This is a genomic window from Actinomadura fulvescens (assembly GCF_039533225.1).
Lineage (GTDB): Bacteria > Actinomycetota > Actinomycetes > Streptosporangiales > Streptosporangiaceae > Spirillospora > Spirillospora fulvescens.
This window is the reverse complement of record NZ_BAAATD010000004.1, coordinates 57,672-172,543: the sequence shown is the minus strand read 5'-3', so window position 1 is coordinate 172,543 and position 114,872 is coordinate 57,672. Positions and strand designations below refer to the sequence as shown.

Genomic DNA, 114,872 nt, shown 5'->3' with positions numbered 1-114,872 from the left:
TCGCCCAGCCGAAGTCCTCGGGGAGCGGGCCACCCGGCAGCAGCCCGAGCGACGCTCCCGGCTCATGGAAGTTCGACGCGCCCGGTGCCATGTACCGGCCGATCAGCCGTTTCAGGCCCCTGCGCACCCGGGCCGGCGTCCGGTCCGGGAAAGGTGTGTCGCCCAGGAAGACGTTGACCATCCGGTTGTAGTAGTGGAAGACGACCGCGACCCCGATGAGCTCCGGCCCGAGCGCGGGAAGGAAGGGGGGAGTGTCCCGGCCGGACGGCCCCTTCTCCCCGGAACGCCTGGCCCACTCGGCGATCGCGGCGATGCGCGGCTCCCGGATCTCGATGAGCCGGTCACGCGCGATCGCCTCGGCGTCGTGTCCGCGCACCAGCCCGTGCAGCGTCATGCTGTGCACTTCGACGCAGTACGGGCAGGAGTTGCCGAGCGAGACGGCCGCCGCGACCGCCTCCTTGGCGGCGCGATCGGCCCGTCCCGTGGCGACCAGGGTCTCCCGCAGCATCATCCAGGCCGCCGCCAGCATCGCGGGCGCCGGCGAATGCAGGATCACCGGCGGTGCGAGGATGCCGAAGTCACGCTCCAGCTGCGCGTAGATCTCGGCCACCCGGCCTCGCGCCGCCTCATGCCTGACCAGCGACACATGCCCGATCTGCTCCTGTGCGCCGCGCCGGGCGGCGCGGACGAAGAGGCTCGTCATCGTGGCGTCCCGCCCGGGTCGTCAGTCGCGCGCCAGCACGGGGACGAGCGGCGCGGTCCCGCGCCGGCCGCTGGTGGCCCCGTCCGGTGCCGGGGCGCCGTAGGCGACCTGGACACCCCGCCGCCGCACGGCCTGGACGATGCCGGGCATCGCCCGTTCGGCGAGCGCGGCGATGGTCATCGCCGGGTTGACCGTCAGGCCCGACGGCACCGCCGAGCCGTCGGTCACGAAGATGCCGGGGTGCCCGCGCAGCTCGTGCCCGTCGTCGAGCGCGGACGTGGCGGGGTCGTCGCCGATCCGGCAGGACGCCAGCGGATGCACGGTGTAGGCGCCCACCACATCGTTCGTCCAGGGCATCACCTTGCCGAGCCCGTCACGTTCGATGATGTCGCGGACCGCGGCGTCGGATTCCGCCCAGCCGCGCAGGGTGTTGGCGGTCGGGTTGTAGCGCAGGTTGCCGCGGCCGAGCATCTGCTGGGACAGCCGCATGGCGTTGCCCGTGGCCGGTGGCGGGCCGAACACGCCCTCGTTGTCGTCTTCCGACATGGTGAAGATGGTCAGCCACGACTGCCAGCGGCTGAGCATCTCCTTCTTGTCGACGCCGAACCAGCTCGGGCCGGTCGCCCCGGGCACCTGGGCGAGGATGGTCCCCAGACCGGGCGGGAAATAGAGCTGCTCAAGCGAGAACCGCGAGTGCTCGGGCAGGCTCCCGTCGAGCCGGTCCCAGTTCGCGACGACCGGTCCCCTGCCGATCTGGTTGGCCGCGTAGGCCAGGCCGTCGCCGCGGTCGAGGCCGAGCACCTCGCGGGCCCTGTCCTCGTCGATCACCGCGGTGTTGAGCCGCTCGCCGTTACCGGAGAAGTAGCGTCCGGCGGCATGCGGCATCCGCCCGAGCGCGGGCTCCGAACGCTGCAGGATCACGGGCGTCGCGCCCGCCCCGGCCGCCAGGACGACGACTTTGGCGTCGATCGCCCCCGTCCCCACGCGCACCCTGTAGTCCTCGTCGTCGATGACGTCGTAGTGCACCCGGTAGCCGCCGTCGTCGTTCCTCGACAGGTGCTGGACCTCGTGCATGGGGCGGATGGTGGCGCCGTGGGCCAGCGCCGCCGGCAGATAGTTGAACAGCAGGGATCGTTTGGCGTCGAAGCGGCAGCCGGCCATCATCCAGTTGCAGTTGGTGCACTTGTCGTTGTCGACCGCGACCGGCACCGGGTTGGCGGTGAGGCCCGAGTGGGCGCACGCCGCGGCCCACAACCCGCCGGCGTAGGTGACCTCGTCCCAGTCCTGCTTGGTGACCGGCAGAGCCTCGGCGACTCGGTCGTACCAGGGTTCGAGCGTGTCCCTGGAGACGGCCTTCGGCCACATGCGGCGCCCGATGCTGCCCTTGCGCTCGAACACGAACCGGGGCGCGCGCGGCATCGCCGCGAAGTAGACGACGCTGCCGCCGCCGACGCAGTTGCCGCCCAGGATGCTCATGCCGTCGCCCACCACGAAGTCGAAGATCCGGGTGTACGACGAGCCCAGCTTGAAGTCGTGGTCGAAGTCCTTGCCCTCCAGCCAGGGACCGCGTTCCAGCACCACGACGCGAGCGCCGCCCGCCGCCAGATGATAGGCCGCGATCGCCCCGCCGAAGCCGCTGCCCACCACCAGGACGTCGGTGCTTTCCGTGCTGTTCATTCGGGGCTCCCTGAAGGCGTCGTACGAGGGTGGATCTCGGCCAGCCGGCGACCGTAGGAGAACTGGGGGAAACGCCAAAGTCCGTCGCTGTCGGGCTGGGCGAGTCCCATGACCGCCAGGCCGGGGTGACCCGCGTCAAGCGCTTCGAGGGTGGGCAGGTGGGCCGCGGTGTCGAACGCCATGTTGCTGAACAACGCCAGGCTCACCCACACGTCCTTCTCCGGATGCCCCGGAGCGAGGAGTGCCTGGACCAGCGCGGTGCGTTCCGCGAAGGGCAGGGCGACGAACGGCGGCACCTCGGGATCGAGCGCCTCCCCGACGATCTCCGCATGCGTCCGCGCGTGGTCGTTGAGCATGCGCACGAGATCGTCAAGGCCGGAGACCAGGCCGGCGGCAGGCGTCTCCAGCAGTTCCAGCGCACCCGCGGCCACCGCGCCGGGACCCGCCGCCGCGCCGGCGACGGCCCTGTCGCCTGGACCGCGTTTCTCGCCCGGGATGATCGTGTCGGCGTACGCTTCGAGGGTCATCCGCCTGGTGCCGTCCTCGGTCTGGACATCCGGTGTCACCGGCCTCACCTCCAACGCCCTTCGTATGGCACAGAATCGCGAATTAGCAGCCATTGCATATCCGCCCTAACAAGGTCCATCGTCGGCCCGGCAGGTTCGCAACGCATCTTCGAGAGTGCCGTCCCAAATCATTTCAAGGGTCTCGGGGCGTCAATGCGTCAGCCGGTAATAGCCGGCGCCTGCTTCAAACAGGCCGGTATGAATGGACGCCAAAGCCACCGGGACCGGAAGGCCGGCCGCTGTTATATGATTAGCCCCCGGCGCACGAAGGACGGCGAGAACATGCAGGCCAGAGCCGATCGGACACGAGGCACCATGCTTCGTGCCGCCGCCGAGAAGTTCGAGGCCAACGGGTACTCGGGCACGCGACTCCAGGACATCGTCGCGGGCCGTAACCTCAGCAAGGGCGCGCTCTACTTTCACTTCCCGTCGAAGAAGCATCTGGCCGCCGCCATCATCAGCGAACAGGCCGACCTGTGGGCCCGCCTGCTGGCTGAGTTGCGCGAGCGGCATCCACGGGCAATTCATCTGCTGCCCGCACTGTTGTGCCGGGCCGCCGCGCAGCACAGCGAGGATGTCATGGCCAGGGCGAGCACCCGGCTGGCCATCGAACGCGACCGCATCGGCGAGGAGATACCGCCGCTGTTCGCCTCCTGGACAGACCTCCTCCAGCGGCTGCTGGCCGAGGCCAAGGAGCAGGGTGATCTACGGCCCGAGGTCGATCCCCGTTCGACCGCGGAGTTGATCGTCGCCACGTTCACCGGGCTGTGCCAGACACCGGCCGGCGGCGCGGCACGCGTTGATTTCAAACATCATCTGACGCAGATGTGGAAACTCCTGCTTCCCGGGCTGGCGACTCCGGAGTGTCTGGCCGATCTCGAAGCCGCTCCGCGGTCCGCGCTGTGACTGTCGCGATAACTACCATCCACGTGTCAGTCAAGTGGTGGTAAGCAGGGTGTGACTGCCTTTTCTGGCCACCCTCACCGGGCGGCCGGCCCATCGGCCCCCCAACCTGCGAATTCACTGATCCAGTCCATGAACTGGGACTTTCCACGAGATCTTGACCACATGACGTCAGAGCCGACGACACTCCAGAGTATTGCGTTAAGTCGGTCGGCCGGTATCTTTTCTGTTGATCGGAGTGAGTGCGCGCGCCGAGTCAGGGGCCGACTCGGCTTCCGCAGGACCATGGGGGAGTCACTCATGCCCATTTCACCACCACAGGAGGAACCCGCCCCAGATCATGAACGCGACCCGCGACGGCCGATCGACCGCCACGCGCGGACCGGCCCGTCCGAGGCCGTCCCGATCGGCGCCCTCCGTGAGGGGTACTCACCACGCCGTGTTCTCGACGAGGAGCATGTTCATCGGCTCGCACAGACGGAGAGCCCCTTGCCGCCGATCCTCGTGCACCGTCCGACCATGCGGATAGTCGACGGCGTGCACCGGTTGCGCGCGGCGGTTCTCAGCGGCCGCGAAGAGATCGAGGTGACGTATTTCGACGGCAGCGACGAGGACGCTTTCATTCGCGCCGTCGCGGAGAACATCTCGCACGGCCTGCCCCTGTCGCTGACCGATCGCAAGGCCGCGGCGATGCGCATCATCCGATCACATCCCGACCTGTCGGACCGGACGATCGCCGGCTACACCGGGCTGGCCGCAAAGACGATCGCCGGGCTCCGGTGTTCGAGCGCGGAATACGCGCAGTCGAACAGAAGAATGGGGGCCGACGGACGGCTGCGTCCGACGAGCTGGATCGAGGGCAGGCATCGCGCCGCGGAGGCGATCGTCCTCCACCCCGAGGCCTCGCTCCGAGAGATCGCCCGGATCGCGGCCGTGTCGGTCGGCACGGCGCATGACGTCCGCAAGAGGCTGAGCCGCGGCGAGGATCCGGCACCCGCCCGGCAGCATTCCGGGACCGGGCGGAACGCCGCCGCGACGGCGGCCGACGAACTTCCGGCCAAGGCCCCCGATCCCCCGCGACGACCCGATCCCCTGGCGGACACGGCACCCGGAAAGGACACCGCTGGAGAGGACATCGCGCCCGGACAGGACGTTCTCCGGGCATCTGAACCGCCAGATCCCACGGAGCTGCTGCGCAAGCTCACCAAGGATCCCGCGATCCGGCACACCGAGGTGGGCCGTGGCCTGCTGCGGGTCCTGCACGCGAGATCGGTGGCCGACACCGACTGGTCCGAGCTCGTCGAGGCCGTGCCGCCCCACTGCGCGGCGGCCATCGCGACGATCGCCCGCGTCTATGCCGAGGCATGGCAACGCTTCGCCTGTGCCGTCGACCGGCAGGGGAAATCCGCCGACGAATGATATGCGGGTGCCCGGCTCCCCGCCCCGGCCCCGCCGGGGAATGCCCCCCATTCGATAACGCCATTATCTAACACCTTACCTCGGCCTATCATGAATCATTTACTGAGGGTCGCACCGCCAATACACAAGGCAATAGTCGTGTTCAAATCGCGAAATCCATGATTAACAATTCGCTGATAAGCTGCCCGGCAGACGCGATGGGATATCGCGTTGCCACCCAGCCTCTTGATCAATGGCTGGGGCACGATCATCACCGGCACGTAACGGGGCGGACCACAGAAGAAGGGGAGGTCCATGGACGGCCACACGGAGCAGAGCATCCTGCGGGTTGTCGACAGCATTTATGAAAATATCGGCGAGCAGATCACCATCGACGATATGGCCCGGACCGCAATGTTCAGCAAGTTCCACTTCACTCGCCTATTTCAACGCGCGACGGGGGTGTCGCCGGGGCGCTTTCTTTCAGCGGTCCGGCTTCAGGAGGCCAAGAAACTTCTGTTGTCGACCTCGATGAGCGTCGCCGACATCAGCCACCAGGTCGGCTACAGCAGCGTCGGCACGTTCAGCTCCCGGTTCAAGCGCAGCGTCGGGCTCTCCCCGACCGTCTACCGGGAGCTCGGCGGCTTCACCCCGCGCATCCACGTCGACACCCAGCACCGCGGGGCGCGGACGGCCGTCGTGACGGGACACATCAAGGGAGAGCACTCGGACGATCTCTCGATCCGGCGTGTGGACGAGGAGCAGAACCCCGTCTTCCTCGGACTGTTCCCCGACACGATCCCGCAGGGGCGCCCGGCGCGGTGCACGGTGCTGGAACGGCCCGGACCGTTCCGGCTCGACAACGTTCCCGAGGGCACCTGGCATCTGCTCGTGCAGTCGGTGCCGGTCGGCGAGGTCGAGATGCTCGACGGGGAGACCCCGACGGTCGGCGCCCACGGCCCCATCAAGGTCCGGGCCGCGATGGCCATCGGCCCGCTGGAGATCCGGCTCCGGCCGATGCGGACGATCGAACCCCCGGTGCTGCTGGCGCTCCTGGACGCACGGCTCGTGGCCCTGCGCGCGACCGCCAGCTGACGAACCGGGCGCCCTTCCCTCGCCCCGTTCCTCCACCGGCACAGTTTCATCGATCGCCGCCGGCTCAATGTTCCATCGCACGCCACCGGCGGCACGAAAGAGAACGCCCCGGCCCCGATCGAAGGATCGGGGCCGGGGCGTTTCCGCCTGTGCGGAGTCTTCGCGGGGGTCTTCGTGCGGGCAAGGCGGCCGGCCTGCTCAGGTCGCCGGCCGGATCGTCATCGGCAGACCGCCGCGGATCCGCAACGACAACATCGGCTCCGGAACGACACGGTGTCCCGGGACCGTGGTCAGCCGTAGCTCGCGGACGACCATGGCGAGCACGAAGGTCGCCTCCATCATGCCGAGATGGTTTCCGACGCAGAAGCGAGGGCCGGCGCCGAACGGGATGTAGGCGAAGCGCGGCCGGGCCTGCGGGTTGTCCGGGTCGAAGCGGTCCGGGTCGAACTCCTCGGCCGAGTCGCCCCACAGTTCCCGGTGGCGGTGCATCGTGTACGGGGAGACCAGGACGTCGGACCCGGCCGGTACGTGGTATCCGCCGACCTCGTCGTCGGCCTGGGCGATCCGGGACAGCAACCACACCGGCGGATACAGCCGCATGGCCTCCTGCACGACCATCCCGGTGTAGACCAGGCCGTGCAGGTCCTCGAAGACCGGGACCCGGTCGCCGAGCACCTCGGTCACCTCCGCGCGCACCCGGCCGAGAACCTCCGGATGCCGGTCCAGCAGGTAGAAGGACCATCCGAGCGTGCTCGCGGTGGTCTCGTGCCCGGCGAGCAGCAGCGTCACCAGTTCGTCCCGCAGCCGCTGCCGGCCCACCTTGGGATCGGTCTCCCGGCGAACCGACAGGATCAGCCTGGACAGCGCGTCGTCGCCGGCGTCGAATCGCGCGCCTCGCTCCGAGACGAGCGCGCCGACGATGCGTTCCAGCTCCCGGCGGGCCCGGCGGAACCGCAGCTGCTTGGGAAGCGGCAGCCACATCGGGACCACGCCTTGGGAGACCATCTCGAACATCGCCTGATCCTGGACGGCCTCGAAGGCCCGGCCGATCGAGCCGTGGGCGCTGAGGTCGGCGTCGAGCAGCGTCCGGCCGAGCACGCCGAGGGTGAGCCCGGTCATCTCCTGGACGACGTCGACGGGGGGACCGCCGGCGCGTGCCCGGAGGCGGGCCACCAGCTTGCCCGCCTCCTCCACGACCGCGTCGGCCTGCCGGGAGATGCGCTTGTGCTGGAAGGCCGGCTGGACGACCTTGCGCTGCTTGCGCCACAGGTCGCCCTCGCTGGTCAGCAGCCCCTCGCCCAGGGCTCGGCGAGCCTGCTTGAGCCCGACGCCCTTGTGGTAGTTGTCACTGTTGTCCGTCAGCACGTGCTTGGCGTAGTCGGGATGGTTGAAGAAGTACATGGACTTGGGGCCGATGGCGAGCCGCACCGCGTCGCCGTACCGGGCCGCCGTGGTCATCATGCCGAGCCGGTCCATCGCCAGCATCTTGATCAGGCTGGGGGTCGCGGTCCACCGCGGCCCGGGCGGCACCCGGCCCGCGGCGGCGGCGCGCCGGGGGGTCCCGGCGCGCTCGGTGGTGCTCATACGTTCACCTCGTTCCGTTCCGGCTCCAGCCGGCGGAAGCGTCCCTGATAGAACAGCAGCGCCTCGTCATGCTCGGTGCTCGGCCGGTCCATCGACAGGACCCGGCCGAGGAAGATCGAATGGTCGCCGCCGCCGTAGGCGTTCCAGAGTTCGCATTCGAACCGTGCCAGCGCTCCGCTGATGAGCGGAACGCCGACGGCGGGCCCGGGTTCGCAGTCGACGCCGTCGAACTGCGCGGCGCCGAGCGGCCGCGACTTGTCGGCGAAGTGCCGTGCGATCCGCTCCTGACCTGAGCCCAGGACCGACACCCCGAAGAACCCGGCGTCGAGACGGCCGTGCATGACCGCCTCGTGTCCGACGCAGACCAGCACGAGCGGCGGATCCAGTGACACCGACGTGAACGAGTTGGCGGTCATCGCGTGCGGCACCGCCCCGCCGACCGTGATCACCGTGACACCGGTCGGGAACAGGCCGAACGTGCGCCGCAGCAGCTTGGGATCGGCCACCGCGGTGCCGAGGGCCGCTCCGTTCGCCGACGTGCCGTTCGCCGAAGCTCGGCTCGGCGACGCTCCGTTCGGCGACCCCCCGTGGGCGGAGTCGACGCTCATGCCAGACTCCCCGCCTCGACGCGGGCCGCGGGCAGATACGGCTGCAGCGCCCGGACCAGCGACTCGGGCACCCGGGTTGGCACAGTGCGAGTGTTCGGCCCCCGCATGCAGGCCACACGCTGCCGGCCACGAGCGACCAGCGTCTCAATACCGCCCGGGTCGAGCCGGACGTAGTCGAAGCCGAATTCCAGTTGGGTCTGCCCCAGCTCCAGCAGCCGCATCCTGATCGACAGCTCGTGGAAGGCCGTGATCTCCACGTAGAACTCGCAGTCGACCTTGAGCGTGAACAGCTTCAGGTCGTCCTGCAGCTCGGCCAGCACGTCCGGTGCCCGTTCCTTGAGGAACATCTCGCGGCAGCGTCCCTGCCACCGCAGGTAGTTGACGTAGTAGACGTTGCCGACGATGTTGGTCTCCTCGAAACCGACGGTGTGCAGGTGTTCGAAGTAGTCGTCCATGACTTACGCCCCTCCCTTCAGGAGGATCGCGAACACGACCTGGCCGGGGACGTCCCGGAGGGTCGTGACCAAGGTGGCCGCCCGGAGCGTTCCGGAGGCCAGAACGAGCCAGCCGTCACGTCGTGCGGGCAGCGACGTGAGGGTGGCGTCGGCGGGCAGGCCCGCCTTGCGGAGGCACTCGACGGCCGACCAGACCCTGGTCCCGGCGATGTCAGGGGACTCTCCCGCCTCCCGCGAGATCAACGCGGCGAGCGGGACGTGGATCCCCAGGAGGCCGTCCCATTCCGCCGGCGATCGTTCGGCCACCTGTTCCACGTCGCAGCCGAGCGTCCCCTCCCCCACGACGCAGAACGTCACGCCCGCGCCGTGCGAGGCCGAGATCGTCAGGCCGCCGTCGAGCTCCGGCCGCCCGTCGGGGCGGTACCGCACCTCGACCGGATGGCCGAGCGCCCGCCCCGCGGCCAGCGCGGTCTGGGCACGCCGCCCGCCGTCTCCGTCCGGCTCGACGGCCATGGCGATCCGCGTACCGACCAGGTCCTCGACTTCGCGTTCCAGGTAGGAACCGAGGAGCGGCGCGACCCACGGCCCGCCGCCGTCGCCCTTGCGGACGGCGTGCAGGCGCAGCCCGTCCCACCGCTCCACGACCTCTCCGGCGCCGTCGCGCACCGCGATGTCGTAGATGTAGATGTCGCCTTCGTGGTGCCGTTCGGTCGCGCAGTAGCGAAGTTCGCCCTTGGCGCCCACGTAGGCGGCGCTGGTGTGCACCCGCTCGATTCCGGACGGCAGCAGCGTCGCGTCCGGGACGCAGACCTGGTTGCCGTGCATCAGCGCGTCCCGCGTCCCGGGATCGCCCAGCAGGAGGTCGGCCGGCAGGAAACCGGCGAACCATCCCATCGCCGGAGCGACGGCGACGTCGGCGTCGACGTGCCGGGCCGCGGCCCGGTGGTATCGGCGGAGCCGTTGGAACCGCGCACCCTGGAAGAGGACACCGCCGTACAGGTCGGTGGCCGGATCCAGCGCCGCCACCGGCAGGCCGTCGGTGACCTGGCTCGGTGGGCCCGCCGCGACCTCGGCCGCGGAGAACACCAGCCGGGCCTTGAAGTGCTCGGCCGCGAAACCGGTCTCCGAGCTGCGGATGGTCACCTCGGCCACGCCGTCGTCGACGACGGTGGCCGCCACCTGAACGGTGGTGGTTCCCGTGGGTGGCACCACGATCGGACGCAGGAACTCGGCCCCCTCGATCACCGGTGGGCCGGACCAGCCCGTGGCCGCCGTCGCGACCTGGGTCATGGCCTCCATCCCGAGCACCGCCGGGAACAGCAGGTTGCCGTCGAGCAGGTGATCGGCGAGATAGGGGTCGGTGCCCGCGTTCAGCTCGACCTCGGCGACCAGTTCGACGCCGTGGTAGCGGACCAGCGGTTTCTCGACGAAGCGCAGGAGCGGCAGCGGCGGCCGGTCGTGCCGGACGGTGTCGATGCCCCCGGTCCGGCCGCTGATCACCACGATCGCGGGCACGTCCGGGTCGCCCACCAGCCGCCGCATGATCTCCACGCCCTGGTCGGTCGTGATCGCGGTGATGCCCTCCTGGGACAGCCCCTCGACCACCGCCAGGCGTTCGCCCATGCCCACCCCGGACCAGACCGACCACTCCATGCAGAGCGTCCGGCAGTGCGGATGCAGGGCGGCCACCTCGGCCGTGATGTCGGCCAGCCATTCGTTGGCGGTGGCGTAGTGCGCCTCGCCGCGCAGCCCGGCCCGGCCGATGATGCTGCCGAACGTCACCAGGAGCTTGAGCCCGGCGGGCTCGACCGCGTCGAGGACGGCGCGCAGACCGTCGATCTTCGGGGCGAAGGTGCGCTCGAACGCGGCGAAGTCCAGGCTCGCGATCCCGGCCGGCTCGTTGCGCCCGGCACCGTGCAGCACCGCGGTGACCGGGCCGAGCGCCGCCGACAGTTCCGCGACGGCTGCGCGCACCTGGCCGGCGTCGGTGACGTCGGCGCGGGCGTAGGACACGGTCGCGCCGCTGTCGGCCATGCGCCGGAGGTTGGCCGCCAGCTCCTCGTCCTCGGCCGGGTCAGAACGGCCGAGGAGGGCCAGCTTGGCGCCGGTGTCGGCCACCACGGCCAGCGCGCACTCCGCCGTGATCCCCTTGCCGCCTCCGGTGACGAGCAGGACGTCGGTCTCGTCGAGTGGCGGTACGGTGCGTTCCGCCCGCACGGGCATGGCCCGCAGGGTCGGCACGCGCCGCACGCCGGCCTCGTCGTAGTGCGCCTCGGCGAAGTCGGCCGTCGCCGCGACCTCGGCCACGACGGTGTCGACGTCCGCCGCGTCCGGCGGCAGGTGAACGATGGTCGTGCGCACCTGCGGCGCCTCCAGCCGGAGGGTCTTGGCCAGGCCCGCCGCGCCGCGACCGTGCTGGACCAGGACGAACCGGCCGCCCGGCTCCCGCATCGCCTGCTGTGCGCCCTCCAGCGCGAGCCGCACGTGCTCCCGCTCGCACTCGGGCGGCAGCCAGACCAGGATGCCCGCGCCGACGTTCGCGCGTTCCAGCGCACGCCGTAGCGGCTCGGCCCGCGGGTGGTCCCCGGGCGCCAGCACCTGCCAGCGCCCGTTGTCCTGCGGGGCCGTCCGCGCGGGCAGCGGAATCTCGTCCAGATCGAGCCGGAACGGCCGTGACCAGGGAACGGCACCGGCCACCGTCGCCGGACCCGTGTCCGTGCTCTGGGCGGTCTCCGCCAGGGTGTCGAGGGCCTCCCCGAGTTCCCGGAGCGTGGCGGTGGCGAAGTTGGCCGCCGCCTGGGTCACCGGCAGCCGCAACGTCGTCGCCGCCTGGTTCATGACCTGGCCCACCGTGATCGAGCTCAGGTGCAGGTCGTCGAGCAGGCGGCTGTCGTCGGAGATCATTTCCGCCGGCAGTTCGACGCGCTCGGCCACCAGCCGGCGCAGCAGCTCGACCCCCCGCTCGCCCGTGCCCTCGGCGCCCTCCGCCGCGCCGGGATCTGCCGGGCCGTCGGCGTTGTGGGCCGGACCGCCGTTCACGGTGTCGCCCGGGTCCGCCAGGGGGGTCCGTCGGCCACCGCTGATCCGCAGCGGCGGTGCCGCTTCGGCCGGACTGGCGAAGAACCTCAACTCGGCGCCGATCTCCAGTGGCCTGGTCAGCCTGTCGTGGAAGAGCGCCTCGTGCCGCAGCGGAGCGCCACGCGTGTAGGCCGCGGCCGCCACCCCGAGCAACCCGGCGAGCGACTCGTCGTCGGTGTCCAGAGCGACGGCGGGCACGTCCGTGATCGATTTCGCCAGATGGCTGAGCACCCGGCCCGGGCCGACCTCGACGAACAGGTCGACGTCCTTGGCGGCCAGCTCCACGGCCTGGGCGAACAGCACCGGCTCGGTGATCTGCGCGCGCAGCAGCGCCGGCAGGTCGGTGCCCGGCGCCAGGACCGCCCCGGTCACCGTGGACACGACCCGCCGCCCGACCGGGCCGAACCGCTCGCCCTTGAGGCGTTCACCGAACACCCCGGCCGCCGGCGCCACCAGCGGGGAGTGGAAGGCGTGCGACACCGAGAGCCGGGTGAAGACGTCCCCCGTCTGCCCGGCGGCGCGCGCGGCGGCCTCGATGGCCTCCGCGGAGCCCGCGATGACCGTCTGGTCGGGGCCGTTGTAACCGGCGATCACCACGGGCAGCCCGGCGATGAGTCCGTCGACCGCGGCGGGGGGCGCGTTGATCCCCGCCATGGTGCCCGAGGAGCTGTGCTCGGCCATGGTGGCGCCGCGGACGGCCGCCACCCGGAGCAGGGTCTCCTCGTCCAGCGCCCCGGCCCAGTGCAGCGCCGAGATCTCGCCGAGGCTGTGCCCGACCGCGATCTCGCCCTCCAGCCCGAGGACCGACAGCGCGCGCAGACCGGCCGCCGACCCGGTGACGATGCGCGGCTGGGCCACGTGCGTCGCCACCATGTCGCCGCCGCTGGGCAGCGCCGCCCGGAGGTAGACCTCCTCCACCAGGGGGAGGCGGCGGCGCAGCGCGCCGCCGCTGGTGCCATGGCCCGAGCCCTGTCCCGGGAACAGCAGGCCGATCCGCGCCTGCTTGCGCGCATGGCCCAGGAACGCCCGCCCGTCGGCACCCAGGTGTCCGGTCTCGCCCTCGTTCAGGGCGTCCAGAACCTGCCGCAGCCTGCGCTCGGCGTCCTCCGGTGAGGAGACCACCACAGCCGCGCGGTGGGGCAGGTCGCGCAGGCGGCGCTGGAGCGCGGCCGCCAGGTCCCCGAGCTCGGCGTACGCCAGCTTGGGCACGAATTCGACCAGTTCGGCCAGGCGGGTGCGCAGGGCCTCCGGCGAGTCACCGTCGACGAGCAGCAGCTCGACGTCCTGGACCGAGGCCGCCAGCGCCCGGGCCCGGGCGTCCATCCGCCGCCGCCGGGCGTCGCCCTCCACGACGATGTGGGTGTTGATGCCGCCGAAGCCCATGGCCGTGATCCCGGCGCGCATGGGCGCACCGGCGGGGAACGGTTCGGCCTTGCGCAACATCCGCAGCGCCGCGCCGTCCTCCCGCAGCACCGGATGCGGGTCGACGCAGCCCGTGGTGGGCGGGAGGACCTGCTCGTGCACGGCCATGACGGCCTTGATGAGACCGGCCACCCCGGCCGCGGCCTTGGTGTGCCCGATCATTCCCTTGACGGAGCTGACCGCGGCCGGCTCCGCCGCCGGATCGGCGGCGCGCCGGGACTCCGACAGCGCCCGCAGTTCGGTGGCGTCGCCGACCTCCGTGCCGGTGCCGTGGCCTTCGAACATCGGCACCGTCTCGATGCCGAAGCCGGCGCGCTCGTAGGCGCGCCGCAACGCCAGCCGGTACCCGCCGATCTCCGGACGGGTGATTCCGCCCCGGCCGTCGGAGGAGATGCCCCAGCCCGCGACGGTCGCGTAGATCCGGCGCTGCTCGGCGCGGGCATCCTCCTCGCGCATGAGCACGACCATGCCGGCGCCCTCCCCCGGCCAGAAACCGTTGGAGTCGCGGTCGTAGAGCCGCATCTCCCGCCGGGCCAGTGCGCCGGTCTTGGCGAAGCCGACGATCTCGAACGGGTCGATGGACAGGTCGACCCCGCCGGCGACGGCGATGTCGAGGTCGCGCGCCTCCAGCGACCTGCACGCGGTCGCCACCGAGAGCAGCGACGACGAGCACGCGCCGTCGACGGTGTAGCCACCGCCCTTGAGGTCGAAGTGGTTGCAGATGCGGCCGGCGATCGTGTTCGAGAGGCCGCCCGCGAGGGAGTCCTCGTCGATCGCCGGGAACGGCTCCTTGTAGGCGCTCTCCAGGTCGTCGAGGAACTCCCCGAGCCGTTCGTCGTCCCATCCGTCCTGCTCGGCCAGTGCGGCGGCCACGACCCGGCGGACGTAGGGCCAGCGCAGCCGGAGGAGGTTGGCGCGGGTGAACTCCCCGGTGAGGGTGTTGCCCACCACGACGCCGGTGCGTTCCCTGGGCAGTCCCTCGCCGTGGGCGAATCCCGCGTCGGCGAGCGCCTGGCCGGCGATGTCGAGCGCCAGCCAGTGGGTGAGGTCGGTGGAACGGTAGGTGCTGCCGGCGACGCGATGCGCGACCCGGTCGAACTCATATCCCTCGATGACCGCGGCGTGCCTGGCGTAGAAGCGGTCGGGAGCGGCCGGGTCCGGGTCCCAGTAGTCCTCCAGTCGCATCCGCTCGTCCGGCAGCCGGCGGAATGCGCGGCGGCCGGCCAGAGCGTTCTCCCAGAGTTCCCGTGGGGTGGTGGCGTCCGGATAGCGGCACGCCATCCCGACGATGGCGAGCTTCGTCATGCGGGTACGACCTTCTTCCCGTCGAGGGCACCGTTGCCCGCGGGTTCCTTGCCGGCGTCGCCGGTCTCGATGGCCGCCGCCTTGGCCGCGGCCTCCTGCGCCTCGCGCTGTTCGCGGACGCGGTTGGAGATGTGCAGCGCCCAGAGGTAGCCGCCGCGGATGAGGCAGACGGCGGCGGTGGCGAAGAACAGCCCGTAGGCGATGCCCGCGCCGGTGAGGAAGCCGTAGATCACCGCGATGCCGGCGCCGAAGGCGAACTGCGAGGCCGGTGCGGACGGGCTTGTCCCGGGGTCGGTGACCATGTAGTTGGTGTAGAGCACGAACGCGACGCCGGTCATCATGATCAGCGCGGCCGGGATCGAGGTGTCGAGCAGGATGCCGCGGACGATCGCCTGGATGACGTAGAAGCTGAGCCAGCCCATGATCAGCCACACGCGGCCGGTCAGCTTGGCGTTGAGCACCGTTCCGGCGGCCACGATGATCGCGGGGACCAGCCAGTCGACCGGGGCGTCGAACGACTCGGTGAAGTGGTACGGCGGGGCGATGCTGGCCCAGGGGAACAGCAGCAGGATCATCGCGATGCCGAGGTTGGACGGGTTCATGTAGTGCCGCATCCGCCCGCGCACCGGAGCGCGCAGCACCCACTTGGCGCCGACCGCGAGGGTGACGCCGAAGACCATCACCCAGATCTCGTCGTTGACGTAGATCAGCATGTTCATGGCCAGGGCGGTGATGTGCGACGGGTAGAGGAACTCCATGACGCCGCGCATGCCGTTCCCCCGGAATCGCGGCACCCGCTTCTCCGTGCGCGCCGCGATGATCTCCAGCAGCGTCTCCACCGAGTAGGCGGTGGCGAGGGCCAGGAAGGGCCAGGCCCAGGGCTGTTCGAAACCGAGGATCGTGTAGCCGAGGATGTTGAAGACCGTGATCGACATCGCGAAGTTGCGCAGCGCGATGACGACCTTGGGATCGTGCCGGCGCGGGCTGGGCTTGTCGGTGGTCGTCTGCGTCGTGGACATGCGTCACTTCTCCTTGGCCTGGGAGCCGAGCGACAGCGAGTGCCAGCCCGGGGTCAGCTGAAGGTCCTGCTCGCGCACCTGACCGGCCTGGTCACGCCAGCGCAGATGGACCTGGACGGGGCCGGTGAAACCGGATCCGAGCCCGAAGTGCACCTCGTTGCTGCGCTTGCCGGAGTGACCGCTGCCGCCGTCGACCCGTGCGAGTTGCTTGCGGCCGCCGGGCATGGTCACGGTGACCTGGGTGCCGACCGCGGGTGTGCCGGGCGCGGCCAGGGCGCCGGCCTGAGCGGTGGCCGCGGATCCCTCGCGGGTCAGCCGCAGCCCCAGGAAGCCGCCGGGGGTCGGGGCCTGGTTGTGGTAGTAGACGGGCTCGTCCCACTGGCGTGCGACCGCCATGTCGAGGCGCCCGTCGCCGTCGGAGTCGCCGATCGCGATTCCCCGGGTCGGCACCGGGATGCCCATGCCCAGCTGCTCGGCGACGTCCTCGTAGCGGCCCTTGTCCCCCTTGACGAAGAAGTGCAGCTTCTGGCTTCCGGCGATGTCGTCACCGGCCTTGACGTGCGGCCACCACCGCGGGTTCTCCACGACCATGTCGTTGGACGCGGCCAGCTCCTGAAGCTGGGGCCACCGGTTGACCTCGCCCTTCACGAATCCCGTGGTCTGCGCGATCGCCGGGTCGCCGGTGTTGGCGAAGTCGGCCATCTTCACGTCCCAGCACCATCCGGCCCAGGCCGTGCCCAGACCGGTGCTCTCGTCCTTCCAGGGAGCGCCGCCGGACCGCAGTTGCCTCTGCAGGTCCCGCTGGTCCTTGGCGGTCGCGATGAACTGGAAGTTGCTCTCCTGGATCCCGAACGTCGTGGTGATGTTGCTGACGAACATGTCGTAGAGGCCGTCGTGGTCGAAGTCGGTGAAGTCGATCCCCATCCCCTTGAAGGAGTCGGCTCCGATCCGCTTCGACTTGGGCAGGCCCGGCGTGCGCTTGCCGTGCACCGGCGAGAACGCGATCCGGCCGGGCGTCGAACGGTTGTAGAGCAGCGCGTCCTTGCCGTGGTCCTGCGCGATGTACAGCTCCGGCAGCTGGTCGCCGTCCAAATCGTTGGCACCGGAGGCCAGCACCCAGCCCTTGGAGACGTCCTTGGGGAGCACGTCGTCGATCTTCTGGAAGGAGACCGCGGCCGGCTCGCCCTTGGCGCCGCTCTTCCTGGTCCCGGTGAAGCGGAAGAAGTAGTCCTCGCCGCCGTTGTGGGCCTTGGACAGGGACCGGTTCATCTCGACGCCCCAGTTGGCCTTGTCGTCAAGCACCGGGCCGTGCGGGAAATAGTTGCCGAGGTAGATGTCGACGTGGCCGTCACCGTCGAAGTCGTCGACGGCCACGGCGTTGGAGTTCCACTGCGGGCCCGCGTAGGTCTTGCCGGCGCCGGGCGCGCCGGGGACCAGCTCGGTGGCGGTGTAGGAGGCCGCATTGAGCGTCTTGGCGTCCGGACGGGCCAGGTGCAGGATCGGCGTGCGGCCCCACAGGTAGACCAGCAGGTCCATCCGGCCGTCCTCGTTGAAGTCGCCGGGGGCGCAGCCCATCGGGGCCATGGTGTCGCTCATCGGCAGGGCCCCGGGGCTGAGCGCGAACGGCGCGTACCGTCGCGCCCCGGCGCCCGGTGTGGGGGTGACCACGACCTGGTCGATGCGGGGATCGGTCACGCAGAGGTCGTTGCTGAGCCCGTCGCCGTCGAGATCGTTCATCGCGATGCCCGCGCCGACCGACGAGATCCACGCGTCGATGTTCTTGTAGTCCTTGTTGACACGCCGGACCGTCTGCTGGCGGTATCCGCCGGGCAGCGAGATGTTCATGGGCGTGAAGCCGTACGGGCGTGCGAGGTCCTCTTTCTCGGCCGCCGGGGCACTGGGCAGCCGGACCGCGTAGAACAGGCTCAGGATGAGCCCGAGCGCGACGATCCCCGGCACGTTCCGGCGCAAGAAGGTGAGTATTGCCATCACTGGTCAGCTCCTCCCGAGCGACACGAACTCGTCGGCGATGCGCCTGCGCCACACCTCGTGGGCAGGGAGCTCACCTGTGTCCGGCCCGTCCGGCCGGGTCTGAACGCAGACATCCGCCGCCCGCTCGGGGGGCAGACCGCAGAACACCTCTGTGGCGATCCCGGTGTGCGGCGTCGCGAGGCCGGCCATCCGGCGCGCCTCCGCCGCGAACGCCGAACCCTGGGCGACCTGCGGACGGCAGTCTCCGGCGGCCTTCCAGAACCGGAGCAGCTCGTCCTCGCCGGCTCCACCGGCATAGGTCGCCGCCAGGCCGGCGCCGGCGTAGAGGTCGGGCCGCCGGGCCGCGGGGAACTTGCCGATCAGGTCGGTGACCACGTCGGCGTCGGTCCCGCCGACGAACCAGATGGCGCGGCCGATCCCCTGGTCCATCGCTTGGGGCGCGTACCACTGGTGCGGACCGCCGGGCCAGGGGAACGCCGGGTCACGGTATTGGCCGTGCACGTACTTCTCGGTCTTGAAGTAGGCCTGGTGGAAGCCGTATCCGTCGAGGACGAACCACTGGAGCAGAGGATCGTGGTCGAACTTGGGCCACAGGAACCGTGGCAGCTTGGCCATGGCCCAGCCGACCCCGATGTAGGCCATGTAGGCGTGGGGGCGTCCCGGCCCGGCCAGGAACGTGTCGAGCCGGCGCGCCCCGGTGAACGGCATGGCCCCGACGACCGTGTATGCCATCGCGGCGCCCTCGTAGGCGAAGCCGCGGAACCGCACCGGGACCTGGTCGAGACGCTCCGCCGCCGCCGCGGGCGTGGGCTCCTGCACCGCGTGGGCGTAGCCGACCAGAAACATCCGGCCGATGGTCTCCAGGAGTTCCTGGGCGGTCGAGTCCTTGACGTAGAAGCCTCGCGTCTCAAGGCTGGTGGCCGAGTCGTCCGGGGTGACAATGCGACGCTGCAGCGTTCTCAATGCGTTGACCAACGTGCTCTCCAATCAGTGAGCCATTGCCCTTTCGGCCTGGTTTCGCGCCTGGGAAGAAAGGCCCGATCTTCCACTTGTCCGCACGCCGGTACACGCACATGCGTTGCATTGCGACGATCGGCCGAGGGCATCAATTGGCCGATCAATTCACCGGAACCAACTCTAAGCCGACACCCGAGTGCGCCGTCTACTTCAGCATTGCTCAGCCAGCCGCCGCACACCGCGGCCGATCAAATGAAAATGCGGAGCCCGAGCAGAGCTCCGCATCTTTGCGCACGCTCGCGAACGCCCGCCGCCGACAATCGCGGTCGACCGCGTGAATCGCAGTACCGATCAGGCGTTGGAATGGTCCGTGGCGGCGACGAAATGGGCCTGGACATTACGGCGCCACAACTCGTAGGCGGGGACGGCGGCGTCCGTAGCGCCCGCCACCTCGGTGTCGTCGGCCAGCGCGACCGCGGCCGGAACCGACAGCCCCGTGAGCGCCTCGGCGGCGGCGACGGTGCGCGGCGGCATGTGACCCGCGTGCTCGCGTGCCTTGATCGCGAAGACCGCGCCCTGGACCAGTTCGGGCGCGAACTCCCCGGCCTCGCGGCGCAGCGCGGTGTAGTCCCCGGGGCCGCAGCCGCCGGCGAAGGTGGCGGCCAGCCCCACGCCGCTCCACAGGTCGGCGTGGCGGGGCGACGCGAAGCGCCGGACCGCGGCCGCGACCGCCGTGACCTGGGCACCGCAGATGAACCACAGCGCCCGCCCGATGCCCTGGTCCGCCGCGCGCGGGAAATAGTCCGCCGATCCCTGCCAGGCGTACGCCGGGAGCGTCTCCTGGCGGTCGACGTACCGGCGCGTGTCGAAATAGGCACGGTCGAACGCGTAGCCGTCGACCGCGAGCCACGACATCGTGGGGTGGTAGGGCACGCCGGACAGGTCGGGCAGGACCCGCTTCCACAACACGCGCGGCAGCCGTGCCATGGCGAATCCGATGCCGATGTAGGCCAGGAAGATATGGGGCCGCCCGGGTCCCTCAAGCAGCTCGCGCGTCCGCCGGGTGCCCCCGCCGGGCATCACGTCACGGATCGTAGCGGCCATGGTCGCGCCCTCATAGGCGAAGCCGCGCAGTTCCGGTTCGACGAAGGAGAGGCGGCGTTCGAGCTCCCACTGGTCGCGGGCCCCGATGCCCCATTCGAAGCCGCAGATCACGGCCTGCGGAATGGCCTCCAGATGCCGCGCCGCCACCGGGTCGGCCGCCGGGAACCGGCGCTTCTCGAAGGTCACCTCGGCCAAGGCCGGCGTCATCACCAGGCTGCGCAGGGAACCGAGGACGGTGGGCATCGCGTCTCCTGATCGATCGGGTCGGCCGACGGTGCCCATCGTCACACGCACGTGACCTGGCGACATCTTCTCAAATGCGACGTGCGGCGCGTTCAGCGCACAATGCCCCGTTCTTTCCAGGGCGCCGGCGCCGGTGCCTCAGCCCGTCGCCTCGGCGGGAGTCCGCACCGCGAAGACCTCGCCGGCGTAGCGGCGAGAGGACGCCGCGACGGAGGCCGTCGCGGCGTCCAGTGCGTCACCGGCGCCGACCATCAGGCCCACGAGCTGGGCGTCGAAGCACCGTTCGGCGTCATAGGGAGCGATCAGGTAGTCGCCCAGCTCAAGCGTGATGAGCCCGTGGATGGCGCTCCACATCTGGTGGGCGACGAGCTCGGGGTCGTCGGCACGGAACCTGCCGGCCTCGGCGCAGCGGCGGGCGCATTCGATGACGTTGCTCAGCGTGTAACGGCCGTACTGCCGGTCGTCCTCGGTCAGTGAGAACCCGCCCAGCGTCGAGCCACCGAACATGACGCCGTAGAGATGGGAGTTGGCCAGCGCGTTGTGCCGGTAGGCCCGCCCTAGGAGCGCCATGTCGGCCACCGGATCGTCGGTCTGCCGCACATGGGTGAGGTGGGTCTGCAGCCGCGCGAATCCCTCGTGCACCATCTCCCGCACCAACTCGGCCAGCGACCCGAAGTGGGTGTAGACGACCATGGTCGAGCTGTCCACCTCGGCCGCGATCCGTCGCGTGGTCAACGACTGCGGCCCCTCGTTGGTGAGAAGCCGGGCCGCGATATCGATGATCTTTATGCGAATGCGCGGATCCAGCGGACGTGGGCTCATACGAACATGTTACGGCGATCGGCCTGCGGGTGCCCCACCCTCATATCGGCCACGCCGAGGCAAAGCACTTTCCGATAAGACGGGCCCGGCAGGGTTGGGTCATGCTGAGGGTGCCACAATTACGGGAGGCGGTTTCATTGTGGCCGGAATTCCCTGACCATCGTGCCTCTTCGGAATGGCCACACCAGGCCGCCGAGCAGGGGCCGTGTTGTCTCGGCGCGACGAGACTGCGAGGCTTGACTCAGTCATCAGAGGGAGTCACCAGATGAGCGAGGAACCGGCCTCGGATCAGTTTCGCTCACCGCTCCAGGTGACCAGGGGGGCCGATTCGGTGGTCGTCACGCTCAACCCGCCGATCGTCAAGAACAACGTTCCCGATCTCTGCCGGCGGCTGCACGACACGCTGACCGCGGGAGAACGAGGCGTGGGCGGCGGCGACGGCAGCGGCGACGGCAGGATTCTCTGCGACGTGTCGGGGCTGGCCGCCGACTTCACGACCATCGAGCTGCTGACCAGGCTCGCGCTGACCGCCAAGCGCCTCGGCCACCACCTCACGCTGCACGAACCGAGCGCCAAGCTTCGCTTCCTCCTGCTCCTCACCGGTCTGACAGAGATCCTTCCGGAAGAGACCTGATCTCTCAGGACCGGCCTGAGGTCTCCGGTGTCAGAGCGAGCGCGCCATGAGGACGTCGTCCACGTACTGGCCGTCCAGGTGGAACTCCTCGCGGAGCACACCCTCGATCTTGAATCCGGCCCGTTCGTAGAGACGCTGGGCCGGGCTGTTCCAGCCGAGGACCCGCAGCGTGACGCGCCGGGCGCCCTGGCGCGCGGCCTCGGCGCAGGCCGCCTCGATCAGCGCGCGGCCGACCCCCGCGCCGCGTTCGGCGGTGTCGACGGCGAGGCCCTGGATCTGGCGCACATGGTCGCCGCAGGGCTCGGGAACGGGCTGGACGAGGCGGACGTAGCCGACCACCCGGCCGCCGCGTTCGGCCACCAGGTGCTGCCCCGGCGGATGCGCGACATCGAAGAACGGCCTGCCCGGCGGGGGCTCCGGCAGCACGTTGTGGAGGGGCGACCAGGTGCGGCGGTCAAGGTCGGCCAGCGCCGCGTCGTCCTCCCGGCGCGCGATGCGGATCTCGGTCACGCTGATCATTGTTGCGGAGTCCGGAGGGTGGGGGACGCGTTCCCGCCGGGCTCACTAAGGTGGTGCACCGTGCGCCTCGTTATCGCCCGCTGCAGTGTGGACTATGCCGGAAAGCTGACCGCCCATCTGCCGATGGCGCTCAGGCTGATCCTGATCAAGGCCGACGGAAGCGTGAGCATCCACGCCGACGACCGCGCCTTCAAGCCCCTCAACTGGATGAACCCGCCGTGCTCGCTGCGTGAGGAGCCCTACGACGACAACGGCGCGATCGCGCGCTGGACCGTCACGCACACCAAGTCGGGAGAACGGCTGATCCTCACCATCGAGGAGATCCAGCACGACTCCAGCCACGAGCTCGGCCTCGACCCGGGGCTGCAGAAGGACGGGGTGGAGGCACACCTCCAGGAGCTGCTGGCCGAGCACATCACCACGCTCGGCGACGGCTGGACGCTGATCCGGCGGGAGTACCCGACCGCGATCGGGCCTGTCGACATCCTGTGCCGCGACGCGGGCAGCGCCACGGTCGCGGTCGAGATCAAACGGCGCGGCGAGATCGACGGTGTCGAGCAGCTGACCCGCTATCTGGAGCTGCTCAACCGCGACCCGCATCTGGCACCGGTCCGGGGCATCTTCGCCGCACAGGAGATCAAGCCGCAGGCGCGGGTGCTGGCGACCGACCGGGGCATCGACTGCGTGACCCTCGACTACGACGCGCTGCGCGGAATCGAGCACGAGGGCACGCTCTTCTGATCCCATCGCCGGCCTCCCGTCCGGCAAAATGACGTTCATGACCCTTCACGCCGGTGGCACGTTCGATATCGACACCTGGGACGCGGAGAAGCCGTACGACGAGGAGAACGGCACCAAGCTGTCGCGCGTACAGGTCGGCAAGACCTACCACGGCGACATGGTGGGCACCAGCACGACCGAGCTCCTCACCGTGGAGACCCCCGCCGGTCCCGCCGCGTACGTGGGCCTGGAGACCGTGCGGGCGATCCTGCACGGCCGCGAGGGCACCTTCGTCCTCCAGCACAGCGCGGGCGGCGGCGCGGACGGCCAGTGGATGCGCTGGGAGATCGTGCCGACGTCCGGCACCGGCGAGCTCACCGGCATCCGCGGCGGCGGCACCATCGAGGTGGCTCCGGACGGCGGGCACTCCTGGGCGCTGGACTACTCGCTCGACTGACCGGAGGCGCCGGATAATCTTCAGGCATGCCTCCGGCGACCACCGACACCACGCGCGAGCGGATCATCGACGCGGCAGAGGAGTGCTTCGGGCGCTTCGGTGTGGCCAAGACCACGGTCGAGGACATCGCCGCCGCGGCCGGGCTGTCGCGGGCGACCGTCTACCGGAGCGTCACGGGCGGGCGCGACGAGCTCATCCTCGCCGTGGTGCTGCGGGATCTCGGCCGGTTCCTCGACGGGCTGAGCGAACGGCTGCGGCACGAGAAGGCGGTACCGGACGCGATCGTGGAGGGCACCATGGACGCCGTCGCGTTCGTCCGCGACCAGCCCACGGTGGCGCAGTTCCTGGTACCGGAGGCCGCGGGGCACATGCAGGCGGTGGTGGCCCGCGCGGCCGAGCACGTGCTCAACCTGTGCTGCGACTATGTACGGCCGTACTTCGACCTCGCCCAGCGGGAACGGCGGCTGCGGCCGGACATCGAGGTGGAGGGCACGGTGGAGTTCCTCTTCCGGATCATCACCTCGCTGATCGTCATGGACCGCGACCGCCCGGCCGACGACACCCGCCGCTTCCTGAGGACGTACGTGGTACCCGTCATCGTGGGACCTTGATACGGCCCATACAAAGCGCAGGCGAAGGTAGCCGGTGGGGCCCGTTGAAGGTGGTCGGTCAGGTCTGGGGACGCCAACCAGGTAGCGTCAAGATCGAGCACTTCGGCACGGCAAGGACGAGAGGACCAGCATGGGATCGGTACACCAGAAGCGGGGGCGTTCCGCGGTCGCCCCGAGCCCGGTGTTCCTCGCGATCGTGGCGGCGACGGTCCTGTTCGGGCTGATGACGTGGCGGTACGGCAACATCATGGACCGCCCGGCACGGCTGTCGGTGTTCGGTTTCGTCATCGCCGCCTGGGTGCTGACCCTGTGCGTGCACGAGTTCGGCCACGCCTACCTGGCCTACCGGTCGGGTGACCACAGCGTGGCAACGCGCGGCTATCTGACGCTCAACCCGACCAAGTACGCCGACGTCACGCTGAGCTTCCTGATCCCGGTGCTGTTCATCCTGCTCGGCGGCATCGGCCTGCCGGGCGGCGCGGTGTGGATCGACCGGCACGTGATCCCGGGCAAGATCAGGCACAGCCTGATCTCGGCCGCGGGCCCGCTGTCCAACGCACTGTTCGCGATCATGCTGGCGGTCGTCTTCAAGAACTTCGCCGACAAGGAACACGGGGTGTTCTGGTCGGCCGTGGCCTTCCTGGCGTTCCTCCAGGTCACCGCGGCCATCCTCAACCTGCTCCCGATCCCGGGCCTGGACGGGTTCGGGATCATCGAGCCCTACCTGCCGCGCCGCTGGGTCGACCAGGCCAACGCCTACGGCGGCTACGTCTTCCTCGGCCTGATCGCGCTGCTGTGGATCGGGCCGATCAACGAGGCGTTCTTCGACGTGATCTACCACGTCACGGACGCGCTCGGGCTCGGCGAGTTCCCGTTCCGGGTGTCGCTGGAGTTCGACCAGATCCCGATCCAGCTGGGGCACTACCTCTTCCAGTTCTGGCGGAGCTAGGCGGCCATGACGTCCCCTCCGCGCACCGCCGCCCTGCTCGCCATGATCCTCCCGCTCTACTACCTGGTCGCGCGGAAGCCCATCCAGGCCGAGGAGGAGGGAACGGCCCGCTCGAGCGGCTGGAGGCCGGCCAGGCCGAGGTGGCACGGCTGTCGCACGCCGCCGGGGTCGCCGCCGAACGCGACCGGCTCGCCGCCGAGATCCACGACACGCTCGCGCAGGGCTCCTCGCGATCCTGATGTTGCTGCAGACCGCGGGCGACGGCTCGGTCCGGCCGGCCCGGCACGGGAAACGGTCTTCAGGCCCGCGATCCGGACGGCGCGCGAGAACCTCGCCGAGGCGCGGGCGCTGATCGCGGCCCGGCCGCCCGTCGCGCTCGACAGTCCCGGTGGCGGAGGCGCTGCGCCGCCGCGCCGCCCGCCACAACGGCACGGTGACGGTCTCCGGCGGTACGGAGGGCGGCACGGTCGTCACCGTCGAGCTGCCCGCGTAGAGACTCAGGGCTCGGGCTCGGGGGCGGCCGCCAGGCGGCGGACGAGGCGGCGGAGCTGCTCGCAGTAGCGTTCCTTGAACTCGGGTGAGTCCGGGTCCAGGCCGAAGATCCTGCGGACGGTGGGCCCCATCACGGCCGGTGCGGCGACCGCCGCACGCAGGACCAGCATGACGGTGGCCGGATCCAGGTCCGGGGCCAGTTCCCCGGTCTCCTGCCGGCGTTCCAGGTCGGAGAGGTCCTCGGTGCACGGGTCGGGCAGGTCGGCGATGTCCCCGGTGAGGGTGCGCCAGGCTTGGAGGCGCGACGCACGCGGATCCTCCATGACCGGCCGCAGGTAGTGCGCCAGCAGCTCGTCCAGTGCCAGCTCGGTCGCCTTGAATTCGGCCTCCTTCTCCTGCCAAAGCCGGATCAGCTCGCCGTAGAGGCCCTCCTTGCCACCGAAGTAGTAGTTGATCAGCTGCTTGTTGACCCCGGCCCGGTCGGCGATGTCCTGCACCCGGGCTCCCGCGTAGCCCTTGGCGGAGAACTCGTCCAGAGCCGCGTCCAGCAGCAGTCTCCGGGAGCGCTCGGCGTCCAGCTTGCGCTCCCCCGGTTCGGGCGCACGCCGCGGGCACCTCGTCGTCTCCTTCATGGCGTCATCGTACCCGGCCGGGTAACAGTCTCATCCATCTGGTTGTTTGACAACTTCATCCGTTTGGTTGAAGCTGGCTGGGTCGATCTGAAGGAGACGCACATGATCCTGATCACCGGTGCCACCGGGAACGTCGGCCGGCACCTCGTCACCGAGCTGCTGACCGCGGGCCGGAAGGTTCGGGCACTCAGCCGCGACCCCGCAAGCGCCCGGCTGCCGAGCGGCGCCGAAGTGGTCCGCGCCGACGACGCCCCCATGGACGACGTCGAGGCGGTCTTCTTCAACCCGGCGACGTCCTCGAACGGCCCTGGCGAACTGCTCGCCAAGGCCAAGGCGCGAGGTGTCCGCCGCGTGGTGATGTTGTCGGCGATGGCGTGCCTGGACGAAGACCCGGCCAACCTGATCTCCCGGCACCACCTGGAGGCCGAACGTGAGATCGAGGCGTCCGGTCTTGAGTGGACGTTCCTGCGCCCGGGCGCGTTCGCCGCCAACACGCTCGACTGGGCAGGGCAGATCCGCGAAAGCGGCGTGGTGCGCGGCCCGTACGCCCGCGCGCACATGACGCCGATGCACGAACGCGACATCGCGGCGGCGGCCGCCCGGGCGTTCCTCAGCGACGACCTCGTCGGCACCAAGCCGGTGCTCAGCGGCCCCGAGTCGCTCACCCATGCCGACCAGGCCCGGATCATCGGCGAGGCCATCGGCAGGCCCGTCGGCTACGAGGAGGTCACCCCCGAGGCGGCCCGCGAGGCGATGGTCGGCAACGGCATGCCCGGGCCCTTCGCTGACACGGTGCTGCGGATGTACGCGAGCGCCGAGGACACGCCGGCGGAGGTGTATCCGGAGTTCGAGCGCATCACGGGCCGCCGGGCGCGCACGTTCGCCGAGTGGGCGGCCGAGCACGCCTCTGACTTCAGCTGATCCACGGCCGTGAGCGGCCCGCCGGCCACCGATCTGGCGGGCCTCGCGCCACCCGGGCCGCCCCCTCCCCGGCAGCGGGCATAAAGTGCTTTACTAGCCGGTATCCCTGCAAGCGGATACTTACCGAGCTCGCCGAGTCGGCCCCTTCCCGGGAGGTTCACCATGTCCGTCGCCACGGAGAGCAGCACGAGCTTCGAGTCGCTGAACCCGGCGACCGGCGAGGTCGTCGCGCCACATCCGGTCCATGACGAGAAGGCGGTCGCCGAGGCCGTCGAGCAGGCCCGCGACGCGGCCGAATGGTGGGGGGCCCTCGGCTGGAAGGAACGGCGGCTCCGGCTGCTCAACTTCAAGGGCTCCCTCACCCGCAACCTGACCCGGATGGCCGAGCTCATCCACCAGGAGACCGGCAAGCCGGTGCAGGACGCCCAGCTTGAGACCATCATGGCGATCACGCATCTGGACTGGGCGGCCCGCAACGCCCAGAAGGTGCTCGGCCCGCGGGGCGTCTTCCCGGGCGTGGCCGCGATCAACCAGAAGTGCGTGCTGGAGTACCAGCCGCTCGGCGTGGTCGGCGTCATCGGCCCGTGGAACTACCCGATCTTCACCCCGATGGGCTCCATCGCGTACGCGCTCGCGGCCGGCAACGCGGTGGTCTTCAAGCCGTCGGAGTTCACCCCCGGCGTCGGCGTCCTGCTGGCCGAGATCTTCGCGGCCGTGGTGCCCGAGCGCCCGGTGTTCCAGACCATCACCGGCCTCGGCCCGACCGGCAACGCGCTCGCCTCCCACCCGGGCGTCAACAAGATCGCCTTTACCGGCTCGGCCCGTACCGCCAAGCGCGTCATGGCGGCCTGCGCGCAGAACCTCACCCCCATGGTCGCCGAGTGCGGCGGCAAGGACGCCTGCATCGTGGACGCCGACGCCGACCTGGAGGCCGCCGCGGACGCCGCGCTCTGGGGCGCCATGTCCAACGCGGGCCAGACCTGCATCGGCGTCGAGCGCATCTACGTCGTCGACTCGGCCTACGACGCGTTCCTCGGCAAGCTCACCGAGAAGGCCAAGGACCTGCGGCCCGGCTTCGACCGTGAGGCCGCCTACGGCCCGATCACGATGCCCGGCCAGCTGGACATCATCGAACGGCACATCAAGGACGCCCTCGACAAGGGCGGCACGGCCGTCGTCGGCGGCGCCGCCTCGGTCCGCAAGCCCTACGTCGAGCCCGTCGTCCTCACCGACGTCCCGGACGACTCCGCGGCGGTCTGCGAGGAGACCTTCGGTCCCACGATCACCGTGCACCGGGTCAAGGACCTCGAAGAGGCGCTGGAGAAGGCCAACCGCAGCAGCTACGGCCTGGCCGGCACGATCTTCTCGGGCAACAAGGCGCGCGCGATGGACATCGCCCGCCGGATGCGTTCGGGGATGACGTCCATCAACGCCTTCGCCGCGTTCGCCCAGGTCGCCGCGCTGCCCTTCGGCGGCGTCGGCGAGTCGGGCTTCGGCCGCATCCACGGCGCCGACGGGCTCCGCGAGTTCACCAGGCCCAAGGCCATCACCCGCCAGCGCTTCGCCGCCCCGGGCAACCTCACCTCGTTCTCGCGCACCGAGAAGGAGATGGCGCGGATCCTCCAGCTGATCACCATGATGCACGGCAAGCGCTACAAGCGCTGACACCACGGGTTGCAACCTTTCTGCAACTCTGCGTGCAGCATGATGTCCCTCGTCGGATATTGAGGGGACACACGGGGCACCTCCATGGTCGCGCCGGTGCCGTTGAGCGCCGGCACCGGCGCGGCCACCCGCCCGGGCCCGTCCGGCTCGCCCGGGTTCAGGCGAGCGGGGAGCGGCCCCGGATGAGGTCGGCGGCACGTTCGGCGATGGCGATGGTGGGGGCGTTGGTGTTGCCACGCGGCACGGTCGGCATGACCGAGGCGTCGACGACGCGCAGGCCCTCGACACCGCGCACCCGGAGCTCGGGGTCGCACACGGCGTCATCGCCGCCGCCCATCGCGCAGGTGCTGGTCGGGTGGAAGAGGGTGGCGCACTCCCTGCGGACGAACTCCTGGAGCGAGGCGTCGTCACCGGCCTGCTCGCCCGGCGTCCACTCGCCTCCGACCACCCCGGCCAGCGGGCCGGTCGCGGCGATCTCGCGGGCCTGGCGAACGCCCGCGACCAGGATGTCCAGGTCCGCCTTGTCGGCGAGATAGGCCGGGTCGATCAGCGGCTTGGCGTACGGGCTGGCGGAACGGAGCGTCAGTGCGCCGCGGCTGGCGACGGCGATGGCGGTGACGAGGACCGAGAAGGCCCGCTCGGTGGACTCGACCAGGCCCTGCCGGACGAACGGCGTCGGCAGCACGTGGTACTGCAGGTCGGGGGCGGGCAGGCCCTCGACGGTGCGGACGAAGCCGCCCGACTCCGCGACGTTCGAGGTGTACGGGCCGCGGCCGAGGGCCTGGTAGAGCGCGAAGCTGCGGGCGTTGGCGAGCTCCCACAGCACCTTGTGCCGCGGCGTCGCGAACATGACGTTCACGAACGGGTGGTCCTGCAGTCCCTGGCCCACCGGCGCGTCGACCAGCACCTCGATGCCGTGCTCACGCAGCTGGTCGGCCGGGCCGACGCCCGACAGCATGAGCAGCTGCGGGCTGTTGATCGCGCCGCCGGAGAGCACGACCTCACCCTCGGCACGCGCCTCGACCGTCTCGCCGCGGACCTCGTACACGACGCCGGTGGCACGGCCGTTCTCGATCAGCACGCGGGTCGCGAGCGCGTCCGTCACCACCGTCAGGTTGGGCCGCGCCAACGCCGGGCGCAGGTAGCCGACCGCCGTCGACCAGCGCTTCCCGCGCTTGTGGGTGACCTGGTAGAAACCGACGCCGTCCTGGTCGGCGCCGTTGAAGTCGTTGTTGGCGGCCAGGCCGTACGCCTTGGCCGACCGCACCCACGCCTGGCTGAGCGGGTGCTTGTAGCGCAGGTCCTCGACCCGCAGCGGACCGCCGACGCCGTGGAATTCGGACTCGCCGCGCTGCTGGTCCTCCGCACGCCGGAAGTACGGCAGCAGCTGGTCGAAGCCCCAGCCCTCGCAGCCGTACGAGTCGCGCCAGGTGTCGTAGTCGTACCGGTGCCCGCGAATGTAGATCATCGCGTTGGTGGACGAGCTGCCGCCGAGCGTACGGCCGCGCGGCCAGTAGACCGTGCGGCCAGCCGCGTGCTCCTGCGGGACGGTGTCGTAGTTCCAGTCGTACGGGCCCTTGATCAACGAGGCGACCGCGGCCGGGATGTGGATCTCTGGGGCGTCGTCGGGCGGGCCGGCCTCCAGCAGCAGCACCCTGGTACCGGGGTCCTCGCTCAGCCGGGCGGCGAGCACACAGCCCGCGCTGCCGGCACCCACGATGATGTAGTCGTACACGGCCGCCTCCGCAGTGTCATGCCAGCCGAAAGTAGACAAACCCTACCGAACAATGTTCTGAACATGTCCGTCGTAGGGTGGCGTTCATGACGAAGAACAGGGAGACCCCAGTCGTGCTGTCCCGCATCTACACCCGTACCGGCGACGACGGCACGACCGCTCTCGGCGACGCGTCCCGTACGAGCAAGACCGACCCCCGCCTGGCGGCCTACGCCGACGTCGAGGAGGCGAACGCCGCCGTCGGCACCGCGCTCGCCCTCGGTTCCCTGCCGGAGCCGCTCGTCACGCTCCTCACCCGGATCCAGAACGACCTCTTCGACGTCGGTGCCGACCTGTGCGCCCCGTTCACCGCGGAGCCCGCCTACCCGCCGCTGCGCGTGGACGACTCGTACGTCGACCTCCTCGAAGCCGCCTGCGACGAGCACAACGCCGACCTGAAGCCGTTGCGCAGCTTCATCCTCCCCGGCGGCACCCCCGGTGCGGCCCTGCTGCACGTCGCGCGCACCGTGGCCCGGCGGGCCGAACGTTCCGCCTGGGCGGCGATCGAGGCCCACGGCGCGGCACCGGCCGAGGGCGGCGTCAACCCGCTCACCGCGCGTTACCTCAACCGGCTCTCTGACCTGCTCTTCATCCTGTGCCGCGTCGCCAACGCCGGGCACGGCGACGTCCTCTGGAAGCCCGGCGGCGAGCGCTGAGCCAGGGTGGGGCTAACCCCACCACGAAGATTCCCGGCTGCCTCCTGGCCGGGTCCCGCTCCACAGGCGAAGCTTTGGGAGGTACGGGGAGTCCGGAGAGCGGCGGGAGATGACGTGAAGACCCTGACGGGTACGGCGGTACTGGCCGGGGCGGTGGTGCTGAGCGGTTGCAGCATCGATCTGGACGGCACCAAGCATCACGAGGAGCGGTCCTACACGGTCACCGGCGCGGTCACCACGCTCAAGGTGGACAGCGACGACGGCGACGTGGAGGTCGTCGGGTCCGACTCGCCGGGCGTGAAGGTGGTGGAGCGGCTGACGTGGTCGAGCGAGCACCGCAAGCCCAAGCCCGAGCACGTCACCGAGGGCGGCACGCTCAGGCTGCGCTCCCGCTGCGAGGGCAATGTGATCGGCGTCAGCAGCTGCGGCATCTCGTACCGCATCCAGGTGCCGCGCGGCATGGCCCTCGACCTGCGCAACGACGACGGCGCCCTCAAGGTCGCCGGCCTGCGCGGAACGGTCCGCCTCTCCACCGACACCGGCTCGATCACCGCCGACAACGTCCAGACCACGTCCCTGGTCGCCAAGACGGGCGACGGCGGCATCAAGGTGTCAGGCCAGGCCGCCCACACCGAGCTCCGCACCGACACCGGATCGATCTCCGCCGCCGAGCTGCGCGCCGACCGGCTCGTGGCGAGCACGGGCGACGGCTCCATCCGGGTGCGGCTCACCACCCCGCCGACCGACGTCGACGCCCGTACCGACACCGGAAGCGTGGAGCTGTCGGTCCCGGCCACCGAGCCCTACAAGATCAGCCTGTCCAGCGACACCGGCGGCCGCCACATCGTCCCGCCGCTGGCCGACAACAGCCAGGCCAGCCGCACCATCAAGGTCACCACAGGCGACGGCACCATCCGCGTCCGCCCCGCCTGACCACCGGCTTGCCGGGGCAAGGCCAGCCGGACGTGGTCGCATCCGCCTTGGGTCGGCTGCCAACGGCACGCGGCGTGCCGTCCTCCCGGGAAGTCCGGAAGGGCGGCACGCCGCGGTGGTGTTTCCGGGTGGCCGGGCCGGGTCAGCGGACCTGGCGGCCGCCCTGCCAGTCGAACGACCGGGCCGCGGCGGCCCTCGCCGCGCGGGCCTGGCCGTTCACCGGCAGGGTGCTGAAGGCGAACTTCTGGGTCGCGAACGCGGCCGCGTCGGCGAACTGGTCGAAGCCCGTCCAGTCGATGTTCTTCATGTTGTCGCACTTGGCGTGGTAGCACGGGTCGAAGGCCTGGCCCGCGACGCCGCCGTACCACGTGACCTGCTGCGCGGTCTTGAGGACCTCGGCGCCGCTGAACAGGCCGCCGGCCGGGATGCCGACCTCGATGAACGGGCCGTAGTCGGAACGGCCGTCGAAGGCGGTCGGCTCGGACTTCAGGCCGCGCTTCTTGAAGTAGTCGACGAAGGTCTTCTCGATGGCGCCCGAACCGGCGGGCGGGTTGGTGCCGGAGCCCATCGAGTCGTCACCGTCGTAGACGAAGCGCGCGAAGTTGGGCGAGCCGAGCATGTCGAAGTTCAGGTTGAGCGCGATCTTCGACTTCTGCGCCTTGGTCAGGGTCTCGACGTAGTGGCGGGCGCCGACCAGGCCGGACTCCTCGGCGGCCCACCAGGCGAAGCGGACCTTGTTCCTCAGGTTCTTCTTGCCCAGCTTGTTGATGTTCTGGGCCATGGTCAGGATGGCGGCCGAGCCGGTGCCGTTGTCGTTGATGCCCGGACCCTCGGCGACGCTGTCGAGGTGCGCGCCGACGACGACCACGTTATTGGGGTTGCCCCACTTGCTCTCGACGATCACGTTCTGGACCGGCTTGGGCGTGTTGGTCACGTCGGTCTTGACGCGCAGCTTGAGCGTCTTGGCGTCGGCCGGGGCGCGGAGCTCGGTACCGATCTTGTACGTGGTGCCGATGACCGGGACCGGAGCCGGCTTGTCCAGGCCGAAGACGGCGGGCGTGTCGACCGGCACGTCCGGGCCCTGGCGCTGGTAGATGACCACGGCGCTGGCGCCGGCGGCCACCGCGAGGTCGACCTTGTCGACGAACGCGCAGGTGCCGCGGCGGATCAGGGCGATGTCGCCCTTCTGCATGCCGGCGAAGTCGGACGCCTCGCAGCCGCTGTGGCCGGCCGGGCCCTGGTCGCCGCCGAGGTCGACGGGGAAGACGTTCGCGGTCACGTCACCCGCGCCGGAGTACTCCCAGGTGCCGTACTCGCTGTCGGCCTTGTAGGCGACCTTGCCCGGGGCGACCTGCTCGAAGGCGCCGGGACCGTTCTGCTTGAAGACCCAGAAAGGAACGCTCTGGGTCTTCGGCTTGAGGCCGGCCTTCTTGAGCTCGTTGACGACGTACTTCACCGAGATGTCGTACCCGGCCAGACCCGACTTGCGGTTGCCGCCGTTGTAGTCGGAGATCTTCTTGAGGTTGACCAGGTGCCGCTTCATGGCGTTGACCGTCACCAGCTTGGCCAGGTCGGGCTTCGGCTTCGGCTTGGCGGCAGCCTCGGCCGCCGGTGCGGTGACCAGGGACACGGCGAGGATGGCCGCCGCGCCTGTGGCGAACTTACGCAATATCCGCTCCTGTGGGGGGAATAGCGGGGGGTTACGGTGATCTTGTCATTTCGCCACAAGAATCACACGCGCCACAAGAGCGAACGATATGACAATTTTATCTCAATGCAGATAAAAGGTGAAATACGGACCGATGGTTAGATCGCGGTCACGGTTCGTGTTGCGGAAGATCGACCGGGAAGCCGGGAGGCGCGGCCTCAAGCCACGCGAGAAAGCCGGTCAGCGCGGAACCGCTCATCGCCAGTTCCACGGTCAGGTCACCGTCCCGCACCTCGATGACCGTCACGTCCGGGAGCAGGCCCGCGGCCTCCTCCCCCTCGGGCGTACGGCGCCCGGCTACGACAAGGCCCCGGCGGTGAATCACCTGCCGGGGCCTGCGCCGGAATCCGAAGACCCGGTGCCAGTTGAGCACATCGCCCTTGTAGCGGCCGATCCCGAGCCGCCAGACGCCATAGCCGCCGCCCTGCGCGAGCACGCGCAGGCTGCATTCCACGGCGCCGCCGCCGCGCACGAACAGCCATCGCCGCACCGTCATCGCGGCGAACAGCAGCGCCACCAGCAGAACGACGGCGGCGAGCACCCCGCCCACGTCCAGTGCCAGGTGCCCGCCCAAGTCCCCCGCCGTTCTCGGCTACGCCTCGTGGCCCGCCGCGCGCAGCCGCGCCCGGGCCCGCCGTTCCGCCGTAGTGTCCTCTTCCCCGCCCGCGAGGGCGGTCTCGAGGTCCTGACGGGCGGCGGCGACGTCGACCTCGGTGCCCAGCTCGGCGTGCTCGGCCAGGACCGACACCTCGTCGCCGGCGATCGAGAAGAAGCCGGTGCCGACCATGGCGCTGATCCACTCACCGCCGTCGGCGGGCTCGACCTTCACCACGCTGCCATCGAGCAGGACGCCCAGCACCGGGGCGTGACCCGGCATGATGCCGAGCTGGCCCTCGACGGTCTGAGCGACCACCATCTTGGCCTCGCCGGACCAGATCTCACGCTCCGGTGAGACCAGGCCGACCTTCAGGGTTGCCACGTGTCAATCCTCCGAATACTGGAGCGGATCATAGCGGGGGCGGCCCCGCGACCCCGCGCGGGGGCTCCGCCTGATCCGGTGGGCCGGGCCCGTACGAGCCGGGCCCGGCCCACCGGAGCGGACTACTTCTCCAGCTCCTTGGCCTTCTTCTCGACATCCTCGATGCCGCCGCACATGAAGAACGCCTGCTCCGGGATGTGGTCGTACTTGCCCTCGGCGATCGCCTTGAAGGAGGCGACGGTCTCGTCCTTGGGAACGGTCACACCGGGCTGGCCGGTGAACTGCTCGGCCACGTACATCGGGTGCGAGAGGAAACGCTCGATGCGCCGCGCCCGGTTGACGGTGACCTTGTCCTCTTCGGAGAGCTCGTCGATACCGAGGATCGCGATGATGTCCTGCAGTTCCTTGTACTTCTGCAGGATCCGCCGGACCTCCTGGGCGACCGAGTAGTGCTCGGTGCCGAGGATCTGCGGGTCCATGATCCGGGAGGTGGAGTCGAGCGGGTCCACCGCCGGGAAGATGCCCTTCTCGGAGATGGCACGCGAGAGCACCGTGGTCGCGTCGAGGTGCGCGAACGTGGTGTGCGGCGCCGGGTCGGTGATGTCGTCCGCGGGCACGTAGATCGCCTGCATCGAGGTGATCGAGTGACCCTTGGTCGAGGTGATGCGCTCCTGGAGCACGCCCATCTCGTCGGCCAGGGTGGGCTGGTAACCCACCGCGGAGGGCATGCGGCCCAGCAGGGTGGAGACCTCGGAACCGGCCTGGGTGAAACGGAAGATGTTGTCGATGAACAACATCACATCCTGGCCCTGGACGTCCCGGAAGTACTCCGCCATGGTCAGCGCGGACAGCGCGACCCGCAGGCGGGTGCCCGGGGGCTCGTCCATCTGGCCGAAGACCAGGGCGGTGTCCTTGAGGACGTCCGCCTCCTCCATCTCGACCCAGAGGTCGTTGCCCTCACGGGTCCGCTCGCCGACGCCGGCGAAGCAGGAGGTGCCACCGAAGTTACGGGCGACGCGCCGGATCATCTCCTGGATGAGGACGGTCTTGCCCACACCCGCGCCACCGAACAGACCGATCTTGCCGCCCTTGACGTACGGGGACAGCAGGTCGATGACCTTGATGCCGGTCTCCAGCATCTCGGTCCGCGACTCCAGCTGGTCGAACGCCGGCGCCTTGCGGTGGATGCCCCAGCGCTCGTTGATCTCCAGGGAGGCCGTGGGCACGTCCAGGGTCTCGCCGAGCGCGTTCCACACGTGGCCCTTGGTCACGTCGCCGACCGGCACCGAGATCGGGCCGCCGGTGTCGCTGACGGCCGCGCCGCGCACCAGACCGTCGGTCGGCTGCATGGAGATGGCCCGGACCATGTTGTCACCGAGGTCCTGGGCGACCTCGAATGTCAGGGTCTTGGTGTCGTCGCCGAGCGTGACCTCGGTCTTGAGCGCGTTGTAGATGCCCGGGATGGCGTCGGCGGGGAACTCCACGTCGACGACCGGGCCGATGATCCGGACGACGCGCCCGGTGGCGGTCGCCGTTTCTACCTGTGCAGTCATTACTTACTCCCCGCCAGAATCGGCGAGCGCGTCAGCGCCACCGACGATCTCGCTGATTTCCTGGGTGATCGCCGCCTGCCGCGCCTGGTTCATCTGGCGCGTGTAGACCCCGATCAGTTCGTTGGCATTGTCGGTCGCCGACTTCATCGCCCGGCGGCGCGAGGCGTGCTCGGACGCGGCCGACTGGAGCAGCATGTGGTAGATGCGGCTCTCGACATAGGCCGGCAACAGCTGGTCCAGCACGGTCTCGGCGGTCGGCTCGAACTCGTACGCCGGGGGGACCTGCTCGGTGGCGGTCTCCTCGATGTCGAGCGGGAGCAGGCGCCGGACCTGAACCTGCTGGGTCAGCATCGAGATGAACTCGGTGTAGACCACGTGGATCTCACCCACGCCGCCCTCGGCGTCGGTCTTGAGGAAGTCGGCCGCCAGCCGCTGCCCGATCCGCTCCGCGTCGCCGAACGCCGGACGGTCACTGAAGCCCGTCCAGTCGGCCTCGATGTCACGGTCGCGGAACCGGTACCAGGTCAGGGCCTTGTTGCCGACCAGGTACGGCAGGGGCTGCTTGCCCTGCTCGCGCAGTGCCTTGATCAGCGACTCCGCCTCGCGGATGACGTTGGCGTTGTAGCCGCCGCAGAACCCGCGGTCGCTCGTGACGATGAGCACGGCGGACCGCTTGTCCTCCGGCTGCTCCTTGAGCAGCGGGTGGTCGATGCTGACATGGTGGCTGACCAGGGCGGTGATCGCCTGCGTGATCTGGTCGGCGTACGGCTTGGAGGCCGCCACCGCGTTCTGGGCCTTGACGATGCGCGAGGTCGCGATCATCTCCTGAGCCCGGGTGATCTTCGCGGTCGACTTCACCGACCTGATCTGCTGCCGGAGCTGGCGAAGTTGTGCAGCCATCGCCGATCAGGCCTTCTTGGTGACGCGGGTGATCTTCTCCTGCTCGACGTCCTCGCCGTCGAGGGCCTCGATCGACTCGTCCTCGACCAGAAGGTCGCCCGCGCTGGTCTCGAAGCCCTTCTTGAACTCCGTGACGGCGTCCTTCAAGGTGGTCAGGCCGTCGTCGTCGAGCTGGCCCGACTCGCGGATCGAGGTGAGCAGACCACCGTGGTTGCGCTCGATGTAGTCGAGGAACTCGGCCTCGAAGCGGCGCACGTCCTCGACCGGCACGTCGTCGAGCTCGCCGGTCGTACCGGCCCACACCGACACGACCTGCTTCTCGACCGGGTAGGGCGAGCCCTGCGGCTGCTTGAGCAGCTCGACCAGGCGGGCACCGCGGTCCAGCTGGGCGCGGGAGGCGGCGTCCAGGTCGGACGCGAAGGCGGCGAAGGCCTCCAGGTCACGGTACTGGGACAGCGCCAGGCGCAGCGTACCGGCGACCTTCCGCATCGCCTTGACCTGCGCGGAGCCACCGACCCGGGAGACCGAGATACCGACGTTGATCGCCGGGCGGACGCCCTGGTTGAACAGGTCGGTCTCCAGGAAGCACTGACCGTCGGTGATGGAGATGACGTTGGTCGGGATGAACGCCGACACGTCGTTGCCCTTGGTCTCGATGATCGGCAGACCCGTCATCGAACCGGCGCCCAAGTCGTCCGAGAGCTTCGCGCAACGCTCCAGGAGCCGCGAGTGCAGGTAGAAGACGTCACCCGGGTAGGCCTCACGGCCCGGCGGGCGGCGCAGCAGCAGCGACACGGCGCGGTAGGCGTCGGCCTGCTTCGACAGGTCGTCGAAGACGATCAGGACGTGCTTGCCCTGGTACATCCAGTGCTGGCCGATCGCCGACCCGGTGTAGGCAGCGATGTACTTGTAGCCCGCGGGCTCGGAGGCGGGCGCCGCCACGATCGTGGTGTACTCCAGCGCACCGGCCTCTTCGAGGGTGCGGCGCACGTTGGCGATCGTGGAGCCCTTCTGGCCGATCGCGACGTAGATGCAGCGGACCTGCTTGCTCTCGTCGCCGGAGAGCCAGGCTTCCTTCTGGTTGATGATGGTGTCGACGCAGACCGTGGTCTTGCCGGTCTGCCGGTCACCAATGATCAGCTGCCGCTGGCCCCGGCCGATCGGCGTCATCGAGTCGATGGCCTTGATGCCGGTCTGCAGCGGCTCCTTGACCGACTGGCGCTGCACGACGGAGGGAGCCTGCAGCTCCAGCGCGCGCCGCTCGGTCGACTCGACCGCGCCCTTGCCGTCGATCGGGTTGCCCAGCGCGTCCACGACGCGACCGAGGAAGCCGTCGCCGACCGGGGTCGACAGGACCTCACCGGTGCGGCGGACCTTCTGGCCCTCCTCGATCTTGCTGAAGTCACCCAGGACAACGGCACCGATCTCACGGGCGTCCAGGTTCAGAGCCAGGCCACGGGTGCCGTCCTCGAATTCGAGGAGCTCGTTGGCCATCGCCGAGGGCAGGCCCTCCACGTGGGCGATACCGTCGCCGGAATCGACAACGGTGCCGACCTCTTCGCGCGCGGCGGCCTCAGGCTCGTACGACTGGACGAAGCGCTCCAGCGCGGTCCGGATCTCATCCGGACGGATCGTCAGCTCCGCCATGATTCCTCTCTTGCTCCCTTAGGGGTCAGCTCAGCTGCTCAGCTAGCGAGCCGCCGGCGGACATCATCCAGCCGTCCGGCGATCGTGCCGTCGATGATCTCGTCCCCGATCTGGATCGACAGGCCGCCGATCGCCGCGGGATCGATTTGGATGTTCACGTGTACTTCGTGGCCGTACGCGGTGGCCAGGACCGCCGCGAGCCTCGTCCGCTGCGCCTCCGACAGCTCCACCGGCGTGCGCACCAGCGCCACCAGGCGCTCCCGGCGCTGGGCGACGATCTTGCCGTACTCGGCGAGCCCGCCTTCCAGGCTACGTCCTCGCGGGCGCAGCACCAGCTCGGAGATCAGCGTCAGCGCGGACGGGGTGACCTTGCCCTCCAGGAGCGTGGTCACCAGCCCCTCCTTGCGGTCGTCCGGCAGTCCGGGGCCGGAGAGCGCGCCGCGCAGCCGCGGCTCGCCCTCGACGACGCGGGAGAACCGGAACAGCTCGTCCTCCAGGTCGTCCAGGCGCCCGTCGGCCTCGGCCCGGGCGGACTCGGCGTGCACCGCCAGGGTCTCGATCGCGTCGGACAGCTCCGACGGCTTCGACCACCGCAGCCGCACGACATCGGCGACCAGCCCGAGAGCGGCCGGCGAGACCTTGCCCTCAAGCAGCCTCTGCACGAGGGCCGCCTTGTCGGCGCCGTCCCGCGCCGGGTCGGAGACCGCCCGCCGCAGCCCGTGCTCGCGGTCGATCAGGTTCAGCACCGCGAACAGGTCGCCGCCGAGGACGGACAGGTCGGCGGAGGAGATGACCGTCTCCAGCCGCTCCCTGGCCTCCGCCAGCGACGCCCTGCTCACCGCTCCCGTGATGGTCATGAGGTGATCTGCTCCTGCGTACGAGCCCGGCCCTCAAGCTCTTCGAGGAACCGGTCGACCACGCGGCTCTGCCGGGCGGAGTCCTCCAGGGACTCGCCGACGACGCGGCCGGCCAGCTCGACCGACAGCGTGCCGACCTCGGTCCGGAGCTGCTGCAACGCCTGCTGCCGCTCGGCCTCGATCTGCGACTGCGCCGCCTCGACGATGCGCCGCGCCTCGGCCTGCGCCTGCTCGCGCATCTCCGCGACGATCTGCGCGCCCTGCTCGCGGGCCTCCTCGCGCAGCCGGGACGCCTCGTGCCGCGCCTCGGCCAGCTTGGCCCTGTAGTCGTCAAGCGTCGCCTGAGCGTCCGCCTGCGCCTCCTCGGCGCGCTTGAGCCCGCCCTCGATCGCGTTGGTGCGCTCTTCGAGGGTCTGCCGGATCTGCGGGACGAGCTTCCAGCCGACCAGGATCAGCACGATCGCGAACGAGATCGAGCCGAAGATCAACTCGTAGTTGTGCGGGATCAGCGGGTTGTTCTTGGCGGCCGCGAGGATGGTCTCGTTCGAAGCCAGGAACGTCATGAGGATTCCGCCTTCCTATCTGTTCTAGGGAAGGTCAGGGTTACGGGTGCACGAAGGGCACGACGAAACCGATGAGGGCCAGCGCCTCGGTGAGCGCGAAGCCCAGGAGCATGTTCTGGCGGATCGTGTTGTACATCTCGGGCTGGCGGGCGATGGCCTGCACGCCCTGGCCGAAGATGATGCCCACGCCGATGCCCGGGCCGATGGCGGCCAGACCGTACGCGACGGACCCGAGGCTGCCGGAGACGAACTTCTCGTCGGCGAGAACGGTGACGGCTTCAGCGAGCATGAGCTCTATTCCTTTTCACTCGGACCGGTGGGTGCTGCCCCACCGGAGCTTGCGGTTGCGGGTGTAGGTCAGTGGTCAGGGTGCAGGGCGCCGCCGATGTAGGAGGCGGCCAGCAGGGTGAAGATGAACGCCTGCAGCGCCTGCACGAAGATCTCAAAGGCCGTCATGACGATGGTCATGAGGAAGCCGACAAGGCCGACACCCGCCCCCAGGACGGTGAGCTTCTCGGCGAGGAACCAGTAGGCGACGCTGGCGAAGAAGGCGATGAGCAGGTGGCCCGCGAACATGTTCGCGAAGAGCCGGACCGCGTGGGTGAAGGGCCGCAGGATGATGTTCGACAGCAGCTCGATCGGCGACAGGATCAGGTAGAGCGGCTTGGGCAGCCCCGGCGGGAACATCATGTTCTTGAAGTAGCCCACGAACCCCTGGTGCTTGATGCTCAGGAAGATCATGGCCACGTAGACCACGAGCGCGAGCACGATCGGGAACGCGATGTGCGAGTTGACCGGGAACTGCAGAACCGGAATGACGCCCATCCAGTTCATCACCAGGATGAACAGGAACGTGGAGAACAGGAAGGGCATCCACGCGTCGCCCTCCTTGCCGATTGTCGGCCGGGCTACCTGGTCGCGCACGAACAGGTAGGTGACCTCACCGACGTTCTGGACACCCCGCGGCACGAGCTTGGGATTGCGGAACGCCGCCCAGGAGAAGGCGATGACGATGATCGCGGAGAGCGCGACGATCAGCGTGGCCTTGGTCAGCCAGAAGGGTGCACCGGACCAGAGAGGGGGCCAGTCGAAAATGTCGATACCGGGGGCCTCGAACTCAGCTCCGCCTCCGGAGGCGAGGAGGTGCGCGCTCACGCGGCAGTCCCTTCGTCAGTGACCAACGGTTCAGTCAGTGCTTGCTTGTGCGTGCCCGAGGGGCACGCGTTCAGTCCAAAGACGGTGTTGGCCTTCTCCGCCGGCGGCGCCGTCAGCGTCCGTAGCGGTGGTAGACCAGGTAGAGCGCGAGACCGAGGCCCACCAAGATTCCGATGGGGAACAGCGCCGAGAGACCCAGCCAGCGATCCAGGAGCCAGCCAAGGCCGCCGTAGATGGCCATCCCGCTCAGGATGTAGCTCGGGATGGACCAGGCGGCGTTGGCGAAGCTGCGGTGGTCCGAATCGTCGGACCCCGGATCGGGCCGATGCCCCTCCTCGCTCATCGCAGGACGGACCATAGCAGGCCACCCCCCTGGTGGTCATATTGGCGTAGTCCATTAGCGCCATCGCCACCCGCGCGGTCATCACGGGCTCCGGTCCGCCACGCTGCCGGGGGCCGGGGTGTCGAGGTCGATGGCCTTGATCTTCATGGAGGCGCGCATCTCGGCGCCGATCCACACGAGCGTGAGAGCGATGACCGACCAGGCGAAGGCCTGGGGGTTCCACGCGGTCGCGTCCTTGAAGACCGCGACGAGCGCGAACATCACGAAGATCTTGGTGATGTAGCTGAAGACGGCGGCGGCGAACATCATCTGCGGGGAGATCTTGGACGCGTAGCTGACGGCCACCACACTGATGCTGAAGAATGCGATCACCACGACGGTGGCGATTGCGGCACCCAGCGCCCCCTTGGCTCCGCCGAGCAGGAGGCCGGCCACGATGGCGGCGGCTCCCCCGAGGACGGACGGGATCGCGGCGCCGCGGAGAATCCGGGCGTCGGAAGGCTGCATGTGGGCTCCGGCTGGTCACTTTCAGTGTTCGTCTCTTGTTCGTGAAAGGTATCACAAGCGTCCAGAACGTCCGCAATTACCCTAGAGGTAACGCATCGACGTTCACACGGTTGTAACGCACCCCACACGGACTGTAGCCCAGGTCGTTACACGCTTCTGCGGAAACCCCTGGTCAGCGGCGAGGTGTCCGTTCTCGTCCCGGCTAGACGGGTTGGCGGGGGCGGGGGGCCGGGGCCGGGCCGCTGGCGTGGCGGGGGTTGCGGCGGCGCATCCGGGGCATGCCGACCATGACCGCGACTCCCGCGATCGCGACCACGATGGTGACCGACGACACGAGCACCACCGAGTTGGTCGTGGAGAGGCCCACCAGGCACGACGCGATCAGTGCCACCCAGAAGTACATGATCAGGACGGCGCGCCGGTGGGAGTGGCCGAGCTCCAGCAGCCGGTGGTGGAGGTGCTGTTTGTCGGGGGCGAACGGGGAGCGTCCCTGGTTCGTCCGGCGCCAGACGGCGAGCAGCATGTCGATGAACGGCACGGCCGCGACCGCGGGCACCAGCAGGATGGGCACCCAGAACGGCATCTGGGCGTAGGCGCCGATGACGGCGGGGTCGAACGTTCCGGTCAGCATGATCGTCGAGGCGCTCAGCAGCAGGCCGATCAGCATCGAGCCGGTGTCGCCCATGAAGATCCGCGCCGGGTTGAAGTTGTGCGGCAGGAAGCCCGCGCAGATGCCGGCCAGCACCGCCGCGGTCAGCGTCGACCCGGTCAGCGTGGTCAGCCCGTTGGCGAACGAGAGCAGGTAGGCGTAGGAGAACAGCGCCAGCGCGGCGATCCCCACCACGCCCGCCGCGAGCCCGTCCAGGCCGTCGATGAAGTTGACCGCGTTGATCGTGGCGACAACGACGAAGACGGTGAGCGGCACGCCGTAGGCCGGGGGCAGCGACATCGCCTCGCCGGACGGCAGGGGCAGCTGGTAGAGCTGGATGCCCTGCATGACGAAGATGCCGGCCGCCGCGACCTGACCCGCGAACTTGGTCAGCGCGTCCACGCCCCAGCGGTCGTCGGCGATGCCGACCAGCACGATCAGCCCGCCCGACAGCAGCAGGGCCTTGCCGGTGCCGATGTCGGCGTTGGCGAGGACCTTGCCCATGACCGGCAGCCCGTGGGCGAGCACGAGCGCCGCCGCGAGCCCCCCGAACATCGCCAGCCCGCCCAGCCGGGGCGTCGGGATGACGTGGACGTCACGGTCGCGGGGCGCGGCCTGCGCGCCGAACCACACCGCGAAGCTGCGGACGGCGGGGGTCAGCAGATAGGTGACGAGGGCGGCGACGAGGATGGTGAGCAGGTACTCGCGCACGCCCCGTGCCTCCCCTCACCGTCGCCGCCACTGAATCAGAAGCCCGCCGGGGATGATTCGTTCATCCTGACGGCGTTCCGACCAACTCTAATCTCCCAATCCGGTCACCGCTGCGTGTTCCCGTGCCCGAAACGAGTGCGGCGACACCGATGATCACCATGGCCAGCCCCGCCAGACACCCGTCACCCAGCGAGAACGCCCAGAATCCGCGGGCCGCGACGTCGTCGGCGACATCCGCCGCGATCAGCGCCGTGCCCACCGCGATCAGCATCTCCGCCGCGTACGGGCGCCGCGCCGGACGGCGGGCCAGCAGGACGACCGCGCCGAGCGCCAGGGCGAGCGCGGCGGTGCCCGCCCACGAACCCTGCCAGTGCGGGCGGGCATAGCGCGGCGGCGGCACCTCGATCGCGCCCTTGGGCAGGCTGACCCGGACCGTCATGGTCTCGCGCGACCGCAGCCCGCTCTGCGTGAAGTCGACCGCGTACGGGCCGTCGCGGTCGCGCAGGCACCGGGTGGAGGCGGCGGCCGTCCCGGCCCGGCACGTGACGTGCCTGAGCGGTACCGACGCCTCCACCCGTACCGCCGCCTCGCCGATCGGCACGTCCCAGTCGCCGCCGAGCGCGTCCCACTCCAGCTCGTCATGATCGTCGTACGGGGTGAACGCCCAGGCCACGTCGTACTCGATCACGTACGCCTGCCGGCCGTGCACCCGGCGCCGGTCGTCGCCGACGTCGATGCGCACGTCGTGCAGCAGCTTGGCGGTCTCGGCCCGGGCGGGCGCGCCGGTGGAGGAGCTGGCGCGCACGTCGCGGATGTCGTACAGCCGGTTCTCCCTGCGGTACGAGACGCGCCGCACGATCCCGTGCTCACCGCCCTGGTCGAAGTCGTAAGTGATCGTCTCCCGGACGTGCAGGAGCCCGTCGGAACGGATCGTGAGCACCACGTCGTACGTCGGGATGCTCTCGGCCACCGGCGGCGGGTCCGCACGCGCGGGCGAGGCGAGCACGGGCAGCGCGAACACGGTGGTCACCAGCAGCATCCCCGCAGTGATCACCGGGCCCCGGAACCAGCCACGCACCTCAGGCATGTCCCCACCGTCGCCGCGCGCTCTACGTAATGAAATGATTACCCTACGGAGTAGAACGGCACTCTGCGTCTAAGCTACGCGCCGTGTCCACTGTCGGGCGCGGACTCCTCGGGGGAATCGTCGGGGCCGCGCTGATCACTGGTTGTACCTGGGAGCCCGCGCTCTGGGAGTCGTCCGACCGCCTCGAAGCCGACGCCGTCCACATCCTGCGGGACGGCGCCGAACGGCTCGGCGGCCAGGGCGCCCGGTCCCGCACGGTCACCGACCGCACGGCGCCGTGCGCGAGCGGCCGGTCGCTGCGCACGCTGCGCGCCGAACTCCCCCTCCGCCCCGGCCCGTCGCCCGTCGTGCTCGTCGACCAGGCCACCGGAGTCATGGTCGGCGTGATCAGCGACCGTGACTACCGGCTGGCCGAACCGCCCCGCGGCAAGGGCAGGCATCGCTCGTTCACCATGACCCGCGCCCGGCCCGCCGTCACGTTCAAGGTCCGGCTGGAGGGAGGCGCGCAGCCCAGGATGACCTTGGACGGCGTGACCCCCTGTCTGCCTGACTGAGACCTGAAAGAGGGCTGAAAGACCGGTAATGGCCCCATAAGGTCGTTCCCGTGAGCAGCGACGGGGGGGTCCAGCGGTGGCCGAGCATCGCCGACTTCGCCGTGCCCGCGATCGCCGCCGCCTTCCAGCTCGGCCTCACCTACCTGATCGCGCTTGAGGAGCCGCTCGACAAGTGGCAGTGGATGGTGTTCGACATCGCCGTCGCCTGCTCGTGCGTCGCGCTGATCTGGCGGCGTGCGGCGCCCGTCCAGGTGCTGGCGGCGGTGCTGCTGATCGGCGGCATCGGCCAGCTGCTGCTCGACACCGACGACACGGTGGTCGACGGGGTGACCGACGCGATCGCCCTCTACTCGCTGGCCGTGCACCGGGGCCCCCGGGCCGCGATGATCGGCGGCGTCGCCGCCTGCGCCGTCGTCAGCCTGTTGTCGGTGCCCTATTCGACCGGCGGGACGGGCCTGTGGTCGGACGTGCTCGCGAACGTGATCTTGTATGTGACGATCACCGCGCTGGGGCAGATCCGGCGCCAGCGCAAGGCACGGCGGCTGGAGCTGACGGCCCGGCTGGCCGAGGCCGAGCAGGAACGCCGGGCGGCGGCGGAGGCCGAACGGGAGCGGCTCGCCCGCGACCTGCACGACGTCGCCGGGCACCATCTCAGCGCCGTGGTGGTCCACAGCGGCGCCGCCGCGCGCATCGACGACCCGGAGCTGACCACCGGGGCGCTGACGGTCGCCGCGGAGACCGGGCGCGACGTCCTCACGTCGCTGAGCAGGCTCGTGGACGTCGTGGGCCCGCGGGCCGGAGACGGCGAGCTGAAGTCGCTGCTCCCGCCGCTGTGCCACGGCCTCACCCGGCTGGGCATCCCGGTCTCGCTGACGGTCGAGGGCCGGCCGCGGAAGCTGTCTCCCGAGGTCACCACCGCCGCGTACCGCATCGTCCAGGAGTCCCTGACCAACGCGATGCGGTACGCGTCGGGCGCGCCGGTACGGGTCGAGGCCCGCTACACCTCGACGGCCCTGGAGGTGACGGTCTCCAACGATCCTCCCGGCGACGACGGCGCCGTGCCCGTCCTCGGCACCAACCGCGGGATCGCCGGCATGCGGGAACGGGCGGAGGGGCTCGGCGGCACCCTCGACGCGGGCCCTACCCCGGCGGGCGGCTGGGCCGTCGCGGCGGTGCTTCCCACCAACCCGGCAGGGCAGCGGCAAGGCTTGGACTGGCCTGAGGTCCTCGACGCCGCCGCCATCGCGTTCTGCGTGGCGACGCCGGCCGTCATGGCGTTCGCGCTCAAGGAAGAGTCGATCGTGGAAGGCTGGTCGACCGGCGCGATGATGCTCCTCACGGTGGCGTTGTTCGGCCGCGCGCTCCCGCTGTGGTGGCGCCGGCGCAAACCGTACGGCACGCTCATCGCCCTGGCCGTGGTCGACTCGATCTGGGCGGTGGCCGGCGCACGGCTGTCCGAGCCGCTCCTGGGCGTGCTCGCGGTCGGGTTCCCGGCGGAGCTGATCGCGGTCTACTCCGTGGCCTGCTACGCCCGCAAGGGCAGACCGACCTGGCCCGCCGTGCTCGTCGCGCCCATCCCGTGGGCGATGGCGATCGGGGTCGCGCTGGCGCTGGATCCGGAGCCGAACGAGCCCGGCGCGGCCGTCTTCGCGCTCGTCTTCGGGCTGGTCGCGGGCGGCATGTTCTCGGCGCTGGCGTTCCTGCCGTTCTGGGCGTGGGGCAAGGCCGTCGCCGCCCGCAGCAGGAACTGGGAGATCAACGCCCTGGAGACCATGGCCGCCCGTACGGGCGAGGCCGTCCTCGCGGAACGGCACCGCATCGCGATGGGACTCCGCGGGACGGTCTTCGACCACACCTCCCGGCTCGTCCGCGCGGCCGAGGCGGGGCTCGGCGGCACCGCCTCCGACGCCCGGGCGGCCCTGGACGTCGTCACCGAACAGGCACGGGCCGCGCTGGTCGACATGCGCGAGCTGCTGGACGCGATGGAGGAGCAGACATGACCATCCGGGTGCTGGTGGTGGACGACCAGCATGTCGTCCGCGCGGGCTTCACCGCGATCATCGACGGCGAGCCGGACCTGGAGGTGGTCGGGCAGGCCGGGGACGGCGCGGAGGCCCTGCGCGCCGTCCGGGAGTCGCGGCCCGACGTCGTGCTCATGGACATCCGCATGCCCGGCATGGACGGCCTGACCGCGACCCGGGAGCTCACCGGCGGCGCGGGAACGGCGGCCCGCATCCTGGTGCTCACCACGTTCCATCGGGACGAGTACGTCTTCGGTGCGCTCCGCGCGGGCGCGTCCGGCTTCCTGCTCAAGGACTGCGATCCGCAGGAGCTCGTCGACGCCATCCGGACCGTCGCGGAGGGCGAGGCCATGCTCGCCCCCGCCGTCACCCGCCGCCTGATCGACGCGTTCGTCAGCGGGACGGTCTCCCCGCCCTCTCCGGGCGACGACCGGCTGCAGCTCCTCACCCTGCGCGAACGCGACGTTCTCGTGCACGTGGCGCAGGGCCTGAGCAACCCCGAGGTCGGCGCCGCGCTCGGCATCGGCACCGCCACGGTGAAGACGCACGTGAACGCGATCCTCACCAAGCTGGATCTCCGCGACCGTGTCCAGGCAACGATCTTCGCCTATGACGCGGGCCTCGTCCGTCCCGGCCAGACCCGTTCCTAAGTCAGAGCATGCCCTTGGCGTAGGCGAACGCCACGAAGAACACCAGTCCCACCGCGACCGTGATGAACGCTTCGTACGCCCCGCGGAACCACGCCAGCCAGCCGCCCTCCTCCGGCTCCCCGGTGCTCGTCTCTGTCTCGTTCTCGGCCATGTACCAAGCCAACCCCGGCGCCCATGGTCCGCGCGTCATGCCAGGGGACGGAACCGTGTCAACCCTTCGTCGCCCCCCAGGATCAACCCCAAGGTGGACATGTGATCAACTTCACGTCATTTTCTGGCACGCCCAGAGAATGAGGTTCTTCATCCCCGTCTGTCCGTTTTTGCGGCGGTGGAGGCGGCCCCAGCAGGCGTTTTCCCTCTGGGCGCACGGGTCTCAGGCGCCACCCAAGACAGTTGGACGCCCATAGCGGGATCTTTGTTCGCACATCCGGCCACCCCTGGTCAACACCTAAGCCGAGCATAAGAATGATCTTGTGAAGGCTGCTACGTTGACCTGGCTTTATCTCCGAGATTTCAGTGCATGGAGGGATTCATGCGGCGTTTCGCAGCCGTTGCTCTGTCCGCCGGAACCCTGATGGCCGGCATGGCCGCCGTCAGCTCCCCCGCCCAGGCGGCCGACGTCGTCCTGACGGACTCCGCCGGCGCCGCCTCGACGGCCGCCGCCCCCACGGCCTCCGCCGCCGCCCGCAGGTGGCAGCCGAGGAACTCGTACCGCAACGTCAACGCGTGGGGCACCTACTCCCGCAACAAGAGCCGCGTCACCGTGGTCGGCAAGCTGCAGGACACCAGGGCGGACGGCTATACGGCCTGCGTCCGGTTCCTGTTCACCGAGACCGTGGGCCGGAGGACGTACAAGTACTTCTCCCGCCACCACATCATCGGCATCACGCCGCGCGGCAAGCGCTACGCCTTCGATGGCAAGGGCACGATCACCATCCGGACGAGCGCGCCCTACACCCACCACGCCTGGGTCCAGGAGTGCCGCCGCAAGAAGAGCAACGGCAAGTGGTCCTTCGGCAAGGGCCGCCAGCTCTACTAAAGCCGGGGCCGTAACGCCTGTCTCGTCTTGAACGTGAGCAACACAAGGGCCTGACTCCTAAGGGGGTCGGGCCCTTGTCATCTCGATGCTAGGTTCGGGTCGTTCCGCCAGGGCCCCGCACCGAAGGGCACGCCATGAGCCGCCGCCGCCTCGCTGCCGTGACCGTCGCATCGCTCACCGCGCTCTCCGTCACCACGATCAGCGCCGTCACGAGCGAGGCCAATGCCGCCGCACGAAGGTGGACGACAAAAGGCAGCTTCACGAACATCGAGTCAGGCGGCACCTACGCCTTCTACAAGGACAAGAAGGGCCGTAAGCGCGTCCGCGTGGACGGGTGGCTCCGCGATAGGAAGAAGAACGGCTGGGCCGCCGGTGTCCAGTTCGAGGCCACCAGATCTGGAAAAGCGCGCCGCAGCCTGGTCTATTTCTTTTCCCTGAAGGGAAAGCCCGCCGACTTCGACTACAAGGAGAACAAGAAGTACGGCCTTTTCTTCACGTCGGACCACCTCAGCCATCTCTATGTGCGCGAGTGCGGAGTCAGGCCGAACAAGCGCGAGACGAAGAAGTGCGGGAAATGGCAGAAGATCTACTAGCGTACGCCTAACCCCAAGCGGCTTCGCTGACACGCGCCAGCCCGCCGACCCTCCGCACCGACTGCGGTTTTTCCAGATCGACGATACCCGCACTGGTGATCAAATACCGTCCCGAGGAATCGCGCTGACAGAAATCCAGGGCGGCCGGCTCCACACCGCCTCGGCGAGAAGGATCAGGGCCGCCGTCACCCCGACCGCCGTGAAGGCTCGCGGCGACCAGCGCGTTCGGTCATCTCTCCGGGACTCGAGCCGTTCGCGGGTCTCCCGGACGCTGCCGTTCCTATCCCCAATCGGCATCGACGCCATGCGTTTTCCCGGACTCTCTCACGACTGTGGGGAAATGCAGGTCGATGATCCCTTCCGACGTCAGGATGTAGCGTCCCGTGACGTCCGGCTGGAAGATGTCGAAACGGTGCGGGAGGTCGCGCCGTGACAACACCCTGCCCACGACCCGCCGCGTATCGACGGCGATTTCGAGGACCTCGCTGCCCTGACGCTGCTTGCCGTCCCTGCTCGCCCCCTGGAACGTGGCGACCACGACCTTGCCGCCGGTCGCGTCGGGCACGACACCTCTGACGGACTGATCCCGGTCAGATCTCCACAGCGGTTCGCTCCGGTCACCGACCGTGCCCTCCTGGGCATTCGAGACGTCCATCATCCGTGCCTCACCGGACTCCGCCAGATGCCGGACGAAGAAGAGACGCTCGCCGTCGCGGGACCAGGAGAGATTTCCGAGTGACGCGTCACCGGTCTCTTTCCAGACTCGCTGCCTTCCGGTTTCCAGGTCGATGATGCCGAGCTCGGTGTTGTCGCCGCCGTCACAGGTTCCGGCGGCATAGGCCAGGTGGCGGCCGTCCGGCGTCACCGCGATCGAACCCGACTCGTTCGTCCCGCCCCGGATGTTCCCGGCGTTCAGGAACTCGTTCTGGATGATCTTGCCTTCGCCGTTCACCCGCACACGATGGATCGAGGAAGCGCAGGGTTTGCCGGACACCGGCCTGGAGGTGGCCAGGAACGTCTGACCGCCGGCGGTGGTCGTGACGGCCTGGAGTGTGATCCCCCAAGGCGCCCGGAAGGTGTCGAGCACACGGCCGGTCCCAGACTCCCTGACGTGCAGGCGGGAACGTGTGTCCCCGGTCCCCTCCTTCAGCGCCGCAAAGAACTTGGGCATCGCGGCCGGAGGGTGCTGGGGCCGTTCGGGTTCGTCCGGTTCAGACCACTGCCGCGCGGCGAGGAAGCCCACGAGCAGGATCACGACCGCGAGCGGAGCGAGCACGGGAGCGAGCCGTGCCCGCAACGAAGGCCGCCGCGGTCGCTCGGGCAGGGGCCGGTACCGGTCGTCGTCGATCGTGTCGGCGGTGGCCCGCAGCGCGTCGCGGAGCCTGTCCTCGATCCTCATGCCCGCACCTCCCCTCCCAGTTCGCGGGCCAGCGCGGCGAGCGCCCGGGCCATGGTCGACCGCACGGTCCCCGGCCGGATCCCCATCACCTGACAGACCTCGTCATCGGACAGCTCAAGATAGAACCGAAGGACGAGCGCCTCACGTTGCCGACCCGGAAGGCGCGCCAGCGCCCGCATCACCTCTCGCCGGTCCTCACCGAGAAGTGCCTCCGACTCAGCCGACCAAACCGGCGGCTGATGCGGTTCGGTCCTCTGCCACAGACGCCTACGGCGCCGCAACGTCATCCGGCAGCCGTTCAAGACCGCGCTGCGGTCGCCTCATCACCGACGAGCAGCACGGCCAGACGAACAAGCCCGACCTGATGCTCGCGGTAGAGGGAGGTCAGGGCGGAGGCAGCAGGCCCAGAGATCACCGCAGGCCCACTACCGACACGCGGGCGCACGCCGCTGTCGCGGGCGCGCCGGAAAGCGGACAAGGGCAAGGACCACGCAGAGGATCGTAGGGGGCACCGGGCCGGAAGTCGCCCCATGTCATTACATGTCTATTAGCGGCGGGATTCCGACCACGCGTCGCGAGCGAGCCCCCCGGAATGTCACCAGTCGAAGTCGATGACGCTGTCGAAGCCCTTCAGCGGACGTGCCGGACCTCCCTTGTGCAGATCGACGATGCCGCCACTGGTCAGCAGGTACAGACCCGACGCGTCGTTCTTGTACGAGTTGACGTCCACTCGCGGAGTGCCGGCCAGCCGGATCTGACGCAGTGTGCGGCCGTCCTGAACCGAGAGTTCAAGCAGTTCCACGGGTTCGTTGGAGGAGGACTGGGCGGAATCGGACCCGTCGCCCTGGGCTTCGAAGTCCTGCGACGACCCGACTCCCAGCTGCACTTCCGCCGACGAGGTGATCACGGAACGGCCGTCCGGGCTCGCCAGGGCGGCCTCGTAGACCTGGGGGGCCTTGAGCGTCTGGATGACCGAACTGTTGGCCGCGAGCTCGGCTTCTCCCGGCACGGAGGCATCGATCACGCGGAGTTCCTCGGCCTCCCATTCCTCCGTCCCGGGTCGCTTCGGCTGCACCCGGCGCACGAAGAACAGCCGTTCGCCGTCGGCGGTCCAGGAAAGATGATTGGCGCCGTCTCCCCGCCCCGAGTCGCGCCATTCCCGGCGTGTGTTTCCCACGAGGTCGATGACCGCGATCCGTGTTCTCTCCGCCGACGGCCCGGCGCGTTCGAATTCCCCGCAGGCCTCAAGGGCGTAGGCCAGTTTCGTGCCGTTCGGCGTGACGGCGAGTCGTCCCGCGGTGCGAACCGCGGTGCCGGCGAGGGGCGCGGCGACCGGCTCCAAGGCGATGATCTTTCCGGCGTCGCTGACCCGGACCCGCTGGATCGTGGTTCGGCACGGCTTCTGTGAGCTCAGTTCCGACGTGACGTAGAACGTGCGGTTGTCACTGAGAGCCGCCACGTCATGGAACGTGATGCCCTTGGGCGCCTGGTGCCGGTCGAGGAGGCGCCCCGTCGCCGATTCCCGGACTTCCAGCCGGTACGTTCCGGGATCGCTGGGCGTGCGACCGGCTTCGAGGGTGGACGAGAAGATGAACTTCGGCATGACCGGCGTGCGCTGAAGATGGGGGGCGGGTTCGTCGTCCCAGAGGCGCTGTGCGGCCACGAAGCCCACGAGCAGGAGCAGGACGGCCACGACCGCGCCCAGGGGCACGAGGCGGCGCCTCAGCAGCGACGGCCGCGGTCTGCGTTCGGGCAGAGGGCGGTGCGTCTGGTCGTCCACGGTGTTCGCGGTGGCCCGCAGGGCGTCGCGGAGCCTGTCCTCGATGTTCACGCCCGCACCTCCTCTCCCATCTCGCGGGCCAGCGCGGCGAGCGCCCGGGTCATGGTCGAGCGCACGGTCCCCGGCCGGATGCCCATCGCCTGGGCGACCTCGTCGTCGGAGAGCTCAAGGTAGAAACGAAGGACGAGGGCCTCGCGTTGCCTGCGGGGAAGGCGGGTCAGCGCCCTCATCACCTCGCGCCGGTCCTCGCTGAGGATCGCCGCCGACTCGGCGGACCATACCGGCGGTTGATGCGGCTCCGTCCGCTGCCACATGCGTTTGCGGCGACGGAGCGTCATCCGGCAGCCGTTCAGCACGGCGGCGCGGACGTAGGCCAGCAGCTTCTTCTCGTCGTCCAGCCTCGGCGCCTTGTCCTGCATGCGCAGGAAGACGTCCTGAACCACATCCTCGGCCGTCGCCTCGTCACCGACGAGGAGCACGGCCATGCGGATGAGCCCGACCTGATGCTCCCGGTAAAGGGCCGTCAGAACGGAGATCGCGACCACTCCTGAGGTCACCGCGGACACACCACCAACACGCACGTACGGGTGGCGCGCGCATGCCCCCGTGGGGCACACGTCGCAGGGCAGGCAAGCTCACGGGCCACGGGGGGATCATAGGGGGCGGCAGCCCCCAAGTCGCCTCATATCCCCACATGGCTACTGACCCGGGGTAAGAGTGCCGGACAGCGGTCGGCTAGGCACTGCGCGCGACACCCCGGTGTTCGATCAACGCGCGGAACGCGGCGCTCGGCTCCAGGCCCATCTCACGGCGCAGCAGCTGCTGGAACTTGGTGAAGACGCGCCACGAACTCGCCAGATCCCCTCGGGCGAGGTAGGCCGAGGCCATCACCCGGTACGGAATTTCGTTGAACTCGTCCACGCTCACCGCCATGCTCGCCAGCTCGATGGCGCTCGGGACGTCCCCTCCTTCCAGCGCCCGCTCCGCCAGCCGCTCCAGCGCGAGCAGCCGGAGGCGGTTCCACCGGTCCTGCGCCTCCCACACGTTCTCGTCCGGCCAGCTCGACAGGAGCTCCTCGCCGAGGAAGGACCATTCGGCCGGATCGATGTAGGCGGGCGTCTCCCCGTTGACGGCCTCGCGGGCCCGGCGTTCCGCCGAGTGCAGGTCGACCGACACCGTCTCGGCCAGCCGTACACAACCCGACGTCGCGGTCAGCAGCCGGTCACCGGTCTCGCGCTTCACCCGCCACAGCAGCTGACGCAGCCGCTTGGCCGCGCCGCAGCTCTCCAGGTCGGGCCACATCCTGTTCTGCAGCGCCCGGCGGGACAGCCCGTCCCCCTCCAGCGCCACTGTGATGACCAGAGAACGCATGCCGTCCGTCAGCGGCACCTCGAGCCCGTCGAGGTGACACCGCACGGACGGCATGAGCTCCAGTGAACCCCCGTCACGCTGACGTCCCGTCGTCATCGTTCTCCTCCGCAGCACTCCGGCCTCTGGAACCCCGTACGCAAAGTAGATGCACGAGGCCCCGTATCTGCTGCTTCCGAAAACGAGAACTTTGAAGAATTTCGGGCGGATGTGCGACGGGCGGCGGACGCACGGCGCCCCCGGAGGCGGGGGCATGCTCCGGGGGCGCTGGCGCGGGGTGTCAGGGTGGTTCGGGTCAGCCTGGACGGCCGCAGTACCAGCGCTTCTTAACGCTGCTGCAGACCGTGACGTAGGCCTTGCTCGGCATGTAGATGCCGGTGCTGTAGGACTTGCGGAAATTGACGCTCTTGCAGTTGCCCACGCTGGCTACGCGCACGTTCTTCCTTTTCACCTGGCCCTTGGGGCCCTGCGACCAGCTCAGGTAGACGTGGCTCGCGGACTTGGTGGAGCAGAAGTCCCTGAGCTTGCCGGAGACGTGGAGCCGGAGGGGGTGACGGTAGGACCCCCTGTCGTAGGTGATGGCCAGCGTCCCGCGCGCGTCGCCGTACTTGTTGCCGGCGTGGTACTTGCGCTTGTAGACCGTCCTCGGCTTGGCGGCGGTTTCCGACGTGGCCGAGGCCTTGGCGGAGCTCGCCGTGGCCGCGGTGGCCGGAGCGGCCGCCATGAGGCCGCCTGCGACGGTCAGGCCAAGAGAGAACGTGACGGCTTTAGCGATGCTCTTCATCGTTGTTTCCCCGTTCAGGCCGGTCGGCCACAGTGCCAGTTACGGGTGGTCTCGGTGCACACCGTGACCATGGCCTTCTTAGGCTTGCCCTTAAAGGTGTAGGCCTTGGTCTTGAAACCGCGTTCCTTGCAGTTGCTGACCTTCGCGACCTGGTAGTTGCGCTTCTTCTTGCCTACGTACCAACTGAGGTAGACGTAGGTCCAAGACTTGGTCGTACAGAAGTCCCGGACATCGCCCCGGGCCTGCACGTAGTAGTAGCCGCGCTTCTTGGCGTTGCCCCACTTGATGGTGCCGGCGGAGTCGCCGTACTTGTTCCCGCCGTTGTAGTAGCGGGACCAGCTGGCGGCGTCCGCCGGAGCGGTCATGCCCAGAAGCATCGAAGCCGAGGCCGCAGCGACGACCGCGGCAGAGGCCCACTTACGCATGAAGTCTCCCTGTGGTCACTGGTCGGGCAGGACGGCACGTGCACGGCTCGCTTAGCCCGGCCGGCCACAGGCCCACTTGCTGCCGGCCTTGCTGCAGACGGTGACGACCGCCTTCCGGACCTGCCTCTTCTCCTTGAAGAAGTAGGACAGCTTGAACTTCTTCGACCGGCAGTTGTAGACGGTGGCGACCTTCTTGTTCTCGGTCTTCCACTTCTTGCCCTTACCGACCTGGAACTTCAGGTAGACGTAGGTGGCGGAGGGCCTGCCGCAGTAGTCGCGTACCCGGCCCTCGATGGCAAGGTAGTTGGGCAACAGCGACTTGTTGTTGTTCCACTTCACGTAGCCGCGTGAGTCGCCGTAAGCGTTTCCGGCGTTGTAGGGCCTCTTCTTCTCGGCCGCGATCCGCGCCTGGGGAGCGTCGGCGGTCACGCTGGACACGGCCGCGGCCGGGGCGGAGTCGGCCGCCATGACGGGAGCCGCCAGGCTGGCGGTGAGAGCGGTTGAGACGCCGAGGATGACCAGCGATCGTCCTTTGGACTTCACGGGATGCGCTTCCTTTCGTCCGCTCGAACGCGCGATCCATGCTTGGGTCGCACGTGCATACCTCTTGAGCGGGATGAAAGCAGGCTCCCGTCTCCTCATCGTCTCCGGCGTATCTCCGCCCCGTCTCCAGGGCAGATCACAATGCCGGCGGCCACGCCGGAGGAAGGGACGGCCTCAGGAGGCGTTGTCGTCCTTGCGGAGGGAGAGACCCGGCTCGTCGGGGGCGGCGGCAGGCTCGTCCTTGGTGAGGGACGGCTTCGCAGGCTCGTCCTTGGTGAGCGACGGCTTCGCGGCCTGTTCGGCGGTGAGGTCCTCGTCCTCGGCGGTGAGGTCCTCGTCCTCGTCCTCGTCGGTGAGCAGCACGCCCACCACGGAACGGATCTTGTCTTCGGGAATGGCACCGGCGCGCAGGAGCCGCGGGATGGAGCCCGTCAGATCGACGATCGTGGAGGCCTCGGCGTGGCCGGACTGGCCGCCGTCGAGGTAGACCGAGACGGCGTCGCCGAGCATCTCCTCGGCCTCGGCGACCGTGCGGGCGGCGGGCTTGCCGGTGGCGTTGGCGCTGCTGACCGCGAGCGGACCGGTCTCCTTGAGCAGCTCGACGGCCAGCTCGTGCATGGGCATGCGGACGGCGACGGTGCCCTTGGTCTCGCCGAGATCCCAGAGGAGGTTCTGGTTGGCGCGGCAGACGAGGGTGAGCGCGCCGGGCCAGAACTCGTCGATCAGATCCTGCCCGTACGTGCCGAGGTCCTCGATCAGCGCGGTCGCGGCGCGCACGGAGCCCACCAGAACGGGCGGCGGCATCTCACGGCCGCGGCCCTTGGCGTCCAGCAGCGCGGCGACGGCGGGCGGGGTGAAGGCGTCCGCGCCGACGCCGTAGACGGTGTCCGTGGGGAGCACGATGAGCTCGCCGCGCCGTACGGCCGAGACGGACTCGGCGATCCCGCGGGTGCGCTCCATCGGCTCGGAGCAGTCGTAACGTCGGCTCACGATGGACATCCTTCCACGGTTCCGGTCCCGGTCAGTCCGTCCCCAGCCGAGCCGTGACGAAGCGGTCCCGATTGGTCAGGTCACGGCGGTTGCGGACGTCGCGCCAGCCGTTCTCTTCGGCGAACACCCAGTACACGGCGTTGCCCTGCAGGTCACTGTGCTCGACCGCGACGTGGCCGCCGGGACGCAGCAGGCGCCGGGCGGTCCGCTCGACGACGCGGACGGCGTCCAGTCCGTCCTCGCCGCCGCCCCAGAGCGCGTCGGCGGGGTCGTGGTCACGGACGTCGCGCGGCACGTACTCCCACTCGCTCATGGGGATGTACGGGGGGTTGCTGACGACGAGGTCGACGGTGCCGTTCAGCTCGTTCAGCGCGGTGCCGAAGTCGTCGAGACGGAGCCGCACCTGGCCGCGTTCGTCCAGATCCTCGATGTTGCGCGTGGCGTGCACGAACGCGGTCGGGTCCTTCTCGACCGCGTGCACCCGCGCGCGGGGCGACTCCTGCGCGATCGACAGCGCGATGGCCGCCGATCCGGTGCCGAGGTCGACCACCAGCGGGTCCTGGACGTCCATGTCGCGCAGGGTGTCGAGGGCCCAGCCGACCATCACCTCGGTCTCGGGACGGGGCACGAACACGCCCGGCCCCACCTTCAGCTCCAGATAACGGAAGAACGCGCGCCCGGTGATGTGCTGGAGGGGCTCGCCGGCCTCCCGCCTCGCCACGTACTCCCAGAAGCGCGCGTCGAACGCGCCGTCGGAGACGGTGTGCAGCTCCGCCCGCTTGACGCCGTGCACGGCGGCCGCCAGCTCCTCGGCGTCGGCACGGGGGGACGCTGCGCCGGCGTCGGCCAGCCGCGCGGTGGCCCGGGCGATCTCGTCGAGCAGCAGGTTCATGACGACTGCTGGGCCTCCGCCAGGCGTCGTTCCATGTCGGCGTCCACCAGCGCCTGCGTCACGTTGTGCAGGTCGCCGTCGAGGACCTGGTCGAGGTTGTAGGCCTTGTAGCCCACCCGGTGGTCGGAGATCCGGTTTTCCGGGTAGTTGTAGGTGCGGACGCGCTCGGAACGGTCGACCGTGCGGACCTGGCTCTTGCGCTCGGCGGAGGCGGCGGCCTCGGCCTCCTCCTGCGCCATCGCCAGCAGGCGCGACCGCAGGATGCGCAGCGCCTGCTCCTTGTTCTGCAGTTGGCTCTTCTCGTTCTGGCACGAGACCACCACGCCGCTCGGCACGTGCGTGATCCGGACCGCCGAGTCGGTGGTGTTGACGCTCTGGCCGCCCGGACCGGACGACCGGTAGACGTCGATGCGCAGGTCGTTGGGGTCGATCTGGACCTCGACGTCCTCGGCCTCGGGGGTGACGAGGACGCCGACGGCGCTGGTGTGGATGCGGCCCTGCGACTCGGTGGCGGGCACGCGCTGGACGCGGTGAACGCCGCCCTCGTACTTCAGGCGCGTCCAGACGCCTTCCTCCTGGGAGGCCTTCGCCTTGACGGCGACGGTGACGTCCTTGTAGCCGCCGAGGTCGGAAAGGTGCGCGTCGATGATCTCGGTCTTCCAGCCGACGCGCTCGGCGTAGCGCAGGTACATGCGCAGCAGGTCGCTCGCGAAGAGCGCCGACTCCTCGCCGCCCTCGCCCGCCTTGATCTCCAGGAGCACGTCCTTGTCGTCGGACGGGTCGCGCGGGATCAGCAGGTGGCGCAGCCGTTCCTCAAGATCTTCCTTGCGCTTCTGCAGCACGGTGGCCTCGGCGGCGAACGTCTCGTCCTCCGGGGCCAGCTCGCGCGCGGTCGCCAGGTCGTCCTCGGTGGTGTCCAGCTCCCGGTACGTCTCGACGATCGGCCGCAACTCGGCGTAACGCTTGCCCAGACGGCGCGCCAGCGCCTGGTCGGCGTGCACGGCCGAGTCGGAGAGCCGGCCTTCGATATCGGCGTATTCGCTGATCAGATCGTCGAGATTCACGTCTATTCCCTGCTCCGGTGTCCGCGGTGCGGCTCCGGCCGCCGCCGCGGCGGCCGCTTCGTCAACTTCGAGCGGCCCGGGGACCTCGGGGTCCCCGGGCCGGCCTCGAACGCTGAAAAGCGGAGGTCCTACTTGGCGTCGGCCTTCTTGCCCTTGCCGAAGCGCTGCTCGAAGCGAGCCACGCGGCCACCGGTGTCGAGGATCTTCTGCTTGCCCGTGTAGAACGGGTGGCAGTTCGAGCAGACATCGGCGTGGATCACGCCGTTCTCGGCGGTGCTGCGGGTCTCGAAGGTGTTGCCGCACGTACACGTCACGGTCGTGACGACGTAGTTCGGGTGAATGTCGGGCTTCATGGGTCTCTCCTCGCCGTTCGGCGGTCGCCGGGCGCCCCGGGCTCACACGACGAGGCGTGGGAGATGTGGGAAGCGTGAACCGGTACCGCAGCGGTTGCACTCCAAGTGTGCCAGATACCCGAACGTGCCGAGGTCATCGGGCATTCCCGATCTTGCCCGAGGCGCCCCGGCCGTGGTCAGCCGGCCCGCAGGTAGGCCAGGACGGCCATCACGCGGCGGTGGTCGTCCCCGGTGGGCGGGAGGGTGAGCTTGGCGAAGATGTTGGAGATGTGCTTCTCCACGGCCCCGTCCGAGACCACCAGGCTGCGCGCTATGGCGGCGTTCGAGCGGCCCTCGGCCATCAGCCCCAGCACCTCGCGTTCGCGCGGCGTGAGGGACGCCAGGGGATCTCCGGCCCGGCGCCGGCCCAGCAGCTGGCCGATCACCTCGGGGTCGATCACCGTGCCGCCCCCGGCGATCCGCCGGACGGCGTCGATGAACTCCTCGATGTCGGAGACCCGCTCCTTCAGCAGATAGCCGACGCCCTCGGTGCCGCCGCCGATGAGATCGGTGGCGTACCGTTCCTCCACGTACTGCGAGAGGACCAGGATCGGCGTGCCCGGCCGGCTCTCCCGTACCGCCAGCGCCGCCCGCAGGCCCTCGTCGGTGAACGACGGCGGCATCCGGACGTCCACGATCGCCAGGTCGGGCTCGTGCTTCTCGACGACCCCCAGCAGGCTCGGCCCGTCGCCCACCGTGGCCACCGTCTCGATCCCGGCGTCCCCGAGGAGCCGGACGAGCCCTTCACGCAACAACACCGAGTCTTCGGCGATCACCACCCGCATGCCCCCATTATCGGGCCCGTCCGGCCCGGAGACCTCCGCCTGCCGGACGAGCCTCGATCACGCCTACCAGGAACAGGGCAGATCGGCCCGGATGATCGTGGGGCCGCCGGGCGGGCTGTCGACGATCAGCATGCCGTCGATGGTGGCGGCGCGGTCGGCCAGCCCGGCCAGCCCGCCGTCGGGCTGCGCCACCGCGCCGCCCACACCGTTGTCGATCACCTCGACGACGACCCAGCCCTCCTCCTGCACGACCCGTACGGAGGCGCGCGTGGCACGGGCGTACTTGGCGATGTTGGCCAGCGACTCGGCCACGATGAAGTACGCGATGCTCTCCACCGCCGCCGGTGGCCGTTCCGGCAGGTCGACGTCCACCTCGACCGGTACCGGCGCGCGGCCGGCCAGCCCGGAGAGCGCCGGGTCCAGCCCCCGGTCGGTGAGGATCGCCGGATAGATGCCCCGCGCGAGATCACGCAGCTCCGAGATGGCCTCCTTGGTGCCCGCGTGCGCCTGCTCGATCAGCGTCCGAGCGCCCTCGGGGTCCTGTTCGAGCTTGGCCCGCGCGCGCCCGATGTCCATGGCCACGGCCAGCAGCCGCTGCTGGGCGCCGTCGTGCAGATCACGCTCGATCCGGCGGCGTTCCGCCTCCACCGCGTCCACGCCCCTGGCCCGGCTGGCCTGCAGGTGCTCGGTACGCGCCCGCAGCTCCCGGTTCTCGACCTGGGAACGGCTCGGGCCGAGCAGCCACCGCGCGTAGAACGCGTGCGCGATCGCGATCGCCCGCGTCACGTACAGCGCCAGCAGCATGAGGGCGAGCCCCACGGCCGACCACGGCAGCGCGGTCAGCGGATTGCCCGCCCAGTAGGCCCAGACGCCGAAGTTGATCTCGGTGCCCCCGTCGACGAGGACCCGCACCGGCAGGAAGAGGAACGTCGCGGTCGAGATCCACAACACCGCCGACACCACGAACTCCGCCAGCGAGATCGGAAACAGCAGCGCCAGATACGCGAAATCCTTCCAGGTCGCCGGATCGGAGGCCATCACACGGACCTTGCGCAGCGGATTGCCGCCCTTCGGCAGCCGCCGGTACGGGGTCGGGATCTCCACGCCGAACGCGGCCTTCGCCAGCACCCGTTCCAGCATCGCGCCGCCCCGCCACGCGAGCATCAGCATCAGCCCGAGCGGGACGCCCACCCAGATGATCAGCAGGCCGAGCGAGAGCGCCAGCCCCACCGTGAGCACGACGAACCAGCCCAGCCCGAACGCGAAGACCACGGCCAGATAGATCGCCGAACGCCAGGACAGCGACGACCGCACCATCGCCAGCGGCCGCCACGACCCGTCCGCCACGTTCACCCCGCGCCTGGCGGTCGCCGTCCCCACCCCGCCGCCTGCGGCGGCACCCATCAGCTCGCCCACATCGTCCCTCCATGCCGAGTCCACCGTACGATCCCAGCCTGGCCCAGCACTCTCCCCCCAACCATCCGGTCCACCCCGCACCCAAGGTGGGGCTAGCCCTACTTATTTTTTTGGCCCTTGCGGCCTCGGAGCCCTCGCCTAGCGGCTCGGCCCCCGAACCGCAAAGGCGGCGAGTGCGACATCGCTTCGCGATCTTCGCTCGAAGCTTCGCCTGCGGCTCGCTCCGGCTCAGGTAGCGCACTCGCGTGCAACCTGGGCACACCGGCCAAGGGCACCCCGTGGGCTCCCCCGGAACGCCATCTATGGGCCGCCGAGTGCCCATCCGCGTGGATGCAGGCGCGTAGGCGCTGTTAGACGCGAACGACGCCCCTGCCGCCGGGTGAGCCGGGGCAGGGGCGTCGCGGGTGTTACCACCCGACAACCTCAAGGTGCACGCGAGCGCGCTATCGGGTCGTGGAGCGAGCCGAAGGCGAAGCTTCACGAGAGACCGCGAAGCGATGTCGCGCTCGCCGCTTTCGCGGTTCGGGTCCGAGCCGCCAGGCGAGGACCCGAGGCCGCTAAAGCTATTCGGACACCGTTGTCTTTTGGACCTGGAGGAGGAACTCGGCGTTGGACTTGGTCTCCTTCATCTTCTCAAGGAGGAGCTCCAGTGCCTGCTGGGTGTCGAGGGCGTGCAGGACGCGGCGGAGTTGCCAGACCACGCGCAGCTCCTCGGGAGCCATGAGGATCTCCTCCTTGCGGGTGCCGGACGCGTCCACGTCCACCGCGGGGAAGATCCGCTTGTCGGCGAGCCCGCGGTTGAGCTTGAGCTCCATGTTGCCGGTGCCCTTGAACTCCTCGAAGATGACCTCGTCCATGCGGGATCCGGTCTCCACCAGGGCGGTGGCGAGGATGGTCAGCGAGCCGCCGTTCTCGATGTTGCGCGCCGCGCCGAAGAACCGCTTGGGCGGGTAGAGCGCGGTCGAGTCGACACCACCGGACAGGATGCGGCCCGAGGCGGGCGCGGCCAGGTTGTAGGCGCGGCCCAGACGGGTGATCGAGTCCAGCAGGACGACCACATCGTGGCCCAGCTCCACCAGGCGCTTGGCGCGCTCGATGGCCAGCTCGGCGACCGTGGTGTGGTCCTCGGCCGGGCGGTCGAAGGTCGAGTGGATGACCTCGCCCTTCACCGACCGCTGCATGTCGGTGACCTCTTCCGGACGCTCGTCCACCAGGACGACCATCAGGTGGCACTCGGGGTTGTTCTTGGTGATCGCGTTGGCGATCGACTGCAGCACCATCGTCTTGCCGGCCTTGGGCGGCGAGACGATCAGACCGCGCTGGCCCTTGCCGATCGGCGACACCAGGTCGATGATCCGCGTGGTCAGGATGCCCGGGTCGGACTCCAGCCGCAGCCGCTCCTGCGGGTACAGCGGGGTCAGCTTGGAGAACTCGACGCGGCCCTTGGCCTGGTCGGGCTCCATGCCGTTCACGGTGTCGAGGCGGACGAGCGCGTTGAACTTCTCGCGCCGCTCGCCCTCGCGGGCCTGGCGGACCGCGCCGGTGATCACGTCGCCCTTGCGCAGGCCGTTCTTGCGGACCTGGGCCAGCGACACGTACACGTCGTTCGGGCCGGGCAGGTAGCCGGTGGTGCGGACGAACGCGTAGTTGTCAAGGATGTCGAGGATGCCCGCCACCGGGATGAGGACGTCGTCCTCGCTGACCACCGGCTCCTCGTAACGGTCGCGACCCTGGCCGCGACCGCGGTTGCGCTCGCGGAACCGGCGTCCGCGCCGGCCCCTGCCGCCGCCCTCGCCGTCGTCGTCGGACTGGCCGCCACCCTGGCCGCCGCCCTGACCGCCCTGGCCGCCCTGCTGGCCGCCGCGCTGGCGGCCGCCCTGCTGCTCGGCGCGCTCGCGGCCGTTGCGGTTGCGCTGACGGCCGCCGTCCCGGCCACCGCCGTCGCGGGCGCCCTGGGCGTCGCCGTCGTCGTCGGCCTTGCCGCCGCGGTCGCTGCGGTCGCCGCGGTCGCCGCGGTCGCCACGCTCACCGCGGTCGCTGCGGTCGCCGCGCTCGCCGCGGTCGGACTGGCGTTCGCCGCGCTCGGGCCGGTCGGTCGCCTTGTCGGTGGCGCCCTTGCCGGTCTTCTCCGTCTTCTCGGCCTTGCCGGCCTTCTCGACGGCCGGGGCGGAGTCTGCGATGGTCACCTGGCCTTCGGCGGCTTCCCGCTTGGCCGCGGCCGTACGGGTGCGGCGCGGGCGCTCGGCCTTGACCGTGGCAGCGGCTCCCTGCTCGCCTCCGGCCGAGCCCTGCCCCGCGCCACCCTGCTTCTCCTGGATGGCTGCGATGAGCTGGCTCTTGCGCATCCCGGTCGTGCCGGTGATGCCGAGGCTGGACGCGAGCGCCTTGAGCTCGGGCAGCACCATGGCCGACAGGCCGGTGCCAGTCCGGCGACGCCGGGGGGTGGCAGCCTGCGCGCCACCGGCCTCCGTGGCCTCGGCGGCTGGTGCCGTGCTGGATGCGTCCGTAAGGAGTTCGCTGGATTCGCTCACTAAGGGTCCTTCCCAGGGAGCGGGCGTAGGCCGGCGGTCGGCCAAGCAACCCGGTGATGCGGCCCGGCGGGGGCGCCGAGTCGGGCTCCGCTGATCACGATGGTGCCGCGATCTGCGTTTTCTGGGCACAGCCAGATGGTGGTCGGGACGGTTCGCTCGCGCGTGTCCCCCGTACCGCTACGTCCGAAGTTTCGCTGGAATGCCTGACAACGGGATGTCACGGTGTCGGGGAGCCTAGTACGCGGGACCGACACGACCGAAGGGTCGAACAGGCGACGCGTGGCTGACGAGCACACAGCCCCGAGCGGGGCATCTGGTGCGGCATTCAGCCTAACATCACCAGGGCACACTGCTATTCCCCAGAGGTCGATGTCTTCGCATTTTACCTAGCTGGATCATTGCACCTGGCCGGAGCACTCCACCAACCCCCGCTCGCGCGGGACATCCCAAGGACGGACCTACGCACCGTCGTGCTGAACGCAGGCGCCGTGGGGGGCGACGTTCAGCGGGTGTATGTGCCACCCATTACCCACTTCCGCGCCTATCGAATCAACTTGTGATGCGGTTGCGAAGGCCAGGACAGTAGGACCTGCCCCAGAAACCACCGCGGGCACCCCGTTCACGCGCAGGCGGGCGACCAGCGCAGCGGATTCGGGCATGGCGGGCGCCCGGTAGTCCTGGTGCAGCCGGTCTTCGGTCGCGTCGAGCAGTACGTCCTGCCGCAGGCCTCCGGTCAGCGCCGCGATCAGCAGCGCGGCCCGGCCCGCGTTGGCGGCCGCGTCCTTGTGGGGCACGGCCTCCGGCAGCAGTCCACGCGCCCGTTCGGTGGCGAGGCGCTGGTCCGGTATGAAGGCCACGACCTGGCGATCCAGGTCCAGCCGTACGAGCTTAGGCCCTGCCCCCGTGGTCCACGCAATGGTCAGGCCGCCGGCGAGGCAGGGCGCGACGTTGTCCGGGTGGCCCTCGATGTCGGTGGCGAGCCGCAACGCGCCCGCGTCGTCGAGGAGCTTGCCGTACGGGTGCAGGGCGCGGGCGGCGGTGATCCCGGCGACGATCGCGGCCGAGGACGAGCCCAGGCCGCGGCTGTGCGGGATCCGGTTCGTACATCGCAGCCGGAGGCCCGGCGGCTGCCCGAGGCCGTCACGGCCGGACCCGGCCAGCCCGTCGATGAGCTCGAACGCGCGCCGCAGCACCTTGACGATCAGATGGCGTTCGCCGCGGTCGGCGACCTCGGCGCCCTCGCCCTCGACCTCGATGGACAGGCCGCCGCCGGTCACCGCGACCTCGACGTCGTCGTACAGCGTCAGCGCGAGCCCCAGCGTGTCGAACCCCGGCCCCAGGTTGGCGCTGGTGGCCGGTGCCCGGACGGTCACCGGCCCCGTCGCCCAGCCGCCGGGCGGGTCCGGCGCTGCGCTCATGTGAGGCCCAGGGCGGAGGCGGCGGCGTGCGCGTCGACCTTGACCGTGGTCGGGGCGGGCGCGCCGGAGATCGCCCAGTCGGGGTCTTTGAGGCCGTTACCGGTCACCGTGCAGACGACCTTGGAGCCGGGACGGACGACGCCCTGCTCGTGGGCCTGCAGCAGCCCGGCCACGCTCGCGGCGGAGGCGGGCTCCACGAACACGCCCTCTTCGGAGGCCAGCATCCGGTAGGCCCGCAGGATCTGCCGGTCGGTGACCGATTCGATGGCGCCGCCCGACTCGTCGCGCGCGCCGATCGCCAGGTCCCACGAGGCGGGGTTGCCGATGCGGATGGCGGTGGCGATGGTCTGCGGCTTGAGCACCGGCTCGCCCTTGACGAACGGCGCGGCGCCGCTGGCCTGGAAGCCGAGCATCCGCGGCGTACGGGAGGACACGCCGTCGGCCGCGTACTCCTGGTAGCCCATCCAGTACGCGGAGATGTTGCCCGCGTTACCGACCGGCAGGCAGTGCACGTCGGGCGCGTCGCCGAGCGCGTCGACGATCTCGAACGCGGCGGTCTTCTGGCCCTGGAGGCGGAACGGGTTGACGGAGTTGACCAGGGCCACCGGGTAGTCCGCCGACAGCCGGCGGGCCAGTTCCAGGCAGTCGTCGAAGTTGCCGTCCACCTGCAGCAGCCGCGCGCCGTGCACCAGGGCCTGCGCGAGCTTGCCCATCGCGATCTTGCCCTGCGGCACGAGCACCGCGCACGTCATCCCGGCCCGTACCGCGTAGGCGGCGGCCGAGGCGGAGGTGTTGCCGGTGGACGCGCAGATCACGGCCTTGGCGCCCTCCTCGGCGGCCTTGCTGATGGCCATCGTCATCCCGCGGTCCTTGAACGAACCTGTGGGGTTGGCGCCCTCGACCTTGAGGTGGACCTCGCAGCCGGTGAGCTGGGACAGCCGGTGGGCGGGCACCAGCGGGGTGCCGCCTTCCAGAAGCGTGACCACCGGGGTCCGGTCCGTCACCGGGAGCCGGTCGCGGTACTCCTCGATCAGTCCACGCCAGGCACGGCGAGCGGTCGCGTTCACAGTCGTCTCCTCGATGACCTGCGATGTTGTGCGGATTCTACTGGCGGTCACTCGTCGCCTTCGACGCGCATCACACTCGCCACTTCGCGGACCATCTCCAGGTTGCGCAGGCGCTCCACGGTCGCCGACAGCGCCGCGTCCGAGGCCCGGTGGGTCACCACCACGAGCTGGGCGTCCTCGCCCAGCCCCTCCTGGCGTACGGAACGTATGGACACGCCGTGGCGTGCGAACTCCTCGGCGACCGTGGCCAGGACGCCGGGACGGTCGGCCACGTCCAGCTGGATGTAGTAGCGCGTCACCGTCTCGCCCATGGGCAGGACCGGCAACTTCGCGTACGTCACCTCGACCGGACCGGACGTACCGCCGACCAGGTTACGCGCCACGGCGACCAGGTCGCCCAGCACCGCCGAGGCGGTGGGCGCGCCGCCCGCGCCCGCGCCGTAGAACATCAGCGAACCGGCCGACTCGGCCTCGACGAACACCGCGTTGTAGGCCTCGCGGACGCTCGCCAGGGGATGCGTCCGGGGGATCATGGCCGGGTGGACGCGCACGGAGACGCCGCGTCCGTTGCGGCCGTCCTCGGACGGCACGCGTTCGCAGATGGCCAGCAGCTTGACCACGCTGTCCATCTCCTGGGCCCCGGCCACGTCGGCGGCGGTGACCTCGGTGATGCCCTCGCGGTGCACGTCGGCGGCGGTCACGCGGGTGTGGAACGCGAGCTGCGCCAGGATCGCCGCCTTGGCCGCCGCGTCGAAACCCTCGACGTCGGCCGTCGGGTCGGCCTCGGCGTACCCGAGCGCCTGGGCGTCCTCCAGCGCGTCGTTGAACCCGGCGCCGTGGGTGTCCATCTGGTCGAGGATGTAGTTGGTGGTGCCGTTGACGATGCCGAGCACCCGGTGCACGTGGTCGCCGACCAGCGACTCGCGCAGCGGCCGGAGCAGCGGGATCGCCCCGGCCACGGCGGCCTCGTAGTAGAGGTCGGCGCCGTACTCGCGGGCAGCCGCGAAGAGCGTCTCGCCGTGCTCGGCCAGCAGCGCCTTGTTCGCGCTGATCACCGACTTGCCGGCCTTCATGGCCTCCAGGATGAGCGTCCGGGCGGGCTCGATCCCGCCGATCACCTCGATGACGATGTCGACGTCGTCCCGGGTGACCAGGGCGTGCGCGTCGGTGGTGACCAGCGCCGCGTCCACGCCCTCGCGCTGCCGGTCGAGGCGCCGCACCGCGATACCGGCCATTTCCAGGGGGGCGCCGACTCGTGCCGTGAGGTCGTCGGCCTGCTCGCGCAGCAGCCGGACGACCTCGGTGCCGACGACGCCGCACCCCAGCAGCGCCACCCGCAGCGCCTTCCCCGGTTTCGGCGCCCGTTCGGGTTTCACGCTCCTACCTCCGTCTTCACGCGCTCGCCTCTGCGTCGAGGCGCAGCAGGTCCTCGTCGGTCTCGCGGCGGACGATGACCCGCGACGCGCCGTCCTTGACCGCCACCACGGCCGGCTTGGGGACGTAGTTGTAGTTACTGGCCATCGATCGACAGTACGCACCGGTGGCCGCCACCGCCACCAGGTCGCCCGGCGCAAGATCTTCGGGCAACCACAGGTCGCGCACGACAATGTCGCCGCTTTCGCAGTGCTTACCGACAAGTCTGCTGAGCATGGGAGGCGCGTCGGAGGTGCGGCTGGCCAGTACGCAGGTGTACTCGGCGCCGTAGAGGGCGGTGCGCAGATTGTCGCTCATCCCGCCGTTCACCGAGACGTACGTCCGCAGGCCCTCGACGTCCTTGACCGTGCCGACCTCGTACAGGGTGACCCCGCCCGGCCCGGTGATCGCACGCCCGGGCTCGACCGTCAGGCGCGGCATGTTCAGCCCGTACGCCTTGCATTCGCGGGCCACGATCGCCCGGAGCCCGTCCGCAATCGCCTTGGGGTCGTGCGGCTCGTCCCCCGGCACGTACGCGATACCGTAGCCACCGCCCAGATCCAACTCGGGCAGCTCGATCCCGTGCTCGTCGCGGATGGCGACGAGCAGTTCGGCCAGCCGGTGCGCCGCGACCTCGAAGCCGTCGGTCTCGAAGATCTGCGAACCGATGTGGGAGTGCAGCCCCACCAGCTCAAGCTGATCAAGCTCCAGAACCCGCCGCACCGCCTCCAGGGCCGCGCCCGAACTCCGCGAGAACCCGAACTTCTGGTCGTCGTGGGCCGTCGCGATGAACTCGTGCGTGTGCGCCTCGACGCCCGTGGTCACGCGGATCATGACCTTGGGCCGTACGCCCCGCTCACGCGCGAGGAAGCCCAGCCGAGCGATCTCCTCGAACGAGTCGAGGACGACCCGCCCGACCCCGGCCTCCAGTGCCCTTTCCAGCTCCCAGGGCGCCTTGTTGTTGCCGTGCAGCGTGATCTTCTCCACCGGGAAGCCCGCGGCGAGGGCCACGGCGAGCTCTCCCCCGCTGCACACGTCCAGGCCGAGGCCCTCCTCGTTCAGCCACTTCGCTACGGCCGTACAAAGAAAGGCCTTGCCCGCGTAGTGGACGTCGCCGTCGTGAAAGGCCGCCGCGTATTCCCGGGCCCGCGCCCGTACGTCGTCCTCGTCGTACACATACAAAGGCGTCCCGTACTCGGCCGCGAGATCCCGCACATCGATCCCGCCGACGTTCAGCACGCCCTCGTCCCGCTTGGCGCCACGCGGCCAAACAGCGGGGTCCAAGGCGTTCAGATCCGCCGCCGGAGGCATCGGGTGGTCTTCGGGCAACACATCCGCGTGCCGGGGGCCGGCCGGGTGAACTCTGCTCATATCCGCTCTCTAGGGGTCTCACCGATCATGTTCAGGCCATTGCCGAGGGCGATGCGCGCGGCCTCCGCCAAAGTGACCCGGGCCTCGTGCACCGCCCCGGGTTTCTCGTCGCCCTGGGGCAGCGCCGGGCAGCGCTCATAAGCTCCATGAAAAGCGTCGCCCAGCCTAACGAGGCACTTCATCAGAGCCGTCGCATCCTGCTCCCGTGAAGCCTGAGCGGCCCTGCCAGGAAAGTCACCCAACGCCCGAACGACGGCGAGCTCCTCATCACACAGGCCCTCAGCCGCTCCCCCGGACAACCCGAAGTCACGGGCCCGCCTACCCACCGCAGCGGCCCGCGCATAGGCATAACGCACCCGGAACCCAGGATTAACAAGAGTCCGAGGCCGGTCTTCCCAACTCCCCGCCGGCACCTTGGCGACCCCATAGGAATCACCCTCAGCCAAAACACTCTGAACGGTCTCAGGAATCCCCACCGAAACCGTCAGAAACCCATTGGAGGCCTCAACCCCCACGACCCCCCGCTCGCCCCTCACCCGAGCCGCGACGCCCTCGGCGTCGAGCCCCATCCGCAAGGCCACCGGACTGCCGTAGACACCCGCTCCCAGGCAGGTCAACGGCACATCGCGCACGCCGACGGCACGCGCGATGGCACTGCTGACATCGGCTGGGGTCACCCTCGTGAGACTATCCGACCACTATCTGGACAACGCAGCGAGCTTGCGCACGGTCTGGATCAGCTGGTTGGGATCGAACGGCTTGGTCACATAGGCGTCGACGCCGATCTCATGCCCCCGCCGCACATCGTGCTCCTGCGCCCGCGCCGTGATCATGACGACCTTCACATGCTCGGTCTCCGGGTCCTCCCGCAGCCGCACCGCCGTCACCCACCCGTCCAGCCGCGGCATCATCACGTCCAACGTGATCACGTCGGGCTGAACGTCCCGCACCTTCTCCAGACAGTCCTGCCCATCCACCGCCGTCGCCACCTCGAACCCCTCAAGCTGCAGATTCACGGCGATGAGCTGTCTGATCACCTCGTCATCATCGACGACCAGCACGCGTCCCAGTGGCTCGGTCACGGCCTCGAAGTTAGTCGACTCCACCCTGCAACGCACGGCGAACGCCCAGGTGCGCGCAAGCTCCCGAACCCTGGTAGCCTTCATTCCGCGCCGAGCGACCTCAGCGCAACGCCCCCTTAGCTCAGGGGATAGAGCAACGGCCTCCGGAGCCGTGTGCGCAGGTTCGAATCCTGCAGGGGGCACCCCAAAACGATCAGCCGGTTCCCGCTATTGACCTGCGGAAACCGGCTGTCTGCGTTCATCGGCGATGTGACATTAGATGCCACCCTGGGACGCCTTATGCCACGGCGAGTGTTCCATTTGTGTTCCAGCGCGAGCACGGTCTTGGCGCACCGGAGTCCCGACACGGTGTGCGTGGCAGCATCGTGGCCATGGCCGGAGCCACGACAAGTATCGCCCCCTACTTGATCACTGCCGGGTCAACGCTGGCTGGCGTGCTCATCACCGGCATCCTTGCGGAGTACCGGGAGCGCCGTCGCTCAGCCGAGGAGCGTAGACGCGAGGAGGACCGACTGGCGGAGGAACGATGGAAGTGGCTCCGCCAGGAGCGTCGCGAGAGCTACGCTCGTTTGATCTCCCTGGGCTACCAAGCCGCGAGCCTGTTCGCGGAGGCCGCAGATGTCAGCCACAAAAGCCCTGACAAGGCTAAGAAGCTATGGAAATCAGCCGACGAACTACGAGACGCGATCCATAGTCAGGTAGCCGACGTTGAACTTGTCGGCTCAGAAGCTGTGATCTCAGCTAGTCACTCGCTCCGACGAACTATGCGGCGAGCCCCCGGCCTCTTGGTCGAACTTAGAGAAAATGAGCGGGACGCGCTCAACCATAAGGTCCGCAGTCTTTACGGAGCGACAAACGACCTAGTCGATATCGCAAAGCGCGACTTGAACCTCGACATGCCGGTAAAGGAAATCGAACCCCTCCCCCATGAGGAGGAATAGCTCCTTATGCGATGTTGTCTCGCTGAACGGCCCGCTTCTTAGCGGTTGCGAGCCGTTCACAGGCGATTACGTCGCGCCAGTCCAGGCCAGCGTTCAACCGGTCGGCGATCGCCTGGTAACCCAGGCACTCGGTCACTCGCCACATGAAGATCGTGGTGACGACCGGGCCGCGTACCGGGTCGGGTTGCAGCAGGTGCTTGGACGCACCCTCGGCGCGGCGGGCAATGCGGTCGATCGGTTTCGACGGCCCCATCCTCGGCCGAGCCCTATGGCAAGCCGCCGTGGCGTGGGCCACCAAAACGGCGCCGCCTACAAAGTGCTCCAGGCCGAAGCGGGTGCGGCCTCCGAACGCCTCTGCCTTTCCGAAGGCCTCGCAACGATCGGGTTCATGAGTAGCAAGGATCTCAACTAAGCCGGGCCCGGTAGATCTTGGATGAGGTCGCGCAGGAAGATTTTGATGGCGGCGACGTCGAGGGTGCCGTCGTAGATGGAGGCCCTCTCGTCGTAGTGGAAGGCGACGGCAGGAAAACTCAACTACAGATCTTGAAAGCTCAGAGCAGGCACGCGGCCAGCGTGAGGAGGTCCGCTCCAAGCGGCGGAGGTGATGGTCCGCGACAGCCCGGGAGCTGGTCAGGTGACACAACCCGAAGTGACGGTTCGCGGCGTATCACACCGATTACCGGATGTGATCATGTTTGATGGCCGACGATGACCGTATGGCAAGTTCAACACAGATTCGGCGCGCCTCATTGCTGGCTGGCGGGTTGGTGCTGGCAGGGACTGGAGCGATGTTCCTACTGGTCGGCCTGGACACGGCCGACAAGATCGCAAGTAGTGCCGGATTCTTTGTGGGGCGGCCGGACTCGCGGTTTCAGCGTATGGCGTGATCCTTGCCCGCAGAGTCACACCTCCGCCATCCCAGCCTCCTCCTGCGCATACTCGGCCCGCCTCCCCACCAGGGAGAGCGACCGCCTCTGGAGAGAGATCGGTCGCCATCGGCGGGAGCCACTCCGGGCCGATCGTGACCGGAAACAATAATACAGTTAATGTGACGCACCACTCAAGGAGGTTTTTTATTTTATCCGCCCTGGCGATTGGCATACTATTTTGAGTTTCTGGCGCCAGAAACGCCCATGAGTTCCGCCCCAGTAAGCCACCTTTCATTCCTCCTGTTCATCCCGAAGGGCCTGTCCTGAGTCACTCAAATGGGGTGACTGCAGTGGCAGTTGGGAGAATCGGCGGGCGCGACAGCATTGTCACCGCCAGCAAAGATGGCGTGGTGCGCATTTGGGACCTGAGCAGCCACCTTCCGATCGGAAACCCACTAAAAGGCCATTCTGGGTGCTTCCATGGAGTCGCCATAGCGAAGGTCAACGGGCGGCCTCTTGCTGTCACCGCTGGTGAAGATGGCACCGTGCGGATTTGGGACCTGAACATGCACCGCCCAAGCGGAGATCCACTCCGAGGCCACGAAGGCAACGTTTTTCGGTGGCGGTGGGGCGCCTCAACGGAGAGTCGATTGCTGTCACGGCTGGCGAAGATGGCACCGTGCGGATTTGGGACCTGAACAGGCGCCGTCCGATCGGAGATCCACTCCGCGGCCACGACGGTCCAGTCACGTCGGTGGCGATCGGGGAACTTAACGGGGAACCTGTCGCTGTTACTGGTGGCTCCGATAGAACTCTGCAGGTATGGGACCTGGCTAGTCGTAAAAGACGGGGTTTCCAGCTCACTGGCCATGAGGATGAGATCATCGGCGTGGCGGTTGGCCAATCTGATGGGAAACTCAAAGCCGTCTCTGTCAGCAAGGATTCAACCGCATGGGTCTGGGATTTGACCGCCCACGCGCAGGACGGCAGCCCCCTGACTGGGCACGAAGGGTGGGTTCTCGCTGTAGCGATCGGGCAAGTCAATGGAAAGCTGGTTGGTGTGACTGGCGGCGCCGACAAGAAGCTTCGAGTATGGAATGTGGCGAGTCACACCCTGATTGGCGAGTCTCAACCCCCCGGCAGCCACACAGACTGGATTTGGGGGGTCACGATCGGAACACTCAACGGAAGACCGGTCGCTATTACTGGCAGCAACGACCACACGGCGAAGGTATGGCACCTAGGCTACTGAGCCTCAATCGTGCGCCTGGTGAAGCATTGAGGCGGAAGCGCGACGCTATGAACGCCTACGCGAACCGTTGCCGTCGCACGGCTCCAGACGCTTGCGACCTAGAAGTGAGGCTGGTCCCAGGAGTAGAAGTCTCTGGCTGGACGGGGGCCCAGGAGACTTCCCCCCGCCCGGCCGAGGTGTCTACGCGTCCGCGTGGGGTCGCCCCAGACGAGCAACTTGTTGTGCGCTGGCACACCGGGGCGTGGGCGCTGGGGGGCGCAGGTGGCTGTGTGGCTCCGCCCAGGGGGCACCTTCCAGGACCAGCAAAAACCTCGGGTGACCACGCGTGACGTCGGCTCCTGGGATTTGTCGCATGCGCAGCCGGACCCCGCTCCATGATCCCTGGGCTGTCCGCGGCAGCGTGCGGTCAGGTTCGCAAGTTCGAACTGGTCCAAGATTTGTTGCCCGGCGAGGTCGCCGAGGCATACGAGCCCGCCTTCCGGATCCCTCGCTGACAGCTCCCGAGTACGACTGGCGGGACCTCGACGGTGCTCGCGCCTTGCTCGAAGTGGGCATGCGGGCGGTCAGTGGGAGGGCGCGTCGGCAACTCCGGAGGGAGCCCCTCGATATCAAGCCAGGACGCTTAGCAACCCGTTCGCTCCGCGAGGGCTGCCCTGGTGGCTTCGTCGTATCGACGGGCTGGACTGAACGCCTGGGTTCCGGTCAGGTTTTTTGGATCACGAAACTCAGGTTGTTGTGGCGCGGGCTCAGGCGGCCGAAGGAGAGCAGGCCGACGAGCTTGACCATGGGACCGATCAGCAGGCGCCAGCGGCCCATCTCGCTGAGGTAGAAGTCGCTGCCGTACTCGTCGACGATTTTCAGTCCGTGCTCGTCGCAGTATTTCTGGATGCCCCGGCGGGAGATCTCTGGGTCATAGGCCGTGGGGTAGGGCTCGTGGCCGGGTTTGCCCGCGTCCTTGTAGCCGGTGACCCATCGCCGGTAGAGAACATGGACGCGAAAGGGCGTCACGCGTGTCAGGAAACCGTAGACGCTGTCTCGGTCCGGTATCCGGAGGATGAGGTAGCCGCCGGGGCGCAGGGCCTCGGTGAACCGGTCGAGCGCCTGCCGGGCGCCCTCGACGTGCTCAAGCACGAAGGCGCAGTAGACGACGTCGCGGGTTTCTTTTCCGAGTTCGGTGGTGCGCAGGTCGCCGACGATCCACTCGTCGAGATCGTTGGCCTGTTCGCGGCGGGCGCGCAGGGCGGCCTCGTCGGTGTCGATGCCGGTGAGCCGGTAGTCGACGTCGTCCAGGCGCAGGCTCCATCGCCGCCCGCAACCCGCCTCGATGATGTCGAGCCGGCCGCGTTCGGCCGCCAGGTCCCGGATCCGCCGCTCGAAAAGGTCACGGTCGAAACCGCGCTGGGGTTGCAGAACGATCTGTGTCATGTGCGGAAGATTTCTCGTGAGCGCCGGTTTTTGGGCCGTCAGGCATTACGGGGGTGGAGCGGAATGATCATAAGGAGGTGGAGGGGCCTTGTCCATGGCTGGGTGCGGCCCCGTCAGGTGGGTTTGCCGGTTGGGAAGGCCACGGTGTCCACGCGTACGCCTCGGGGGGTGATCTGGAGGATCGGGATGGCCTTGTTGGTCACTTTGCCGGTGGTGGTGTCCAGGTCGATTCGGCCGGACGCGCCTTGGACGTGATTTCGGCCGTGCAGTTGGAGGAGCATTCCCAGAACGCCTTCTTTGGAGACGTTGCTGGAGGCGTTGCGGATCGCAGAGGCGGCTGTCAGGACGGCGTCGTGGGCCATCATCGAGGTGCCGTCGACCAGGTCATCGGGCTTGAACTGGTGTTGTTCGTGTTTGGTGCGGAACCTAGTGAAGGGCTCCCCGAACTGGGGTAGTTTGAGCCATTGCTGGGGGTGCGCCAGCCCGGCGTACCTCAGGGTTATGCGTTGCGACAGCGCGGTTTTCACTTTCTGATTGGTCCAGTCGATGTTGAGGGCGTCGTCGCCTGAGACGATCGTGATGTTCTGGCCGGCGCAGGGGTTGTCGGCGAACACTTCGAGCATCGCCTGGAGTTGTTTGCCACGTCCGGCGAAGAAGAGCCAGGTGTCCTGGCCGCCGCAGATCTGGGCGCGCATCCACAGGAACGGGTTGCCGCCGGCGGGACGCCCCTCCTGGTCGGTGATGTACGACTCGGTCTGCACATTGGGGATCCGGGCCGCGCGGAACCGGTGAGCCAGATCCTGGGCGTAAATGTCGCGGCGGTTGTTGTCCTGGATCAGAAAGGGCTTGCCCTTCGGGGGCACGGCTTTGAGGACCGCGTCGACCTCGTCGGCGTTGGTCGGGGCGATCCGGAACAGGCCGTCCCTGGCGTCGAGCGGCCGCTTGTCCGCACCGAGGATGTCCGTCGCGGTGATGATGCTGCCGACCATCGGGATCTGGAGTTCGGCGAGCCTGGCCATGGCCGCCCGGGACCCTTCGGTGCTCGGCCCCAGCCCGGCGACGGCGACGATGTTGTCACGGCGTGCTATCTCGGCGACGGTGTGCTGCCACTGCCGGGACTCACCGCCGGAGTTGGCGAGCAGAATCTTGATCTGCGGCTCGGCCGGCACATCCGCGGTGTCGCTGCTCCGCTCGTTCAGCAGGAGCTGGGCGATGTAGGCGCCTTCGAGTTCGTGCCGGACCTCGGCCGTGGTCACGGGGTCCTTGGCGGTGACCGTCATGGGCGCCAGGTAGGCGATGGTGGCCTTCCGCACGCCCTTCATGGAGTCCACGTGGCGGTTCTCGGCGAAGATCTTCTCCTGGATGCCCTTCAGAGCGGTGTCGAAGGGTCGTGCCGAGCCGTCGGTCACCCCGACGCATTCACCCTGGCTGCGTTTGACTCCGCCCTCGGCGTCGCCACAGTCGTCGCGATCCTGCCACCAGTCGCGCGCCACCAGGCCGACGCCGACGACGGCCACGACCACCACCAGTACGAGCAGGGCCCGCAGGCTGGGCGGTATCCGTCGCCGTTGCGGCATCGCTTTCTCCTGGGCTCAGATCTGGTCGGGATGGACGTCGCCGGCGGCGAACGACCGGGCGAGCGTGTTCAGGTGGTCGAAGCCGGAACCCGCGCGGAACGACAGGTCCCGTAGCGCGTCCTCGATGACCTCGCCGAGTTCGTACGCCGGGTCTCCGAGCGGGTCGGCGTAGATGAGCAGGGCGGCCGTCAACCTGGCGACGAGCTGCCGGGGCTCAGGTTCACCGATCTCCCTGGCGAGATCGATGGCCTGCTGACCAGGCGAAGGAGCACCCGGAACGGGACGTGCGCGCGGTCTGTCCAGCGATCTGACGACGTACCGGAGATCGTCGAACCAGGTGACCCAGTCGTCCGGACGGCCCGAATCGGTGGTGGCGGTGAACGTGCCGTCGAAATGCGCTGCCACGGTCGCCAGGTCGCCGAGGGCCAGCGAATGATGGAGCATGGCGAGCGTTTCGCCGCGTGCCGAGTGGTGGTCACGGAGGCGCTCGTGCACCGAGCGCCACTCGTCCTCCGCCCCGGCGGGCCTGGCTGCCAGCCGGTGCATGAGCACCCGCCACACCATCCGCTGGCCGACGAGCCGATGGTCGCGGTCGAGCACGTGATCGGGTTTGCCCGGTCTGGACGGATCTTTGAGCATGCCCGTGCGGGCCGGGATCTCGGTTTCCGACAGCGGGAGCGGCCACAGTTCCGTGGTGAGGACGTCATGCATCTTGCGTACCGCCGCCTGGGTGAGGCCGCCGACTCCCGCTAGCGCGTTCGCGGCCACCGGAGACAACGCGGGCGCGCAGGTGATCAAGGCCTGGCGCACCTCGGGCGGTTGGTCGGCAAGGAAGAGATCGAGTATCTGATCGGCGACCGATGCCGCCGGAGTGCCCTGCCGCGTCGCGCCCGGGAGGTCGAGCAGGAGCCGCGCGTCGTTCAGGCCGGGGGCGGAGCCACGCGCGGCGGCTTCGACCGCGTCCACGAGCAGGGCGGTGGACCCCGGGTGCCCGCGGGTGAGCATGGCCAGCAGGTGCGCGAAGTCACCGCCGCGCGACCTCGGCATACCTCTGCGGCCACGTGTCAGGGCGCGGACGTCCTCGACCTGCAGGTCGTCCAGGCGGACCGGGAGAGCCCGCCCGGTCGCCGGCCCGAGGCCCACCGCCACCTTCTTGGCGACCTCGGTGGAAGGAACCGCGGCCTCCACCGACCTCACCGGAGCCCGCGTGGTCATCACCAGAACGAGTGAGTCGTGGGACGGACCGGCCTGGCTGTCGGCGGCCATGTCCTCCCGGACGCGTTCCAGCAACTCCCGAAAGGGCTCGCCCAGCCTACGGTCGGCGTTGTCGAGCAGAAGCAGGCATTTGGCGCCGCGGTCCCAGGAAAAGACCTCAGAGTTGTAGGCCGCCTGGACATCGGCCACAAAGGCGCGGCAGAGCAGTTCCTCGACCTGCTCGTCATGGCCGTCCCTCTTCAGGTGGTGCAGCTCGACCAGAGCCTCGTAGCCGTTGGCGCACTGTGGATCGGCGTTCTCGGCATGCCAGCGCAACGCCCCACGCCGCGAGAAGCGATCCACTGTCTTCGGCGTGAGTCGCCTGAGCACGATCTGAACGATCTGGGCGACCCCTGGCGGCACCGGGGCGCCCAGCGCACGGACGACCTCGGCTGCGGCGGCGACCGCCGAGTCGAAGTCCTGGGCGCCGTCCTGCTCGTCCCGGCGGGTGTCCTCGCCGTCGTCGTCGCCTCTGAGGATCCGGCTCAGGTCCGCGAGCGCCTCGGGCCTGTCGGTGTCGCTGAGGTCGGCGCCGAGCGCCAGCAGCCCCAGCCTGAAACGGGAGAACCGCAGCCGCCGAGGCCACCGATAGGTCTTCTTCTCAAGCTTGAAGACCAGCTCGGTCAGGAGCTTGAGGTTTCCGTCCAACCGGGACGGCCGCTCAGGCCCCACGTCGACATAGGCGCACGGCCCCATGGGGGAACGTTCCCGTAGCAGATGGCGCAGATAATGGGTCTTTCCGCTACCCCTGATCCCATGAACGACGAAATGTGCCGCCTCAGGAGCTTTGGGCGAAAGACAGGCTTCCAGGCCTCGCGTCAGGGAGTCTCGACCTACGAGAGAATTCGGTGGCACGTCGGGCATTGGCCATCCTGTGGATCTCCGGGAGGTCGGAAGCCTACCCGGAGGTCACCCGACCCCGGCAGATTCTGACAGGAACTGGTCACCGTCGATGTTTCCAGTGAGATCGGAGCGCAACCACGCGCCCAAAGCTTCACTCCATGCTTTGGGAACGATGGCCATCCGCAACTTCTGCCAATTGTGTTCCCGAAGGCTGCCGCCCATAAGAACGCGACGCGCGTTATTGCGACAGAACTGGCCCCCCCACCAGGACCGAGAGCAGCAGGAGGATCGCCGGGGCCACGCCGTCCACCCACCAGCCCGTGACTACGGCGGCGAGCAGCACTTATCCCCCGTATCACTGAAGGAAGGTCGCGTTGGGCGATCTGATGCTTACGGTAAGCGATCCGCGCTCAGGTCCGGAGCGAGACCGGAACCGGCCAGCGCCGCGCACGAATTTGTCCGCGCCGGCGCTCAGCTCCGAGTCACCCCTGGCCGGAGAGCACGGCGCTTTCACATGACTGCGATCAGGCGCCGGCCCGGTGCCGAAGACTGCGTTCTCATTCCGCTACTTGCATCTAGCCAGGTCAGAGTGCTCGCTGCTTCGCGTCTTCTCATGGCGGCGTGCTCGCGGCGGTCGGCTTGCTTCTGAGGTGGACTGACCGAGGTCGTGTCCACGCTCCCGACGCGACCACCTCTGCTACTCGTCCTGGGGCTGATGGGGGCCCGGCACACGTCCTGCTCGCCGCATGAGGCCAGGGGGTGGTCTAGCTGGACAAATCAACGCAATACTCCGATGGACCATGTCCTCGGGGGCGTCATAGGCGACGAGAAGGAGCGAACGTGGCCTCAAGCCTCAGACAGCGACCTACCTGGCGAACGTTGCTGGGATCATTGACCGGCCTCATCTTGGCACTGTCGGCCGTGCTCGCCGCGCCGCCGTCCGCGTCCGCGTCCGCGTCCGCGGACATTCCCGGTGTCGACGAGGTCGTGACCAGTTCCAACGTCAAGCATCTGGCCAACGTGCCCAAGTCGGGGCCGTTCGCCGGACCGAACGCGCTCGGCACGGACATCGCGTTCACCGGAAAGTACGCGATCTCCGGCAACTACCTGGGCTTCACCATCTATGACATCAGCAAGCCGAGCGCGCCCAAGATCGTCAGCATGGTGAACTGCCCGGGGTCCCAGAACGACGTGTCGGTGGCGGCCGACGGGAAGCTGCTGTTCCTGTCGACCGACTCCTCGCGCAGCGACGACTCGTGCCAGAGCACGAGCAAGCCGTTGTCGGACCCGACCGCGTGGGAGGGCATCAAGATCTTCGACATCAGCGACAAGGCCAACCCGCGCTACATCAAGTCCGTGGAAACCCAGTGCGGCTCGCACACGCACACGCTGGTCCCCGGTAAGCGCGGCTCGGTCTACATCTACGTGTCGTCCTACATCCTGCCCACCTGGCTCGTCGGTTCGCCCAACGTCGGCCCCGACTGCCAGCCGCCGTTCGACAAGATCTCCATCGTGAAGGTCCCGCTCAAGGCCCCGACCTCGGCCGCGGTCGTGGCGACGCCGGTGCTGTTCCCGGACGGCGGCAACCCCGGCAATCCCGGGCAGCCTGACAACCCCGTTCCAGGTGACGACACCTGGGTGCCCACCACCGGGTGCCACGACATCACCGCCTACCCCGACAAGGACCTCGCCGCGGGAGCCTGCATGGGTGACGGCGCACTCTTCGACATCTCCAACCCGGAGCGGCCGAAGGTGCTCACCACCGTCAGGGACACGGCCAACTTCGCCTTCTGGCACTCGGCCACGTTCAACCAGCGCGCCAACAAGGTCGTCTTCACCGACGAGCTCGGCGGCGGGTCGGCGGCGACCTGCAACCCGGCCATCGGCCCGAACAAGGGCGCCAACGCGATCTACGACATCGTGGGCAAGGGCAAGCGGGCCAAGCTGGTCTTCCGCAGCTACTACAAGATCTCGCGGGCGAACGCCGACACCGAGAACTGCGTCGCGCACAACGGCTCGCTGATCCCGGTCAAGGGCCGCGACATCATGGTGCAGTCCTGGTACCAGGGCGGCATCTCGGTGTGGGACTTCACCAACTCGCGCAGGCCGAAGGAGATCGGCTTCTTCGAGCGCGGGCCGCTCCCGGCAGGGTTCCCCATCGGCGGCACCTGGTCGGCGTACTACTACAACGGCTACATCTACTCCAGTGACATCCAGAAGGGTCTCGACGTCGTCGACATCAGAGACCGGCGTACCGACAGCGGCAAGAGGGTCCGGCTCAGCGAACTGAACACGCAGACGCAGCCGAACTACTTCGACCGGCACTGACACGATCGGCAGGGGCCTTCCTTCGGGGAGGCCCCTGTCACCTGTCCGGGAGGTCCAGCAGGCGGTCGGCGAGGGTGTGGAGGTAGGCGCGGAAGGCCTCCAGCTCGCGGCCCGCGACGGGGTGGCCGGGCAGGTGCGCGGGCCTCCCGTCCGAATGGATCATGCCGTGGCCGAGGAAGCCCGAGACGACCCAGGGGAAACTCCAGAGCGCGTAGTCGAGCTGGCCGGGGTCGGGGACATGCTCCCTGAGCGCGTCGGCGATCCAGCCCAGCCGGGGTTTGACGTGCCCCTCGTCGAAGTCGGCCGTGTCGGCGGCGTCGCCGGTGCGCCGGTGCAGCCACAGGCCGAGCAGGTCGGGCCGGGTGGCATAGAGGTCCAGGTAGTCGTCCAGGAGGCGGTGCATCGCCTGCCGGGTCGGGGTGAACGCCGCCACCGCGTCCGCGAGCGCTTCCTGCTCGGTCCGGGCGGCACGTTTCATCACCGTCCGGTACAGCTCGGTGTTGCTGCGGAAGCGCCTGCGCACCGTCGCGATGTCGACGCCCGCCGACTCGGCGATCAGCTCCGTGGTGGTCGCGTCGAAACCCAGCGCTGAGAAGAGCTGTGTCGCGGCTTCGATGATTTTGTCCTGGTCCCCGTTCGCGTTCATGCCGTCACTCTAAGTGGTGAACGTGGAGCGGCGGGGTACGGGTCCACGCCGGGGGTGAGGCTCTCCCTACCGGAGTTCTGGAGGTGGCCCGATCGCCCTCGGCGGCGCGGATTCCTAGCGTGGACGATCATCGAGGATGCGGAGTCCACATGGTCAGGAAACTCGCCTTCTGCGCCGCGGGGATCGGCGCGGCCACGCTTCTGGCGTCCGGCTCACCAGCGTCCGGATCGTCGGCGTCCGGGTCGTCGGCGTCCGGCTCACCGGAGTCCGGCTCACCGGAGTCCGGCTCACCGGAGTCCGGTTTGCCGAGGTATTCGCTGGAACAGTTGCAGCGCGACGTCGACGCGATCCGTGACACGGGAACGACCGGAGTGCTGGCACAGGTCGTCCACGACGGGCGCAGCATGAAGGCACGCAGCGGCGTCGCGGACCTGCGCACCCGGCGGCCGGTGCCCTGGAACAGCTACTACCGCGTCGGCAGCAACACGAAGACGTTCATAGCCACCGTGATGCTGCAGCTTGTGGCCGAGCGGAAGGTCAAGCTCACCGACACCGTGGAACGCTGGCTGCCCGGCCTGGTCAAGGGCAACGGGAACGACGGCAGCAAGATCACAGTTCGCCACCTGCTGCGGCAGACCAGCGGCCTGTACGACTACGTCTACTACCTGCCGCAGGACGTGTCCCACACTCCCGAGACCTACCGGAAGGTGCGGTTCCGTTCCTATTCACCGGAGCAGCTGGTGGGGATGGCGATGCGGCACGCGCCGCTGTTCCCGCCGGACGAGCGGCGCTGGAACTACTCCAACACCAACTACGTCCTCGCCGGAATGATCGTCGCGAAGGCGACCGGCAACCCGTGGGAACACGAGGTCCACGAACGCGTCATCGCGCCGCTCGGACTCGAACACACCTACAGCCCCGGCAGCTCCGCCTACGTACCGCAGCCGCGTCCCGTCTTCTACGAACGCTTCACTCCCGGCGGGCCGCTGGTGGACGTGTCCATCTTCTCCGACGGCTATTCCGACGGCGGGATGATCAGCACCACCGACGACATGAACCGGTTCCTGCGCGCCCTCCTCGGCGGCAGGCTGCTGTCCCCGGCGCTGATGGCGCAGATGAAGGACACCGTGCCGGCCACGGAATGGCAGGTGCTCTACAAGGAGGCCGGCTACGGGCTGGGCCTGGCCAAGCGCCGGACCTCGTGCGGCACCTGGGTCTGGTACCACGGCGGCAGCATGTTCGGCGTGTCCAGCGTCAACTCCGTCTCCGCCGACGGCCGGACCAGCGTGGAGATCATGCTGCCGACCCAGCCCGGCGAGCAGAAGGCCAAGCTGGCGCAGCTGACCGCCGCCAACGACCTCACCGACCACGCCCTCTGCCGCAGCCGCTGAGCTCGCGCGCAACCGCGAGCCCACAAGCCCGCGCGACCGCGGAGCCGCTAGTGGTCCGCCTCGTAGCGTTCCTTCAGCAGAGCCTTGTGGATCTTGCCGACCGGGGTCAGCGGCACCTCGGCGGTGACGACGAACTGCCGGGGCACCTTGTAGTCGGCCAGCCTGCCCCGGCAGTAGTCGGTGAGCTCGGCCGCGGTGGGCGGGGCCGCGTCCGGACGCGGCACCACGTAGAACCGGCCGACCTCGCCCAGCACCGCGTCGGGCACGCCGATACCGGCGGCCATGGCGACCTTCGGATGCGTGGCCAGCACGTTCTCGATCTCGACCGGGTAGACGTTGAAGCCGCCCTGGATGTACATCTCCTTCTTGCGGCCGCGCAGCACCAGGTGCCCGTCGGGCTCCATCGTGACCATGTCGCCGGTGGCCAGCCAGCCGTCCGGCAGGAAGACCTCGGCGGTCTCCTTCGGCATCTCCCAGTAGCCGGCCGCGACACAGCCGCCGCGGATCTGGAGCTCGCCGATCTCGCCCGGTGGCAGGACGCCTCCGTCCGGCCCGGTCACTCGCGCCTCGAAGTCTCCGATCATCACGCCGAGCGTGCGGGACACCGTCTCCGGGTCGTCGTCCACCCTCGACAGCACGCACGCTCCAGAGGACTCCGACAGTCCGTACAACCCGTACAGCGGCGCCCCCGGGAAGCCCCGCCGGATCGCCTCGGCCAGCGCCGGCTCCACGTTGGAACCGCCCGCCGTGCACAGCCGTACCGACGAGACGTCGTGGTCGGCGAAGTCCTTGTGGCCGAGCATCAGCACGTACATCGTCGGCACCGCGCCGAGGAAGGTCACCCGGTGGCGCTCGATGGCGCGCAGCGCGGCGTCCGGGCCGAACGCCGGCAGCAGCGCCACCGACCCGCCGCTGACCAGCGCGGCCATGATGGTGCAGGTGATGCCGCCGACGTGGTTGAACGGCAGGTGCCCGAGCAGTACGTCGCCGTCGTCCATCGCCAGATGGTCCGCCTGCGCCGACGCCGAGGCCAGGATGCCGCGGTGCGTGAGCATCGCGCCCTTCGGCCGTCCGGTCGTTCCGGAGGTGTAGAGGATCACGAGCGGGTCGGCCGGGTCGACGGCCAGGCGTGCCTCCGCCAGCGCCACCGGGTCGGCCGGGGTCGCGGTCAGCTCGTCGAACGAACGAGACGAGTCGGACGCGCCACGACCCGCCCCGCCATCGCCGAAGAACACGTAATCGTTCACGCCCTCCAGCCGTGACTCCTCGAAGAACGCCGCGAAGTCGAAGTCGGGGGTGGAGCCGATGCTGATGACCACCCGGGCGCCGCTCTGCCCCAGCATGTGGGACAGTTCACGCTCCCGATAGCGCACGTTGAGCGGCACGACGACGGCGCCGATCCGGGCCGCGCCGAAGAAGGCGGCCAGCCACTGCGGCGTGTTGAGGCCGAGCAGCCCGATGCGGTCGCCCCGCCGGACGCCGCGTGCCAGCAGCCCGCCGGCGACCCGGTCGGTCAGCTCGTCGAACTCGCCGTAGGTGACGGTGTCGTCGCCGTCGTACAGGAACGCCTTGTCCCGCTTCGCCGCGTCCTCAAGCGCCGCCCCGACCGTCATCGAACCCATGAGGCCCTCCCCTCGCCCGGTGATCCACTAACGATCACTGATCCGAGGCTCCGTGCCAATACCTCAGGGCTTGCGGCCGACGCCCGCGTAGAACCAGACCCGGACGGCCTCCTCCATGCTCACCGGACGTTCCGGGCGCCAGAGCGGCGCCCACACCAGGCCGGGCTCCAGGAGTTCGAAGTCGCCGAACAGGCCCGTCACCTGCTCCCGGGTACGCGGCGTGCCGGGAGCGGAGGTCTTCTTGTAGACCTCGACGACCTTGGCGACCACGTCGGGAACGCCGTCGGCCGAGGCGTGCGTCAGGGCCAGGTGGCTGCCCGGCGCCAGCGCGCCGCGCAGCTCGGCCATGATGCCGGACGGGTCGTCCTCGTCGGACACGAAATGGAGGGTGGCCACGAGCAGCACCGCCACCGGCCTGCCGAAGTCGATCGTCCGCTGGACGTCGGGGTGGTCGAGGATCTCCCGGGGACGGCGCAGGTCGGCCTGGACCATCCTGGTCTCCGCCGACCCGGCGAGCAGTGCCCGCCCGTGCGTGACCACCTGCTCGTCGTAGTCGACGTAGACCACGCGGGCATCGGGATTCACCGAGTGCGCGATCTGGTGCACGTTCTGCTGGGTGGGCAGGCCCGTGCCGATGTCGAGGAACTGGTCGATGCCCTGCTCGGCCAGATACCGCACCGCGCGCCGGAGGAAGGCCCGGTTCTCCTTGATCAGCGTCAGCAGCGTGGGATCGGCCGCGATCGCCTGCTCGGCACGCACCCGATCGACCTCGTAGTGATCCTTACCGCCGAGGTAGTAGTCGTACATCCGGGCGATATTGGGAACGCTCGGGTCGAACTCGCTCGGTCGCGGCCGTTCGCCTGCCACCGTTTCTCCTCACCAGCCGCCCCGCACTGACTCCGGCTCCACAGCGTACGCCGTTCCGCCCTCCCGCACACCGAACTCATGATCAAACCTCACCGGGATCAGTGGCCCACTCACGATCGCCCCGGGCGGATGATGCCGGTGGTCCACTCAAGATCAGTCGGGGCGGGTGATGCCGGTGGCGGCGGTCCGGTAGGCGCTCGGGCTCACCCCGTAGGCGGTACGGAAGGCCCGGCTGAACGCCGCCGCGTCCGGGAAACCCCAGCGTGCGGCGACGGCACTGATCCGCTGGGTCGCCTTGAACGGGTCGCGCAGATCGCGGCGGCAGTGCTCCAGCCTTCGCTTGCGGACGTAGCGCGCGACGGTGGTGCCCTTGCCCTGGAAGACGCGGTAGAGCTGGCGCACCGACAGATGGTGGGCACGGGCGATGTCGGCAGGTGACAGGTCCGTCAGATGCAGGTTGTCGTCGATCCATTCCTGGATGACCTGGAAGAGATCGGCGTCCGGACCGGGGCCGAGGGGGGCGCCCAGCCGTTCGCTCAGCGCGGCGGTCATCAGCTCCACGATCGCCTCGCCGAGGTGATGGGAGTGCGGGCCTTCGACGGTGCCGCCGTCCTGCGCCAGGGACGCCAGGAAGGAGGCCAGCAGCGGACCCGTCCGCGTCTGCTCGGTCAGGGGCATCGCGGTCAGCTCGGACACCCGGTCCACCGGCAGCGGGATCGCCCGGTGCGGGATCATGACCGTGAAGATGTGGTGCGCCACGAAGGAGATCTCCACCGGGCGGCTCAGGTCGTAGAGCACGAAGTCGCCCGGACGGACGAGCATCGTGCGCTCGTTCTGGCGCAGCAGGCACGACCCGCTCAGCATCAGGCCGACCTTGTACCACTCGCGTGGCTCGGCGGTCGCTTGGCGGGCGCTGCGCTGCACCGCGTGCGCAGGGGCGCGCACCTCCCCGGCGCGCACCGGCCCCAGCGTGCGCCCAACGAGCCGGGCCGCGAACCCCTTGGGCCGCGGCGGGCGCAGATGCAGGGGTCCGAACGCCGCGGACACGACGTGCTGCCAGTACTCGGCCTGGTCTCCGGCGGGCCGTCCGGCCGTGCTGATGTGCGTCGCCGCACCGGCGGGCGTCCCGGTGTCAACCTCCGTTACCGTGCTGACCTGCGGTGTCGTACGGGCGTGCGTTGCCATGGCGCTCCTTCGCGCCCCCCATGGCAAGGTTGGTCCGGGAGGTCAACCGAGTCAACACGCATGTCGGTACGACACTCGGCGCGGGTCTTCGGCAGGGAACGACAAGAGGGCGGCACGGGAGGCCAAGCCCCTCGCGTGAACACCGGGATATACCGGACACGGGTCCACTCCCCGCCCCTCTTTCGGCCCTGCGGCCGAGGAAGGAAGTCCCATGTCCGACACAGAGCAGCCCGACCGCGATCTCAGCCGGAAGAACTTCATCATGGCGGTGGGGCTCGGCGCACTGGCCCTGCCCACCGCGCTGGACGCCGCGAACGCGGCGCCGGCCGCCGCCAAGCCCGGCCAGCCCCTGCTGGTGCCGACCGCCACGTGCGACGACGGAGACGAGCCCACCCGCCCCCAGACCCAGGGCCCGTACTTCAAGCCCAACTCGCCGCAGCGCACGTCGCTGATCACGCCTACGACCCAGGGCACCCGTCTGACGGTCACGGGCATCGTCTACACGATGTCCTGCGTTCCCGTTAACAGGGCGCTGCTGGACTTCTGGCAGGCGGACGCGTACGGCCGGTACGACAACGCCGGCTACCGGTTCCGCGGTCACCAGTACACCGACGCCAGCGGCCGTTTCACGCTGACGACGATCGTGCCCGGCCTGTACCCGGGCCGCACCCGCCACATCCACGTCAAGGTGCAGGCCCCGAACCGGCCCGTGCTCACCACGCAGCTCTACTTCCCGAACGAGCCGCGGAACCAGACGGACACGATCTTCGACCCGACCCTGGTGATGGACGTGCAGACCGTCCCGGGCGGGCGCAGCGCGACGTTCGACTTCATCCTGCGCATCCCCTGACCCGGACAGGTCCTGGTCCCGGTCCTGCCCGGAGCCGGGTCCTGACGGCCACGGCGCGCGGGTCCGCCTCCAAGCCCGCGCGCCGATGTCGAGGGGCTCCGGAGGCCGCTCCGGAGCCCCTCCAGGCTTCACGTGTGTGCTTCTCTCTCCCTGGGTGCGCTGGGTTGATCCTGGCGTGGAGGGAGCGGTGGTGTACGGAGGGCGTGTGCTGGGCGGACGCTACAGCCTGGAGACGCGGCTGGGCCCTACGGCCGAGCCGACCGTACAGGTGCAGGCCCTACTGAACGCCTGCCGCAACCCGCCCCGGCGCAGACGGCGCTAGCCGACCGTCGGTCTGCCCACCGGACCGGTAAGCAGCTCGGTGAGCGCGGACTGGCTGGCGGAGATGGCTTCCTTCAGGTCCGTTTCCACGAACGGGAAGATCTCCATGGCGAGGATGCCCGAGAAGTCGGTCTGCCAGCGGTCCAGCAGCGGCGCGTAGTCGACTGTGCCGCCGCCTACACGAAGATGCTGGTCAGCTGTGCCGTCGTTGTCGTGAACGTGGTAGTGGCAGACGCGCGAGCCGAAGAGCCCGGCGGCTGCGGCCAGCCCTCCCCCGTTGTGGTCGTGAACGTGGGCATGGCCGATGTCCAGGGCGATGCCGACGTTGTCCAGCCCGATCGTGTCCACCAGGTCGCAGAGGCCGGTGTAGTCGCGGTCGGCGGCGCGCGAGCTGATGCCGATGTTCTCGACGGCCAGGGTGACGCCCGCCGCGGCGGCCTCCTCGCCCAGGGGACGGATGAGGTCGGCCGCGAAGGCCCGGCCGGACTCGTCGGCCGACAGGGGCAGCTCGTCGCGCGTACCGCGGATGAGGTGGAAGACGACGACCCGAGCGCCCATGTGGTGCGCGGCGGCGATCGTACGGCGCAGGCAGTCTGCGGAGGCCGCGCGGATCTCGGGGTCGGGGTCGGCCAGGCAGATCTGGTCGATGGGCGCGTGCACGGAGAGGCGCAGGTCCGCGGTCCGGGCCGCGACGGCGCGGGCCTGGTCGTCCGAGGGCAGCAGGCCGTCGAAGAGCGCGGGGTCCAGGAGCGCGATCTCCAGTGCGCGGAAGCCGTGCCGAAGCGCGTGGTCGATGCCGCGGTCGACGGGTTCGCCCGGAAAGGCCCAGGAGGAGAACGCGATGGTCGGCAGAGGCATGGCCAGCTCCTCGTGCGGTGGGCCGTCTTGTGCGACGTTACCTGCCGGGAGGGGATTCGCCGAGAGAGCCGAGGGGATAGTGCAGTCGCCCGATTCCGTCGCGCATGCGGGCGGCGGGGGGCGGGGTCGCGAGCCAGCGTTCGAGCTGCGCGGCCTGCGGCATCCCGGCGGCCGAGAACAGCCGGACGGCCTCGCTCCAGGACTCGCCGCCCGTCTCGTTCTGCCCGAGCCGCATTTCGGCGATGCCGCGCCGCAGCATGAGCTGGGCCAGCCCGACGTGGTCTCCGAGCGCTTCGAAACCGTCGCGGCACGCCTCGTACCGGCTCATGGCCGTGGCCAGCTCGCCTTGCTCGCGGGCCAGGTCGGCAAGGCACAGGGCCGCCCAGGTGGTGCCACGCCGATCCCGGACGGTCTCGCACAGCGCCAGCCCTCGCTCTGCTTCGGAGACCGCCTCGGCGAAACGGCCGCACCTGCCGTCCAGGCTGCTCAGGTCGAGCAGCGCGTACGCGCGTCCACGGTCGTCGCCCAGGGTGTGGAAGTGGGCGATGCACCGCTGGAGGCATTCCGACGCCTCCTCGTACCGTTCCTGCTCGGCCTGGATCCCGCCGAGGTCGAGCAGCGCGTAACCCTCGCCACGCTGGGCGATCGACAGGCCGCGCAGAGTACGGCCGAGCCAGCGGACGTCACCGAGCTCCTCCAGGATCGGGATGCACTCCTGGAAGTGGCCGATCGCGCCGGCGATCTCCGCCTGGTCCGTCTCGACGAACGCCAGCCGGCGCAGCGCGTACGCCTTGTACCGCCGGTCGCCGAGCTCGGTGAAGATCGTGATGCACTCGGCGTAGGCGTGCCTGGCCTCGGCGAGGTCGCCCTGTTCGCGGTGCACCACGCCGGCTTCGAGCAGGACCCTGCCCTCGCCGCTTCTGTCGCCGAGCCGCCGGTGGACCGCGACCGCGTCGCGGTAGGCGGCCAGGGCGTCGGCGGGCTGGCCGTGCCGGTAGCGGCGGCCGAGCCGCCAGAGCAGGTCGGCCTCGCGGGCCGGATCGGCCAGCAGGCGGGCGGCCGACAGGGCGAGCACGTGGCTGGCCTCCCACTCCTCCCACCGCGACTCGGTGTCGAAGAAGTCGGTCAGCGCGACGGCGAGCTCGCACGCCAGCTCCCACTGCCCGTCCTGATGCGCCTGTTCGATCCCGAGCACGAGGTTCGCCGCCTCGATCTGGAGCCACAGGCAGGGGTCGGCGGCGATCGGCTGGGCCACGCCCACCCGCAGGAGCTGTGCCCGCGCCGCCGCGTCCACGGGAGTCACGTCGTGGTCGAGCAGCTCGGCCGCGTGCCGCGCCGCGTTCAGCTCCGTGCCGAGCAGGCGGAGCACGAACGCGGGGTGGTCCGGCTCCTCGGACTCGGCCAGTTCCTGGGCGAGCAGGCGCAGCAGGTCGTGCATCCGGTAGCGCAGCTGCCCGGCCGCGTCCACGTGAGGCGGGTCGAGCAGGCCCGCGTCGATCAGGGCCTCGCAGCGGTCCTCCGCCTCGGCCGGCGTGAGGTCGGCGAGCGCGGCCAGTCCCCAGGCCGGGATGTCGGCGGACTTGAGGAGCCCCAGCAGCCGGAACGCCTGCCGCACCGGCGCGGCCTGCCGCGGATAGCTCAGCGCAAGGCTGGCGCGGACTTCGATGTCCCCGGCCCGCAGCCGCCGCAGCCGCGTCCGTTCGTCGGCCAGCCGCTCCACCGACCAGCGCAGGCTCTGGCTGGGACGGCCCGCGAGCTGGGCTCCGACGACCCGTACCGCCAGCGGCAGCATGCCGCACAGGCCGACGATGAGCCGCGCCTCGGCGGGCTCGGCCGCGACGCGTCCGGGCCCGGCCGTGGACGCCAGCAGGCTCAGCGCGTCCTCCTCGTCCAGGACGTCGAGGGCCATCAGCGTCGTGCTCTCCAGCCCGGCCAGGCGCGAGCGGCTCGTGATCAGAACGGCGCACGACGCGCTGCCGGGGAGCAGCGGCCGCACCTGGGCCTCGTCGCGCGCGTTGTCCAGCACGATGAGCATCCGCCGGTCCGCCACCGCGGCCCGGTACCGTCGCGAACGGGCGTCGACACCCTCCGGGATCGCCGAATGCGGCACTCCCAGCTCGACGAGGAACTCGCTCAGCACGGTCGTGGCGTCGAGCGCCTCCGCTTCGGCGCCGCGCAGGTTCACGTACAGCTGGCCATCGGGATAGCCGCGCTTGAGCAGGTGCGCCACATGGACGGCAAGACGCGTCTTGCCGACCCCGCCCTTGCCGGACAGCGCGGAGATGACCACGGCCCGGGCGTTGTGCTCGGGCGCCCGTGAGAACAGGTCGACCAGCTGCTGGACCTCGAACCCGCGGCCGGTGAAGTCGGCGATGTCACCCGGCAGGCCCTCCGGGCGAACGGCGGGCGGTACGGAGGCCGCCGCCTCGTTCCGGTTGCTCGCCTCCCGGTAGGCGAGGAGCGCCGCGATCATGGAGGCGACGCCCGCGGAGCCCAGCTGGAACGCGCCGATGCCGGCGATCGAGCCCCAGCCCGCGGCCGCCGCCGTGAACATCGTGGTCGCGGCGGCTCCCGCCCACAGAAGCGGCGAACGGCCCCCGAGACGGCCTCCATTGCCGACCATGCCTCACACCAGCCAGGCTTGCAGTTCGCCGCGATGGCGCCGGAGCCATCGGACGGAACGAAGATGCCGTTCGCATCGGCCTTCGGCCATCGCCCTGACCCATGCGGGATGTCCCTCGGCGGCCTTGGCCCGTACAAAGTCGTAGGCATAGACACAGCAATCCATGACCGCGTCGAGCAACCGTACGCGGTCTGTTACGGGCAAGCCGTACTCGTCACAGAAAAGGGCCAATCTGGGGCCTGGACGAATCCCGGCGTGGATGCGTTCCAGATCGCACTCGTCGCGCACCGGGAGCCAGTGCCGAATGGCGACCGCGACATCCCACAAAGGGTCCACCGGCGCGCACAGATCAAAGTCGATCAAGGCGACGGCCAGGCCATTCCGGCAGACCACGTTGTCGGGAACGAGATCGTTGTGGCAGACCACCGTTCCGGCCCATTCGCGCGGCGGCACTGGCTGGTGCCACACGGCGTCCGCGGGGGCCCGATAGGAGGCCGCGGCGTCGTGCAGGCGCCGCAGCAACCTGGCGACGCTCGCCAGCGTGCGGCCCGTCGCCACCCAGGCGGGCAAGGGCGGGCAGGGCACGTCCCCGCGGACGAAATCGAGGATTTCCCGCCCCTGCGCGTCCGTCCCGTGAACGCGCGGCGAACCCTCGAATCCCGCGCGCTCCAAATGCCGCAGATATCCGTGGACCGAGGGCGAGTAAGGACCCATTGGGCGATGAACCCTGTCGCCTATTCTGATCAACTGCCCGGGATGGGAATGCCCGCCGGTGAGCACCTCCACATCCTCGTTTTTCATCGCCCCTCCTCCAGCCCGATTCCAGCATCGGACATCTCCCCCCAGATGCAAGGGTCGGCTGACTCACCATGTGACAAAACACGAGCGGAACGACACGTGCGGTCACCAGGCGAGCGGCGACAACGCGGGCCGTATGAGACGAGCGGCACGATCGGGCGGTCGCGCGGGCGTGGCCGGGTTCGGCCTTTCGTTTTGTCCCTGTTTGTTCGGGTAACTCGCGCTACGACCACGGCCTACGACGAGGTGACGAAGCGATGAATTTCAGAACCGGCGTGGTCGTCGGCGCCACGGGTTACCTGACCGCCCGGACGGCCGTGCGGCGGCTGCGCGGACGCCTGCTCGGCGCCCTCGCCGCCCGGTACGAGGCGAAGCTCGACCAGGTGGTGCGCCGGCTCACCGCCAAGGCGGAGACCGGCGGCCCGCTGGTCAAGGGTGCCCTCGCGGGCGCCCGGGCGCTCGCGGAGGGAAAGTCGCCCCTTCGTGCGGTGCTGAGCGCCGGGTGGGCGGCCGTCAAGGCCGTGCTCGCCGGCGTCTTCGGCCGCCTCTTCGGTCGCCTCTTCGGCCGTCGCGGGAAGGCCAGGGTCACCAGCATCGTCGAGCACGTCGACATCGGGGCGCCGCGACGGCTGGTGTACGACCAGTGGACGCGGTTCGGGGACTTCCCGGCGTTCATGAAGAAGGTCGTCAGCGTCGACCAGCCCGCCGACGAGAAGCTCAGCTGGAAGGCCAAGATCTTCTGGTCCAGCCGGACCTGGGAGTCCACCATCGTCGAGCAGCTGCCCGACGAGCACATCGTCTGGCGGTCCACGGCGTCCAAGGGGCACGTCGACGGCACGGTGAGCTTCCACGAACTGTCCCCGGACATGACGCGCGTCCTGCTCGTCCTCGACTACCACCCCAAAGGGCTCGTCGAGCGCACCGGCAACCTCTGGCGAGCCCAGGGCCGCCGTGCGCGCCTCGAACTCAAGCACTTCAGACGGCACGTGATGACCGAAGCCCTGTCACGCCCCGGAGAAATCCACGGCTGGCGCGGCGAGATCCGCGACAGCCAGGTCGTCACGTCCGCCCCCAACACTTCATGACGCCGAGAGAGGCGGAGGTACAAGCACCATGAAACTCCCCGTGGGAGACATCGCGAAGCGGCTGCCAGGCCGGAAGCAGTCGACCCTGAGCCGCATCACCAAGAAACTGCCCACCGGTGCGCTCAAGAGCCTGCCGAGCGGCCGCGGCAAGAAGAACCTGCCGGGCGGCCGTGCCACCGGTGCGGCAGGCGGCGCGCTGGTCGGCATCGGCGCTGCCGTGGCAGCCACCCGGGCCGCCGGCCGCCTGAAGGAGCGACGCGACTCGTCGCCGGACGAGAACTCCTCCTCCGCGCCCGAGTCGTCCGGCGTCGAGGCCGCGAAGAGCTCGAAGCAGTCGAGCGACCAGCCGGAGCAGGGCAACGGCGACGAGAAGAAGGGCACCCTCGCCACGATGCTCAAGCGCGGCGGCCGCGATGGCGGCGGCGATGGCGGCGGCGAGGGCAGCGGCGGCAAGAAGGTCAAGGCCATCAACATCGTCGAGGAGATCGACATCGGCGCGCCCCGGCGGGTGGTGTACGACCAGTGGACGCGGTTCCAGGACTTCCCCACGTTCATGAAGAAGGTCGTCAGCGTCGAGCAGTCCGCCGACGAGAAGCTCGCCTGGAAGGCCAAGATCTTCTGGTCCAGCCGGACCTGGGAGTCCACCATCATCGAGCAGCTGCCGGACAGGCGCATCGTCTGGCGGTCCAAGGCCCGCAAGGGCCACGTGGACGGAGCGGTGACGTTCCACCGGATCGCCCCGAACCTCACGCGCGTGCTGCTCGTTCTCGAATACCAGCCGAAGGGCCTCGTCGAGCGCACCGGCAACCTCTGGCGAGCCCAGGGCCGCCGGGCCCGGCTGGAGCTCAAGAACTTCCGCCGGCACGTGATGACCCGGAGCCTGCTGAACGCCGACGACCTGGAGGGCTGGCGCGGCGAGATCCGTGACAGCGAGGTCGTCATGACGCACGAGGAGGGCCTCGCCGCCGAGGAGAAGGCGCGGCAGGAGGGCTCCGACCAGTACGAGGAGACCTACGACAAGGAGTCGGCCCGCGAGTCCGGCAACGCGTCCGGCCGGGCGAGGACCACCGCCAAGAAGGCGGAGAAGAAGCCCGAGAAGGAGTCGCAGACCAGCAGTTGACCTCATTCGGCGGGTGCTGCGGGCCGCCAGCTGTGGGGAACGCGGCCCTCCGCGCAGGGACCGGTGACACCCTCGCGCGGAGGGCCCGCGCCTGAGAATGTGACCGGACTCGCGCGCCGCATTCGGCAGGCCGCAATCGCGAAATCAGCCGAATACCATGCGTGACGAAGGCGTCAATGGCCAGGATGGGCACATGCCCTTCCCGTTGATGCCCGGGTACGACCACATCAATCTGGTCGCCGACCTCGATCCGGTGGCGGCGGTGCGGGACGAGGAGACCGGCGAACGCATCCGCAGGTTTCCCAAGCTGATCCCGGCCGGATCGCCGGACTTCGGGTTCGCGATCCAGACCGGAACGCAGTGGCGCATCGGCTGCACCGGCGCGTGCGATCCGTCGGGGGCGCGGTACGACCTGGCCCGCCACCTGCGGACGAAGGTCGAGTGGCAGAAGGACCCCGGGGTCGTCCGGGCGATGCGGGCCGCCGCCGACCGGCTGGATCCGCCGGAGGGCGAGCCGTCGTCCATGGACGAGTGGGAGCTCGGCGAACATCGTTACCGGATCATCCGGATCGAGAAGTTCACGCTGATCAACCAGGGCGTGATGGAGCCGCCCCGCGTCACCGACTCCGACTGTCCCGAGACCGACGCGCAGCTGCGCGACCATCTGATCGATCCTCGTGCGCCGGCCGGGCAGTGGGAGGCTCAGCTGCGGCTCAACCTCGTCGGCTACATCCCGAGGCCCGGCGACGTGTCGGACGAGTTCATGGCCGAGGCGCGCCAGGCGATCCGTGCGTACGCCGGGGTGGTGCTGCTGCCGCCCACGTTCACGGTGCTGGAGATCGCCGGCACCAAGGCCAAGCCCATCACCGGCGGAAACGATCCGCGAGAGGCGCGCGACCATCTCGCCGGTTACTTCACCGACCTGCTGCCGGGGCTGCGCGAGTTCCAGGGCGATCCGGCCACCGACGCCGAGCTCGCCGAGTGGAGGCACGCCGCCGAGCAGATCAAGGCGACGAACGGGCACGACTTCAGCGTGCTGGGCCGCCGGTTCCACACCATCCGCGTCTCGCGGATGCTCCGCCTCGGACGCGACGGCCCCGAGCCGCCGCGCCACTCCGACCAGGAACGTTACGGAATACCCGAGGCCAACGCCGGCTGAACGTCCCGACCACTGGCAGGGTCGGGCACGGACGGTCACCGCTGCAGAGGTGGCCGGTCAGAAACGGCAGCGGGCGGCGGCCTGAATGGGGCAGCCGCCGCCCGTTGCCGTCATCGCGGCCGTTGTCGCGGCCGTTGTCGCGGACTACGCGTCATGGATTGCGGGTGATGGTGAACGTGGTGGTCGTGTTCTTGACGTCCTGGTAGTTGCCGCTCAGCCGGAGATCGGTGAACGTGGCGGCGCCCACCGCAGGCCCCTGGCCAGGCTCGGGCAGCTCGTTCACCCAGATACCGAAGCCGGACTTGTCGTTCCAGGCGTCGCCGCTGCGACGCGCACCACTGATCGAGATGTTGGTGAGAACGGTGTCGGTGACCGGGTTCTGGGGCCGCCCGCCGACATAGTTCGTCTGGAACATGATGCCGCTGTACGACGGATCGACGATGTCGACGTCGGAGATTCGGATGCCCTGGAAGACCTTCGACGCCGAGAAGAGCCAGATCCCCGGGAACGTCTGGTCGCCCCAGAAGTGCCCGCCCGCGCGGATGATCGAGATGTTCTCGAACCTGGTCTTGGGCTCGAACCCGAAGCCGTTCATCGGATAGCCGAAGTCCAGCGAGCTGATCGTGATGCCCGAGTAGACCAGCGTGTCGGCGATGTGGATGTTGCGGAAGACGTTGTCGTAGCCGCCGTAGACGGCGACCCCGGCGGCCCGCCACGGCAGGATCGCGGTGAGGTTCTCGTAGACGTTCCCCTTCATGTCCGAGCCGCCCGCGTCGATCGCCGAGAACAGGGCGAAGCTGTCGTCGCCGGTCGACCTGGCCTCGCTGTTGCTGACGACGTTGTCCGTACTGCCGTTCGTCATGTTGAGGCCGTCGGCGAACATGTCGCGGATACGGGCGTTCTTGATGGTCATGCGATCGGTGTTGGCACCCCAGTACAGGCAGACCATGTGCTCGGCCCAGATGTCGTCGATCACCATGTCGGAGACGTTCTGGAAGTCGAAGACCTTGCCGGGGCCATCGATGCGCGAGGTGTAGTTGCCGAAGTAGGCGAAGTGCGCGAACGTCGAGCCCTTCGCGGTGTTGTCGGCCCGGAAGCCGACATCGGTGTTGTCCTGCGCGGCCGGGGCGTGGAACCGCGTGAACCACACTCCCGCTCCGATGATCTTGATTGCCTTGCCGTAGACCTGGAACTTGCCCGAGGTCTGGTAGTCGCCTGCGGGCAGGTAGACCCCGACGAGGCCGGGGTCCTGGCGTGCCTTGTCCAGGGCGTTCTGCACGTCCTGATGGCCGAGACCGGCGGGCACCGCGTACTTGGCTGGGTCGGGGTTCGGCTTCTCGGCGACCTGCTCGGTGTTGACGAAATCGATGGCGTACGTGCTGGTGTTGGCCGCGTCCTTCTGCAGCTTGATCTTGCTTCCCGCCTTGACCGTGGTGCCGAGCAGCAGGTTGGCCTCGTCGTAGATGTGCCGGGCCTTGCCTGGAACGGGACTGTTGCCGGGATTGGCCTCGTCGCCGTACAACCACGCGTGCCGCGACGACAACGTGATCGGTTTGAGGAACGTGCCGTCCACGTAGACGTTCAGCGTGGCGGTGATGCCGCCGCCGCCCGGCGCGTCCGGGATGGAGAAGCGCGTGACCAGCGTGTTGGTGCTGGCCTTGGTGGTGAACTCGACACCGGCGCCCGTGGTGTTCAACGTGACCGCGCGCCGGCCCGACGCCTCGCCCGCGACGGTGCCGACGGCGATGGAGGGTCCGGCGAGCTGGGCGCCGCCGCTGAGGGCCGCGTCCTCGGCCTCGTAGTGGTCGTAGGGCATGTTCGCGCCGCGTCCCACGTGGAAGGGCCGGGTGCTGGTGTTGTTGGCGCGTTTGACCGGGAGTTCGTTCGCGTCGTCGGCGAGGACGACCCGTACGGAGTAGCGGCCGTTGACCGCCGTCCAGCCGCCGAGTTCGAGCGGGGCGGCCGACTGCCCGGGGGCGAGCACGCCGCTGTACGAGCCGCTCAGGGATTTGACGACGGCGCCGTTCCCGTCCAGCAGCGCCAGCGTGACGCCGTGGGAGCCGCCCGCCGTGGCCACGGTCCCCTCGTTCTTGACCGTCACCGTGAAGGTCACGGTGTTGCCCGCCGAAGGGTTGCCCGGGCTCCAGGTGACGGCCGAGGCGACCACGTCGGAGCTCGGCACCGGCTTGACGACCAGCGGAGACGGCGCGTCCGCGGCGTTGTCGGTCTCGTTCGGCTCGATGTTGTCGTCGCCCGCGTCCGCCTTGGCGCCGACCGTGTACGAACCGGCGTTCCTGGTCCCGATCGAAGCGGTGACCTGCGTGGACGCGCCCGCCGCCAGCTCCGGCGCGGCGGCCGACGCGACCTTCTGGCCGCCGATCAGGAACTCGGTGGTGCTCGCGTCGGCGGCGGCGGTGCCGTTGTTGCGCACCGTCGCGCGCAGCGTGATCGTGTCGGTCTCGACGGGCGCGGACGGCGTCCACGAGACGTCGGTGAGCCCGAGATCCGGACTCGGCGCCGGGCTGCCGATGACCTGGAACTCGGCCGCCTGCGCGCCCGTGGCGCCGCTGTTGGCGGTGATCCGCAGCCTGACCTCGGCGGCGGTGCCGGACACGGGAATCGAGACGCTGTTGCCGTTGGTGGCCGGGTTGAACGTGTAGGTCTGCGCGGCCTTCAGCGTTGTGAACGTTCCGCTCGCGCTGGTGCGCCCCAGGACTTCGATGTTCTGGGTACGGGCGGCCCAGGCGGAGTCAGGATTCAGCTTGACCGCGACGGACGTCAGGGACGCCCTGCCGCCGAGGCTGACGGTCAGGTCGGCCGGATAGCCGCCGGCCGCCGACTCCCAGTACGTCGCCAGGTTGTTGTCGTTGGCATTTGCCGCCAGAAAGTTGAAAATTGTGGACGACGCCGTGATGGGTTTGCCGGCCGCGAGGTTGGAACCGGCTTGCCCTTGGCGGATGACGGTGTTGCTGCTGGGTGACAGGTTGCCCGCCGCGTCCTTGGCCTTCACGTAGTACGAGACGGTCGCGTTCACGGGCTGGGTGTCGGTGTACGTCAGCACGTTGCCGCCTACGCTCCCCCGCAGCACGTTGTCGGCGTACACCTCGTACCCGGTCACGCCCACCTGATCGGACGACGCGTCCCAGGTCAGCCTGATCTGTCCGGCGCCCGGTTCGGTATAGGCGAGGTTGGCCGGCGCGGTAGGCGGAGTCTGGTCTCCCTCTGTCGGCCCGTAGACCTCGAACTCCGACAACTGGGCCGCGGGCCACCCGGTGTTCGCCGTGATCGTCACCCGCAGGTACCGGGTCTGCTTCGTGTCGTACGTCAGCGTCACGGTGTTGTGCTTCGAGGGCGTGAAGACCCTGCCACCTGAGCCGACGAGGTCGGTATAGGAGGTGCCGTCGACGCTGCCCTGCACGGCCAGGGTCTGCGTACGCTCACCCCAGCCGTCCGTCGGCAGTTTGAGGACCACCTTGCTGGTGTCGACCGTCGCCCCCAGGTCGACCTGGATCCACTGCGGGAACGAGTGGTTCACGCTCTCCCAATAGCTGCCCTGGTTGCCGTCGTTGACGTTGCGCGCGGCGTAGGTGCCGTTGGCGGTGCTCGCGGAGACGACCCTCCCGGCCGCCAGGTTGGTCTCGGCCACGGCCGGTGCCGGCGTCAGGCCGATCAGGCCGGCCACGGCGACCGCCACGGCCAGCAGCGTTCTGATGTACCTCGATCTCATCCCGGACCTCTCGGGGAAATCGGCCGCCTGCCTCGACGCGTCCGGACCGCAAGCGGGGGGTGGGTGGGACACCTCCGTCATGCCGGAGATGTGTGAGACGCGTCACAGACGCTAGATAAGTTAACAACAGAACGCAAGAGACAAACAGATACTTGAAATTCAACGACAGGCTGCCGACTGAATCTGGCGGACCGCTCAGGGGCGTTCGCGGTGCTCCGTGCGCAGGCTTCTCAGGAGCTGCTCGCTCTGGTGCTCCCAGTGGGCGAGACCGAGACGCCGATGCGCGGCGAGGGCGGCCTCGGCGTGCTCGATGGCCTGGTCCGTACGGCCCAGGCTCGCGGCGAGCTCGGCGAGGACCAGCCGGTTCGATCCCCAGGCGGCGGTACCCATACCGGCGATCATCAGCCCGTCCGCCATCGGCGCCAGCCGGTCGTACTGGGCCTGCGGGTCGGGGACGCCGAGGCGGGCGGCGACCATGCCCCAGACCGGGATCAGGAAGTCGGCGATCCAGGTCTCGGCGACCTCGGTGCCCCAGCGTTCGACCAGCTCGCGGGCGAGCCCGGTGCGGCCCGCCTCGACGGCGGCCAGGACGGCGACGGGCCGGAGCGGCACCAGGTCGGGCGCGTCGGCGGCCGCCACGAGCTCGTCCGCCATCTCGTGTCCGGCGCCTTGGCCGCGCTTGCACGTGTAGATGGCCAGCAGCGGCCGGAACCGCGAACCCCATGGCGTCGAGCCGAACCGCAGGGTCACGTAGGCGTCGACCAGCGCCTGCGCGTCCGCCCACCGTGCGTCGAGCGTGGCCCGCGCCGTCTCGGCGATCCGCACCATCGACTCCAGTTCGGGCCGCGGCCGGTCGCCCAGCAACGCGTGGCATCGCGCCATCTCGCGGTCCCACCCGGCCAGGTCACCAGACCGCAGCAGGCACGACATGAGGAAGATGCGCGCGATCAGCTCGGTGGACCGCGGAACGTCCGGCAGCGCCGCCATCTCCTCGGCCGCCCTGCGCATCGTCGCGGTGCCGTCCGGGACGAACGCGGCGAGCATCAGATTGTTGAGCGTCTGCGCCCGCAGCGCCGGGTCACCGATCTTGCGGGCGAGCTCGACGCCCTCGGCGGCGTGGCCCTCGCCCTCGGCGCGGCGCGGGCCGTAGTACAGCTCCACGCCGAGCGCCCCGAGCAGCCCGGCGCGGTCGCGGTCGTCCAGGGGACGCGCCAGAAGCTCTTCGATCGCGTCGACGACGGGCTGCCTGATCACGCCGAACGGCCGCCACGTCCACAACGTCGGCGCGCTGAACGCGGTCAGGACACCGATCAGCGCCTCCTGGTCGCCCCAGTGCCGGGCCAGGTCGAACGCCTCGTCCAGCTCCCGCCCGGCTCCCGCGGCGTCGCCCACCGCGCGGCGCGCCTTCCCAAGCTCGGTCAGCACCCGGGCCCGTTCCGGACCCGCGCCCGGGGGCAACGAGGCCAGCGCCAGCTCCCAGAACTCCATCGCTTCGGTGTACGCGAGCTGCCCGGTGGCGTGGCGGGCGGCGCGCGACGCGTACTCCACCGCCTTGGCCGCGCCGCCGACCTTCGCCGCCCGGCCGAAGTGCCGTGCCAGCGTGGCCGATTCGGCCGTGGGCAGGACGGGCTCCAGTGCCTCCCCGACCTTCAGGTGCAGCCGCGAACGTTCGAGCCGGCTCAGACCCGAGTAGAGGGCCTGGCGCACCAGCCCATGGCTGAACCGGTAGTCGGCGTCCCCGAACGAGCCGGCCGGGGGCTCGGTGAGCAGGCCCGCCGCGACCGCCGGTTCGAGCGCCATCATCACGTCCTCGGCCGTGGCCTCCGTGACCGCCTCAAGGAGATCGATGTCGGCCTCGGCGCCGGCCACCGCCGCGACGCGCAACATCCGCCGGGTCTCCTCCGGGAGCTGGCCGACCCTGCGTTCGATCACCTCGCGCGCGCCCTGCGGGACCACGTCCGGCAGGCCGCGCTCGCTCTCGCGCAGCCGGAGCACCTCACCGAGGTAGAACGGGTTGCCGCCGGTCCGTTCCAGCAGGACGCCCACGAGCCCCGGCTGCTCGGCGATCCGGCGCGTCCGCAGGTAGGCCGACACGTCGGCGGCGTCGAACGGAGGCATCTCGACGTACTCGGTGCCCTCCAGCCGCGACAGCGAGCCGAGGGCGGCGCGCAGCTCCTGCGGGTGGTCGCCGGGCTCCGCGCGCAGCGTGGCCACGATGAGCACGGGCCGCCGGGCGACCGCGTCCGCCACGTAGGCGAGCAGGCGCAGCGACGACACGTCCGCCCAATGCAGATCCTCAAGGACCACCATCAGCGGCACCTCGCCGCCGGGCCGCCCGGCCAGCGCCGCGACGACCCGTTCGTACAGGTCGTACAGTGCCGCGTCCGGGTCGGCGGATTCCCTCGGCGCCTCGTTCGACAGCAGGGCGGGATCGGCGCCGGCGTCGCGCAGCACCTGGATCCAGGGCCAGAACGCCGGAGCGGTGCCGTCCACGCATCCGCCCCGGGCGACCCGGAACCCACGGGCCACCGCCTGCTCCGCGATCTCTCTGGCGAGCCTGGACTTCCCGATCCCCGCCTCGCCCGTGATCAACAGCATCCCGCCGCGTCCGCGCCGCACGTCGCCGAGCCGTTCGTCGGCCCGGGAAAGCTGCTCGTCCCTGCCGATGAGCCCGTCGGACGCGGCTCTCCGTTCCTCCGGCCGCTCCTCGGCGGACCGTTCCGGAATCGCCGGACGCGGCACGGCGGGGACGTCGAGCTCCGGCGACTGGTCGAAGACGGCCTGCTCCAACCGGCGCAGCTCCGGCCCCGGCTGCAAGCCGAGGTCGTCGTCCAGCCGGGTACGGACGCGGCGCAGCGCGGCCAGCGCGTCGGCCTGGCGCCCCGTGCGGTAGAGGGCGAGGACGAGCAGGGCCCACGCGCGTTCCCGATAGGGGTGTCCTTCGACCAGGGCTTCGAGCTCCGGAACGGCGGGCGCGGCCTCACCGAGGGCGAGCCGGGCCTCCAGTCGGTCTTCCAGCGCGACCGCCCGCACCTCGGTGAGCTTGGTGATCACCGGCTGGGCGAACTCCTGGTCGGCGAACTCCCCCAGCGGCTCACCGCGCCAGAGATCGAGGGCGCGGTCCAGGAGCCGGAGCGTCTCGGCGTGCGCGCCCCGAGCCAGCGCCCGGCGCCCCTCCCCGGCCCACGCGGTGAAGCGTTCGAGATCCACCTGACCTGGGGCGACGGCCAGCAGGTAACCGGGTTCGCGGGTGAGCAGCGTCCGGGGTGGCGTCCGGGGCGCGCGGTCCGGCTCCAGTACCTTGCGCAGATGCGCGATGTAGGCCTGGAGGGTACGGATGGCCCCGGCGGGCGGCTCCCCGGCCCACAGCTCCTGGACCAGCCGGTCCAGCGACACCACACGGCCCGGTTCCAGAGCGAGCATCGCCACCAGGGCCCGCTGCTTGCGCGTACCGAGATCAAGGCGGGTCCCCGAGCCGTCGATGACCTCCAACGGGCCGAAGAGCCCGATCGACAGGCCGGCTGACATATCCACCTCGATGCACGTTGATCGAACAACCACAGCATATGGACCCGGACCGCAGCTCAGAGCTCAGCTCGGACCTCAGCCGGACCTCAGCTCGGACCTCAGCTCGGACCTCAGCCCGATCCCAGCTCGATCCCAGACCGCCCGGCCGAGACTGAGGCCATCGACACGGAGGGAAAAATCATGAACGTCGCACCCGAGCTGCGCAGCACGATCAAGGGCCGGGTCCTGGTACCCGGCGACGAGGGCTTCGAGCAGGCCACCCGGCCCTGGAACGTTTCGGTGGCCCAGCCCGTGGACGCCGTCGTGGACGCCGCCGACGCCGACGACGTGGCCGCGCTCGTCCGCCACGCCCGGCTGAACGGCCGGACCGTCCTGACCCAGCCGAGCGGCCACGGCGCCACCGGCGACGTCGAGGGCACGATCCTGCTGCGCACCGGCCACCTCGACGAGTTCGACGTCCGGCCTTCGGAGCGGACCGCCCGGGTGGGGGCCGGCGTGAAATGGGGCCGGGTGATGGAGGCCGCGAGCCCGCACGGCCTGACCGGGCTGGCCGGAAGCTCTCCCGTGGTGAGCGTGACGGGGTACACGGTGGGCGGCGGGCTCAGCTGGTTCAGCCGCCGGCACGGCTTCGCCGCCGACGCCGTCCGCGCGTTCGACATCGTGGACGCGGGCGGCGACAGGGCGCGGGTGACCGCCGATTCCGACCCCGACCTGTTCTGGGCGCTGCGCGGCGGCAGCGGGGACTTCGCCATCGTCACCGCGATCGAGTTCGACCTCTTCCCGGCGCCGCGGCTGTATGGCGGCCGTCTGACGTGGCCCGGCGAGAAGGCCCCCGAGGTGCTGGCGGCCTTCCGCGAGGTGACCGCGGCGGCGCCGGACGAGCTCGCGGTCTGGTTCGACCTGCTGCAGTTCCCCGGCGCGCCCCCGCTGGCCGGCGTGGACTTCACCTTCCTGGGCGACGCCGCCGACGCGGCCGGCCTGCTCGGCCCGTTCGACAAGATCGGAGGGCTTCTCAGTGACGGCCGCCGCGTGCTGCCGGTGGCCGAGCTCGGCTCGATCACCGCCGAGCCGACCGATCCGTCTCCCGGAAGCTCCCGCGCCGAACTGCTGACCGAGCTGACCGACGACGTGGCGGCGACCCTGCTGGAGGAGCCGATCGACCCGCTGCTCAGCGTCCAGCTCCGCCATCTGGGCGGCGCGCTGGCCCGTCCGCACGAGAACGCGGGAGCCAGCGGCCGGATCACCGAGCCGTACCTGCTCTACATGCTCGGGATCGCCGCGACCCCGGAACGGGGCGCGGCCGCGCGCGGCCGGCAGGCCGAGATCGCGACCGCGCTGACGGCCGCCACGAGCGGACGCAAGCCGTACACGTTCCTGACCGCGGGCGAGAAGGCCGCGAGCGCGTTCTCCCCGGCCGCCCTGTCCCGCCTCCGCGAGATCAAGCGTGACCGTGACCCGCTCGGCGTCTTCCGGAGCAACTTCCCGGTCAACGGCTGACCCGCGCCGGCCACGACCGCGCGGCGCCGGTAAGTTGATCAAGTGCCCTACGTCGAGACGCCCCTGACCGAGTCCATGCGCGACACGATCGAGAAGGCATGGGGCCGTGGCTTCGGCGGCGAGGCGGAACGGCTTTTCGGTGGCGAGGAGTCCGCGGCGTACCGGATCGCTGACGTCGTGGTGCGGGTCGGGCCGGTTTGGCGCGATACCGCCGAGGCGGAGTGGTGCCACTCGATCGCCGTCCATGCCGCGTCGGTCATGCCGGAGGCCGTGGCTCCGCTCCGTACGGCGGACGGCGCCACGGTCGTACGGGCGGACGGCAGGCCGCTCTCGCTCTGGCCGTACGTCGAAGGCGAGTGGCCCGACGCCGACGAACCCGCCGTACGGCTCGCGGGCGCGCGGCTCTTGGCCCGCCTTCACCGGGCTCTCGCCTCCTACGCGCCGCCGCCCCGCCCGGTCGCCGCGTTCGTCGAGACCGGGCTCTACGGTGAGGCGCCGCAGGACGTGCCGGAACTCGCGGACCCTGAGCTCGACCGCTGGCTGGCGGGCTTCCACCGCCGCAATCGCACGCGCCATCCGCTGCACGGCGACTACTACACGGGCAACACCCTCGCCCGCGGAGGGGAACTGGTGGCGGTGCTCGACTGGGACGAGGCCATCGTCGGCGCTCCCGAACTGGAGGTCGCGTCGGCCGCGCTGGAGTGGTCGGACGAGGACTCGGGCGCGGCCGCGCAGTGGCGGGAGTTCGTCGCCGAGTACCACCGGGCCGGCGGTACGGCCGGGCCGATGGACGACGTGACGGTGGCGCAGCTCATCCGGCATCGGCTGCGCCGCGAGGCCGCCTACTTCGAGCTCGCCCGGCGGCGCGGCGCCGAGCACGACGAGGACGACGTGGAGTATTACCGGCGGCGTGTGGAGATGTTCTTCGATCTCCGTCCGTCCGCACGCGCCTCGTGAGCGGGCCGAGGCGCCACCAGGTGAGGCTCCGCCACACCCACTCCGCCGGTCCGTACGCGAACCGCTCCAGCCACCACCGGCTCGCCGTCACCTGCACCAGCAGGATCGCGAACGTGAGCGGCGCGACCGGCAGGGCGCGGCCCGCGATGAGGATCATGACGGTCGCGGTGAGGTAGTTGGTCAGGGCCGTTCGCCCGAGCGGTTCCAGAACGTGGCTGACCGCTCGCCCGGCGCGCGTCCGCAGGACCAGCAGCAGGCCCGTCGCGTAGGCCGTCGCGGTGACCACGCCCGCGACGGCCGCGATCCGAGATGACCCGGCTGCCAGCTGCCAGACGTTCAGCGGAACGGCCACAGCCGCGCTGACCATGAAGACGGCGGCGGGGCACCGCTGGAGATCGTCGGCAATGCCGTAGCGGACGGCGGCCAGCCCGAGCAGGAAGAGCCCGGGAATCAGCTCGATCCCGCCGTCGGCGAACGCCAGCGCGGTGGCGGTGGCGGTGACACCCGTTCCGAGCACGAGAGAACGCGGCAGGAACGAGGCAGGCAACAGCACGAGGACACCGGCGATGGCGTACGGCAGCAGCACCTCGCCGGGCTGCCCCATCTGGTGGGCGAGGCCGATCGGGATCAGGAATCCGAGCCGGGCGAGCATCACCAGCCTCGGATGGCTCGTCCGGACGGCCGCCGCACGCAGGAAGAGCGCGAAGCCCACCCCGAAGAGGAACGCGAAGATCGGAAAGAACCGCTGGTGCAGCGCCGTCTCGTACAGCGGGCCGTGCACGGGCAGGCCGGTCATGGCGACGATGTTCACCGGCAGGATGCCGCAGAGGGCCAGGCCGCGAAGAGCGTCGATCTCACGGACCCGGCCGGGAGCACGGCTGGGACCCTGATCGGGAGCACGGTCGCGGAGCTCGTCCATCCGTCTCCCCCGCCGCTCGTCCGGGGACGTCCTGACCCAGAATAGAAGCATGTCCAAACGCCGTGACGCCGCTCCGTGCCCGTGCGGGCTCCCCGCCGCCTACCGGGAGTGCTGCGGGCGCCTGCATCGCGGGGAGGCACGGGCCGCGACGGCGGAACAGCTCATGCGCTCGCGGTTCAGCGCGTTCGCCGTCCAGGACGCCGCGTACCTGATCGAGAGCTGGCATCCGGCGACCCGGCCGCCCTCGATCGACTTCGAACCCGGACTGCGGTGGGAACGCCTCGACATCGTCGACACGACCGAGGGCACGCCGTTCCACACCAAGGGGACGGTGGAGTTTCGCGCCTCGTACTCCGCCAAGGGCGGGCAGGCCGGCGAACTGCACGAAGTGAGCCGGTTCGTCCGACATGACGGCGTATGGGTTTACCTCAAGGCCATTGTGCGTTGATTCTGGAGTCTCACGAACCAAACCGGGTAACTTGCCATCAAACCTGAGCAGGCTCTTTCATTTTGAATCCCCCCGGGTCGATGCCCTGGGCCGGTCAGCAGGATGGCGAACGTTGGTTGTGAGCAAGCGATCTCGGTTCTTTGGACTCCTGCTGGCCGCCGGTCTCGCGGTGTCCGCCTGCCAGTCCGGTACGGACGGGTCCGGCGGCGGGGGCGGCGGGTCGGCCAAGGCGCCGCCGGCCAAGGTGACGATCACCCCGGCGTCCGACACCAAGAAGGCGCGGCCCGACAGCGGCGTCACCGTGACGGCGGCGGGCGGCAAGCTCGACACCGTCAGCGTGAAGTCGGGGTCGAAGGAGGTCCCGGGCCGGTTCAACGCCGCGCGCACGGAGTGGAAGTCCACGTGGACGCTCACGCCGAGCGCCTCGTACGAGGTGTCGGCCAGCGCGAAGAACGCCGACGGCGTCGCGGCCCAGGCGAGCAGCAAGTTCAGGACGCTCAAGCCGGACGAGACCGTGACGGCCTCGCTGGACTGGATCCTGGAGGGCAACCAGGGCAAGAAGTACGGCGTCGGAACGCCGATCATCCTGAACTTCGACCGCGAGGTCCACAATAAGGACCAGGTGGAGAAGGCGCTGGAGGTCAAGGCCGAGAAGCCCGTCGAGGGCGCCTGGCGGTGGATCGGCGACCAGCAGGTCGTCTACCGCACCAGGACCTACTGGCCCGCGCACCAGAAGGTCACCCTCGTCGCGCATCTGGCCGGCGTCCGGGCGTCGAAGGGGGTGTACGGGACGAAGGACCTCACCCGCACGTTCAAGATCGGGGCGTCCCGAATCTCGACCGTCAACCTCAAGAAGCACAAGATGACCGTCAAGGTCGACGGCAAGAAGGTGCGCACGGTCCCGGTCAGCGGCGGCAACGGCAGCACGCTCGAATACACCACCACCAGCGGCGTCCACCTGGCGATGGAGAAGGACAACCCGACGCGGATGATCTCTCCGGGCCGCAAGAAGGGCGACCCGGGCTACTACGACCTGCTGATCAACTACGCGGTGCGGATCTCCAACAGCGGCGAGTACCTCCACCAGACCGCCGGGGAGTACTACTGCCTCGGCGAGGCCAACTGCAGCCACGGTTGCGTCCGCCAGCCCGCCAAGGACGCGGTGTGGTTCTACCGCACCGTCCAGCCGGGCGACGTCGTGGTCGTCACCGGCACGCGGCGCGATCTCGCGTGGGACAACGGGTGGGGCTTCTGGGAGATGCCGTGGAGCAAGTGGAAGCAGGGCAGCGAGCTCGACTGACCGAGTCGGTTCGCTAGAGCGACTGACTAGGATGAACGGGGTGAAGCGCACGCCGTTCTCCCGCTGGCCCTGCTCCGTCGCCCGCACCGTGGACGTCCTCGGCGACTGGTGGACCCCGCTGGTCCTGCGCGAGGCGTTCTATGGGGTGACCCGCTTCGACGACTTCGCCAAGAGCCTGGGGATCGGGCGTAACGTCCTGACGCAGCGCCTGGGCCGCCTCGTTGAGGAGGGCATGCTCGAACGGGTGCCCTACCAGGAGCGGCCCGTCCGGCACGAGTACCGCCTCACCGAGAAGGGCCGCGACTTCTTCCCCGTGCTCATGGCGATGATGCGGTGGGGCGACAAGTGGATGGCCGGGGACGACGGTCCGCCCATCCTGACCCGTCACACGACCTGCGGCCATACCGCGCACGCCGAGGTCGTCTGCTCGGAGTGCCGCCAACCGCTCAGGCACGGCGACGTCAGGCCCGAGCTCGGGCCCGGGTTCCCCGAACGCCTGCGGGAGCCGGCCGAGGAGCTACCCCGCTTCGCCGCGGACTCCCGCTCCGGTCCGGGGCGCTCAGGCGGGGACGTCCGAGAGGAGTGACACACGGGCGGGCACGTATTTGTGCCACGGCGTGCCCGCGAACTCGTCCCTGTCTTCGGCGGCGGTCAGCTCGTTCGGCGCGACCCCGGTGACGACCGGCGCACCATCGCCGTCACCTCCGCCTCCGCCTCTGCCGTCGCCGCCTCCGTCGCCCCCGTCCGGACCTGGCACCGACAGGCCGAAGCCGTTCGGCAGCGAGATGTGACCGGGACGCATCCGGTCGTTCGGCTCCACGATCACCTCGGCGCTCCCGCGCCGCGTCGTCAGCCGGACACGGTCGCCCGCGACCACGCCGAGCCGCTCCGCGTCCACCACGTTCATCCGCAGCGTGCCCTCGGGATCGCGGCGGCGCCAGGTGGGGTCGCGGATGATGGTGTTGGCGGTGAACGCGCGGCGCTCGCCCGCCGACAGGACGAACGGCCAGTCCGAGCCTGCGTCCGGCCCCGGGAGCGGGCGCGCGGCGAGCCCGGCGACCTCGGAGAGGAGTTCGGGAACGTGCAGCTGGATCCGCCGGCCGCCGAGACGCCGCCAGGTCTCGTCCTGCTCGTCGTCGGTGATGACCACACCGTGCGGGTTCGTCACGATGGCGTCGAAGAGCCGTTCGCCCGCGTCCAGGCCCTCGCCGTATCCGGCGCGCTTCACCCCGGCGGGATTGTCCTGCGCGCATTTGTGCGCCAGTGCCCACAGCGCGGCGGCGGACGCGGCGCCGTTCGGCAGCGTCGGCCCGAGCGTCCGGTACAGCAGCACGGACGCCAGCCTCATGAGGCCCGGCCTTTCGGCGAGCGTTCCCAGGAACGCCTCGGCGAACGCCTGCCGTCCCTTGGCCGCGGCCTCGCGCAGCGGGGCGTAGTCGTCCTCGCCCAGGGCACCCGCGGCCTCGACCAGCCGCGCGTGAATCTCCGGCTCCGGCAGTACGCCCTCGGGGGCGTCCACCACCGGGTGGCGCAGATGGAAGATGTTGCGCGGGAAGTCGAAGTTGAAGAACGTCGCCTCGTACTTCTCGTACTGCGTGGGCGCGGGCAGCACGTAGTCGGCCAGGCGGGCGGTCTCGGTCATCGCCACGTCGATGACGACGACGAGGTCGAGGGCTGCGAGCGCCTCGCGCATGCGCGCCGAGTCGGCGAGCGAGTGCGCGGGGTTGGCGCTCTCGACGAGCATCGCGCGGTAACGGTCCGGATGGTCGGTGAGGATCTCCTCGGCGATCACGTTGCACGGCACCAGACCGCCGATGATCTTCGCTCCGGCCACCGGGCTGCGCGGACCCTCGTTCGCGGGATGACCGCGGTCGCGGCCGATCGGCGCCATGCTGGAGAAGACGTACTGCGCCCCCTCCTTGCCGAGGTTGCCGGTCAGCAGCCAGATCAGTTTCTCGACGTAGCTGACGAGCGTGGAGTCGCGGTTCATCTGCACGCCGAGGTCTTCCAGGACCGCCACCGACGACGCGCCCGCGAGCCTGCGCGCGGCGGCCCGGACGAGCCCCTCGTCCACGTCGGCGACCTCGCAGTAGCGGGCCACGGGCACCTCGTCCAGCACGGCCGTCACCTCCGCCACGCCGTCGGCGTGCTCGGCGAGCCAGTCCGCGGCGACGAGCCCCTCCTGCACCACGACCGCCGCCAGCGCCGTCAGCAGGTAGAGGTCGGTGCCGGGCCGCACCTGGAGGTGGAAGTCGGCCAGTTCGGCGGTCTCGGTACGCACCGGATCGATCACGATCATCGATCGGCCGGAGTCCTTGGCGATCTCCTTGAGCACCGACCGGGCGCGCGGGAAGCCGTGCGACTGGTAGGGGTTCTTGCCGACGAACAGCGCGACCTCGCAGTGTTCGACGTCGGCGCGGTTGGGCAGGCCGAGCATCCGCGCGTTCACCCAGAACTCGCCGGTCTTCTCCTGCGCGAGCGGGCTGGAGCGGTAGCGCATGCCGAACGCGCGCATCGTCGCGGGCGCGTACGCGCCGCCCAGATGGTTGCCCTGGCCGCCGCCGCCGTAATAGAAGATCGTCTTACCGCCGTGGGCGGCCTCGATCTCGGTGAACCGCGCCGCCACCTCGGCGATCGCCGTGTCCCAGTCGATCTCCTCGAACGTGCCGTCGGCGCGGCGGCGCAGCGGCCGCGTGATCCGGCCGGACCGGCCGTTCTGGTAGTGATCGAGGCGCAGCGCCTTGTTGCAGGTGTAGCCGTGCGAGGCGGGATGCGCCTTGTCGCCGCGGATCTTGTCGAACGACCTGCCGCCGGGGCCCACGAGGATCTCGATGCCGCAGTTGCACTCGCACAGGATGCAGGCGCTGGGCCGCCATTCTCCCGCGGGTCCGGTCCGATGCTCGGTCATCGTCATGGCCGCACTCTAACCGAGTCAGTTCATTAGCGAAACCCACTCCGGGCCGCGACCGGTCCCAGGCGCGTGGCCGGTCACCGGTGGCGCGTCAGCAGCGCCGGATCGTGATGCTCTCCTGGGCGCTCACGCCACCGGTGACCGAGATGCTGACGACCATCGTGGACTTCGAGGGGAAGTACCCGGAGGCCGAGCCGACCTCTGGCTCGGTGCCCTTGGCGTGACCGCCCTTCTGGTTCCACGAACCGTCGTGGTAGATCGTGTACGAGAAGGCGGTGGGACGGCCCGACGGTTCCCTGATCTGGTACTGGTAGCCGTACCGGCCGCCACTGCAGCCACCGGACAGCGAGATCATCCCAAGGCTGTCGCCGCCGCCTCCCCCGCCACCGCCTCCGCCCCCTCCGCCGCCGCCTGACGGCGGTGGGTCGGGATCGGGGCCGGGATCGTTCGGGTCCTGATCGCGCGGATCTCCGCTGGAGCCCGGCTTCGGCTTCGTGCCCGCGCGCGGTTTGCGGCTCGCCCCCGGAGAGCTGGGAGTGCCCGAAGGCTTGCCCTTGGCCTTGTTACCGGCGTTCCCCGCATTGGGTGCTGTGCTGCTCCCGTGCTGGGGGCCCGCCACACCGCCTTCCAAGCCGGAGCCGTTGCCCTTGTCGGATTTGGAGGCGTCCGATTGCCCTGGCCAGAAGATGACTCCTGTTGTGACGACGACCGCCGCCAGTACGACAGCGGCGGCCACGGCCAGAACGAGGACCGCCTTGCCTTGCCCTGACGAACGCTGGGTGCCCTGCCGGACACCTGGCGCCGTCGGACCCACCGGCACTGGGAGCGGCGGCATGGTGGACGCGCCCTGTGGCGGCTGCGTGGCCAGTGATTCCACCACGGTGACCGGCGCCTGTGGAGCAATGACGGGCGCCTGCGGAGCGATGACGGGCGGCTGCGGACCAGTGCCCGCTGAATGGGCGCTGAGCAGGCGCAACACCACGTCCTGCATCGTGGGCCGCTGCGCGGGGTCCTTGGCCAGGCAGGCGACGACCAGGGACCGCAGCGGCTCGGCCAGGTCGCCGAGGTTCGGCTCACCCTGCAGAACGCGGTGCATGATGGCCGGGAGGCTGTCGGCGCCGAACGGCGGCCTGCCCGTGGCGGCGTACGCGACGACCGCTCCCCACGCGAAGACGTCCGCCGCGGGACCCACGGATTTCCCGGCGAACTGCTCGGGCGCCATGTAGGCGGGCGTGCCGATGATGCCGCTGGTCACCGTGAGCGGCGCGGCACTGTCGCGGGCGATGCCGAAGTCGATGACGCGCGGGCCGTCCGGGCCGAGCAGGACGTTGGACGGCTTGAAGTCGCGGTGCACGATGCCCGCGCCGTGGATCGCCGCGAGCGCGGTCGCGGTGGCGACGGCGAGCCGCTGGACGGCGGCCGCGTTCTCCCGCGCCCCCGCCTGCTGCAGCGACGGCCCCTCGACGTACTCGGTGACGATGTACGGGCGCGGGCCGTCGAGCGAGGCGTCGAGGACCTGCGCGATGCAGAACGGATCGACCCGGCGCGCCGCGGCGATCTCCTTCATGAAGCGCTCGCGCACGCGCGGATCGGCGGCGAGCTCCTCGCGGAGCAGCTTGACCGCCACCGGCGCGCCCTCGGCCGTCGAACCGAGGTAGACCACGCCCTGGCCGCCCATCCCGAGCCGCTCGGTGAGCCGGTAGGGCCCGACCTGCCGGGGGTCGTCCGGGCGCAGCGGATCGGCTTCGGGCATGGGGAGCGGCTCCTGCGACGGCACGACGATCAGGGGAGGTTCGTCACACTAGTGCACCTTTGCGCGCCGTGTCCCTCGTTCGCTGATCTTGCTGCGGTACGACCGGGCAGGTCAGGGGCCGCGCGCGGCCAGTTCACCGAAGGCGTTCCATGACGCGGCGCAGAAGATCCCGGCGGTGACCGCCATCGCCGGTGCGAGCGCCCCGCGCCCGAACCTGCCGATCGCGAGAGCCACCAGCCAGTGAACGACCCCGATGACCACCATGGCGGCGGCGAACGCCGACCACGCCCCCGCCGCCCCGTTCGGCTGGACCCGGAGCGTGAACCTGAGCAGCAGGCCGACGGTCCCGGCACTGAAGAGCCCCGCCAGCACCCAGGTCGCGGCGCGCCCCACCCCCAGTGCCTTCCGCATCATGGCCCTTCCTTGTCGCCACCGGCGTTCTCTTACCCGGCGGTGAGCAAAGCCCTGGCCACGGGCTTCATCCTGGATGACTACGAGCACGCAAACGGGGGGCATGCGCGACCGGCGGTGCGGGCCGCCGCCATCGGGTGCTGGTTGGGTCTCAGGATGCGTTCGACGAAGCGATTCATCGCCGTGGCGATCGCCACGGGACTCGTCAGCGGCGGCTCCGGAGCGGCGATCCCGGCGTCCGCCCTCGCCGCTCCGGAGCCCCTGGCGCGCAAGCCCGGCGTCTACCGCGTCACCACCCAGGCGGTGCGAACCCACAGCGGTCCCGGCAGTACGTATGGCGTGACCGGCGTGCACAAGGCGGGCATGCTGCTGGCCGCGTCCGGGCGCAACTCCAAGGGCTGGACGGAGGTCTTCCTCTCGACCGGCGGCTCCGCCTGGATCAAGTCGGTCCACCTGACCAGGGCCACCGGCACCGTCTACAAGGTGCAGGCGCAGCCGGGAGCCAACTTCCGCTCCGGCCCGGGCACCAACTTCAGGCAGAAGGGTTTCCTGAAGCACGGCGTCATCGTTCCGGGCACGGGCAACACCAAGCGGAAGTGGGCGCAGCTCCTGCTCTCCAGCGGCGAGCTCGTCTGGGCTTCCACCCGGTACATCGTCCTGATGAACGCGACGCTGACGGCACCCGCCCACGCCGGGCCGCCCGCCGCCGACGCGCCGGAGGACCCGCCTAAGGAGAAGCGCACACGCTGACTCCCGGCTTCGGCCTCGCCGCATGACGCGCGGCTTGATAGACATGGGCCGTGATCAACGTGCTGCTCGCCGACGACCACCACGTCGTGCGCGGCGCCCTCGCCGCGCTGCTCGACCTTGAGCCGGACCTGACCGTGGTGGCGCAGGTGGACGCGGGTGACAAGGTCGTCACGGCCGCCCGCTCGTACCGGCCGGACGTGGCCGTCCTCGACGTCGACATGCCGGGCCTGGACGGGCTGACGGCGGCAGCGCTGCTTCACGACGAGCTGCCCTCCTGCCGCGTGCTCATCCTGACCGGCCACGGCAAGCCCGGCCATCTCCGAAGGGCGCTGAGTGCCCACGTGAGCGGCTTCCTCCTCAAGACCGCTCCCCCGGACGAGCTCGTGACCGCGATCCGCGCCGTCGCGGGCGGGCGCCGCGTCCTCGACCCGAGCCTCGCCCTCACCGCCTGGGACGTCACCGACAACCCGCTCACCCCGCGCGAGACCGACGTGCTGCGGCTGGCCGCGGAAGGCGCCGAGGCACCCGAGATCGCCGAACGCCTCCATCTCACGGCCGGCACCGTTCGCAACTATCTGACCGCCGCCGTCACCAAGCTCCAGGCCCGCAACCGCACCGACGCGGTTCGCATAGCACGCGAAGCGGGCTGGATCTGAGCTGTGCGCGAAGCGGGCTGGATCTGATCTGGTGCGCGAAGCGGGCTGGATCTGACCGGTACAGGACGCCCCATGGGCCGAACCGCGCGGAGCCGGGCTCAGATCTAAGACCACGGGGGATGTGAATCGGACTCGCGCAGGTCAGCACCAGGCCACACCGGAACTGCGAGAAATCACGTAACAAAGCCCCCCGGCGTCACGACATATCCAATATGCTGATCACCCGGGGCCGCGTTTCCTGTCGGCCATGAGGAAAGCTAATGCAGACGATTCCCACAGAATGGCCCGCGACACTCGACGTGTCCGCACTTCTAGCCGACGGCTGGCGGCCGACGCCCTTTCGACAATTCGTACTAAAAATACAAAGCCGCTGCGATCTGGCCTGCACTTATTGTTATATGTACGAAATGGCTGACCAGAGTTGGCGGTCGCAACCCCGTCGCATGTCCGACATCGTCATCGCCGACACCGCGTCCCGGATTGCCGATCATGTGCGCGCGCACGGGCTCGACGAGATCATGGTCGTTCTGCACGGCGGCGAGCCTCTGCTCGCCGGACGGGACGCCTTGCGCGACATCATCACGACCGTGCGATCGGCGGTCGGCCCCGGCACCCGCGTGCACATCAGCGCGCAAACGAACGCCACCCTCCTCGACACGGAGTTCCTCGAACTCTTCGACGAACTGGACGTCACCATCGGGGTCAGTTTGGACGGTGCCGCGCACGCACACGACCGGCACCGGCGCCGTCCCAATGGGCAGGGCAGTTACGCCGCCGTCGCGCAGGCCCTCGGGCTCCTCAGCACAGGCCGCTTTCGGCGTTTGTTCGGCGGGCTGCTGTGCACAATCGATCTTGAAAATGATCCCCTGGA

General features: G+C 69.6%; 103 protein-coding genes, 1 tRNA gene and 1 pseudogene (2 of these 105 cut by a window edge). 36 read left to right on the top strand and 69 right to left on the bottom strand.

Annotated features, from left to right (window positions below):
- The 3 genes in view from ABD333_RS16490 to ABD333_RS16480 are tightly spaced (at most 21 nt apart) and all read right to left on the bottom strand, a layout consistent with a single transcriptional unit that may run on beyond the window.
- Nucleotides 1–703 carry the 5' portion of a carboxymuconolactone decarboxylase family protein gene (locus tag ABD333_RS16490; protein ID WP_344541823.1) on the bottom strand. The gene continues 398 nt to the left of window position 1, outside the view, so the window shows 703 of its 1,101 coding nt (coding positions 1–703); its start codon is at nt 701–703; its stop codon lies beyond the left edge, outside the window.
- A 21-nt stretch (nt 704–724) separates the two neighbouring features.
- A complete protein-coding gene (locus tag ABD333_RS16485) occupies nt 725–2,380 on the bottom strand; it encodes a GMC family oxidoreductase N-terminal domain-containing protein (RefSeq protein WP_344541821.1) in 1,656 nt (551 codons plus the stop codon).
- Nucleotides 2,377–2,946 (bottom strand): DUF5987 family protein, encoded by a 570-nt coding sequence (locus tag ABD333_RS16480; RefSeq protein WP_344541819.1) that lies wholly within the window; start codon nt 2,944–2,946, stop codon nt 2,377–2,379. The genes ABD333_RS16485 and ABD333_RS16480 overlap by 4 nt, the downstream gene beginning before the upstream one ends.
- Before the next feature lie 153 nt (nt 2,947–3,099).
- Between ABD333_RS16480 and ABD333_RS16475 the strand changes: the two genes are divergently transcribed.
- The 3 genes from ABD333_RS16475 (at nt 3,100) to ABD333_RS16465 (ending at nt 6,342) form a co-directional block, all read left to right on the top strand.
- A complete protein-coding gene (locus ABD333_RS16475; protein ID WP_344541817.1) occupies nt 3,100–3,852 on the top strand; it encodes a ScbR family autoregulator-binding transcription factor in 753 nt (250 codons plus the stop codon).
- A gap of 129 nt (nt 3,853–3,981) precedes the next feature.
- Nucleotides 3,982–5,268: a ParB/RepB/Spo0J family partition protein gene (locus ABD333_RS16470; protein WP_344541815.1), complete on the top strand. Its 1,287-nt coding sequence runs from the start codon at nt 3,982–3,984 to the stop codon at nt 5,266–5,268.
- 294 nt (nt 5,269–5,562) lie between these two features.
- Complete coding sequence (locus tag ABD333_RS16465) at nt 5,563–6,342, top strand: helix-turn-helix domain-containing protein (RefSeq protein ID WP_344541813.1); 780 nt, start codon at nt 5,563–5,565, stop codon at nt 6,340–6,342.
- 198 nt (nt 6,343–6,540) lie between these two features.
- On the opposite strand, the gene ABD333_RS16460 is transcribed toward ABD333_RS16465, so the two are convergent.
- The 9 genes from ABD333_RS16460 to ABD333_RS16420 form a co-directional block, all read right to left on the bottom strand.
- Complete coding sequence (locus ABD333_RS16460; RefSeq protein ID WP_344541811.1) at nt 6,541–7,926, bottom strand: cytochrome P450; 1,386 nt, start codon at nt 7,924–7,926, stop codon at nt 6,541–6,543.
- The gene (locus ABD333_RS16455; protein ID WP_344541809.1) at nt 7,923–8,534 is read right to left on the bottom strand and encodes a flavin reductase family protein; all 612 of its coding nucleotides are present in this window, start codon (nt 8,532–8,534) and stop codon (nt 7,923–7,925) included. The genes ABD333_RS16460 and ABD333_RS16455 overlap by 4 nt, the downstream gene beginning before the upstream one ends.
- Complete coding sequence (locus ABD333_RS16450) at nt 8,531–8,989, bottom strand: acyl-CoA thioesterase (RefSeq protein ID WP_344541807.1); 459 nt, start codon at nt 8,987–8,989, stop codon at nt 8,531–8,533. The genes ABD333_RS16455 and ABD333_RS16450 overlap by 4 nt, the downstream gene beginning before the upstream one ends.
- Before the next feature lie 3 nt (nt 8,990–8,992).
- Nucleotides 8,993–14,794 (bottom strand): type I polyketide synthase, encoded by a 5,802-nt coding sequence (locus tag ABD333_RS16445; protein ID WP_344541805.1) that lies wholly within the window; start codon nt 14,792–14,794, stop codon nt 8,993–8,995.
- Nucleotides 14,791–15,813 carry an enediyne biosynthesis protein gene (locus ABD333_RS16440; protein WP_344541803.1) on the bottom strand — a complete coding sequence of 341 codons (1,023 nt, stop codon included), beginning with the start codon at nt 15,811–15,813 and terminating at the stop codon, nt 14,791–14,793. Before ABD333_RS16440 ends, ABD333_RS16445 begins: the two co-directional genes overlap by 4 nt.
- A 3-nt stretch (nt 15,814–15,816) precedes the next feature.
- A complete protein-coding gene (locus ABD333_RS16435) occupies nt 15,817–17,802 on the bottom strand; it encodes a CRTAC1 family protein (RefSeq protein WP_344541801.1) in 1,986 nt (661 codons plus the stop codon).
- Nucleotides 17,803–17,808: 6 nt separating this feature from the next.
- Complete coding sequence (locus ABD333_RS16430) at nt 17,809–18,780, bottom strand: DUF1702 family protein (RefSeq protein WP_344541799.1); 972 nt, start codon at nt 18,778–18,780, stop codon at nt 17,809–17,811.
- 333 nt (nt 18,781–19,113) lie between these two features.
- Nucleotides 19,114–20,109: a DUF1702 family protein gene (locus tag ABD333_RS16425; RefSeq protein ID WP_344541797.1), complete on the bottom strand. Its 996-nt coding sequence runs from the start codon at nt 20,107–20,109 to the stop codon at nt 19,114–19,116.
- A gap of 138 nt (nt 20,110–20,247) precedes the next feature.
- Nucleotides 20,248–20,931, bottom strand: coding sequence for a TetR/AcrR family transcriptional regulator (locus ABD333_RS16420; RefSeq protein WP_344541795.1), 684 nt, complete (start codon nt 20,929–20,931; stop codon nt 20,248–20,250).
- Between the two features lie 265 nt (nt 20,932–21,196).
- On the opposite strand from ABD333_RS16420, the gene ABD333_RS16415 reads away from it, so the two are divergent.
- Nucleotides 21,197–21,565 (top strand): hypothetical protein, encoded by a 369-nt coding sequence (locus ABD333_RS16415; RefSeq protein WP_344541793.1) that lies wholly within the window; start codon nt 21,197–21,199, stop codon nt 21,563–21,565.
- Nucleotides 21,566–21,595: 30 nt separating this feature from the next.
- Here the strand turns inward: ABD333_RS16415 and ABD333_RS16410 are convergent, their stop codons facing one another.
- Nucleotides 21,596–22,075 (bottom strand): GNAT family N-acetyltransferase, encoded by a 480-nt coding sequence (locus tag ABD333_RS16410; protein WP_410555707.1) that lies wholly within the window; start codon nt 22,073–22,075, stop codon nt 21,596–21,598.
- 69 nt (nt 22,076–22,144) lie between these two features.
- Here ABD333_RS16410 and nucS point away from each other — a divergent pair, with 69 nt between their 5' ends.
- From nucS to ABD333_RS16390, 4 genes are all read left to right on the top strand, one after another.
- On the top strand, nt 22,145–22,825 hold the full coding sequence (nucS, locus tag ABD333_RS16405) for an endonuclease NucS (protein ID WP_344541789.1): 681 nt from the start codon (nt 22,145–22,147) through the stop codon (nt 22,823–22,825).
- A 37-nt stretch (nt 22,826–22,862) separates the two neighbouring features.
- A complete protein-coding gene (locus ABD333_RS16400; RefSeq protein WP_344541787.1) occupies nt 22,863–23,261 on the top strand; it encodes a DUF3224 domain-containing protein in 399 nt (132 codons plus the stop codon).
- Between the two features lie 26 nt (nt 23,262–23,287).
- Nucleotides 23,288–23,872, top strand: a complete 585-nt coding sequence (locus ABD333_RS16395) for a TetR/AcrR family transcriptional regulator (protein WP_344541785.1) — start codon at nt 23,288–23,290, stop codon at nt 23,870–23,872.
- A gap of 130 nt (nt 23,873–24,002) precedes the next feature.
- Entirely contained in the window at nt 24,003–24,821 is an 819-nt protein-coding gene (locus ABD333_RS16390; RefSeq protein ID WP_344541782.1) for a site-2 protease family protein, read from the top strand.
- 497 nt (nt 24,822–25,318) lie between these two features.
- On the opposite strand, the gene ABD333_RS16385 is transcribed toward ABD333_RS16390, so the two are convergent.
- Nucleotides 25,319–25,945 carry a TetR family transcriptional regulator gene (locus ABD333_RS16385; protein WP_344541780.1) on the bottom strand — a complete coding sequence of 209 codons (627 nt, stop codon included), beginning with the start codon at nt 25,943–25,945 and terminating at the stop codon, nt 25,319–25,321.
- A 102-nt stretch (nt 25,946–26,047) separates the two neighbouring features.
- Here ABD333_RS16385 and ABD333_RS16380 point away from each other — a divergent pair, with 102 nt between their 5' ends.
- Nucleotides 26,048–26,866, top strand: coding sequence for an NAD(P)H-binding protein (locus ABD333_RS16380; RefSeq protein WP_344541779.1), 819 nt, complete (start codon nt 26,048–26,050; stop codon nt 26,864–26,866).
- Between the two features lie 162 nt (nt 26,867–27,028).
- Nucleotides 27,029–28,531: an aldehyde dehydrogenase family protein gene (locus ABD333_RS16375; protein ID WP_344541778.1), complete on the top strand. Its 1,503-nt coding sequence runs from the start codon at nt 27,029–27,031 to the stop codon at nt 28,529–28,531.
- A gap of 157 nt (nt 28,532–28,688) precedes the next feature.
- Here the strand turns inward: ABD333_RS16375 and ABD333_RS16370 are convergent, their stop codons facing one another.
- Nucleotides 28,689–30,266 carry a GMC family oxidoreductase gene (locus tag ABD333_RS16370; protein ID WP_344541776.1) on the bottom strand — a complete coding sequence of 526 codons (1,578 nt, stop codon included), beginning with the start codon at nt 30,264–30,266 and terminating at the stop codon, nt 28,689–28,691.
- A gap of 86 nt (nt 30,267–30,352) precedes the next feature.
- Between ABD333_RS16370 and ABD333_RS16365 the strand changes: the two genes are divergently transcribed.
- Entirely contained in the window at nt 30,353–30,961 is a 609-nt protein-coding gene (locus ABD333_RS16365; protein WP_344541774.1) for a cob(I)yrinic acid a,c-diamide adenosyltransferase, read from the top strand.
- A gap of 114 nt (nt 30,962–31,075) precedes the next feature.
- Nucleotides 31,076–31,894 carry a DUF4097 family beta strand repeat-containing protein gene (locus ABD333_RS16360; protein WP_344541772.1) on the top strand — a complete coding sequence of 273 codons (819 nt, stop codon included), beginning with the start codon at nt 31,076–31,078 and terminating at the stop codon, nt 31,892–31,894.
- Nucleotides 31,895–32,036: 142 nt separating this feature from the next.
- On the opposite strand, the gene ABD333_RS16355 is transcribed toward ABD333_RS16360, so the two are convergent.
- From ABD333_RS16355 to ABD333_RS16290, 14 genes are all read right to left on the bottom strand, one after another.
- The gene (locus ABD333_RS16355) at nt 32,037–33,563 is read right to left on the bottom strand and encodes a M28 family peptidase (RefSeq protein ID WP_344541770.1); all 1,527 of its coding nucleotides are present in this window, start codon (nt 33,561–33,563) and stop codon (nt 32,037–32,039) included.
- Nucleotides 33,564–33,711: 148 nt separating this feature from the next.
- Nucleotides 33,712–34,176, bottom strand: coding sequence for a DUF2550 domain-containing protein (locus ABD333_RS16350; RefSeq protein ID WP_344541769.1), 465 nt, complete (start codon nt 34,174–34,176; stop codon nt 33,712–33,714).
- A gap of 18 nt (nt 34,177–34,194) precedes the next feature.
- The gene (locus tag ABD333_RS16345; RefSeq protein WP_344541768.1) at nt 34,195–34,581 is read right to left on the bottom strand and encodes a F0F1 ATP synthase subunit epsilon; all 387 of its coding nucleotides are present in this window, start codon (nt 34,579–34,581) and stop codon (nt 34,195–34,197) included.
- A gap of 122 nt (nt 34,582–34,703) precedes the next feature.
- A complete protein-coding gene (gene atpD, locus ABD333_RS16340; protein WP_344541767.1) occupies nt 34,704–36,134 on the bottom strand; it encodes a F0F1 ATP synthase subunit beta in 1,431 nt (476 codons plus the stop codon).
- Between the two features lie 3 nt (nt 36,135–36,137).
- A complete protein-coding gene (locus ABD333_RS16335) occupies nt 36,138–37,034 on the bottom strand; it encodes a F0F1 ATP synthase subunit gamma (RefSeq protein ID WP_344541766.1) in 897 nt (298 codons plus the stop codon).
- Between the two features lie 6 nt (nt 37,035–37,040).
- Nucleotides 37,041–38,681, bottom strand: a complete 1,641-nt coding sequence (gene atpA, locus ABD333_RS16330) for a F0F1 ATP synthase subunit alpha (RefSeq protein ID WP_344541765.1) — start codon at nt 38,679–38,681, stop codon at nt 37,041–37,043.
- 38 nt (nt 38,682–38,719) lie between these two features.
- On the bottom strand, nt 38,720–39,538 hold the full coding sequence (locus ABD333_RS16325; RefSeq protein ID WP_344541764.1) for a F0F1 ATP synthase subunit delta: 819 nt from the start codon (nt 39,536–39,538) through the stop codon (nt 38,720–38,722).
- A complete protein-coding gene (locus tag ABD333_RS16320) occupies nt 39,535–40,101 on the bottom strand; it encodes a F0F1 ATP synthase subunit B (RefSeq protein WP_344541763.1) in 567 nt (188 codons plus the stop codon). Before ABD333_RS16320 ends, ABD333_RS16325 begins: the two co-directional genes overlap by 4 nt.
- Before the next feature lie 40 nt (nt 40,102–40,141).
- On the bottom strand, nt 40,142–40,390 hold the full coding sequence (atpE, locus tag ABD333_RS16315) for an ATP synthase F0 subunit C (protein ID WP_344541762.1): 249 nt from the start codon (nt 40,388–40,390) through the stop codon (nt 40,142–40,144).
- A gap of 68 nt (nt 40,391–40,458) precedes the next feature.
- Nucleotides 40,459–41,256 carry a F0F1 ATP synthase subunit A gene (gene atpB / locus ABD333_RS16310; protein WP_344541760.1) on the bottom strand — a complete coding sequence of 266 codons (798 nt, stop codon included), beginning with the start codon at nt 41,254–41,256 and terminating at the stop codon, nt 40,459–40,461.
- Nucleotides 41,257–41,368: 112 nt separating this feature from the next.
- On the bottom strand, nt 41,369–41,599 hold the full coding sequence (locus ABD333_RS16305; RefSeq protein ID WP_344541759.1) for an AtpZ/AtpI family protein: 231 nt from the start codon (nt 41,597–41,599) through the stop codon (nt 41,369–41,371).
- Between the two features lie 81 nt (nt 41,600–41,680).
- On the bottom strand, nt 41,681–42,106 hold the full coding sequence (locus ABD333_RS16300; protein WP_344541758.1) for a Cg1360 family ATP-synthase-associated protein: 426 nt from the start codon (nt 42,104–42,106) through the stop codon (nt 41,681–41,683).
- Between the two features lie 202 nt (nt 42,107–42,308).
- Nucleotides 42,309–43,466: a glycosyltransferase family 4 protein gene (locus tag ABD333_RS16295; RefSeq protein WP_344541757.1), complete on the bottom strand. Its 1,158-nt coding sequence runs from the start codon at nt 43,464–43,466 to the stop codon at nt 42,309–42,311.
- A gap of 61 nt (nt 43,467–43,527) precedes the next feature.
- Complete coding sequence (locus ABD333_RS16290; RefSeq protein ID WP_344541756.1) at nt 43,528–44,553, bottom strand: DUF2207 domain-containing protein; 1,026 nt, start codon at nt 44,551–44,553, stop codon at nt 43,528–43,530.
- Nucleotides 44,554–44,636: 83 nt separating this feature from the next.
- On the opposite strand from ABD333_RS16290, the gene ABD333_RS16285 reads away from it, so the two are divergent.
- The 3 genes from ABD333_RS16285 to ABD333_RS16275 are packed head-to-tail and all read left to right on the top strand — an operon-like array spanning nt 44,637 to nt 47,778.
- Complete coding sequence (locus tag ABD333_RS16285) at nt 44,637–45,107, top strand: hypothetical protein (RefSeq protein WP_344541755.1); 471 nt, start codon at nt 44,637–44,639, stop codon at nt 45,105–45,107.
- 50 nt (nt 45,108–45,157) lie between these two features.
- Nucleotides 45,158–47,107 carry a sensor histidine kinase gene (locus ABD333_RS16280; RefSeq protein WP_344541754.1) on the top strand — a complete coding sequence of 650 codons (1,950 nt, stop codon included), beginning with the start codon at nt 45,158–45,160 and terminating at the stop codon, nt 47,105–47,107.
- Nucleotides 47,104–47,778, top strand: a complete 675-nt coding sequence (locus tag ABD333_RS16275; protein WP_344541752.1) for a response regulator — start codon at nt 47,104–47,106, stop codon at nt 47,776–47,778. Before ABD333_RS16280 ends, ABD333_RS16275 begins: the two co-directional genes overlap by 4 nt.
- 1 nt (nt 47,779) lies before the next feature.
- On the opposite strand, the gene ABD333_RS16270 is transcribed toward ABD333_RS16275, so the two are convergent.
- Complete coding sequence (locus tag ABD333_RS16270) at nt 47,780–47,929, bottom strand: hypothetical protein (protein WP_344541750.1); 150 nt, start codon at nt 47,927–47,929, stop codon at nt 47,780–47,782.
- A gap of 381 nt (nt 47,930–48,310) precedes the next feature.
- On the opposite strand from ABD333_RS16270, the gene ABD333_RS16265 reads away from it, so the two are divergent.
- Entirely contained in the window at nt 48,311–48,817 is a 507-nt protein-coding gene (locus tag ABD333_RS16265) for a hypothetical protein (RefSeq protein ID WP_344541748.1), read from the top strand.
- Nucleotides 48,818–48,951: 134 nt separating this feature from the next.
- Nucleotides 48,952–49,410, top strand: coding sequence for a hypothetical protein (locus ABD333_RS16260; RefSeq protein ID WP_344541746.1), 459 nt, complete (start codon nt 48,952–48,954; stop codon nt 49,408–49,410).
- A 280-nt stretch (nt 49,411–49,690) separates the two neighbouring features.
- On the opposite strand, the gene ABD333_RS16255 is transcribed toward ABD333_RS16260, so the two are convergent.
- From ABD333_RS16255 to ABD333_RS16155, 21 genes are all read right to left on the bottom strand, one after another.
- Nucleotides 49,691–50,809, bottom strand: a complete 1,119-nt coding sequence (locus tag ABD333_RS16255; protein WP_344541744.1) for a hypothetical protein — start codon at nt 50,807–50,809, stop codon at nt 49,691–49,693.
- On the bottom strand, nt 50,806–50,988 hold the full coding sequence (locus ABD333_RS16250; RefSeq protein WP_344542643.1) for a sigma factor-like helix-turn-helix DNA-binding protein: 183 nt from the start codon (nt 50,986–50,988) through the stop codon (nt 50,806–50,808). The genes ABD333_RS16255 and ABD333_RS16250 overlap by 4 nt, the downstream gene beginning before the upstream one ends.
- A 416-nt stretch (nt 50,989–51,404) precedes the next feature.
- Entirely contained in the window at nt 51,405–52,640 is a 1,236-nt protein-coding gene (locus tag ABD333_RS16245) for a beta-propeller domain-containing protein (RefSeq protein ID WP_344541742.1), read from the bottom strand.
- On the bottom strand, nt 52,637–53,146 hold the full coding sequence (locus tag ABD333_RS16240; RefSeq protein ID WP_344541740.1) for an RNA polymerase sigma factor: 510 nt from the start codon (nt 53,144–53,146) through the stop codon (nt 52,637–52,639). The genes ABD333_RS16245 and ABD333_RS16240 overlap by 4 nt, the downstream gene beginning before the upstream one ends.
- A gap of 178 nt (nt 53,147–53,324) precedes the next feature.
- Complete coding sequence (locus ABD333_RS16235) at nt 53,325–54,056, bottom strand: AfsR/SARP family transcriptional regulator (protein ID WP_344541738.1); 732 nt, start codon at nt 54,054–54,056, stop codon at nt 53,325–53,327.
- 196 nt (nt 54,057–54,252) lie between these two features.
- Nucleotides 54,253–54,741 carry a hypothetical protein gene (locus ABD333_RS16230; protein ID WP_344541736.1) on the bottom strand — a complete coding sequence of 163 codons (489 nt, stop codon included), beginning with the start codon at nt 54,739–54,741 and terminating at the stop codon, nt 54,253–54,255.
- Between the two features lie 14 nt (nt 54,742–54,755).
- Nucleotides 54,756–55,166, bottom strand: a complete 411-nt coding sequence (locus ABD333_RS16225; RefSeq protein WP_344541734.1) for a hypothetical protein — start codon at nt 55,164–55,166, stop codon at nt 54,756–54,758.
- 51 nt (nt 55,167–55,217) lie between these two features.
- Complete coding sequence (locus tag ABD333_RS16220; protein WP_344541733.1) at nt 55,218–55,709, bottom strand: hypothetical protein; 492 nt, start codon at nt 55,707–55,709, stop codon at nt 55,218–55,220.
- Nucleotides 55,710–55,883: 174 nt separating this feature from the next.
- On the bottom strand, nt 55,884–56,699 hold the full coding sequence (locus ABD333_RS16215; protein ID WP_344541732.1) for an L-threonylcarbamoyladenylate synthase: 816 nt from the start codon (nt 56,697–56,699) through the stop codon (nt 55,884–55,886).
- A gap of 31 nt (nt 56,700–56,730) precedes the next feature.
- Nucleotides 56,731–57,591: a peptide chain release factor N(5)-glutamine methyltransferase gene (prmC, locus tag ABD333_RS16210; protein ID WP_344541731.1), complete on the bottom strand. Its 861-nt coding sequence runs from the start codon at nt 57,589–57,591 to the stop codon at nt 56,731–56,733.
- Nucleotides 57,588–58,655 (bottom strand): peptide chain release factor 1, encoded by a 1,068-nt coding sequence (prfA, locus tag ABD333_RS16205; protein ID WP_344541730.1) that lies wholly within the window; start codon nt 58,653–58,655, stop codon nt 57,588–57,590. Before prfA ends, prmC begins: the two co-directional genes overlap by 4 nt.
- A 128-nt stretch (nt 58,656–58,783) precedes the next feature.
- On the bottom strand, nt 58,784–59,008 hold the full coding sequence (gene rpmE / locus ABD333_RS16200; protein WP_344541729.1) for a 50S ribosomal protein L31: 225 nt from the start codon (nt 59,006–59,008) through the stop codon (nt 58,784–58,786).
- A gap of 176 nt (nt 59,009–59,184) precedes the next feature.
- Nucleotides 59,185–59,832: a response regulator transcription factor gene (locus ABD333_RS16195; protein ID WP_344541728.1), complete on the bottom strand. Its 648-nt coding sequence runs from the start codon at nt 59,830–59,832 to the stop codon at nt 59,185–59,187.
- Between the two features lie 63 nt (nt 59,833–59,895).
- Nucleotides 59,896–61,248 carry a sensor histidine kinase gene (locus ABD333_RS16190; protein WP_344541727.1) on the bottom strand — a complete coding sequence of 451 codons (1,353 nt, stop codon included), beginning with the start codon at nt 61,246–61,248 and terminating at the stop codon, nt 59,896–59,898.
- A 563-nt stretch (nt 61,249–61,811) separates the two neighbouring features.
- Complete coding sequence (gene rho / locus ABD333_RS16185; protein WP_344541726.1) at nt 61,812–63,779, bottom strand: transcription termination factor Rho; 1,968 nt, start codon at nt 63,777–63,779, stop codon at nt 61,812–61,814.
- Nucleotides 63,780–64,237: 458 nt separating this feature from the next.
- Entirely contained in the window at nt 64,238–65,197 is a 960-nt protein-coding gene (gene thrB, locus ABD333_RS16180; RefSeq protein WP_344541725.1) for a homoserine kinase, read from the bottom strand.
- Nucleotides 65,194–66,264 (bottom strand): threonine synthase, encoded by a 1,071-nt coding sequence (gene thrC / locus ABD333_RS16175; RefSeq protein WP_344541723.1) that lies wholly within the window; start codon nt 66,262–66,264, stop codon nt 65,194–65,196. Before thrC ends, thrB begins: the two co-directional genes overlap by 4 nt.
- Nucleotides 66,265–66,311: 47 nt before the next feature.
- Nucleotides 66,312–67,598: a homoserine dehydrogenase gene (locus ABD333_RS16170; protein ID WP_344542641.1), complete on the bottom strand. Its 1,287-nt coding sequence runs from the start codon at nt 67,596–67,598 to the stop codon at nt 66,312–66,314.
- 58 nt (nt 67,599–67,656) lie between these two features.
- On the bottom strand, nt 67,657–69,048 hold the full coding sequence (gene lysA / locus ABD333_RS16165) for a diaminopimelate decarboxylase (RefSeq protein ID WP_344541722.1): 1,392 nt from the start codon (nt 69,046–69,048) through the stop codon (nt 67,657–67,659).
- On the bottom strand, nt 69,045–69,725 hold the full coding sequence (locus ABD333_RS16160; RefSeq protein WP_344541721.1) for a DALR anticodon-binding domain-containing protein: 681 nt from the start codon (nt 69,723–69,725) through the stop codon (nt 69,045–69,047). The genes lysA and ABD333_RS16160 overlap by 4 nt, the downstream gene beginning before the upstream one ends.
- 21 nt (nt 69,726–69,746) lie before the next feature.
- Nucleotides 69,747–70,109, bottom strand: coding sequence for a response regulator transcription factor (locus ABD333_RS16155; protein WP_344542639.1), 363 nt, complete (start codon nt 70,107–70,109; stop codon nt 69,747–69,749).
- A 131-nt stretch (nt 70,110–70,240) separates the two neighbouring features.
- Between ABD333_RS16155 and ABD333_RS16150 the strand changes: the two genes are divergently transcribed.
- Nucleotides 70,241–70,312 (top strand) — tRNA-Arg (locus ABD333_RS16150).
- A 189-nt stretch (nt 70,313–70,501) separates the two neighbouring features.
- Nucleotides 70,502–71,071, top strand: coding sequence for a hypothetical protein (locus ABD333_RS16145; RefSeq protein ID WP_344541720.1), 570 nt, complete (start codon nt 70,502–70,504; stop codon nt 71,069–71,071).
- Nucleotides 71,072–71,075: 4 nt separating this feature from the next.
- Here ABD333_RS16145 and ABD333_RS16140 read toward each other — a convergent pair whose 3' ends face one another.
- Nucleotides 71,076–71,324 (bottom strand): hypothetical protein, encoded by a 249-nt coding sequence (locus ABD333_RS16140; RefSeq protein ID WP_344541719.1) that lies wholly within the window; start codon nt 71,322–71,324, stop codon nt 71,076–71,078.
- A 155-nt stretch (nt 71,325–71,479) separates the two neighbouring features.
- Nucleotides 71,480–71,605, bottom strand: a complete 126-nt coding sequence (locus tag ABD333_RS16135; RefSeq protein ID WP_344541718.1) for a hypothetical protein — start codon at nt 71,603–71,605, stop codon at nt 71,480–71,482.
- A 628-nt stretch (nt 71,606–72,233) separates the two neighbouring features.
- Here ABD333_RS16135 and ABD333_RS47510 point away from each other — a divergent pair.
- Together ABD333_RS47510 and ABD333_RS16130 are read left to right on the top strand one after the other, a co-directional pair.
- Nucleotides 72,234–72,638 (top strand): WD40 repeat domain-containing protein, encoded by a 405-nt coding sequence (locus ABD333_RS47510; protein WP_425546921.1) that lies wholly within the window; start codon nt 72,234–72,236, stop codon nt 72,636–72,638.
- Entirely contained in the window at nt 72,560–73,192 is a 633-nt protein-coding gene (locus ABD333_RS16130) for a WD40 repeat domain-containing protein (protein WP_425546915.1), read from the top strand. The genes ABD333_RS47510 and ABD333_RS16130 overlap by 79 nt, the downstream gene beginning before the upstream one ends.
- Before the next feature lie 702 nt (nt 73,193–73,894).
- Here the strand turns inward: ABD333_RS16130 and ABD333_RS16125 are convergent.
- The 3 genes from ABD333_RS16125 to ABD333_RS16115 form a co-directional block, all read right to left on the bottom strand.
- A complete protein-coding gene (locus ABD333_RS16125; protein WP_344541715.1) occupies nt 73,895–74,617 on the bottom strand; it encodes a class I SAM-dependent methyltransferase in 723 nt (240 codons plus the stop codon).
- 113 nt (nt 74,618–74,730) lie between these two features.
- The gene (locus ABD333_RS16120) at nt 74,731–76,194 is read right to left on the bottom strand and encodes a hypothetical protein (RefSeq protein WP_344541714.1); all 1,464 of its coding nucleotides are present in this window, start codon (nt 76,192–76,194) and stop codon (nt 74,731–74,733) included.
- 15 nt (nt 76,195–76,209) lie between these two features.
- On the bottom strand, nt 76,210–78,144 hold the full coding sequence (locus tag ABD333_RS16115) for a hypothetical protein (RefSeq protein ID WP_344541713.1): 1,935 nt from the start codon (nt 78,142–78,144) through the stop codon (nt 76,210–76,212).
- Between the two features lie 1,026 nt (nt 78,145–79,170).
- Here ABD333_RS16115 and ABD333_RS16110 point away from each other — a divergent pair.
- A complete protein-coding gene (locus tag ABD333_RS16110) occupies nt 79,171–80,619 on the top strand; it encodes an LVIVD repeat-containing protein (RefSeq protein WP_410555725.1) in 1,449 nt (482 codons plus the stop codon).
- Nucleotides 80,620–80,656: 37 nt separating this feature from the next.
- On the opposite strand, the gene ABD333_RS16105 is transcribed toward ABD333_RS16110, so the two are convergent.
- Nucleotides 80,657–81,265 (bottom strand): TetR/AcrR family transcriptional regulator, encoded by a 609-nt coding sequence (locus tag ABD333_RS16105; RefSeq protein ID WP_344541712.1) that lies wholly within the window; start codon nt 81,263–81,265, stop codon nt 80,657–80,659.
- A gap of 149 nt (nt 81,266–81,414) precedes the next feature.
- On the opposite strand from ABD333_RS16105, the gene ABD333_RS16100 reads away from it, so the two are divergent.
- Nucleotides 81,415–82,656, top strand: a complete 1,242-nt coding sequence (locus tag ABD333_RS16100) for a serine hydrolase domain-containing protein (RefSeq protein WP_344541711.1) — start codon at nt 81,415–81,417, stop codon at nt 82,654–82,656.
- Between the two features lie 47 nt (nt 82,657–82,703).
- On the opposite strand, the gene ABD333_RS16095 is transcribed toward ABD333_RS16100, so the two are convergent.
- The 3 genes from ABD333_RS16095 to ABD333_RS16085 form a co-directional block, all read right to left on the bottom strand.
- Nucleotides 82,704–84,278 (bottom strand): class I adenylate-forming enzyme family protein, encoded by a 1,575-nt coding sequence (locus ABD333_RS16095; RefSeq protein WP_344541710.1) that lies wholly within the window; start codon nt 84,276–84,278, stop codon nt 82,704–82,706.
- Nucleotides 84,279–84,341: 63 nt separating this feature from the next.
- Nucleotides 84,342–85,145: an SAM-dependent methyltransferase gene (locus ABD333_RS16090; RefSeq protein ID WP_344541709.1), complete on the bottom strand. Its 804-nt coding sequence runs from the start codon at nt 85,143–85,145 to the stop codon at nt 84,342–84,344.
- 153 nt (nt 85,146–85,298) lie between these two features.
- Complete coding sequence (locus ABD333_RS16085) at nt 85,299–86,330, bottom strand: AraC-like ligand-binding domain-containing protein (RefSeq protein ID WP_344541708.1); 1,032 nt, start codon at nt 86,328–86,330, stop codon at nt 85,299–85,301.
- A 211-nt stretch (nt 86,331–86,541) separates the two neighbouring features.
- On the opposite strand from ABD333_RS16085, the gene ABD333_RS16080 reads away from it, so the two are divergent.
- Entirely contained in the window at nt 86,542–87,180 is a 639-nt protein-coding gene (locus ABD333_RS16080) for a dioxygenase family protein (RefSeq protein WP_344541707.1), read from the top strand.
- 190 nt (nt 87,181–87,370) lie between these two features.
- Nucleotides 87,371–87,502, top strand: a complete 132-nt coding sequence (locus tag ABD333_RS16075) for a hypothetical protein (protein ID WP_344541705.1) — start codon at nt 87,371–87,373, stop codon at nt 87,500–87,502.
- On the opposite strand, the gene ABD333_RS16070 is transcribed toward ABD333_RS16075, so the two are convergent.
- The 3 genes from ABD333_RS16070 to ABD333_RS16060 are packed head-to-tail and all read right to left on the bottom strand — an operon-like array spanning nt 87,499 to nt 91,783.
- Entirely contained in the window at nt 87,499–88,359 is an 861-nt protein-coding gene (locus ABD333_RS16070) for a sugar phosphate isomerase/epimerase family protein (RefSeq protein ID WP_344541704.1), read from the bottom strand. The genes ABD333_RS16075 and ABD333_RS16070 overlap by 4 nt on opposite strands.
- Before the next feature lie 37 nt (nt 88,360–88,396).
- Entirely contained in the window at nt 88,397–90,982 is a 2,586-nt protein-coding gene (locus tag ABD333_RS16065) for an ATP-binding protein (RefSeq protein WP_344541703.1), read from the bottom strand.
- Nucleotides 90,983–90,985: 3 nt separating this feature from the next.
- On the bottom strand, nt 90,986–91,783 hold the full coding sequence (locus ABD333_RS16060; RefSeq protein ID WP_344541702.1) for a phosphotransferase: 798 nt from the start codon (nt 91,781–91,783) through the stop codon (nt 90,986–90,988).
- 254 nt (nt 91,784–92,037) lie between these two features.
- Here ABD333_RS16060 and ABD333_RS16055 point away from each other — a divergent pair, with 254 nt between their 5' ends.
- From ABD333_RS16055 to ABD333_RS16045, 3 genes are all read left to right on the top strand, one after another.
- Nucleotides 92,038–92,865 carry an SRPBCC family protein gene (locus ABD333_RS16055; protein ID WP_344541701.1) on the top strand — a complete coding sequence of 276 codons (828 nt, stop codon included), beginning with the start codon at nt 92,038–92,040 and terminating at the stop codon, nt 92,863–92,865.
- Nucleotides 92,866–92,893: 28 nt separating this feature from the next.
- Nucleotides 92,894–93,985 carry an SRPBCC family protein gene (locus ABD333_RS16050; protein WP_344541700.1) on the top strand — a complete coding sequence of 364 codons (1,092 nt, stop codon included), beginning with the start codon at nt 92,894–92,896 and terminating at the stop codon, nt 93,983–93,985.
- A 193-nt stretch (nt 93,986–94,178) separates the two neighbouring features.
- Nucleotides 94,179–95,144, top strand: a complete 966-nt coding sequence (locus ABD333_RS16045) for a DUF5954 family protein (RefSeq protein WP_344541699.1) — start codon at nt 94,179–94,181, stop codon at nt 95,142–95,144.
- Between the two features lie 151 nt (nt 95,145–95,295).
- Here the strand turns inward: ABD333_RS16045 and ABD333_RS16040 are convergent, their stop codons facing one another.
- Together ABD333_RS16040 and ABD333_RS16035 are read right to left on the bottom strand one after the other, a co-directional pair.
- Nucleotides 95,296–98,871, bottom strand: a complete 3,576-nt coding sequence (locus ABD333_RS16040; protein WP_344541698.1) for a discoidin domain-containing protein — start codon at nt 98,869–98,871, stop codon at nt 95,296–95,298.
- Between the two features lie 195 nt (nt 98,872–99,066).
- The gene (locus tag ABD333_RS16035; protein ID WP_344541697.1) at nt 99,067–102,399 is read right to left on the bottom strand and encodes an ATP-binding protein; all 3,333 of its coding nucleotides are present in this window, start codon (nt 102,397–102,399) and stop codon (nt 99,067–99,069) included.
- A 180-nt stretch (nt 102,400–102,579) separates the two neighbouring features.
- Here ABD333_RS16035 and ABD333_RS16030 point away from each other — a divergent pair, with 180 nt between their 5' ends.
- Both ABD333_RS16030 and ABD333_RS16025 read left to right on the top strand, forming a co-directional pair.
- A complete protein-coding gene (locus ABD333_RS16030; protein ID WP_344541695.1) occupies nt 102,580–103,896 on the top strand; it encodes an FAD-binding oxidoreductase in 1,317 nt (438 codons plus the stop codon).
- 42 nt (nt 103,897–103,938) lie between these two features.
- Nucleotides 103,939–104,853 carry a phosphotransferase enzyme family protein gene (locus ABD333_RS16025; protein WP_344541693.1) on the top strand — a complete coding sequence of 305 codons (915 nt, stop codon included), beginning with the start codon at nt 103,939–103,941 and terminating at the stop codon, nt 104,851–104,853.
- Nucleotides 104,854–104,875: 22 nt separating this feature from the next.
- Here ABD333_RS16025 and ABD333_RS16020 read toward each other — a convergent pair.
- Nucleotides 104,876–105,220 (bottom strand): annotated as a pseudogene (locus tag ABD333_RS16020) (DUF418 domain-containing protein); the annotation flags it as partial.
- A 601-nt stretch (nt 105,221–105,821) separates the two neighbouring features.
- Between ABD333_RS16020 and ABD333_RS16015 the strand changes: the two are divergent.
- From ABD333_RS16015 to ABD333_RS16005, 3 genes are all read left to right on the top strand, one after another.
- Complete coding sequence (locus ABD333_RS16015; protein ID WP_344541691.1) at nt 105,822–106,220, top strand: YchJ family protein; 399 nt, start codon at nt 105,822–105,824, stop codon at nt 106,218–106,220.
- Between the two features lie 118 nt (nt 106,221–106,338).
- On the top strand, nt 106,339–107,520 hold the full coding sequence (locus ABD333_RS16010; RefSeq protein WP_344541689.1) for a L,D-transpeptidase: 1,182 nt from the start codon (nt 106,339–106,341) through the stop codon (nt 107,518–107,520).
- A gap of 40 nt (nt 107,521–107,560) precedes the next feature.
- Nucleotides 107,561–108,106, top strand: a complete 546-nt coding sequence (locus ABD333_RS16005; protein WP_344541687.1) for a winged helix-turn-helix transcriptional regulator — start codon at nt 107,561–107,563, stop codon at nt 108,104–108,106.
- On the opposite strand, the gene ABD333_RS16000 is transcribed toward ABD333_RS16005, so the two are convergent.
- The 3 genes from ABD333_RS16000 to ABD333_RS15990 form a co-directional block, all read right to left on the bottom strand.
- Nucleotides 108,080–110,434 carry a molybdopterin-dependent oxidoreductase gene (locus ABD333_RS16000; protein WP_344541685.1) on the bottom strand — a complete coding sequence of 785 codons (2,355 nt, stop codon included), beginning with the start codon at nt 110,432–110,434 and terminating at the stop codon, nt 108,080–108,082. The genes ABD333_RS16005 and ABD333_RS16000 overlap by 27 nt on opposite strands.
- 88 nt (nt 110,435–110,522) lie before the next feature.
- Complete coding sequence (locus ABD333_RS15995) at nt 110,523–112,184, bottom strand: serine/threonine protein kinase (protein ID WP_344541683.1); 1,662 nt, start codon at nt 112,182–112,184, stop codon at nt 110,523–110,525.
- 111 nt (nt 112,185–112,295) lie between these two features.
- Nucleotides 112,296–112,598, bottom strand: coding sequence for a hypothetical protein (locus tag ABD333_RS15990; RefSeq protein ID WP_344541681.1), 303 nt, complete (start codon nt 112,596–112,598; stop codon nt 112,296–112,298).
- Between the two features lie 153 nt (nt 112,599–112,751).
- Between ABD333_RS15990 and ABD333_RS15985 the strand changes: the two genes are divergently transcribed.
- The 3 genes from ABD333_RS15985 to ABD333_RS15975 all read left to right on the top strand — a co-directional run.
- Complete coding sequence (locus ABD333_RS15985; protein ID WP_344541679.1) at nt 112,752–113,345, top strand: SH3 domain-containing protein; 594 nt, start codon at nt 112,752–112,754, stop codon at nt 113,343–113,345.
- A 50-nt stretch (nt 113,346–113,395) separates the two neighbouring features.
- The gene (locus tag ABD333_RS15980; RefSeq protein WP_344541677.1) at nt 113,396–114,001 is read left to right on the top strand and encodes a response regulator transcription factor; all 606 of its coding nucleotides are present in this window, start codon (nt 113,396–113,398) and stop codon (nt 113,999–114,001) included.
- A 260-nt stretch (nt 114,002–114,261) separates the two neighbouring features.
- Nucleotides 114,262–114,872 carry the 5' portion of an FxsB family cyclophane-forming radical SAM/SPASM peptide maturase gene (locus ABD333_RS15975; protein WP_344541675.1) on the top strand. 604 nt of this gene lie beyond the right edge of the window, so 611 of the gene's 1,215 nt are visible here — the first part of the coding sequence; the start codon lies at nt 114,262–114,264; its stop codon lies beyond the right edge, outside the window.

What these genes read in the sequence shown, in the direction of transcription:
- ABD333_RS16485 (WP_344541821.1), bottom strand. Translation starts at nt 2,380, where the DNA reads ATGAACAGCACGGAAAGCACCGACGTCCTGGTGGTGGGCAGCGGCTTC.
- ABD333_RS16475 (WP_344541817.1), top strand. Translation starts at nt 3,100, where the DNA reads ATGCGTCAGCCGGTAATAGCCGGCGCCTGCTTCAAACAGGCCGGTATG.
- ABD333_RS16470 (WP_344541815.1), top strand. Translation starts at nt 3,982, where the DNA reads ATGAACTGGGACTTTCCACGAGATCTTGACCACATGACGTCAGAGCCG.
- ABD333_RS16465 (WP_344541813.1), top strand. Translation starts at nt 5,563, where the DNA reads ATGGACGGCCACACGGAGCAGAGCATCCTGCGGGTTGTCGACAGCATT.
- ABD333_RS16460 (WP_344541811.1), bottom strand. Translation starts at nt 7,926, where the DNA reads ATGAGCACCACCGAGCGCGCCGGGACCCCCCGGCGCGCCGCCGCCGCG.
- ABD333_RS16455 (WP_344541809.1), bottom strand. Translation starts at nt 8,534, where the DNA reads ATGAGCGTCGACTCCGCCCACGGGGGGTCGCCGAACGGAGCGTCGCCG.
- ABD333_RS16450 (WP_344541807.1), bottom strand. Translation starts at nt 8,989, where the DNA reads ATGGACGACTACTTCGAACACCTGCACACCGTCGGTTTCGAGGAGACC.
- ABD333_RS16445 (WP_344541805.1), bottom strand. Translation starts at nt 14,794, where the DNA reads ATGACGAAGCTCGCCATCGTCGGGATGGCGTGCCGCTATCCGGACGCC.
- ABD333_RS16440 (WP_344541803.1), bottom strand. Translation starts at nt 15,813, where the DNA reads ATGTCCACGACGCAGACGACCACCGACAAGCCCAGCCCGCGCCGGCAC.
- ABD333_RS16435 (WP_344541801.1), bottom strand. Translation starts at nt 17,802, where the DNA reads ATGGCAATACTCACCTTCTTGCGCCGGAACGTGCCGGGGATCGTCGCG.
- ABD333_RS16425 (WP_344541797.1), bottom strand. Translation starts at nt 20,109, where the DNA reads ATGCCCACCGTCCTCGGTTCCCTGCGCAGCCTGGTGATGACGCCGGCC.
- ABD333_RS16420 (WP_344541795.1), bottom strand. Translation starts at nt 20,931, where the DNA reads ATGAGCCCACGTCCGCTGGATCCGCGCATTCGCATAAAGATCATCGAT.
- ABD333_RS16415 (WP_344541793.1), top strand. Translation starts at nt 21,197, where the DNA reads ATGAGCGAGGAACCGGCCTCGGATCAGTTTCGCTCACCGCTCCAGGTG.
- ABD333_RS16400 (WP_344541787.1), top strand. Translation starts at nt 22,863, where the DNA reads ATGACCCTTCACGCCGGTGGCACGTTCGATATCGACACCTGGGACGCG.
- ABD333_RS16395 (WP_344541785.1), top strand. Translation starts at nt 23,288, where the DNA reads ATGCCTCCGGCGACCACCGACACCACGCGCGAGCGGATCATCGACGCG.
- ABD333_RS16390 (WP_344541782.1), top strand. Translation starts at nt 24,003, where the DNA reads ATGGGATCGGTACACCAGAAGCGGGGGCGTTCCGCGGTCGCCCCGAGC.
- ABD333_RS16385 (WP_344541780.1), bottom strand. Translation starts at nt 25,945, where the DNA reads ATGAAGGAGACGACGAGGTGCCCGCGGCGTGCGCCCGAACCGGGGGAG.
- ABD333_RS16380 (WP_344541779.1), top strand. Translation starts at nt 26,048, where the DNA reads ATGATCCTGATCACCGGTGCCACCGGGAACGTCGGCCGGCACCTCGTC.
- ABD333_RS16375 (WP_344541778.1), top strand. Translation starts at nt 27,029, where the DNA reads ATGTCCGTCGCCACGGAGAGCAGCACGAGCTTCGAGTCGCTGAACCCG.
- ABD333_RS16365 (WP_344541774.1), top strand. Translation starts at nt 30,353, where the DNA reads ATGACGAAGAACAGGGAGACCCCAGTCGTGCTGTCCCGCATCTACACC.
- atpD (WP_344541767.1), bottom strand. Translation starts at nt 36,134, where the DNA reads ATGACTGCACAGGTAGAAACGGCGACCGCCACCGGGCGCGTCGTCCGG.
- ABD333_RS16335 (WP_344541766.1), bottom strand. Translation starts at nt 37,034, where the DNA reads ATGGCTGCACAACTTCGCCAGCTCCGGCAGCAGATCAGGTCGGTGAAG.
- atpA (WP_344541765.1), bottom strand. Translation starts at nt 38,681, where the DNA reads ATGGCGGAGCTGACGATCCGTCCGGATGAGATCCGGACCGCGCTGGAG.
- ABD333_RS16325 (WP_344541764.1), bottom strand. Translation starts at nt 39,538, where the DNA reads ATGACCATCACGGGAGCGGTGAGCAGGGCGTCGCTGGCGGAGGCCAGG.
- ABD333_RS16320 (WP_344541763.1), bottom strand. Translation starts at nt 40,101, where the DNA reads ATGACGTTCCTGGCTTCGAACGAGACCATCCTCGCGGCCGCCAAGAAC.
- atpE (WP_344541762.1), bottom strand. Translation starts at nt 40,390, where the DNA reads ATGCTCGCTGAAGCCGTCACCGTTCTCGCCGACGAGAAGTTCGTCTCC.
- ABD333_RS16305 (WP_344541759.1), bottom strand. Translation starts at nt 41,599, where the DNA reads ATGAGCGAGGAGGGGCATCGGCCCGATCCGGGGTCCGACGATTCGGAC.
- ABD333_RS16300 (WP_344541758.1), bottom strand. Translation starts at nt 42,106, where the DNA reads ATGCAGCCTTCCGACGCCCGGATTCTCCGCGGCGCCGCGATCCCGTCC.
- ABD333_RS16290 (WP_344541756.1), bottom strand. Translation starts at nt 44,553, where the DNA reads ATGCCTGAGGTGCGTGGCTGGTTCCGGGGCCCGGTGATCACTGCGGGG.
- ABD333_RS16275 (WP_344541752.1), top strand. Translation starts at nt 47,104, where the DNA reads ATGACCATCCGGGTGCTGGTGGTGGACGACCAGCATGTCGTCCGCGCG.
- ABD333_RS16270 (WP_344541750.1), bottom strand. Translation starts at nt 47,929, where the DNA reads ATGGCCGAGAACGAGACAGAGACGAGCACCGGGGAGCCGGAGGAGGGC.
- ABD333_RS16265 (WP_344541748.1), top strand. Translation starts at nt 48,311, where the DNA reads ATGCGGCGTTTCGCAGCCGTTGCTCTGTCCGCCGGAACCCTGATGGCC.
- ABD333_RS16260 (WP_344541746.1), top strand. Translation starts at nt 48,952, where the DNA reads ATGAGCCGCCGCCGCCTCGCTGCCGTGACCGTCGCATCGCTCACCGCG.
- ABD333_RS16255 (WP_344541744.1), bottom strand. Translation starts at nt 50,809, where the DNA reads ATGAGGATCGAGGACAGGCTCCGCGACGCGCTGCGGGCCACCGCCGAC.
- ABD333_RS16250 (WP_344542643.1), bottom strand. Translation starts at nt 50,988, where the DNA reads ATGCGGGCGCTGGCGCGCCTTCCGGGTCGGCAACGTGAGGCGCTCGTC.
- ABD333_RS16235 (WP_344541738.1), bottom strand. Translation starts at nt 54,056, where the DNA reads ATGACGACGGGACGTCAGCGTGACGGGGGTTCACTGGAGCTCATGCCG.
- ABD333_RS16230 (WP_344541736.1), bottom strand. Translation starts at nt 54,741, where the DNA reads ATGAAGAGCATCGCTAAAGCCGTCACGTTCTCTCTTGGCCTGACCGTC.
- ABD333_RS16225 (WP_344541734.1), bottom strand. Translation starts at nt 55,166, where the DNA reads ATGCGTAAGTGGGCCTCTGCCGCGGTCGTCGCTGCGGCCTCGGCTTCG.
- prmC (WP_344541731.1), bottom strand. Translation starts at nt 57,591, where the DNA reads ATGAACCTGCTGCTCGACGAGATCGCCCGGGCCACCGCGCGGCTGGCC.
- rpmE (WP_344541729.1), bottom strand. Translation starts at nt 59,008, where the DNA reads ATGAAGCCCGACATTCACCCGAACTACGTCGTCACGACCGTGACGTGT.
- ABD333_RS16195 (WP_344541728.1), bottom strand. Translation starts at nt 59,832, where the DNA reads ATGCGGGTGGTGATCGCCGAAGACTCGGTGTTGTTGCGTGAAGGGCTC.
- thrB (WP_344541725.1), bottom strand. Translation starts at nt 65,197, where the DNA reads ATGAGCGCAGCGCCGGACCCGCCCGGCGGCTGGGCGACGGGGCCGGTG.
- lysA (WP_344541722.1), bottom strand. Translation starts at nt 69,048, where the DNA reads ATGAGCAGAGTTCACCCGGCCGGCCCCCGGCACGCGGATGTGTTGCCC.
- ABD333_RS16145 (WP_344541720.1), top strand. Translation starts at nt 70,502, where the DNA reads ATGGCCGGAGCCACGACAAGTATCGCCCCCTACTTGATCACTGCCGGG.
- ABD333_RS16140 (WP_344541719.1), bottom strand. Translation starts at nt 71,324, where the DNA reads ATGGGGCCGTCGAAACCGATCGACCGCATTGCCCGCCGCGCCGAGGGT.
- ABD333_RS16125 (WP_344541715.1), bottom strand. Translation starts at nt 74,617, where the DNA reads ATGACACAGATCGTTCTGCAACCCCAGCGCGGTTTCGACCGTGACCTT.
- ABD333_RS16120 (WP_344541714.1), bottom strand. Translation starts at nt 76,194, where the DNA reads ATGCCGCAACGGCGACGGATACCGCCCAGCCTGCGGGCCCTGCTCGTA.
- ABD333_RS16115 (WP_344541713.1), bottom strand. Translation starts at nt 78,144, where the DNA reads ATGGGGCCGTGCGCCTATGTCGACGTGGGGCCTGAGCGGCCGTCCCGG.
- ABD333_RS16105 (WP_344541712.1), bottom strand. Translation starts at nt 81,265, where the DNA reads ATGAACGCGAACGGGGACCAGGACAAAATCATCGAAGCCGCGACACAG.
- ABD333_RS16100 (WP_344541711.1), top strand. Translation starts at nt 81,415, where the DNA reads ATGGTCAGGAAACTCGCCTTCTGCGCCGCGGGGATCGGCGCGGCCACG.
- ABD333_RS16095 (WP_344541710.1), bottom strand. Translation starts at nt 84,278, where the DNA reads ATGGGTTCGATGACGGTCGGGGCGGCGCTTGAGGACGCGGCGAAGCGG.
- ABD333_RS16085 (WP_344541708.1), bottom strand. Translation starts at nt 86,330, where the DNA reads ATGGCAACGCACGCCCGTACGACACCGCAGGTCAGCACGGTAACGGAG.
- ABD333_RS16080 (WP_344541707.1), top strand. Translation starts at nt 86,542, where the DNA reads ATGTCCGACACAGAGCAGCCCGACCGCGATCTCAGCCGGAAGAACTTC.
- ABD333_RS16070 (WP_344541704.1), bottom strand. Translation starts at nt 88,359, where the DNA reads ATGCCTCTGCCGACCATCGCGTTCTCCTCCTGGGCCTTTCCGGGCGAA.
- ABD333_RS16065 (WP_344541703.1), bottom strand. Translation starts at nt 90,982, where the DNA reads ATGGTCGGCAATGGAGGCCGTCTCGGGGGCCGTTCGCCGCTTCTGTGG.
- ABD333_RS16060 (WP_344541702.1), bottom strand. Translation starts at nt 91,783, where the DNA reads ATGAAAAACGAGGATGTGGAGGTGCTCACCGGCGGGCATTCCCATCCC.
- ABD333_RS16055 (WP_344541701.1), top strand. Translation starts at nt 92,038, where the DNA reads ATGAATTTCAGAACCGGCGTGGTCGTCGGCGCCACGGGTTACCTGACC.
- ABD333_RS16050 (WP_344541700.1), top strand. Translation starts at nt 92,894, where the DNA reads ATGAAACTCCCCGTGGGAGACATCGCGAAGCGGCTGCCAGGCCGGAAG.
- ABD333_RS16045 (WP_344541699.1), top strand. Translation starts at nt 94,179, where the DNA reads ATGCCCTTCCCGTTGATGCCCGGGTACGACCACATCAATCTGGTCGCC.
- ABD333_RS16040 (WP_344541698.1), bottom strand. Translation starts at nt 98,871, where the DNA reads ATGAGATCGAGGTACATCAGAACGCTGCTGGCCGTGGCGGTCGCCGTG.
- ABD333_RS16035 (WP_344541697.1), bottom strand. Translation starts at nt 102,399, where the DNA reads ATGTCAGCCGGCCTGTCGATCGGGCTCTTCGGCCCGTTGGAGGTCATC.
- ABD333_RS16030 (WP_344541695.1), top strand. Translation starts at nt 102,580, where the DNA reads ATGAACGTCGCACCCGAGCTGCGCAGCACGATCAAGGGCCGGGTCCTG.
- ABD333_RS16015 (WP_344541691.1), top strand. Translation starts at nt 105,822, where the DNA reads ATGTCCAAACGCCGTGACGCCGCTCCGTGCCCGTGCGGGCTCCCCGCC.
- ABD333_RS16000 (WP_344541685.1), bottom strand. Translation starts at nt 110,434, where the DNA reads ATGACGATGACCGAGCATCGGACCGGACCCGCGGGAGAATGGCGGCCC.
- ABD333_RS15995 (WP_344541683.1), bottom strand. Translation starts at nt 112,184, where the DNA reads ATGCCCGAAGCCGATCCGCTGCGCCCGGACGACCCCCGGCAGGTCGGG.
- ABD333_RS15990 (WP_344541681.1), bottom strand. Translation starts at nt 112,598, where the DNA reads ATGATGCGGAAGGCACTGGGGGTGGGGCGCGCCGCGACCTGGGTGCTG.
- ABD333_RS15985 (WP_344541679.1), top strand. Translation starts at nt 112,752, where the DNA reads ATGCGTTCGACGAAGCGATTCATCGCCGTGGCGATCGCCACGGGACTC.